The sequence below is a fragment of the Vallitalea pronyensis genome (assembly GCF_018141445.1).
In the GTDB taxonomy this organism is placed as follows: Bacteria; Bacillota; Clostridia; order Lachnospirales; family Vallitaleaceae; genus Vallitalea; species Vallitalea pronyensis.
This window is the reverse complement of the sequence record NZ_CP058649.1, coordinates 1,070,073-1,185,415: the sequence shown is the minus strand read 5'-3', so window position 1 is coordinate 1,185,415 and position 115,343 is coordinate 1,070,073. Positions and strand designations below refer to the sequence as shown.

The 115,343-nt window shown below is 35.7% G+C and carries 84 protein-coding genes and 1 riboswitch (2 of these 85 cut by a window edge); of the genes, 7 read left to right on the top strand and 77 right to left on the bottom strand.

From position 1 onward, the window contains the following. From HZI73_RS04890 to HZI73_RS04840, 11 genes are all read right to left on the bottom strand, one after another. Window positions 1–1,247, bottom strand: the 5' portion of a protein-coding gene (locus HZI73_RS04890) for a hypothetical protein (protein WP_212697140.1). The gene continues 379 nt to the left of window position 1, outside the view; the window shows 1,247 of its 1,626 coding nt (coding positions 1–1,247); it begins with the start codon at window positions 1,245–1,247; the stop codon falls past the left edge of the window. A gap of 74 nt (window positions 1,248–1,321) precedes the next feature. Next, window positions 1,322–2,944: a sensor histidine kinase gene (locus tag HZI73_RS04885; protein WP_212697139.1), complete on the bottom strand. Its 1,623-nt coding sequence runs from the start codon at window positions 2,942–2,944 to the stop codon at window positions 1,322–1,324. Further along, the gene (locus HZI73_RS04880; RefSeq protein ID WP_212698698.1) at window positions 2,941–3,609 is read right to left on the bottom strand and encodes a response regulator transcription factor; all 669 of its coding nucleotides are present in this window, start codon (window positions 3,607–3,609) and stop codon (window positions 2,941–2,943) included. The genes HZI73_RS04885 and HZI73_RS04880 overlap by 4 nt, the downstream gene beginning before the upstream one ends. A 4-nt stretch (window positions 3,610–3,613) precedes the next feature. Next, the gene (locus tag HZI73_RS04875; protein ID WP_212697138.1) at window positions 3,614–6,202 is read right to left on the bottom strand and encodes a transporter substrate-binding domain-containing protein; all 2,589 of its coding nucleotides are present in this window, start codon (window positions 6,200–6,202) and stop codon (window positions 3,614–3,616) included. A gap of 306 nt (window positions 6,203–6,508) precedes the next feature. After that, window positions 6,509–8,605, bottom strand: coding sequence for an S-layer homology domain-containing protein (locus HZI73_RS04870; RefSeq protein WP_212697137.1), 2,097 nt, complete (start codon window positions 8,603–8,605; stop codon window positions 6,509–6,511). A 915-nt stretch (window positions 8,606–9,520) separates the two neighbouring features. Continuing rightward, window positions 9,521–9,793, bottom strand: coding sequence for a hypothetical protein (locus HZI73_RS04865; RefSeq protein ID WP_212697136.1), 273 nt, complete (start codon window positions 9,791–9,793; stop codon window positions 9,521–9,523). A gap of 91 nt (window positions 9,794–9,884) precedes the next feature. Beyond that, complete coding sequence (locus HZI73_RS04860) at window positions 9,885–10,133, bottom strand: Imm59 family immunity protein (protein WP_212697135.1); 249 nt, start codon at window positions 10,131–10,133, stop codon at window positions 9,885–9,887. 86 nt (window positions 10,134–10,219) lie between these two features. Beyond that, complete coding sequence (locus HZI73_RS04855; RefSeq protein ID WP_212697134.1) at window positions 10,220–10,546, bottom strand: hypothetical protein; 327 nt, start codon at window positions 10,544–10,546, stop codon at window positions 10,220–10,222. 446 nt (window positions 10,547–10,992) lie between these two features. Further along, complete coding sequence (locus tag HZI73_RS04850) at window positions 10,993–11,172, bottom strand: hypothetical protein (protein ID WP_212697133.1); 180 nt, start codon at window positions 11,170–11,172, stop codon at window positions 10,993–10,995. An 11-nt stretch (window positions 11,173–11,183) separates the two neighbouring features. After that, on the bottom strand, window positions 11,184–13,325 hold the full coding sequence (locus HZI73_RS04845) for an ADP-ribosyltransferase (RefSeq protein WP_212697132.1): 2,142 nt from the start codon (window positions 13,323–13,325) through the stop codon (window positions 11,184–11,186). Window positions 13,326–13,483: 158 nt separating this feature from the next. Next, window positions 13,484–14,179, bottom strand: coding sequence for an HAD family hydrolase (locus HZI73_RS04840; RefSeq protein WP_212697131.1), 696 nt, complete (start codon window positions 14,177–14,179; stop codon window positions 13,484–13,486). A gap of 602 nt (window positions 14,180–14,781) precedes the next feature. Between HZI73_RS04840 and HZI73_RS04835 the strand changes: the two genes are divergently transcribed. Next, complete coding sequence (locus HZI73_RS04835; RefSeq protein ID WP_212697130.1) at window positions 14,782–15,222, top strand: hypothetical protein; 441 nt, start codon at window positions 14,782–14,784, stop codon at window positions 15,220–15,222. Between the two features lie 35 nt (window positions 15,223–15,257). Here HZI73_RS04835 and HZI73_RS04830 read toward each other — a convergent pair whose 3' ends face one another. The 13 genes from HZI73_RS04830 to HZI73_RS04770 all read right to left on the bottom strand — a co-directional run bounded on the left by HZI73_RS04830 (window position 15,258) and on the right by HZI73_RS04770 (window position 31,953). Continuing rightward, a complete protein-coding gene (locus HZI73_RS04830) occupies window positions 15,258–15,977 on the bottom strand; it encodes a hypothetical protein (protein WP_212697129.1) in 720 nt (239 codons plus the stop codon). Then, window positions 15,949–16,485, bottom strand: coding sequence for an RNA polymerase sigma factor (locus HZI73_RS04825; protein WP_212697128.1), 537 nt, complete (start codon window positions 16,483–16,485; stop codon window positions 15,949–15,951). The genes HZI73_RS04830 and HZI73_RS04825 overlap by 29 nt, the downstream gene beginning before the upstream one ends. A gap of 187 nt (window positions 16,486–16,672) precedes the next feature. Beyond that, window positions 16,673–19,000, bottom strand: coding sequence for an S-layer homology domain-containing protein (locus HZI73_RS04820; RefSeq protein WP_212697127.1), 2,328 nt, complete (start codon window positions 18,998–19,000; stop codon window positions 16,673–16,675). Window positions 19,001–19,201: 201 nt separating this feature from the next. After that, window positions 19,202–20,104, bottom strand: a complete 903-nt coding sequence (locus HZI73_RS04815; protein WP_212697126.1) for a DUF3298 and DUF4163 domain-containing protein — start codon at window positions 20,102–20,104, stop codon at window positions 19,202–19,204. Beyond that, complete coding sequence (locus tag HZI73_RS04810; protein WP_212697125.1) at window positions 20,097–20,588, bottom strand: sigma-70 family RNA polymerase sigma factor; 492 nt, start codon at window positions 20,586–20,588, stop codon at window positions 20,097–20,099. Before HZI73_RS04810 ends, HZI73_RS04815 begins: the two co-directional genes overlap by 8 nt. A 212-nt stretch (window positions 20,589–20,800) precedes the next feature. Beyond that, the gene (locus tag HZI73_RS04805; RefSeq protein ID WP_212697124.1) at window positions 20,801–22,090 is read right to left on the bottom strand and encodes an acyl-CoA reductase; all 1,290 of its coding nucleotides are present in this window, start codon (window positions 22,088–22,090) and stop codon (window positions 20,801–20,803) included. After that, complete coding sequence (locus HZI73_RS04800) at window positions 22,074–23,207, bottom strand: LuxE/PaaK family acyltransferase (protein ID WP_212697123.1); 1,134 nt, start codon at window positions 23,205–23,207, stop codon at window positions 22,074–22,076. The genes HZI73_RS04805 and HZI73_RS04800 overlap by 17 nt, the downstream gene beginning before the upstream one ends. Before the next feature lie 150 nt (window positions 23,208–23,357). Next, window positions 23,358–25,886, bottom strand: coding sequence for a hypothetical protein (locus tag HZI73_RS04795; RefSeq protein ID WP_212697122.1), 2,529 nt, complete (start codon window positions 25,884–25,886; stop codon window positions 23,358–23,360). A gap of 42 nt (window positions 25,887–25,928) precedes the next feature. Then, window positions 25,929–27,260, bottom strand: coding sequence for a hypothetical protein (locus HZI73_RS04790; protein WP_212697121.1), 1,332 nt, complete (start codon window positions 27,258–27,260; stop codon window positions 25,929–25,931). 103 nt (window positions 27,261–27,363) lie between these two features. Next, window positions 27,364–28,362: a glycoside hydrolase family 130 protein gene (locus HZI73_RS04785; RefSeq protein WP_212697120.1), complete on the bottom strand. Its 999-nt coding sequence runs from the start codon at window positions 28,360–28,362 to the stop codon at window positions 27,364–27,366. 62 nt (window positions 28,363–28,424) lie between these two features. Beyond that, a complete protein-coding gene (locus HZI73_RS04780; protein ID WP_212697119.1) occupies window positions 28,425–30,038 on the bottom strand; it encodes an extracellular solute-binding protein in 1,614 nt (537 codons plus the stop codon). An 82-nt stretch (window positions 30,039–30,120) separates the two neighbouring features. Further along, on the bottom strand, window positions 30,121–30,990 hold the full coding sequence (locus HZI73_RS04775; RefSeq protein ID WP_212697118.1) for a carbohydrate ABC transporter permease: 870 nt from the start codon (window positions 30,988–30,990) through the stop codon (window positions 30,121–30,123). A 12-nt stretch (window positions 30,991–31,002) separates the two neighbouring features. After that, entirely contained in the window at window positions 31,003–31,953 is a 951-nt protein-coding gene (locus tag HZI73_RS04770; protein WP_246552361.1) for an ABC transporter permease, read from the bottom strand. A gap of 167 nt (window positions 31,954–32,120) precedes the next feature. Here HZI73_RS04770 and HZI73_RS04765 point away from each other — a divergent pair, with 167 nt between their 5' ends. Beyond that, window positions 32,121–32,861, top strand: a complete 741-nt coding sequence (locus HZI73_RS04765) for a response regulator transcription factor (protein WP_212697117.1) — start codon at window positions 32,121–32,123, stop codon at window positions 32,859–32,861. A 5-nt stretch (window positions 32,862–32,866) separates the two neighbouring features. After that, window positions 32,867–34,669 (top strand): cache domain-containing sensor histidine kinase, encoded by a 1,803-nt coding sequence (locus HZI73_RS04760; RefSeq protein ID WP_212697116.1) that lies wholly within the window; start codon window positions 32,867–32,869, stop codon window positions 34,667–34,669. A 176-nt stretch (window positions 34,670–34,845) separates the two neighbouring features. Here the strand turns inward: HZI73_RS04760 and HZI73_RS04755 are convergent, their stop codons facing one another. From HZI73_RS04755 to HZI73_RS04720, 8 genes are all read right to left on the bottom strand, one after another. Beyond that, a complete protein-coding gene (locus HZI73_RS04755; protein WP_212697115.1) occupies window positions 34,846–36,570 on the bottom strand; it encodes an ATP-dependent metallopeptidase FtsH/Yme1/Tma family protein in 1,725 nt (574 codons plus the stop codon). A 224-nt stretch (window positions 36,571–36,794) separates the two neighbouring features. Further along, entirely contained in the window at window positions 36,795–37,265 is a 471-nt protein-coding gene (locus tag HZI73_RS04750; RefSeq protein ID WP_212697114.1) for an NUDIX domain-containing protein, read from the bottom strand. A gap of 148 nt (window positions 37,266–37,413) precedes the next feature. Then, a complete protein-coding gene (gene blaOXA, locus HZI73_RS04745) occupies window positions 37,414–38,271 on the bottom strand; it encodes a class D beta-lactamase (protein WP_212697113.1) in 858 nt (285 codons plus the stop codon). A 53-nt stretch (window positions 38,272–38,324) separates the two neighbouring features. After that, on the bottom strand, window positions 38,325–39,341 hold the full coding sequence (locus tag HZI73_RS04740) for a LacI family DNA-binding transcriptional regulator (RefSeq protein ID WP_212697112.1): 1,017 nt from the start codon (window positions 39,339–39,341) through the stop codon (window positions 38,325–38,327). 818 nt (window positions 39,342–40,159) lie between these two features. Then, the gene (locus HZI73_RS04735) at window positions 40,160–43,855 is read right to left on the bottom strand and encodes a glycoside hydrolase family 31 protein (RefSeq protein ID WP_212697111.1); all 3,696 of its coding nucleotides are present in this window, start codon (window positions 43,853–43,855) and stop codon (window positions 40,160–40,162) included. Between the two features lie 390 nt (window positions 43,856–44,245). After that, on the bottom strand, window positions 44,246–44,731 hold the full coding sequence (gene msrA, locus HZI73_RS04730; RefSeq protein WP_212697110.1) for a peptide-methionine (S)-S-oxide reductase MsrA: 486 nt from the start codon (window positions 44,729–44,731) through the stop codon (window positions 44,246–44,248). A gap of 495 nt (window positions 44,732–45,226) precedes the next feature. Then, a complete protein-coding gene (locus HZI73_RS04725) occupies window positions 45,227–46,417 on the bottom strand; it encodes a cation:proton antiporter domain-containing protein (RefSeq protein WP_212697109.1) in 1,191 nt (396 codons plus the stop codon). A 236-nt stretch (window positions 46,418–46,653) separates the two neighbouring features. Beyond that, window positions 46,654–46,716, bottom strand: a riboswitch (Fluoride riboswitch). Between the two features lie 87 nt (window positions 46,717–46,803). Then, a complete protein-coding gene (locus HZI73_RS04720; RefSeq protein ID WP_212697108.1) occupies window positions 46,804–48,597 on the bottom strand; it encodes an L-fucose isomerase in 1,794 nt (597 codons plus the stop codon). A gap of 444 nt (window positions 48,598–49,041) precedes the next feature. On the opposite strand from HZI73_RS04720, the gene hcp reads away from it, so the two are divergent. Continuing rightward, the gene (gene hcp / locus HZI73_RS04715; RefSeq protein WP_212697107.1) at window positions 49,042–50,691 is read left to right on the top strand and encodes a hydroxylamine reductase; all 1,650 of its coding nucleotides are present in this window, start codon (window positions 49,042–49,044) and stop codon (window positions 50,689–50,691) included. Between the two features lie 256 nt (window positions 50,692–50,947). Here hcp and HZI73_RS04710 read toward each other — a convergent pair whose 3' ends face one another. The 6 genes from HZI73_RS04710 to HZI73_RS04685 form a co-directional block, all read right to left on the bottom strand. Next, window positions 50,948–52,606, bottom strand: coding sequence for a vanadium-dependent haloperoxidase (locus HZI73_RS04710; RefSeq protein ID WP_246552360.1), 1,659 nt, complete (start codon window positions 52,604–52,606; stop codon window positions 50,948–50,950). 170 nt (window positions 52,607–52,776) lie between these two features. Continuing rightward, window positions 52,777–53,874, bottom strand: coding sequence for a hypothetical protein (locus HZI73_RS04705; protein WP_212697106.1), 1,098 nt, complete (start codon window positions 53,872–53,874; stop codon window positions 52,777–52,779). A gap of 218 nt (window positions 53,875–54,092) precedes the next feature. Next, window positions 54,093–56,366, bottom strand: a complete 2,274-nt coding sequence (locus tag HZI73_RS04700; RefSeq protein WP_212697105.1) for an ABC transporter ATP-binding protein/permease — start codon at window positions 56,364–56,366, stop codon at window positions 54,093–54,095. Between the two features lie 42 nt (window positions 56,367–56,408). Then, complete coding sequence (locus tag HZI73_RS04695; protein ID WP_212697104.1) at window positions 56,409–57,503, bottom strand: hypothetical protein; 1,095 nt, start codon at window positions 57,501–57,503, stop codon at window positions 56,409–56,411. A gap of 16 nt (window positions 57,504–57,519) precedes the next feature. Then, window positions 57,520–59,778: an ABC transporter ATP-binding protein/permease gene (locus HZI73_RS04690; protein ID WP_212697103.1), complete on the bottom strand. Its 2,259-nt coding sequence runs from the start codon at window positions 59,776–59,778 to the stop codon at window positions 57,520–57,522. Between the two features lie 241 nt (window positions 59,779–60,019). Then, the gene (locus tag HZI73_RS04685; protein ID WP_212697102.1) at window positions 60,020–60,253 is read right to left on the bottom strand and encodes a hypothetical protein; all 234 of its coding nucleotides are present in this window, start codon (window positions 60,251–60,253) and stop codon (window positions 60,020–60,022) included. A gap of 224 nt (window positions 60,254–60,477) precedes the next feature. Between HZI73_RS04685 and HZI73_RS04680 the strand changes: the two genes are divergently transcribed. Then, the gene (locus HZI73_RS04680; protein ID WP_212697101.1) at window positions 60,478–60,897 is read left to right on the top strand and encodes a hypothetical protein; all 420 of its coding nucleotides are present in this window, start codon (window positions 60,478–60,480) and stop codon (window positions 60,895–60,897) included. A 98-nt stretch (window positions 60,898–60,995) separates the two neighbouring features. On the opposite strand, the gene HZI73_RS04675 is transcribed toward HZI73_RS04680, so the two are convergent. The 10 genes from HZI73_RS04675 to HZI73_RS04630 form a co-directional block, all read right to left on the bottom strand. After that, window positions 60,996–61,670 (bottom strand): hypothetical protein, encoded by a 675-nt coding sequence (locus HZI73_RS04675; protein WP_212697100.1) that lies wholly within the window; start codon window positions 61,668–61,670, stop codon window positions 60,996–60,998. Window positions 61,671–61,760: 90 nt separating this feature from the next. Then, complete coding sequence (locus tag HZI73_RS04670; protein ID WP_212697099.1) at window positions 61,761–63,029, bottom strand: hypothetical protein; 1,269 nt, start codon at window positions 63,027–63,029, stop codon at window positions 61,761–61,763. Between the two features lie 299 nt (window positions 63,030–63,328). Beyond that, entirely contained in the window at window positions 63,329–63,442 is a 114-nt protein-coding gene (locus HZI73_RS04665) for an ATP-binding cassette domain-containing protein (RefSeq protein WP_408648283.1), read from the bottom strand. A gap of 24 nt (window positions 63,443–63,466) precedes the next feature. Beyond that, a complete protein-coding gene (locus HZI73_RS04660; RefSeq protein ID WP_212697097.1) occupies window positions 63,467–63,994 on the bottom strand; it encodes a hypothetical protein in 528 nt (175 codons plus the stop codon). Window positions 63,995–64,073: 79 nt separating this feature from the next. Next, entirely contained in the window at window positions 64,074–64,331 is a 258-nt protein-coding gene (locus HZI73_RS04655; RefSeq protein WP_212697096.1) for a hypothetical protein, read from the bottom strand. A 39-nt stretch (window positions 64,332–64,370) separates the two neighbouring features. Then, the gene (locus tag HZI73_RS04650) at window positions 64,371–64,577 is read right to left on the bottom strand and encodes a hypothetical protein (protein WP_212697095.1); all 207 of its coding nucleotides are present in this window, start codon (window positions 64,575–64,577) and stop codon (window positions 64,371–64,373) included. A gap of 183 nt (window positions 64,578–64,760) precedes the next feature. Then, complete coding sequence (locus tag HZI73_RS04645; protein ID WP_212697094.1) at window positions 64,761–66,578, bottom strand: sulfatase; 1,818 nt, start codon at window positions 66,576–66,578, stop codon at window positions 64,761–64,763. Window positions 66,579–66,593: 15 nt separating this feature from the next. Further along, a complete protein-coding gene (locus tag HZI73_RS04640; RefSeq protein ID WP_212697093.1) occupies window positions 66,594–68,870 on the bottom strand; it encodes a glycoside hydrolase family 3 C-terminal domain-containing protein in 2,277 nt (758 codons plus the stop codon). A gap of 28 nt (window positions 68,871–68,898) precedes the next feature. After that, the gene (locus HZI73_RS04635; protein ID WP_212697092.1) at window positions 68,899–69,777 is read right to left on the bottom strand and encodes a carbohydrate ABC transporter permease; all 879 of its coding nucleotides are present in this window, start codon (window positions 69,775–69,777) and stop codon (window positions 68,899–68,901) included. Between the two features lie 17 nt (window positions 69,778–69,794). Then, a complete protein-coding gene (locus tag HZI73_RS04630; protein ID WP_212697091.1) occupies window positions 69,795–70,658 on the bottom strand; it encodes an ABC transporter permease in 864 nt (287 codons plus the stop codon). A 453-nt stretch (window positions 70,659–71,111) separates the two neighbouring features. On the opposite strand from HZI73_RS04630, the gene HZI73_RS04625 reads away from it, so the two are divergent. Then, window positions 71,112–72,731 (top strand): extracellular solute-binding protein, encoded by a 1,620-nt coding sequence (locus tag HZI73_RS04625; RefSeq protein WP_212697090.1) that lies wholly within the window; start codon window positions 71,112–71,114, stop codon window positions 72,729–72,731. A 122-nt stretch (window positions 72,732–72,853) separates the two neighbouring features. On the opposite strand, the gene HZI73_RS04620 is transcribed toward HZI73_RS04625, so the two are convergent. The 28 genes from HZI73_RS04620 to HZI73_RS04485 form a co-directional block, all read right to left on the bottom strand. Further along, window positions 72,854–73,312 carry a hypothetical protein gene (locus tag HZI73_RS04620; protein ID WP_212697089.1) on the bottom strand — a complete coding sequence of 153 codons (459 nt, stop codon included), beginning with the start codon at window positions 73,310–73,312 and terminating at the stop codon, window positions 72,854–72,856. 157 nt (window positions 73,313–73,469) lie between these two features. Then, window positions 73,470–75,617 (bottom strand): helix-turn-helix domain-containing protein, encoded by a 2,148-nt coding sequence (locus HZI73_RS04615; RefSeq protein WP_212697088.1) that lies wholly within the window; start codon window positions 75,615–75,617, stop codon window positions 73,470–73,472. A gap of 233 nt (window positions 75,618–75,850) precedes the next feature. Next, a complete protein-coding gene (locus HZI73_RS04610) occupies window positions 75,851–76,252 on the bottom strand; it encodes an arsenate reductase ArsC (protein ID WP_212697087.1) in 402 nt (133 codons plus the stop codon). After that, a complete protein-coding gene (arsB, locus tag HZI73_RS04605; protein ID WP_212697086.1) occupies window positions 76,249–77,322 on the bottom strand; it encodes an ACR3 family arsenite efflux transporter in 1,074 nt (357 codons plus the stop codon). Before arsB ends, HZI73_RS04610 begins: the two co-directional genes overlap by 4 nt. Window positions 77,323–77,355: 33 nt before the next feature. Beyond that, on the bottom strand, window positions 77,356–77,781 hold the full coding sequence (locus HZI73_RS04600) for an ArsR/SmtB family transcription factor (protein ID WP_246552359.1): 426 nt from the start codon (window positions 77,779–77,781) through the stop codon (window positions 77,356–77,358). 680 nt (window positions 77,782–78,461) lie between these two features. Beyond that, window positions 78,462–79,442, bottom strand: coding sequence for an AmmeMemoRadiSam system protein B (amrB, locus tag HZI73_RS04595; protein WP_212697085.1), 981 nt, complete (start codon window positions 79,440–79,442; stop codon window positions 78,462–78,464). A 16-nt stretch (window positions 79,443–79,458) separates the two neighbouring features. Then, complete coding sequence (locus HZI73_RS04590; RefSeq protein ID WP_212697084.1) at window positions 79,459–84,318, bottom strand: Ig-like domain-containing alpha-2-macroglobulin family protein; 4,860 nt, start codon at window positions 84,316–84,318, stop codon at window positions 79,459–79,461. A gap of 367 nt (window positions 84,319–84,685) precedes the next feature. After that, window positions 84,686–86,500, bottom strand: a complete 1,815-nt coding sequence (locus tag HZI73_RS04585) for a heme NO-binding domain-containing protein (RefSeq protein ID WP_212697083.1) — start codon at window positions 86,498–86,500, stop codon at window positions 84,686–84,688. Window positions 86,501–86,735: 235 nt separating this feature from the next. Beyond that, complete coding sequence (locus HZI73_RS04580; RefSeq protein ID WP_212697082.1) at window positions 86,736–87,662, bottom strand: AEC family transporter; 927 nt, start codon at window positions 87,660–87,662, stop codon at window positions 86,736–86,738. A 21-nt stretch (window positions 87,663–87,683) separates the two neighbouring features. Then, window positions 87,684–88,370, bottom strand: coding sequence for a FadR/GntR family transcriptional regulator (locus HZI73_RS04575; protein WP_212697081.1), 687 nt, complete (start codon window positions 88,368–88,370; stop codon window positions 87,684–87,686). Between the two features lie 12 nt (window positions 88,371–88,382). After that, the gene (locus HZI73_RS04570) at window positions 88,383–89,618 is read right to left on the bottom strand and encodes a cellulase family glycosylhydrolase (protein ID WP_212697080.1); all 1,236 of its coding nucleotides are present in this window, start codon (window positions 89,616–89,618) and stop codon (window positions 88,383–88,385) included. Window positions 89,619–89,819: 201 nt separating this feature from the next. Beyond that, complete coding sequence (locus tag HZI73_RS04565) at window positions 89,820–90,236, bottom strand: NUDIX hydrolase (protein ID WP_212697079.1); 417 nt, start codon at window positions 90,234–90,236, stop codon at window positions 89,820–89,822. Window positions 90,237–90,363: 127 nt separating this feature from the next. Then, window positions 90,364–90,858 (bottom strand): hypothetical protein, encoded by a 495-nt coding sequence (locus HZI73_RS04560; RefSeq protein WP_212697078.1) that lies wholly within the window; start codon window positions 90,856–90,858, stop codon window positions 90,364–90,366. Between the two features lie 51 nt (window positions 90,859–90,909). Continuing rightward, window positions 90,910–91,095, bottom strand: a complete 186-nt coding sequence (locus HZI73_RS04555) for a hypothetical protein (RefSeq protein ID WP_212697077.1) — start codon at window positions 91,093–91,095, stop codon at window positions 90,910–90,912. Window positions 91,096–91,286: 191 nt separating this feature from the next. After that, a complete protein-coding gene (locus HZI73_RS04550; RefSeq protein WP_246552358.1) occupies window positions 91,287–92,249 on the bottom strand; it encodes a radical SAM protein in 963 nt (320 codons plus the stop codon). Between the two features lie 112 nt (window positions 92,250–92,361). After that, a complete protein-coding gene (locus HZI73_RS04545) occupies window positions 92,362–92,580 on the bottom strand; it encodes a YdbC family protein (RefSeq protein ID WP_212697076.1) in 219 nt (72 codons plus the stop codon). A gap of 286 nt (window positions 92,581–92,866) precedes the next feature. Beyond that, on the bottom strand, window positions 92,867–94,873 hold the full coding sequence (locus tag HZI73_RS04540; protein WP_212697075.1) for a sulfatase-like hydrolase/transferase: 2,007 nt from the start codon (window positions 94,871–94,873) through the stop codon (window positions 92,867–92,869). Window positions 94,874–94,922: 49 nt separating this feature from the next. After that, on the bottom strand, window positions 94,923–98,036 hold the full coding sequence (locus HZI73_RS04535; protein WP_212697074.1) for a galactose-binding domain-containing protein: 3,114 nt from the start codon (window positions 98,034–98,036) through the stop codon (window positions 94,923–94,925). 49 nt (window positions 98,037–98,085) lie between these two features. After that, a complete protein-coding gene (locus HZI73_RS04530; protein ID WP_212697073.1) occupies window positions 98,086–99,210 on the bottom strand; it encodes a uroporphyrinogen decarboxylase family protein in 1,125 nt (374 codons plus the stop codon). A gap of 9 nt (window positions 99,211–99,219) precedes the next feature. Further along, complete coding sequence (locus HZI73_RS04525; RefSeq protein WP_212697072.1) at window positions 99,220–101,619, bottom strand: glycoside hydrolase family 2 TIM barrel-domain containing protein; 2,400 nt, start codon at window positions 101,617–101,619, stop codon at window positions 99,220–99,222. A gap of 240 nt (window positions 101,620–101,859) precedes the next feature. Next, window positions 101,860–103,461 carry an ABC transporter substrate-binding protein gene (locus HZI73_RS04520; protein WP_212697071.1) on the bottom strand — a complete coding sequence of 534 codons (1,602 nt, stop codon included), beginning with the start codon at window positions 103,459–103,461 and terminating at the stop codon, window positions 101,860–101,862. Between the two features lie 66 nt (window positions 103,462–103,527). Then, a complete protein-coding gene (locus tag HZI73_RS04515; protein WP_212697070.1) occupies window positions 103,528–104,436 on the bottom strand; it encodes a carbohydrate ABC transporter permease in 909 nt (302 codons plus the stop codon). A gap of 14 nt (window positions 104,437–104,450) precedes the next feature. After that, window positions 104,451–105,413, bottom strand: coding sequence for an ABC transporter permease (locus HZI73_RS04510; RefSeq protein ID WP_212697069.1), 963 nt, complete (start codon window positions 105,411–105,413; stop codon window positions 104,451–104,453). Window positions 105,414–105,543: 130 nt separating this feature from the next. After that, on the bottom strand, window positions 105,544–106,863 hold the full coding sequence (locus tag HZI73_RS04505; RefSeq protein ID WP_212697068.1) for an ABC transporter substrate-binding protein: 1,320 nt from the start codon (window positions 106,861–106,863) through the stop codon (window positions 105,544–105,546). Continuing rightward, on the bottom strand, window positions 106,856–108,409 hold the full coding sequence (locus HZI73_RS04500; RefSeq protein WP_212697067.1) for a response regulator transcription factor: 1,554 nt from the start codon (window positions 108,407–108,409) through the stop codon (window positions 106,856–106,858). Before HZI73_RS04500 ends, HZI73_RS04505 begins: the two co-directional genes overlap by 8 nt. Then, complete coding sequence (locus HZI73_RS04495) at window positions 108,402–110,240, bottom strand: sensor histidine kinase (protein ID WP_212697066.1); 1,839 nt, start codon at window positions 110,238–110,240, stop codon at window positions 108,402–108,404. Before HZI73_RS04495 ends, HZI73_RS04500 begins: the two co-directional genes overlap by 8 nt. A gap of 152 nt (window positions 110,241–110,392) precedes the next feature. Further along, a complete protein-coding gene (locus HZI73_RS04490) occupies window positions 110,393–111,178 on the bottom strand; it encodes an acetate and sugar kinases/Hsc70/actin family protein (protein ID WP_212697065.1) in 786 nt (261 codons plus the stop codon). Window positions 111,179–111,524: 346 nt separating this feature from the next. Next, window positions 111,525–113,144, bottom strand: a complete 1,620-nt coding sequence (locus HZI73_RS04485; RefSeq protein WP_212697064.1) for a BCCT family transporter — start codon at window positions 113,142–113,144, stop codon at window positions 111,525–111,527. A 618-nt stretch (window positions 113,145–113,762) separates the two neighbouring features. Here HZI73_RS04485 and HZI73_RS04480 point away from each other — a divergent pair. After that, complete coding sequence (locus HZI73_RS04480) at window positions 113,763–115,106, top strand: ISNCY family transposase (RefSeq protein WP_212696171.1); 1,344 nt, start codon at window positions 113,763–113,765, stop codon at window positions 115,104–115,106. Window positions 115,107–115,276: 170 nt separating this feature from the next. Here HZI73_RS04480 and HZI73_RS04475 read toward each other — a convergent pair whose 3' ends face one another. Continuing rightward, window positions 115,277–115,343, bottom strand: the 3' end of a protein-coding gene (locus HZI73_RS04475) for a DUF4179 domain-containing protein (RefSeq protein ID WP_212697063.1). 1,250 nt of this gene lie beyond the right edge of the window; the window shows 67 of its 1,317 coding nt (coding positions 1,251–1,317); the start codon falls outside the window, past its right edge; it ends in the stop codon at window positions 115,277–115,279.

The following is a 115,343-nucleotide window of genomic DNA, read 5'->3' as shown; positions in this document are numbered from 1 at the left end:
GACGTGCTTCCTGAAGTTCCCCATGCACCATGTATTTCTATCTTATTAATCGTACAAGCAATTTCCAATTCTCCATTTTCTTTTAGTGATTCATGGGCTGATTGAGGTAATTCTTTAATCCACTTCTGATCAAAACAACTAAATCTAATATGCGTACTTATAGTCAACTCATCATCAATTCTAATGGGATAATCTAAAAATGCTTCATCTGAAGTGAAACAATACATTTGATACAAACCATCAAACCTAATTCTTCCCTTCTGGGTAATTTCCCCTTCTAGTATCAAAGAGAACTCGCCCATTTTTATATAGGACACCTCTACAACCTTAAACTCTTCTAATTTCTCTACACTCATCAACTGTTCAAGCTCATATCTCCCATCAGATACTAGAGCTTCGTTAGCTGCATCTTTTGTAACGAACTTAGATTCTAGTTGTTGCACTTCATATGCGTTCGTTTCATTATTATAATAATACCCATCGCATGTCTTTAATAGCAATTTACCATCAATATCCGTTTCCATATACGTATAATCAAAGGCAAACCATATATCTTCACCGTTATTAAATTTACCTGACCTGTCAATCAGCTCACTTGATATCTCTATTGGTTTACCATTTGGATAATCATCATGAGCTATGGTGTCATGTCCTTCTAAATCGAGAGCCACCCCTGTAAATGCAATTTCTCCATCAACATATCTGTAGATTTTCAAGAACTTCTTATAAACGCCTGTACCTCCACCTGCACCTCTAAAGATGATAAAATTACCTTCCTTGACAATACTTTGCTCATTTTTTGAATACTCTTCAAATTCATCAATAAGTTCATATCCATTTTCTGTAACCGTTACAAAAGCAATGTCATAAAAACCATCTTTGTTTGGCGAATAAACAACGACATCCTCTTTTCCATCTTCATTAAAATCTTCATATGTAAATGTCAGTTCATTCATTCCTCTCTCCTTAGAATAACTGTCGCTTACATCAAATTGTTGAAATATAAAGTCCATGACGGATTCTTTATCAGTAATAGTAATATCATCAACTTTCTTCTCCTCTTCTGTTTGCTCCTCTTGTTTTTTGTCTTCCAGCTCGGCTTTCATTTCTTCTTTCGCCTTCTGCTCCGCTTCCATTGCAGCTCTATTTTCTGCCCTTAAAACTTCTTCTGTTTTTTTACTATCATTGGAACTACACCCTGTCACCACCAATAATAAAGTCAAAATCCCATATATTAATTTTCTCATATACACCCTCCAGGTTCATTTTGACCTTAGTATAACACACCTAATAGAACCAAAATCAAATGCTTACCAATAAGTTAGATTTTGATTATGACCTTCGTTCCTTCACCTTCTACAGACTGTATATGGATGTCACCATCAAGCTGATTCACGATGGATTGAATAATGGATAATCCAAGTCCTAATCCTGAAGTCCCTCTTGATTGATCCACCTTATAAAATGGTTTCATGATCTTTAGCATCTGTTCATCCGTTATACCAATCCCATTATCCTCTACACTAAAATAAACCCTTTTCTTTTCCTTCCACAAGCTCACTGTAATCACACCATAATTTCCTGTGTATTTGTAAGCATTATCCACTAGATTATAGATTAATCGATTCAGCCAAACCTTTTCTATAGGAAGAAAAATCTCTTCTTCACAAATTTTCGTCTTTATATCAATCATCTTCTCATTGTTCGTAAAATAATTTAAACTGTGAGCTAAACAGTCTTGAAAGGATGTCCTTAAATCCCTATGTACATAATGATCCTTGGAAATATACGCTGTTAATCCAGTTGTCATATTACCTAGATCCTGCAGTGCACTATTCATCGTATGAATAACCCTATCCTTGTTTATTTCTGACGTAAAATCATCTTTAGCCAATATATCCATATTCAATCTTATTGTGGATAAAGGAACACGTAAATCATGACTGACCCCTCTTAACAAATCAATACGAATCATCTTCTCCTTAGAAAAATATACTCTTCCCTTCATGATTCCTATAATCAGTAACAGCGCGGATAAGAACAAGATAAACAGCTCCGTATAAAATAACCTAAACAAACTAAACTCCAGGTCCATATTCAACAGTCCGACTATTGCGCTTAATCCTAACAAGGATAACAAACATTTTATGTTGGATTTTTTATAATACTTAACTGTGCACATCAACATAAGAACAAAAGCATACCATACATAATAGTCAAGTGGCATTCCAAAACTCAGTAACAACGGTATGAATATGAATTTTCTATGCTTTCTTTTAATAAGTGTTTCTGAGTAAACGTATAGACTATGCAGCACTAAAATGAGTCCAATTTTAAAATCGAACAATACAGTAGCAGTGGAAGCAGCCAATAGAATGCCCATTAACTCTTTTTGATGGGTTAACAACATAACCACTACAGCTATTATCAGGCTGGCTACAGCAATAATATGAATGGATTCTTTGCATACAATAAAATTATTCAGCATTCTATGACTTCCTGCAAAGTATACCTCTTCATACCGCATGCTCTCTAAATTCCATGTATCATAGGAATTCCTATCTACTTCTGTATAAATACTTACTCGATTGTCGCTATAATCCATTTCATCAATGGAAAACAACATATACTTTCCACCTTGATATTTAGGATAATTTTTGGATTCATTTTGTATAATATGTTCTTTATTCTTGTATACGTTAAAAAGCCTATAAGGATTAAAAATAACAAAATCAACGCTTTTTTGATCTTCAGAATAAACCTCAACTTCCTTAGAAAACCAATGTAACATGGTTACTTTGCTCATATCCAAATCTTTTGTATTTATAAAATTTCCAGCTTCCATATGATGAACTAATCGTTCTGACATGTTATGCTGAAAGACATCTAATCCAAAGCTAAATATAATACTTATGATACTAATAGCTAATAAACGTTTTTTCATTTCATCACCACTAATCTATACCCTTTACCATATACATTTTCTATAAATACTTTGTCGCTTTCCAATTCTTCTATAGTCTTCCTTAACCGTGACATCAATGTGTGAATGCGAAAATTATCTGACTTCTGTACCACTTCCAAATTGTTAATCTCATTCTTGTGAAGAATGCTATTCTCCTTGTATTTATCGAATAGCATTTTTAAAACAATACCTTGGGAATGCTGAATCGCAATCATACTATGTGCTGTAGATAGGGTTAGATTACCTAGATCTAAGATAAGATCACCCATTTGAATAATCAAATGTTCACTTTTTCTTCTCTTGCTGATGGCTTTTAGTTTATACTCTAATTCAAATAACGTGATGGGTTTAATCATATAGTCGTCCGCCCCCATCTCATATGCCATTCTTCTTGTCGTTTGCTCTTCTAGTGCTGAAACGACAATGACCATGGTTTCAGGTTTTTTCTTTATGGTTGGAATCAGTCGATATCCTTTGCCATCTGGTAACATAATATCCAATAGAACCACATCAAAACTCTCACTTTTCATTATTTTTCTAGCATCCATTAGATTACTTGCTACCTGAACATAAAAACTATTTTCTACGATTCTCTTGTATGTCATTAATAGTTTTTTATCGTCTTCAATAATAAGAACATTCATCCTACTACTCCTCTACAATATAATAATCCGCCTCTGAGTAATACTGACTTGAAGAAATGATCTTTAACTTATTCTTCTGAGCAAATGAAGCAATAAAATCAAGTACTTCAGCATTATCTTCCATATCCTCCAATATAGGTCTGTCTATGATGATATACTGACTATCATAATATTTTACCTGAAGATCATGAACCATATCTTCACCAAATCGGTCAATGACATATCCGATCTGTTTATGCCTTACTAATGAATCCCAATGGATAGAAGCAACTGTTCTATCAATGATAAAATAGAGTACCGTCCCCTCTTTCATCATTCTATCCAGCCATGTATAGAAATTCTCAGAGATTAAGGTACGCTCACTTATATGTAAAAACAAAGGCTTCGATTGTTCATGTTTCAAAACTTCTTCAATAAACACCTTATCCAGCTTCGTTTCTATATTCAAATCTTTTACCTTCTTATAGATTAACTCTCTTCTTAATCCATTACACTTAGGATAAACATAGTTCCCCAAATATTGTCCGTCTTTGCCGATAATTTTTCTGTAAACCAGTTGAATGGCTTTACTTGCTATCTTTTTTTTCAGGTCTACATTTCTTGCTAAGTTATTCAGATAAATACTATGCTGTTGCTTCGTATAATAAACCATTTGGTTACTTTTTTTCGCTAGTAATAGACCATTATGCAATTTATCCATAGCTTCTGAGAGTTCTTCTTTATTCATATAATCAACATAGCAGAGGTGATAATTATAGGTTAACATTACCTTATCTATCATCAAACCTTGTATGGCTAATAACCGGTTTTGAAGACGCTCAACCTCTCTAATACTCTCTTTAACAATCAACAGTTGTTTTCTATTGATTAAAGCCATATATTGTCCAGCTATTTGTTCTTTCTTCATATAATCAATAAGATTCTTTAAATACTTATCATATACTTTTCGTCCATAATGAAACCATATTTGATCCTCATCTGAAATCTCAATGAGTACTAAATAAGCATCCTTATGTTTTAACTTCTTGGTAATATATCTCATATTGTATACATCAAACTTATTATCATAATAATAGTTTTTTCTATACCAGCGTGTGAGCATTCTTAATACAATAACGAATAAACATGTACTTACTATATATAACAATATAAGAAAAGAAACATTGGCTTTTGGCTTTTTAGCCACCCGATTATGAACGATGGTTTCTGTGTCTATGATGGTTAAACACTTGTCTATGATTTCAACACATAATGGGTCACGGCTGACAAAATTATTAATATTTGTTTCAATTTTCCCCCTCATACTTAATTGGTTAACGGATTTTTTAGTCTCGTAATATAGCCTTGGTATGATAAGATAATCCAATTTTTTCTTCTTCATATTCTTAACGGCAACATCAATGTTTTTATACTCCATGACACTTATATGTGGCATATTTTCTTTTAAATAGGATGTTGCATTTGGTACACCGTAAACACCAACATTATAATTTGCTAAGTCATAGACTTCATTCACATAACGATAATAGGATCTTGCAACAATAATAATCTCATCCTCAAAAATAGTCTTGGATGTAAAGCGGTCACCCACATCATAATCAACAAAAAAATCAATATCCTTTCTTAATCTTAAATTATCAAGGGTGTCAAACTCATAGACAAAATCCACATCGCAAATAAAAGCTATTTTTTCCAGTATTTCTGGCAGAGGACCTTGGGGATTGTGGGCTTCACCATAGCCATATAAAAAATACTCTGTTGGGAGACCCACCTTAAAAGAACTTTTTTCTTCTAAATAATGACGTTCAACTTGATTGAATTCAATAAAGGATTTCTCGAGTTCGAAAGTAATCACTTCCAATACCAGCACATCCCATTTTTCCTCTTTCAACCGAGTGACTTCTTTGTTTATAATTGAATATAATAGTGGATTTGATTGACTGACACCAACATGATTGCTGCCAGCTGTTATACTTTCAATTGGAAAAAAATACAATCCTCTCATATCCGAATCATAACTTTTTGACGCTAAGAAGCCATCAATTTCACCATGAACATAGGCATTCCTCGTTTCTTCAAATGTATCAAAGACAATAATGGAATCTTTAAAACCTGGAAATTTTGAAACAAATTTATCCAGTAAAGCAACTTCTTTCTCTACACCTATCTTTTTATTCTTTATATCTTCAAATGACTGTATGATATGATTTTGATCAGAATAAATGCCACATGGAATTGGCAAGAATGTATCTGTGAAATAGGCATATTCTTCTCTCTTGGGGATTTTACACATGTTCATGACAATGGGCAGTTTTCCATTCGCCAATAGATACAAGCTATTATTCCATGTGTTCTCATAAATTCTTAACTTTAGCGATGTATCCTCTTCGATCTTCTCACAGAGTTTCTCACAAAATTTTTTCTCTGCAGATGTTGGAAAGTATCCCACAAGAAAAATTGTATCCTTATTTTCACTAATAAATCGTTTCTCCTCATCTGTTAATCCTAATTTATCCACATTTTTATTTGCAAAAAATATAATCATACATGTTAAGCCAATTAAGCTGCATATTAGTCCTATTATTCTTTTCATACTCACACTCCTCGACTAATGATATTACTCGATGTTGTATTGTATTAGAAATCTTAATAAACAGTGATATGATTAACATATTATACCATTTTGAGTGTGATTTTTCTATTAGAATACATGCCATTACGTTCCTATTTGCTTCACAAGTATTTATGAAGTGCGAAGTTTGAGTGAGTATGATAAAAATTAATGGAAGCCTAGTATACAAAACCGTATACTAGGCTATATTATTAAACCTATACCCCAAAATAACTCAATATTACTACCAAGAACACCTCATGATTGATGCATCCTCCACCATGTACATTAATTACTAGGCGATGCTGTAATACTGTAGTATTTGCAATCTGCGTTCCACGATCTCAAACCAAATGCACCACCATATGGATAGGAACTATCGCTTGTATGAAGTACATGGAGATCATCAATAAAGACATTTATATTACGGCCTGTTTTAACAACTTTTAATGTGAATCTATCACCCTTTTTAATGCTATAATTACTTATATTAACTTCTTTTAAGCTTTGCCAATTATAATCGGCTTTTCCAAATATTAAAGTATCTTTGTAAAGGTCTATTCCTACATAATAACCTCTATAATTATCATTACCTTTACTAATGCTTTGAACATTAAAAACAATGCCTGAATTACCGTTATCCTCTTCATCTGAAAGAATTTCCATATCACACTCATACACAGCATCATCTTGGTACCTATAAAGATCTCGGGTATAGAATGTTGGACCGCCTTTATCTTTTAACGCTATTACATAGTCGTCTGAGCTTATCCACTCTTTACCCAAAGTATACGTATATGCATAATTGAATTTATTATCAGCAATAATTTTCCCGTCTGCAACTATTTTAAAATCACGGTTTAGATAGGCGTCTATGTTTGCGTTTATGGTAGTATCATCAAAAGCATATACTTTATTGGTGAAAAATTCACCATCATCAGTATATACATCATAAGTTGATTTATTTGTATCCACCACTACGTACTCAAGTATTTCGTTGGTTTCACTACTTTTATATTGGATAATTTTAAAATCCATTTTATCTTTTTGTCTTGCTCCAAGTTGTTTATATCTATCGTCCTCAAAATCATAATAAGATACGACATTTTCACTAATAAACTCGTAGGTATCAGCTAAAAAGAAGATTTTTGAATAATCATTGAGCGCTTTTGCTTTCCTACCGTTACTCATATGAGTTTTATTAGGTGCCATAATGACTTTTGTATTTCCTGTGTTATTAAAGGTCACTGAGATATTTCCTTGACCATCATCATTGATTGTGTAACCTTGTTTATAGTCATCAGGCTCATTCAGCTTATTATGAATCATTGTATTGGCATTATCAGTCGTGACCATTCCCTCAAGTGTGCATACTAATTCTAAGTCATGAGAATATACATTAACTGAATCTCCTAATGGATATACTAAAAGATAACCTTTGTATTGACTACTTTCAATAAGCACTGCATTCGATACCTTGTATCCCAAATATTCATCTAAGCATGTTGCTTCATTCGTAGCTACATTATAGCTATAATTTTTTACACCATTTTCATCAATTGCATCATCATGGTTTTCAGTATAATAGATTTTCTTATTGTCTTTATCATTTGAAATCACTTTCAAACTTGTGTACTCATTTGCTTTTATTGTATTGCTTTTACCATTTGCAGTATAGGTTACTGTAAAATATTTGCCATAGGAATCAGCTGCATAGGTATACCCTTTTGATAAATCAATTTTTCTGGTACCTTTTATCAGATCCAATTCGTCTTGATACACTCTTTTTACAACGACGATTGCTTGCTCAATACCAGCATTATCTAAAGGATTAAAATTACCATTACTTCCATTCATTATATTATTTTCATTAATATAATCCACTTCTTTTATAAACCAATTAGCCACTAAACTCTTATCATTAGTTGTTAAAATACCATCTGTTGCTTTGATCTCCTCACCAAAATAACCATACACTTTAACTAGGGTTCTATAATACATGGCTGCCATTTCTTGCCTAGTCACTAGATTACCTGGATTCGCCTTACCACTAGACCCTTTCATAATACCAAGGGTATTGGCTTTTAAAACATCTGTATCATTGGAATCTGTAAACGTGTTAGCTGGAGCTTCATTGACTGATTCACCTGTCATAGTCTCATACATCTTAACTACTAATGCAGCAAATTGAGCTCGTGTGATTTGATCGCTTAGATTAACATCCATTAACCTATCAGGCATAAGGTCATAGGCATAAGCTTCCTCAATCTCTGGTTGAGCCCATGTATGGGCCGTGGAAACATCCCAATCTCCAGCATAACTGGTTATCCCTAACACCATAACTAATGCTAAAGAAACGAACATTTTTAAGTATTTCTTTTTCATTTTTTGCCATCTCCTAATCATTATTTTATTTTAAAGTCCAAAAACGCCTTACATTTGTAATCGCTTTTTGTTATACCATACATCACACCCTCGTCAATAATTATTATCTTTTTTTACGGTAAACTGATAAACCCATTGTCGTCCATTACTCCGATCATTGGATTCTCAAATTATAGAACTAGTAGGATAGTTGCTCAACTTCATAGTTCTTAGTTCCTATATGCCATTATACCAATTCAAATAGAAATAATAGTAAAATCTAACCAAATGGTTAGATTTCACTATTATTTATTCTTTAACAACTGTTTTATATAAAGAACTAAACTTTAAAAGATATTTGAAATGCTCTAACTAAATATGGAAAATAATGATTGACACCATATAATACCTATGATAGGTGTAATGATTAAAATATTTTATATGAGAGGTAAACCTTATCGGGAATTAACCTTAGATAGGCAACAATTTTCTTAAGTAATGCCATACATAATTTTCGCCCAAAGGGCGATAAAAAAAAGGGGGGAAGACCTTAGAACCGTTTCGTAGGCTTTGACCCTATTGGGTTTTCACTGGATGGCTATTGATATGGAATTTAGAATAGAGCATTTCTGTTTTGGCTACTAGTTTAGAAAGATATCATATGTATATTGCATACAAGGGTAAGGCGTTCTATGGCAACAATAGAACTAAAGCAGTGAAATGACTATAATGTCAAATTCACTGCTTTTGATTATATAAAATATATTGTAGTGTGGCGATTGATTAGCTGGTCATCACCTTTCACCTATTTTCTTTCCAGTTTCTTTAGTTGCTTTTCAAGATAATCTTATGTAGTCTCACTTGTCCAACTTAGTTCATTCATATGAATTCTCCATAATATCCGTAGTAACTCTCTTTCACTATACGTAATATGGGTTAATAATAAGTTGCAAGTAACTCATCAATCTGAGCAACTAGGTTCAAAAAAGATTTATCATCTATTTGATTTATATATTCACCTAGCCATTTAGTAAGCCCCCTAGGCGTACCTGTTTTTGGAATATTATCATGCATAGCATCAACTTTTATTTTTTCTAATGTTGATCTGAATTCATTAAGAAATTCTATATGCTTTGTTTTAGATATTAATGTGCTCACTCTTATTATTGCTCTCTCTAATAGTTCAATTAATTGGTTCTTATGATTCATACTATCCCCCTAAAATAGAGCTATACATTTTTATATCGTCACTATTAAAATATCAACTGCCACAATAATTTGTATTACTAATATACTCTCATTAATTTCTCTTTTTTCTTCGCCTATTACTTGCCCTCAACCTTTTAATGAATTCTTGTAAGGCATCGTTTTCATTATCAAAAGCATTTTCTGATATTCTATGTTGTCTTTCATCAGTGGTAAACACGATCCAATGGTCATCTTTTAAATCAATGCAAACCTGATTACATTTGACTTTTTTGCTATTATACCAATTATAATAATTTAAACCTTCTTCTCTGATGATCATTAATATTTCATCATTATTCATAGTAGCCTCCTATTATTTATCTTGGTGAAGCTGGCTATGCTCTATAGTTTTTTACGATATTAGTGGCAAACGCCATCACTTATCGACTAATAGGACTGATTATACATTTCTATAAATTTATTGGGTAATCTTAATCTACAATAATGGTCTATAATATCAAGATTACTTTTAATGGATAGTTCATCAGAATTTAGTGAGAGCTTCTTACCAAAGAAATTAATTAAAATACTTTCATGATCGTCTAATACAATACCTCCACCAAATGTACCATATCTCTTATCAATTTGACACTTAAACACAAATGAATCATACAGTATACACTTAATTTGATTTAACTCTGTATCTAAAGAATAATGTCTTGCTTTCTTGCCAAAATGATTTTCTAATATTTGTAACAATTCGTTTAAATCCATATTACCTCTCCTTTATTTAAGTATAACTACCACTATTGCTTTATTAAAGATATGTTTCTAGCCCAAGAAAACCTAACTTACTGAACTAAAATGAATTTTAATTATATAAAAGAGAAGAGGCTATCAAAGGACAGCCCTTATTAAATCTTAGAAATAATTATGTACGATTAATTGCCTTTACACCACTAATTATCATACTTGCTTAACTCAAGAAAATTATGCAAATATTCCTTTCCTAACTCATCTGCTATTATTACATTGTCAATTAATTCTTTATTAATAAGGTAGAAATTATCAAGCTCAAGACTGTAATTTAATGCTACTTGAAATGCCCATAGCTTATCTAAATATGTATTTAATATAATGTATTTTTTATTACCAGCATTGAATATAACCGCTCATCAATTATCTCTATATAATTATATACTACGTTACAGACATTACTTCTACTCTTTTTCTTTATATTTTGGACAAGGCTCTAATCTTTTTAATACTTCTCTTGGTTTCCTCTTTGGATACATTTCGCATACCATAGGATTTTTGTTTTTATACTTACACGTTTCACATTGTAAAACATTAATCTCCCATGCTCCTTTGATATCACTAGTCCATCTTGGTTCGCTCATATGCATTCTCCTTAATTAATAATTTCTACATCTAGAATAAGTTTCCCATTAACTTTTTTAGCACTTTTAATAATCATATCTTGTCCCTTATTAAGTAAAACTTCTACTTCTGAAGGGATAGCACTTAAATTACCAATAAAAGCTCCTTGTGTTCCTGAAGGAACATCAATATTTAGAATAAGGTCTTTATAATTAAATGCTTTATCCTTAATCATACTAGTACTCATAAACGCTTTTTCCGTAATAACTTTACCAACTAATTCATCAACAGGTAAGTTCTTGTATTCACCTAGAGCATCTAGAGATGTGCCTCTAAACAGTGTAATGTCGTTTGGAATACTAGATTTACTCAGTGCTTCTGATAATTCACTAACTATCATTCTGTTTTCTCCTATAAACTCTGGTTCGATACCTCTGAGAACTGCATTTATATTCTCAAAGTGATCATTTCCAGTATATTTTAATATTGCATCTATTTCTGATGTACTTAGAGAATCTTTCCACGTAGAGAAAGCTTGTGAGCCAAATTTTTCTGCATCAACTGCATCAGTGAAATGATTAAAATCAATTGTCTCATTAGCCCCATCCACCATCCAATCAACAACATCCTCCCCATCTATCCTATCAGGTATAACATCCCTCTTAAGATGGGTATCCACTAGGCCATCAAATTTTTTCCTCTGGGTCATGTTCAAGTCATCGAATGGTACATGAACAATCTCGTCATCCAGCATGGTGAATTGATAACCTGTATCGAGTTTTATTGCTTTTTTGACGGTGCTTAGTAGTTCATCTGGTGTCATCTTTAGTATCTTTTTAAGTCCTGTTCCCATCTTCAACACTTGTTTAAATGTACGTCTGAATCCACCATTTTTGATAAATTTTACGATTCCTGCTACGCTTTTTACCGCTGCTCCTGCTTCAATGGCTATCATGATGGTTTCACCAATGAGTGAGCCAATCATATGACCTTTTTCTGCTGGGTCTGCCCCATTGTAAGCTAACTTCCATTCTTCAATGGCTTCTTCAATCATCTGAGCTAACAGCTGTTGTTTTTCAGACGAGAAAGGTACCGCTGCCATAAAAGATAGGAAGGGCAGTATTTGTTCATAATTGGTACATACGGAGTAGATACCTTCAATGGTATCCATAACAGCTTTTAAGGGTGATGTAAATAAGCCATAGAAGAACCCAAATACAAACTCTTCTTTCTCTTCTTTTTTACTTGACCCATAGGTGAACCTTGCCCATTGTAAATAGTGGACGTCTTTTATTTCTTCTGGGAAGTTGTTGTGGTTGATTTCATAGAGAGCGTCCATGGGATAGTAATATGTTTTAAAATAAGCTAAAGCATCTTCACTGGTGTATTTATTTTCGGCTGTGATATTTCCTAGCTTTTTGTCTCTGAATGGTACTGGAGGGATGCTTTCAAAATATGCTTCTGGTAGAAGATTTCCTCGGTCAATCCGTGCGCCCTCTTTCATAAGTTCAATCCAATGCATCAATACCATCATACGGTATTGTTCGGGTAAGGCATCATAAACGAATTCTAAATAGCCTGACCGGTAATAAGCATCATGATTTCTTAGAAACCAGATGATGGCTTCATCAAATTCATAGTCCATGGTGGCGTCTATTTTCCCTTGGCTGTTTTCAATGGGTATGTGCACTTCAGGATAGTCCTTGAATATAGCTTGCATGGTCTTTTTTAAGTCTATAATATCTTGGTCGGTGTACTGCTTATTGGCTCCCCCTCCATCTGCTAGGTGTTCTACGGATGCTCTGCTAAAAGACCGTCTTGGTAGAGGTGCTTCAATACTTGGTGTAGCTTTCCTTGGTGACCCTATTTCATGTTGTGTCCCTTCATCTAATTGATCAAACATGGTGAGCAGGCGTTGTTCCGCTTGGCTATAGGCATGGACTGAGTCTAACATGAATTGTGCTAACATTGCTGCTGCACCTTCCAGTTGATGAAGTTCCTGTAGACATTGTGTAAAGGATTTTTGTACATCTTGTCTATATGTTACATCATCATCCAGTGTATGTTTTATGTACATCAGTTTTTTATAAAAATGACCCATATCTGATGCCATAAGCCTAATGGAAGAAGCCTTGTTACTTAAGCTCTTCGTTTGTACTTTTAGATTACTCAACACATTCCTCCTTATCATAGATTACATATAATGTTCTATCTCCGAACATCTTCACCATATCATTTTTTGCTATGATTTTCAACTGAATCTGACGAACGGTACGTTTGAGAGGATAAACTGCATATTTTCCATTAAAAGCATCTTGTGTTTATGACTTTTTAACATATTTCCCTTAATTGGGATAAACAATGACATCTATAATCTTCCTCAAATGTTACGTCTTTGCTACATCTATCCACAAAAACAGTACGCATACCTGCTATTTTACCGCCTATGATATCTTTCTCCTCGTTGCCCACATAAATCATGTGTTTGGGTAAGGTATCTAAACCTTGAGCTAAACGTTCATATCCTATGGGGTTAGGTTTTCTATACCCTACTTCAACAGATGTCAATAAACAATCTATTAGCTCTTTAAATGGTGATATATCCTTATCTACAAAACCCTTGCCCATACCATAGGGAACATCGGTCAATATCCCAATTTTTATACCTTTACTTTTTAAATAACGCATTATATCAATTGTATCTTGGTATAAATAAGATTTGCGTTGAAAGAAAGTAAAAAATGCTTCTAAAGTTACATCTAGGTAATGTGAATACTCTAAGTCCCAAGCATTTAATATTTCAGTAAATATCTGATCTGCTTTTACCTCAGCGTCTCTTGGGTTAATTCTGGTATTATATGTACATAAAATTTCCTTGGCTATCTTTAAGTCATCACTATCTAATTGTATGTGACATGCATCTGCTACTTTTAACAAAGCTTCTGAATAAAGTCCTTGCCAATTTGATGGCACGTCCTTATAACCTATTAATGTATCGCCTAAATCAAATCCTACAGCCTTAATCAATGAAATCACTCCCTTGGTATTTTAGTTTTTTAAGCCATGTCTTTACTGCTTTTGGGGATTTTAAATAGATGACCTTATTGCCTACGTTTTACCACTTGCAACAATGCCAACAATGAGTATTTTCATTATGATATGCCTCTTTCTTAAAATAATCTGTACATACCTTATTATTGTATCATAAAAAAATGGAATGAATCATTAATTAACACCCAAACCACTTTTCAATCATACACTTGGCTAATAATTATATGATTGCAAATAATGATTAACTGTAATAATATGTATATGACAGCGAATAACAATAATAAAGAGGGTTATTTGTCTACAAGTACTAATCCGTTTTAAACGAATTATACGCCACCCCATAAAACCTCTATTACCTGATAAAAATTCATCTTTTTATGTTATTCAACGTTAAACCCAAAATATTCTTAATTTTACTTTGTCATTTGTCAATATTCCTTTGATTTTTTTAAGTTTTTTTGTCTCTTTTGTAACCTTTTTAAGAGAATCGCCCCTTATATAAATGAAGAGGTCATTCGACCTTATAAAGATATAAAATTATAATTTATAATGAAAGGGAATGATTAAAAATGAGGAAAATGAGAGTAGTAGTATTAACGGTATTAATGTTAAGTATTTTTAGTATTGGAGCTTATGCTCAGACAAATGAAGACACAGTTGTGGAAGAATACAGAACAGGTACTATCCTCTTCCGCTCAGTTAATAGTAGTGATGATTTATTACCATTAATTATTGATAACATAACTGAAAAGCCCACATATATTTCATTAACAACATCATCATATGCTAGTCAGACTGTTGATGAGTTAAAAACAGATATTTACGTACAAAAACTTGTAAACGGTAATTGGGTTGAGTTAAAAAAATATACATTTACAGAATATAACACCAGTTCAATGACGAAAATTGTAAGCCACTACGGCATTGATTCATCCGACACACATCGAGCTATATTTAATCATTATGCAACTCATGAGGGTGTTACACATATGAAACAACATATTACTTCTGCACATTAATAAAAAAAAATAGTTGGTATATACCAACTATTTTTTTATTCTCTCATATTTAATAATACCTCGATAACGTCATTATAATTTGATCCAGTGACTAAAGTTTCTATATCACCTACAGTAAAAATACCTGCTGTTAATTGATCATTATGAAAAATTTGATATTCTATACCTTTACTCTTTATTTTTTCACTCTCGAAAAAGTCATTGTTAAAAGTAACGATTGTTTCAATAGATGAATCACCATTTTCCATATACCTTTGTGTAATATCAATTGTTTGATTATTATCATCAACCAAGTTTATTGCTAAATTAATTTCATTACCCACAATATTTTCTAAGTCATATGATCCTATTTTGATTGGACAGACGTACTGAGTCCCTTGTTCTTCATTAATTCCGTTTACTTTGTTTAAAACTTCCTCATCAAAAGTCACTGTTGTATTATCAACATCTCTTGAATGAAACTGCAATGTCTCACCAGTAATCGTCGTCAACAACCGTTTAAACAAACTAGCATTACTGGATAAATCTAATGATACGATCAGCACCAGAACTACGCTGATGATAAATGCAAGCCTATAAGTTTTTCTAACCCTATATCTTCTTTTCATTGTCTGTTCATGGATGTCGTGATTGAGGTTATTCCAAATTCTATCTTTTACTGTCTCATCTATAGGTATGGCATTCATACTGTTATCTGCATAAGCTCTAAGTCTGCGATCTAATTCATCATACACTTTGTTCTTCTCGTGCTTCATTAATGACCGCTCCTTCCATTTTATCCCATAAGATTTTTCTGGTTCTATGTAACTTAACTTTGGCATAAGGTAAAGATATGCCTAATATCTTCGCTATCTCCCTCAACTTATACCCTTGGGAATGTAATAGTATTAATTCTTTGTCGATAATGGATAACTCTTCTAGTATCTGTGTAATATAGATATCCTCGAATGCTTCTCCAATGATATCTTTATCACTACTTATCTCATCATTAATAGGCGTAGGAAATAAATTATGCCTATTCTTATTTTCCTTTGCCTTCGTAATGGCCATGTTATAGGTAATCTTAAGTATGTAATTGCGAAAATGATCTGTATCTTTTATTCTGTTCATGTTTTTAAAACCGATGCGAAAAGCATCTTGAGCAATTTCTTCGCAATCTTCTTTATTCTTAAGAATCCTATATGATGTCGTATAGACGAGCCTATAATATTTATCATACAAGTATTGATACAAATCTTCATTACCGTTATCGACTTTTAGCATAGTGCCACTCTCCTGTAGTAAATATTACGTGTTAGTTATCATTGACTATACAAAGTTATTTTCTCATTAAACACCATGATTTGTCAAGCAATGTCCTCTATTCCATGGAAATTTTTTATTGAAAACGGTAAATCATACATGAACAACAAAAGACCTTTAATCCATGGGGATTAAAGGTCTTAGTCGTCTAGTTCTCTAATTCATAAATGAAATCATATAATGTTTGAAGAATTTTACCTCTTGTTAATGCTTTTGTAAGGTCTGACTTCTCATCTACGATTTTATAGTATCTTGCTAACCCTACATAACCATTATCTTTACTTGTAATGCCTTCAATCTCTTTGAAGATATCTGATTCTGCTAATTCTTTTTGACCCATGCCGTTGATAATCCATTTTAACAATTGAACCATGGTAACGCCTTTATCTTTGTTAAAGTAGTTAGCATCTTCTATAATACCCATGACAACAGCTTCTTGAATGTATTCATAATATGGATCATCTTCATTGATATCTTTGAATGTTAACTTTTCAATGCTTTTATAGTTACGACTTGCTGATGGTATATAACCGTATTGGCGCTTAAGGGTTAGTACAATCCATTTGATAGCATCTTTTTTCTTAAGTACGCCTGCAGGTGCAAAGTTATCACTGTCAGCTTTTACAAAGCCCATCTTGTTCATCAATTTAATCGCTTTTTCGTAAGTATGACCATCTATATCTTCAAATACCCTTACCTCATCAAATCGACCTTCGAAAACTTCCCCACTATAATGAAGTTTTTTACCTGTTGCTGCATCAATATAATTGAATGGATATGGATTAATACCATATGCTAATACTAATTCTTTTTCTGGAACAATAACGTTCTCTTTTTGTTCTTTTTCCTTATCTTTCAATTGAATCAGGTGCTTATCCACGCCCACTTCTTTGTAGAAGATATTGGTAGCTTCTTCAGCACTGATCATTGTTTTTGGTTGTTCTATTGATAAATTATAACCCCAATTGTAGTAAATGGATGTAAATGTATCTGTGTCAGCATCATATTCCATGTTAAAACCATTTTCATAATAAGGTATATTATTAATGCTACGTGTACCTGTTATGATGGTTCTGTCATCTTCCGTTGTTGCTTCAATGGTTAATTTTTCATTTTTCAATGATGGGAACATTTTAAGCATAAGTGCTTTTGCCTTGTCTTCTACAACCTTTATGTCACTGGTGTCTTTTCCAACAAGCGCTTCTTTTGGTGTTTCACCATCTTTCATAGGATAGATGATCATGTCATTCACACGATACCTTACTTGTAGAACATCCTTGGTTTCTGCATCCATAACAGCACTCGCAAAGAACTGAGGATCTTCTGATTCAATGTTAAAACTCCAGAATTTACCTTCTTCACCGTTATGGTAAGTGCGATAGTGGCTGTAGGCAACCCTACTATCCTTAGTGTCTGTAATTGCAGCAATATGCTCCATAATGATTTTTTCTGCTGCTTCTTTAGAAACAACACCTTCTTCTGGAATGGTTTCTTGACCCATACCACCTGCATCTTTATCAGCCATCTCTTCTTTAGCTGTTTCATTGGTGTATTTTATGTTTCCTCTGTTGTTATAGCCATAAATATCTTCTTCTGTATAGAATTTTTTATTGTGGGCATTCAATAACCCATCTTTCGTTTCATCAAAATAATATACGGGTTTTAATGTTTTTTTATCATCATCGTATACATTAATGTATTTGATTTTTACGGCTTTAAGGTCTTTAAAATATTTCATTGCCTCTTCTGCAGCCAGAATATTTGTTTTCTTATTATAACTGACATCATCCCATTTTTTCTGTAAAGATACGATTTTACCTGTGACGCCTGATACAGATATGGTAATGTAATTATTCAGGAACAGTTCGCCACCTATTTTTCTTGCAAAAATAAACTTATGGTCGTTACTGTTTCGATAAATAGTCGTTAATTTATCATGGTCTTTCTCGTCGATTTCAACGATATCATTTTTGATATCACCATAATGTGCATTGATATAATCCGTTACTGTTTTTTTAACATCTTCTCTTGTGTATGTGAAAACCCTTTTATTGTTACCTTGCCAGGTCTCAAAAGCTAATATTTCACCTGTTTCAGCATCTGCTTGCACATTAATGCTGTCTTCACCTACAGTAAAATATATATGCCATACCTTTTTAAGATACATGTCATCTGTGCTAAGGTTAGTGTCCTCAACCTTATAACCTGCTGGAAGCTTCATCTCTTTGGCAACTTTTTTTACCACATCATCCAATTGGATAATGTTACTCATATCACCTTTTGCCAAGATCGCCTTTTCTACTTCCTCTTTTGCGAGTATTGCCTTTTCTATGGATTCTTTTGCCAATACTGGCTTATCTGTTTTAGCTATTAAGTCCATATTACCTGTAGTAGGTAATCCATTAGCATATATACCTTGTGACAATACGATTACACCTAGTGCTGTTGCTACTGATTTTTTTATCAGTTTTTTCATGGTCTTCAACCTCCTATGTTTTTTGTTTCTTCAAAAGATTAGACGTGAAGCCATGGGAAAAAGTTCCACCTTTTCTTATAAATATTTATCTTTTTTATCTACACACATATTAAGAGGTTAAATACCCTTATTTTTAGCCTTTTACAGCACATAGTAGGAAATAATAGAGGCGATATAATCCGCTTATCCCTATTAATCCCTTCAATTAAATGATGCCTCATGGATATGACCTACAATGAAATCTTGTTGTCCTGCTGCCCCAGAAGCCACTTCATACTTAGGAAATACAACTACAATGTCGCCATTTCCCTCAATGTAAAAACCTCTATCTTCAGAGATTTCCATGGTTTTAAAATGGTCTATATCGTATAGAATGTTTTCTTTTTCCATGCGACTTAACATTTGTTTTTCAACGGATTGTTTGACAACTTGAGCAAAATCATCGCCTAATACATCTCTAAGGGTCAGTGTCTCACCTGTCTTAAGATGCATGTTGTAATACAGTATGTCGTTGTATGCTGGGGCTAATGTTTGATATTTATAGATTTGAAAGGATAGGATTTTATCAGAAGTATAATATTTTTTATAATCAATGGTCGTTTCAATTTTTTGATAGGTTGCCTCCGTGCCACCTGTCTCTAGATACGCTTCCTTATACGCTGCATCTAACTGTGCTTGTTCTTCAATTAGAGCATCAACACGAGCAGTAATCATGTCATTAATTTGTTTTTCAATGTCTTTGTTTTCTACATTCCCAATTTTCGGTACTTTTACTTCCCCTATGGAGGTATCATTATCTATGATATATTCCCTAAACGTCATGACTTTGGCGATGTCACCAAGTATAGGTATTTTATATATATTCTCAGCTGCTGTCGAACTTGCATTCACTGTAATGCCTAAGATAATGAGTAATGATGCAACTGTTGCACTTACTCTTTTTATCCACATAGGTAACCGATGCCTCCTATTTATATGATTATCCATATGTTTTACCTCTCTTATTCTTCCTTTACTGATTGCTTCATCAATAACGTGACCCAATTGGTCCGGTATATCGATGTTATCATAAAACTGACTTAACCGTTTTAATTGATCATCCACACTTATAACCTCCCATTAAAAGTTTCAGCTGTTTAATGCCTCTTCTAAGCCTGGTTTTAACTGTATTTTGATTTAATTGTAATATATCGGCTATCTGTTCTATTTGCATTTGTTTAAGATATTTTAATATAATGATGGATCGATATTTTTCAGGCAATTTATCAACTGCAAGGTGTAAATCCATGATTTCTTCATGGTTTACATCTTTTTCTCTAACTGTTTCGATGTATTGATTATCATATATGATTTTCTTCTTTTTTCTCAGTACTTTAATACTCTCATTAATTAGTATACGATAAAACCAGGTCTTCATATATTCTGCTTCTCTCAATGTATGGAGAGCTTGCAAGCCTTTATATGTGGCTTCACTAATGATATCTAAGGCATCATGCTCATTTTTTACATGACTATAGGCTAATTTATAGAATTCTTCTTTATTTTCTTTCATCATGAGTATATATTTTTCTTCCAGCTGGTCGATCACTTGCCCTAACTCCTTTCTCTTGACACCTATTAGATAGACTAGGCCGTGAAAAAGTTTCAAAAAAATTTTCTTTTTTTATTTTAGCATACATGTTTAACTCTTTTTTTAGTAATATTTAGGTTTAAAAAAGCTAAGTAAAAAACGCCTGAACGTTTTTACTTAGCCACAAACAAACACATATGGATTTTTTTATTGGTTTGTTACTATCATACTTATGACCTTCGCGTACTTACCCGCTTCACATATTGTCTAAGGGTATAGACGCCATCATGAGGTTCACCTGCATAGGTCTCTGACATGGTTCCACACGTAGTTATTCGGGTAACCCCTGCCCTGTAGAAGATACGGGATAATATGTCATGTTCTTTCTCTGAACAACTAAGGGAAGCGGTCTGTAGGTGCCCATGGTGCTCACGTAAGACCTTCATCAATGTCTTTCTATTGATGGGCATCAGCCATATGTTTCGATTGAGTGGTGATGGCTTAAGCATGGGTTGATTGTCCATCATGACGGATACTTGTTGTAAAGGGTCTATGAATAACTGCTTATCACCCAGTATGGTTTCCATCTTAATAAGCTGACGAGCCCATGTAATCTCCCCTTGTTCCCTTATGTCTAGCTCCCTTGGTGGATACAGCTCATTTGCTGCTATAAGGGCCTGTAATAAAGTTTGCCCAAATGACGCTAGTGCTTCCTTATCTTCCGTCTCATAAAACACGCATTGTGGTGAATTGCAATATTGTTGGTCACTGATACAGATTTCTTTAGCTAAGGCGGCAATATCCCTTTCCATCTCATCATGGGTTGTGAAATAGGCAAAGCTCATCCGATGCCCCCATTCAATAAGAGGCAAATGTGGCGGTGCTAATTGACGAATTCCACCTATAGCTTCATCTGACCCCCATACAATGACCCCATCAACCAGACCAGCAATGGCTTGTAATGTTGTTGTATCACTGGACGGTATGTCAAACACATAAATATAGGGTTTGAGTCTTGGTTCTATGTCCACCAATGCTTTTAACAGCCTCATGGAAATACCACCTTCATATGAAGGAAGTTTTAGTATGTTGATGTTCCCTGTTAACAAGCCTTCAATGATACTCATAACCGATAGAGCGATCACATTGCCTGCCCCTATATGCAGCATTACCCCGTATGGCTCATACCTTTCTTCTATACCATCCTCCACGTTCTTCCACTCATAGAGGGTGTCATCTAGTTCCCTATGGATTTTCTTCCATAAAGCATCTGTTGTAAATAATTCTCCCATGGCAGCTATTAAGATTTTTGCCTTCCATGGACTCACACCTTGTTCCACCAACTCTTTGGTTAAAGATTCCATATCCATTGTCATCCTTAATTGATGCACTGCGTCGATGACGATATTCTGAGCTAATGGTTCTAAAAGTAAATCTTGTTCCAGATGTTCTTGTAGCTTATGGATGTGATGACTTTGTATTGAACCGTCTAGGGTTTCTCCTCTAAATAGATGCTCCATGGCTGCCTCCTTTCATGAACTCAGCTGCTGTCATGGCACATGATTTCCCCCTGCTTGTTCCTGCACGCCCAAGGACTTCAAAATAAGGTGTTGTAATGCCGCAGCCGCATTGTCTACCGTCTCGTAATACAGCCATATCCCCCATGATAATGGAAGATATGGGCATGGATGATACCAATGGACTGATAAAGCTTAGAAATCCTGGCTGGTCGAAACCTACAGGTTCAAGAGTCTTCACGTCCCGAATTACCACACGGCTCCAAATGGGTACATGCATGTGATGGTGCTTGCACTCCGGATAGGCCACACTGTGCTCTACAGCGCTGTAAAAATCACGGCAGTTTTTGGCTGGAATCCCTAATACGGATTCCACTAACCCGTGAAGTTCTTCTTTATCAATAGCCTGATCATTGTATTGTTTCCAACCGCCACCTGTAAGAATCACAGACTTATTGCTGAGATTAAAGGTCATATGGTTATCTTGAAGCATTTTTAAGAGCATGTAGAGATAGGCTGGAAAACCTAGCATACGTACAGGCAACCGCATCTTGGCATATCGTTTAAGTGCTGCCATGATACCAAAGTAATCAATATGATAATCTGAACCTACTGACCGAAGGGCAAAAGCTTTACCAACAGCAGGTGCAAAACGCATCATACCTAAGAGCACTTTAACATTTCCCATGGCATTACCTTCTCGCGGCTCATAGCCTAAAAGCATATAGTTGGTGGGTAGTAGTGATATAAGCCCATGGTATTTCATCGCTTTTATAATCATCTTGGTGCCAAGCCGAACAGAATTCTTATCAAGAAACACCTGACTCTTTTGTCCCTGCGTTCCAGATGACGTTGCATGAATAGCCACCTGTGAGGGGTCTATACTCATAATCTCATGATATTTAAAGAAATGTGCCGGTATGGTAGGTATTTGAGCAAGGTCCTTTTCTGTCTTTAGCATGTCCACATGGTAATCAGCTTCTTCTAATAACTGTTTATAAAATGAACAATGGTTGACATGATAACCTATGGATTCCCTCATAGCTTTGATAAATAGAGGGCTGCTCCCTTGATGATCATAGATTCTATTATATTTAAATAATTGTTCAATGGCTTCCATGTAAACCCTCCTTTGTAAAATACACCTGTTATGTCTTAATGCTACCATACTTTTCTTTTGACAACAACTAATATACAGCCAATAAAATAACGGCTATCTCCATTAAGAAAGACAACCGCTATTTTACATGCACTATCTATTCATGTTCCGCTACTCTGTATCTAAAATCACTGTTAATGTGCTATCTCTAGGCAGTGTTACATGTATATCATACGTACCATCACCCATATTTTCTATACCCACTGTTCTATTTACAATGGTACCTCTATCTGGTTCTCCGGTTAAAGCGCTTCCATAATATGTCCCTTCAAAAGCTAAAGCATCTTTCACCACTAAATGGGCTGGTGCGTTTATAAGACGTACCGTGGTGCTATAGGTTTTATCGTTGCCATTGGCGATACCGAGTATAATCTTGTTCCCATCCTTAAAGCATCCGCTATAGAGCTGATGTGCTTGTTGATGGGGTGCTTCTATCACTTGAGCACCTACTGGAATATGTGGGAATAAGGTTAAAAGTGCCTGATAAACGGGTTTTGGATTTCCCCATAAATCTACCAATCCCCAAGACTTGCTCTTACGATGCACTTCTGTGGGCTCATCATTTAACTGCCAGACCAGAGTACTATTGGCACCGCTGTTCAGTAAAGCCAATGTATTTTCATAGACCCTTACTGCATATGGTATGACATTGGATACACTATGATAAGGAAAGACTTTTTCATCATCCCAGGAACCAAAGTTATCGGGCATTTTATAATAATGATTGTGATAGTCTGATTGCTTTGTTGCATATTCTGTAACGAAAACAGGCTTATGAGGGTTAACCTCTTGAACGGATTCTTCAAAAGGTAACCAACTTTTTTCAATGGACCTGCCACCTTCTAAGAAACCACTTTGATCGTCCATCCATATATGGGTTGACCAGATGCTTAGATCTTCAGCTTTTGTATCCTTAAACCATTCTATATACTGTTCAGGCCTGCCATGCTTAATACCTGTCAAACCTGGTCCAACAATGCCCACTTGCTCATATCCTTTTTCGTCCAGCTCTTTTCGTACATGTTGAACCAATTGAAAATATTCCTTAGGAGCAATACCCAAACTCCACTCACCGTTACTATCAGGTTCATTCATTAATTCAATGTACTCCACCTCAATACCTTGTTGATACAATTGTTCCACATGCTCTGCCCACCATTTGCCAAAGCCTTCAGGGTCTTTAAGCATACCATTATGGGCAACATGATTAGGTCCATACCATATCATATAAATCCATTCAATACCCTTGTCATTCGTTACTTCCCTTAACTTCTTCATATCCTCCCATGTGGCTGATTCAAGATAATTCTCTATTCTTATGTATTGAATGTTTAATGCTTCAAGGGCTTTTTCCCGAATACTAGGTAAATCAGGATACTTATCTGTGGCACCATATGCCCAGACTTGCGCACCAAAGCCATAAAAATCTTGTTGGGTCCGTTGCAGATCATATGTGAGCTGTTCTCCTTTTTTATCCCAATGGGTTATATGCTCTTTGATGAACTTGGTGAGCTGTTCTGCCATTTTTTTATGGATAGCCGCCTTAGGCTGTTCTGTTGATACCCAATCATTAAATAACATGTAGTGAATGGTATTTACTTGTTCTTGTTCACGAAGCATGTGTACGACTTCTTCTATGTATTGTGGGAAAGGTGATGATGAATCCATGGACTCCGTACCGCCTAAGGTTAATACAATATCCACGTTATGGTTGTATTTTTTGCTTATTTTATGGATAAAAGAAACATAAGCTTGTTTAATCTCTTCTGGCTGTCTATCTTGGAGCATACGGTAATCGTTTTGACCCAGATGAATGATGACCATATGGGGCATCCACGCTTTAAAATCCCATACCTTCATACCGTGAATGTCTGTTCGATAATAATAATCCACCATGGTTTCATCCAGCTCATCACTCTTCATGATACCTAAACCGCTTAAAGCCGTCACATGTTCTTCAGCTTCTAGATTCTGGGCAGTTATGGCAGCAAAGGTTTGTGTATAATTCTTATTTTTGGTTTCCTTGGATTCTCCTTTTGCATCATCCATGCCATAGCCGCTTACGGTACCATCACCAAAAAATTCTATACGAAGCTTGGCATAATCCGATGGTGTCTGTATACGTTTACCAGGGTCAATATCAAAGCCTAAAAATGTTGTACCACCGTCCCATCCTTCTGTTCTTCGCACAATCTTAAGGCTGTGAACCGTATCATCTAAGTCTTCAGCAACGGTATAGACCTGCTTTCCCTTTTCACATGCTAGCACGGTTTCCTGCCCATCAATGATAACACTGTAATAATTCTGCCCATGCTTCCCACCTTCATCGTCAAAATGAAGGTTAAGGGATGTTCCTTCAAAATGGGTTTGAATGACTGAACCTGACCAATACAGTATGGGCTGTCTTGCATTTTCAAAATCGATTCGTCCTTTATACTTGATGTTACGATTATCTGGATATATTCTTGTGCGTTCTTTCGTTACTATCTCATCCCTTGGGTCTTCATTGATTGACGCTTCTACAGCACTTTTCTCCTTGTTGTCATTGGCTTCTTCTTTTTGTTCATCTATGGGCTTATCCACCTTGGTGCAGCCTATGCATAACAGCAAGATCACTATCATAACTGCTTTTACTTTCATAACTTCCCTCCAACATATCTTTTCAACTGATGCTATATCTGTCTATGTCATGGTTGTCAACAGCACCATACCATTAGACGGCAGCTGTATGGTGACTTTGTCCTTAACGTCCTTTAATACTGCAACAGGAACTGGAAAACCTTGCTCATCTGTTGGTCTTGAGGACTCAAAATAATGGTAGTGTGAAAGGGTTGTCTTGTTTGTATGGGGTAGAGCTACATCTAGCACTTGTTCTTCTTTTTCATGTGTGACAAAAGCAAGGGTATAGTCCATACAATCACCCTTTTCTACGATACCACAAACGGCCCTTACACCTATCCCTCCCATTGTCATGTGATGGATTTGACAACCTGCTGGAAAATATCTTGAAAGTAGAGCCACAGGATAATACCAAGGTCTTAATGGGGTTTCTTCCTTGGAAAAACTGCTCCAAAATCCCCATACTTTGAACATATTATCTTCTGGACATGTGTTTGGTGCATTATGCATAATATCATCCAGCATCCACATAATAATACCTGTTTGGCCACCTCGCATGCTCTGAATAATATAATCGGCCATGTAGACACCGTAGTCAAAATTCTTCACCCGATGTTGTTGGTCATAGTACGCATCTTTACCCGTTACCAGCCCTGCTTCACCCATGTAAAAGGCTTTTGACGGGGTATCTTGATGATGGATAAGTTCCCTTTTTTTCTTAACAAATTTCTCGATTTCACCATTGATAATGCTATTATCCGAGGCATAATGATGGACATTGTAGATATCAATGGTCTCCGGTATGTCTTCTATGATTTTATCGATCCAATCGATATGATACCAGACATCTGGTCCTGTTAGCAATATCCGATCTCTTAGGTGCCTTTTTTTAAGAGCATTGGATAAACAGGTGATACCTTTTTTCCATATTTCATAAGGGTCCTCATTATCATCAATCCCCCATTCACCATCGGGTTCATTGATAAAATTATAGATTTTAATACATGTGTATTTGGGAAGCATGTGTTCTAAAAAATCCACAATCATACGAATCCATCGAGGGTCGCATGAGGATGTAATGCCTAGAGATTTGGGTTTGCTCCATTCACCAACAATCACAGACACATTTTTTTCTTCGCAGTAGGTCAGTATATTTTCAATATTTTTCATCTGCCTAGACTGCCAATCATATATAGGGTTGTTGTCCTGGTCAAATCCCTTGCAGTAATAGTCTGCATTATACATGCACCGTATAAAACGCACACGCATGAAATCTAATCGTTCATAGGTTATATCCCATTCTTCATGTGTCAGCTCATAGTTGTCACTGGGGTCCCACTCTACACCTATACCTAATTCGTTTTTTGTGATAGACGGCATGTTCATTATTGTCATATTTCCCCTCCTTGTATACGTTTAAGGGGCTGTCTATAAAGCAACATCGTCTTAAATGCTAGCTAATAAAATGCTTTATACGACAGCCCTTATGCTATATTTGCTATTGTAGTAAGAAATCTAAAAGCTCTGAGACGGAACAAGTAGCTACACAACAATATTTATCTGCTCCACCATAATAAACATATAAGGTATCTCCTACGATTACATTCCCTGTTGGAAAAACACAGCCCTCATAGAATCCTTCTGTTTCATAATCATGTTCTGGTTCCATAATATAATCGGAAGCTCTGGCAATAATGCGAGTCGGGTCATGGGTATCAAGAAGCATAGCCCCTACGCGATAAATGCCTTCATCATCCACACCGTGATAGAGGGTTAACCAGCCTTTATGGGTTTTAAGAGGCGGTGTGCTGCCACCGATTTTCTTTTCCCAAGGGCATTCACCTTTGGCAAGCAGTTGGCTGTCATGCCATTCCATTAGATCATCGGAAAAGCTTATCCAGATGGATGGATAGTCGCATCCATAGGCTTCTCCAACCCATTCTTTTGGGCGATGCAGTTTCACATATTTACCTCCAACCTTTTCTGGAAATAAAATGACATCCCGATCATCTAAGTTTGTTTTGGTGATTCTCCCACATTTTTGATAGGTTTTCAAATCTTTTGATAGGGCTAATCCGGTATTTGCAATATTCTTTTTCAGACATAGAGGCGCATCTTCCCCAACATCATAAGAACGGACTTCATCCGGTTCAAATAACCAATATTGTCCGGGAGGATAGGGTCTGTAGGCATATGTCACATAATACGTATCCCCAAATTTGACGATTCTAGGGTCTTCTACACAGCCCCCATCAAAACTGTTGGGTGTAGGCGATAAAACAGGTGTATTGCTCGATCTTTTGAAATGAAAGCCATCATCACTCTCTGCTAAGCCGATATAAATATAATGGTCCTCGTCATCACCTGCTGCACGATAGAGCAAATAGAACTTACCCGCTTCATACCATGCACCGGGGTTACATACAGCTAAATTTTCCCATTGGTTAGCTTTGTTAGGTTTTATAATGGGATTGTTTTCGTATTTCATTAATTTCATTTCTGTTCTATTCCTTTCTAAGCCACTGGCAATGCTAGACGTCCTATACTATAGATGAAGCTTTATTGATTAAGCTCTTCTAAGACAGCATCCACTTTGGGGCTCATCATGTCTAACCACTCTTGCCAGTCATCTTCCAAGCTTTCATAGGTGGATGTCACAATAATTTCTTTTATCTTATCCCCAAAATCAGCACCTAACGTACCATATTTCAAATAATTTGGTGTGGTGACATCAAGGAGTTCTAAATTAACCTCAGCCACATTGGTGGGGTTGTTGGTTCTTTCTAAAATCCACTCTTCAGCCATGTCAATGGAGTTTTGTGCAAACATGGGATTGATGTAATCCGTATCTTCAAACAGAAGGGACATGGCTCTTAGGTCTCGAGCTGGGTACGTTGGCTTCTGAGGTATACCATTTTCATCTTTTTCCCAGTGGGTAATGACTTCACCATCTTTTACTTCCCAGTCAACTCCTTCCACACCAAAGAATACGTGGCGTGTCCCTTCTTCAGAGGCTAACCAATCCATAATATACATGATTCTTTCCATTTTTTTATCATCCACGGAACTGCTATAGATATCATGGGACCAAGAGTTTTCCACTTCATAAGCCCAATACTTGCCATCTGGACCTTTTACTTTCATCAGTGCAGTGGCTTCAAATATTTGTTCATCTGTCCAATCTGGATTGGCGTTACGTAGTTTGGTTCTTAACTGCTCAATATTTTTGATAACAAAATTATCGGAATAAATCCCCACTAAGCCAGCTTCATATAGGGCATGGGCATCGTAGCCTTTACCTGTATAGAAATCCTGCCAGTATAATCCCTCGTCATAGATTTTTTTAAAGGCTTTTAAGCCTTCCATTGTTTCTGGCATGGCTGGTCCCCATACATATTGGCCATCTACTTTTTTATATTGGTCTGCATAAATGTTATATGCTCTAATCAGTGATGTAATTGCAAAGTCTTGGTCGGCAATAGGAATGGTCTTGCCTGAACCATTACCACCAGGGTCTTTCTGTGCAAATTGTCTTGCTACGTCTAAGAATTCTTCCCAGGTATAGACATCTTTTGTGATTCCTAGTTCATCAGCCCAGTCCTTCCTATAGACGTACATATGTAAGGATAAAGCATTGTGCCGATTAGCACCATTGAATTTTGGCCATGCCCATAGCTGACCATCCATTGTTGCTTTTGATATACCAACAGTCATTTTTTCTTTTAGAGCTAAAAGATGTGGAAAACGGTCATCAATCTCAGGAAGGGGTCTAATGGCACCACCTTCTGCCCAATCACTCAATTGTCCTTTCTCTAACTCATAAAATAGGATATCAGGCATATCGCCTGTATTCACCATCACATTAACTTGTTCTTTTCTATCGTTCCAGCTAAGTGGATTGGCCACAATGGTCACGTTGAATTGTTCTTGAATCTTCTGTAAAACAGGGTCATCTTGCTCCATTTCCCCAGTAAACCAACCAAAACTTATTTCCATATGTTCTTCAAAAGGATTGTCCGTTGATGTATCTGCTTGTGAACTGTCTTTTGTACCCTTCCCCTTGTTTGCTGAATCATTGGAATTTGCAGGTTTCTCTTTGTTTGAACAACCTGCTAATAATACCCCAATCATCATAAGTATTGTGAGTATAGAAACAATCTTTTTAAGTCTCATAAAGCCTTCCTCCTTCATTCCTTATCAATATTTATTACATAATTCGGTCATCTGCATGTGATGAACCGCAATCATATACCAGCTATCCTTTTATAGCACCAATCATAATACCTTTCATAAAATACTTTTGTAAGAGAGGGTATAAAAGCATAATGGGAAGTATGGTCACAAAGACCCCTGCCATTTTTACCCCGTCTTGAAATAACCCATCCTTAACGATATCTGGAATATTTCCAGATTCTGCTGACTGCACTTGTGAGATAAGCCTTCTTAACACCAATTGAAGGGTATGTTTACTGCCATCTCGTATAAATAACATGGCATTAAACCATTCATTCCATCGATCCACCGCATAAAATAAGCCGATAGTGGCTAGTGAAGGCTTGGAGACAGGCAAGATAATTTTGATTAATACTTGAATTTCATTAGCCCCGTCTATTTTTGCAGATTCCACTAAGCTCTTAGGTATGGTTGAAAAAAAGTTACGCATAATCAGCATAAAGAATGTATTAATACCCGTAGGGAGAATCATAACCGCAATCTTATTGGTTAAATCCAAACTGTTAATTAACATGTAGTAAGGAATGAGCCCACCACTAAAATACATGGTGAAAATAATAAAATTCAGTACAAGCCCTTTTCCTTTAAAATGATTTTTGGATAAGGCGTAAGCGGTGATTACCGTTAAAAACATGTTATAGAGAACGCCTACAACCGTTACAATGGACGTGACCCGATAGCCCGACCAGAATTTTTTTGATAAAAAGATGAATTGATACGATTTTAGATCAATCTCACTGGGCCATAGCATAAAAGGTGTCTTGGTATACGTATTCTGAGGTACTAAAGACACTAAAAAACTATTATAAAAAGGATAAAGAATCAATAACCCATAGAATGCCAATAAGAGTATGATTGCTATATCAAAACCCGTCATTTTTCTTTTTTTCAATGTATTCACCTCCTAGAATATCCCTCGCTGTCCTAATGCTTTTGCCACACGATCCGCTGTCACAAGTAAGCCGAAATTAATCACGGACTTAAACAAACCCACAGCAGTACTAAACCCAAAATCAGGCGGACGCTGGAAGGTGATGCGATAGACAAAGGTATCAATGATATCGCCAACTTCATAGACTGTTGGGTTATATAAGTTAAAGACTTGGTCAAAGCCGTATCCTGCATTCATCACTTGACCAATACTTAAGAGTAGCAGCAGTTCTGCCACCGATCGCATACCCGGCCATGTCACATAACGAATTTTTTGAAAACGATTGGCACCATCAATGGTAGCTGCCTCATAGAGTTCTGGATTAATACCTGATATAGCAGCCAGATAGATGATGCTGCTCCATCCTGCTTCTTTCCAAATATCTGTGATGTACAATAAGGGGCGAAATAACTGCTTATCCGCAAGAAAATGCTGACGTTCTAAACCAAGAACAGATAACAAGTTGTTCACAGCACCTAGATTCCCAAAAATGTTCAACACAATACTTGAAATAATGATCCATGATAGAAAATGTGGAAAGGTGAAAACCGTTTGAAGTGTTTTCTTGAATTTCTTAAACCGCAATTCGTTTAACAAGATGGCCAATAGGATAGGAATAGGAAATCCAAAAATAATTTTCCCAAAGCTGATGATAATGGTATTTTTAAAGGCTTGAATAAACTCAGGTTCTACAAACAGCATTCTGAACTTTTCCAGTCCAACCCAAGGGCTCCCTAGAATACCACCTTTGAAGGTATAATCTTTAAAAGCGAGTATAATACCATACATAGGACCATACGCAAAGAGCAGATAAAATAATATACCAGGCAAGAGCAGTAGATAGATATATTTATTCCTAAGTATATCTCTTACAAATTTTTTGTGAGGATGTTGCTTCAATCTTAATCCCATTTCTTGTCTCATCGCTGACTTCCTTTCATTGTGTATGCATTCATTCTACATGGAAAAGACAAGAAACAAAATGGATGCTTCTCTGGTTTTTTTGTGTAGATTTATGTTTTATTGGCTTTTGGTACTTTTTTTTGTTATAATGAATTAACTTTGATTATGGGCTAGGAGGTGGGTTGGTTATGTATCGGGTCATTTTGGTAGATGACGAGCCTTGGACATTAGCAGGACTTCACAAGATTTTTGATTGGCACCACATGGGTTTTGACGTCATTGATAAAACAACGGATTCTGAGTATGCTCTAGAAGTGATTCTAAAAGAAAAGCCAGATGTTGTCTTTACAGATATTCGTATGCCAGGTATTTCCGGTCTGGATCTCATTTCCATATCAAGAGAAAATGGTCTAAACACAGAGTTCATTATTATCAGCGGTCACGATGAATTTGCTTATGCGCAACAAGCCATTCGATTAGGTGCTTTTGAATATTGTTTAAAACCCTTAAAAAAAGATAGCAATCACACCCTTCTAAAACGACTTGCTGCTCACTTAAAAACAAAGAAAACCAGTTCGATACCCCTTGATACCGACGTGATGAGTTACAATGTTCATTTTAACAATCTTTTAAATTACATAAAGCCACACTTTAATCAAAAACTTCAATTAAATGACTTATGCGAACAATTTTATATCAGCCAATCCTATTGCAGTGAATTGTTTAAGAAAGAACTCGGTAAAACCTTCACAGAATACCTACTATCCATTCGAATGGAAAAGGCCAAAACCTTTCTTGAAACCACAACCCTTTCCATACAAGAAATTGGTCAGCAGGTAGGGATACATGATTATTATCATTTTATAAAAACCTATAAGAAATATTATGATGTAACGCCTTCAAAATACAGAAAATCCCTTAGGAGTTAAACCATATGTTAAAAAAATTATCTGTTAGGAATCAGTTAATTTTATTTCTTCTTGTGACGATTATTTTGGTGCTGGTTATGCAAATATACAGCTATTTTCGTGGTGAAAAAATCATTCAACATAATGTGGAGACTTATACACATAATGTGATGACCCAAATGTCCAATAATGTGAATACTGTCTTGGCCCGTATAAAAAAATCCAATGTGTCCATTCTCTCCAATACCTACATACAAGATTTCCTTCAAGAAAAAAATCCCAGTGAAAAAATAGAGCTTGATAACTACATTGCTAAATTTCTATACCCTATGTTAAACGCCAACAAAGATATTGCCTCCATATTGCTTGTGGATGAAGATGGCAAGTTTTATCGCTATGTGTATAATGAAGAATATGTACCTGAAATCGTCATCTATCAAAAGTTGGTGAAAAAATACCGCATCAATGATCAGCATCATGCAAAAAGATTTTTTTCAACGCCCATGACTTTTGGTGATGACATCTATTATTGTTATGTTGCACCTGTTTATATCTTTGATACCAACAAAACCCGAAAAAAAATAGGTGACTCCATCATTGTCATCAATGCCACACACTGGAAACATTATTTTAATGATATTCTTTTTGCACCAGATTATCAATTATTAATCGTGGATGAAAACAATCAATTAGTCTTCTCGAATGGTACAGATGATAACGAAGACATGGATATCCCTTATATCACCAGTCAACTGGCTGACGATGATCGTCTTGTCCGTACTGTTTATCATGATAAGAACATTATTCTAAACAGCCAGTCCATTGAAGAAACAGGTTGGAAAATCATTAGTCTCATTTATTCGGATACCCTTTTTCAGAGTTTAAGAAAAGACTCTATTTTACAGCTGACATTAGGTATTGGTTTATTCTTTCTTCTCCTGATTATCGGCATCACCATCATTCGTAATTTTACGAAACCCATTAACGAAGTACTGCGCACAATAAAAATGATTGGAAAAGGTAAAACGAAAAAGAAAATCGTGGTCAAGCCCAACAATGAAATAAAAATCATCGCCGATGCCATCAACCATATGATGGATAATATTCGCACCATGCAAACAAAAATCTTTAATACCCAACAAGAATTATACGAAATGGAGCTTAAAAAGAAGTTCTCAGAAATTCAATATAAACAAGCTGAGCTGTCAGCATTGCAAAGCCAAATTAATCCTCATTTTTTGTATAACACACTGGATTGCATTAAGAGCATCGGATTGGTGTATGATATTGAGGAAATTGTTCAAATCTCCAGTTCAATGTCCGATATCTTTCGTTACAGCATAAAAGGAAAAGAGCTAGTGACCATTGAAGAGGAAATCGCATGTATCAGCAATTACTTACAGATTATGTCCATTCGCTTTATGGAAAAGTTCACCTATACCATGAATATGGATGACCAGCTATATCCCTGTAAAATCATTAAGATGATTCTTCAACCCATTGTTGAAAATTCAATCTTCCACGGTTTAGAACCTAAAAAAGGGCATGGTCATTTACAGATAAAAGGCAAATTAGACAATGATATCGTCACATTCACCATATCCGATAATGGCATTGGTATGAAAGAAGAAGAATTAAAAAAATTAATCGACTATATGGACTCATACTATGCGTCCAATGATATGTATGTAGAGAATACAGGGGGCTTAGGTGTAGCTAATATTAATAAACGGATTAAAACCTTTTTTGGTGATGCTTACGGTGTATGGATTACCAGTACAAAGGATATAGGGACTACTGTTACTGTTTTATTGCCTAAACAGATGTAGACGGAACAAAAGAGGCTAAGCCTTGTTCCACAAAGTGGATTTGTTCCTTATGAAAGTTTCCTTAGCACAAATGAGAATGCTCCTATCTCATTTGTTAAATGAAAAGCCCTATAAGCATAATAAAAGAGATGCATGGTCGTGCATCTCCTTACTGGTCTATCACTATAACATTGCTATTAAGCACAAATCATATCAATATCCTCTTGCTTAATGGTTTCTTTTTCCATGAGATCGTCTACAATACCTGTTAAATAATGATAGTTATTCTGGAGCAATGTCCTTGTCTCATCATAGGCTTGTCGAATCTCTTGGCGGCATTGTTTGAGAATATCTGTATCGTTCATGTTCGCTGATTCTGCATTGAATATACCCAGTTCATCATCCATACCAAATTTCATAATATAGTCTTTCACCAATTGGGACGCTTTTTCGATGTCATTACTTGCACCTGTTGTAATTTCATCTTTTCCAAAAGCAATTTCTTCAGCAGCTCTGCCACTTAAAAGCACCCGAATATTGTTTTTTATTTCTCGTTTACTCTGGTACATTTTGTCCTTGGGTATGCTCATACTAAATCCACCTGCTCCTCTGGTGCTAGGAATAATGGTGACTTTTGATATGGTGTGCTCAGGTAATAAAAGCTTCGTAACCAGTGCATGTCCTGCTTCATGGAACGCCGTAATCTTACGGTCATGTTCTGTAATATGGCTACGGTCTTTTTTCTCTGCACCAGCAATGACCGTGTAAAATGCTTTATCGATATGCTCCTTGGATATAACGTCATCGTTATTGTTAGCTGTTATGATAGCCGCTTCATTCATCAGATTCTCAAGCATAGCACCACTAAAACATACCGTATCTTTTGCAAGATTGTCCAGCTGGACGCTGTCACATAAAGGTTTGTTCTTAGCATGCAAAGACAAAATGGCTTTTCTCGCCGTAAAATCTGGTAAACCTATTTCTATCTGACGGTCAAAACGTCCAGGTCTAAGTAATGCTGCATCTAAGGTATCCACTCGATTAGTGGCTGCGATGACCACGATACCATCATTGTCATTAAACCCTGACATTTCTGTGAGTAATGCATTCAACGTCTGATCTCTCTCATCATTACTTGCTGACGCTTTTCCTGCTCGTTTTTTACCTATTGCATCAATTTCATCAATGAAAATAACGGCTTTTTCACTTTTCTTAGCTTTCTTGAAGAGTTTTCGAATACGACTGGCACCTACCCCTACATACATCTGAATAAAATCCGAACCACTAACAGCATAAAAAGGTACGCCTGCTTCTCCTGCCACAGCTTTTGCCATAAGGGTTTTACCGGTTCCCGGTGGTCCATAGAGTAGAACACCTCTTGGCATTCTCGCACCGATAGCTGAATATTTATCTGGCGTTTGAATAAAGTCAATAATATCCTTCACCATTTCTTTTGCTTCGTCATTTCCTGCCACATTGCCAAACTTCACAATCCTAACATCGTCAACTTGTCGTTTATTAGCATCTACAATGACTTGCTTATTCTCACTAGAACCTCTTCTTACGTACCATAATACGCCTATAATCAATAGGCCAACACCTATGGTTTGAAGGGTTTTTACTGTGGCTGAACTACCACTAGCACCAACCTGTACATCATTGATTAACAAGAATTCTTTGAAGTTATCTGTTTGAGGATTGGGTACTGTGTATACAGTTGCTTCATCATCTTTTAGCTGTACATGCAAAGTATGGTTGTCCACAATACTCACCTGTTCAACCTGACTATTTTCTACATGATTTATAAATGCATTATATGTCATTTCTTTAGAATCGTTTTTAAAGAGAAAAAAGCTTCCAATGCCTGCTGAGACAACGATAATACTGATTACGATGATTAATAATTTCTTATTTTTCACCATATCACCCCTTAGTTTACATAATCTAATTAATATTATACCGTTTACAGGGGCAAAAATCTATTATAAGTATCTAGTAATAATGTATATTGTTGGATATAGAATACACCATCTTCTATAACGTAATATTATAAGGTGTAACCCCCTCCGTATAAAAGCTAGTCCCTTAATGTTTTATTTCATAATATATAACTATTGATTTAGATTCGGAAGGCATATTAATCCATTTAATGTATATCTTCTAGAAATTTTGTTGTAAAATCCTTTCTTCTTATGTCTTGAATAATAATATTGTTAATTTTAGGAACAAGATTAATAGTTTTCAATTCATCAATTGAAACCCACTTACATCCCGTACTAATAGAGCTATTTTTAGGGTCAGAATCAAGTACTCTATGTACCATCACTTCTTTAGATTCATCAATTTCGCATCTAAATACATGGCTTAATCCTCCTCGTGGTCCATATCTATATTCATCTCTTATTGGATTATATTCATATATGTACAGCATCTCCCTAACAAAAACACTTAGCCCACTTTCCTCAAGTACTTCCCTAGCTACAGCATCTCTCAAAGTTTCATCAACTTCAACACCACCCCCAGGAAGATTATAATACTCTCCATTATTGAATTCATTCAGTAATACATTATCATTCCTGATAACAATAGCTCTTGCACTCAATCTATAATTGCTCATATTCTTCCCTCCATTTAAGAATTGGCTTTGCATAAGTAAAATAATTTCTTTCATTAAAGTTTTTCACAATTATAACATGCTTAAATAACCAAAGATCTTAAATAACCCCTTCTATATCTTCACATTTTTTCTTGTATATCATAATAGGCTAGTTGTTATTAGTAAAAATGTTCATATATTCTAGTATACTTATTGTAATGTCCTTTGCTCTTTGACCATTTGTACCACTAATACCCTCTATATTAGTAACGAATGCATATTGATTTTGCTTATTTTTTACCATCCCTATAAACCACCCTAACTTATCTTCGCCTGTCCCAGTCTTGCCAGAAAGTGAGAAGTTTTCATTTTCTTCTAATATTAAGATATCTTTAACTTTATCCTGTGTATCTTTGCTAAATGGTAATTGATTATTATAGAGTTTTTTCAATAATTCTATTTGTTCATTAGGAGTAATTTCTAATGAAGATAATAACCAAAAATTCGATATTCCTCCAGATATGTTTCTGTTACCATAATCTATTTTATCAATATGCGCTTGCATGTTTGATTTACCAATATTAATAGCTAATTTTTGAAAAAACCAGACCACTGAGTGTTTTACAGCACTTGATAGTGTCTGATTGCCATTCCAACCGTTGATTTTATATTTGGTTCCATCCCATTCATATACAGTTTCTGTATCGATCACACCTGCATCTAAAGCAAATAAAGAGGCATATATCTTAAAAGTAGAACAAGGTGACATTCGCTTATTAGCATTATTTTCATTATACGTATAAGTTAAATCCGTATTAAAATCGTAAATAATAAAACACCCTGATTTATCGATAAAATATTTATCTATATTGTTTGGTAACTTTAATGGTACAATGTCTTCTAGATTTTGACTAAGCTCACCATGATTTACATTAATGCTATATGTTAATATACATATCAAAAAAAAGGATAGTACAAAAAAGGAATATTTAATAAGTCTTACTTTCCAACTACTCTTAAGCACCATAAAGCACTGCCTTCCTTTATTAAAACTATGAAATAGTTTCCAATATCCATTCCTTAATGGTCCATCAGTTTTACCGAATCTCGAATGATAATTTCAGCTGGAATAATGATTTTCTCATATTCCCTATCTTCTTGTGTGTTATTATCACGTTTTATCATGAGCTCACCAGCCTTTTGTCCAATTAACCCAGCATTCTGAGCAATAATGGTAAGACGGGGCTCAATAAGCTCGGGTATGTTAATATCCCCAAAGGTAACAAGTGACATGTCTTCTGGTATACGCAACCCCATTTCTTTTAATGCCATCATGGTTCCTTCTGCCATATCGTTATTGGCGGCAAAGAGTGCTGTTGGTAAGTCATGCATGTTCCGCTGTAACATACGCTTTACTTCCTCATAAGCTGTCATTCGGTCAAAAGCTCCCTCTACCCTATAGGATGGTTCAATGGGTATGTGATGTGCCGTAAGGGCTTGGCAGAATCCTTCATAGCGTTCTCTGGCCGTGCTTACCCCCATAAGACCATTTACCACACCTATACGCTGATGACCTTGTCCTATGACATAGGAAATGAGTTTATAGGTTGCGTTATGGTTATCTTCTACCACCAAGTCTGTTTGAAGCTCATCTAGCTTCGTATCAATCATAATGATGTTCATACCCTGGTCTATAAAGTGCTTTAATTTTCCGCTATCTTGCGTACTGGAAGCCAGTAACACAAAATCTACTCGTCGCTCATTCAAGGCGTTCAGCAGACGGAGTTCTTTTTCTGTATTCTCATCGGTACTACAAAATATGAGACTATAACCTAGAGGGCTAAGAACACTCTCAACACCTCTGGCAATATCCATGAAGTAATTGTTGGATATATCGGGTACAACCATACCTACCATATAGGTCTTGTTACACTTAAGGCTTCTTGCTATAACATTGGGACGGTAACCCAGTTCCTTAATGGTAGCCATGACATTCTCCCTTACTTGGTCACTGACAGGGTAATTTCCATTAATGACACGGGATACCGTTGCGGTGGATACTTTCGCTTTTTGAGCAACATCTTTTATTGTAATCATTTTATTCATCCTTTTTTGATAGGTTTATAAGCAGTTGGCGTTTTTAAATTATGATTGAGATACGGAGCTTGGTAATCGTTTACTATATTATATAAAATTTTTTATTGTGTATCAAGTAGCTAGTTTGGTGTTTTGTTATTGTTATATGAATGTGGTTGGGTTTAAGGCTAGTACAAGGTGTATATACTAGGTTTAGCTTGCCTTACCTTGGGGGGCGAGTCGGTCTGCGCTAAACCTAGTATATACACCTTTGCTCTCATACGTGTCGTTTTATTTAGTTTTTCTCTAAGGTAGTACCTATTAAATATCATTGGTAATCAATATTATTAATGTCTTCATGGTCCTTATTATTTGCAGATACTTTCACTTAACTAGCTGTTGAGAAAGGTAATATAGTAGATTTAGCGCAGACCGACTAGCCCCCCAAGGTAAGGCAAGCTAAATCTACTATATTACCTTCTCCCTAGCCATAATTTCCCCACTCAACCAACAATAACCTAACCCATTTGCACAACCCTTTAACCAAAATTCACATATAATATATACACCCTATTCAATAAATTTCTTATCCCATATTATAAAATTCCCCCTCCCCCCTTATATTTGCAGACACTCTTTCACTTGACTAGGCCATTAAGAAAGGTAATATAGTAGATTTAGCGCAGACCGACTAGCCCCCCAAGGTAAGGCAAGCTAAATCTACTATATTACCTTCCCCCTAGCCACAATTTCCCCACTCAACCAACAACAACCTAACCCACTTGCACACCCTCTAACCAAAACATAATTAACAACAAGTCAAATACATACACCCATACCTAACGAATAAAAGTAACCCTACAACGCGTATTTTGCTGACCCATCTTAATCATCAACATGTCTTCCTTCACAACATACCGCTGAACACCAAAATCAAGAAGTCCTTCCGCTCTTGCAATACCCGTATCATCTACCATAACTTCCTTTATATCATCAGGATTTCTAAACATAAAAGTAATAGACTGCTCCATATGTCCTTCAACATGAATATCACAATCACTACCTTCAACCTTAACAGATATATCCATATGATTACCTAAATCATCCACAAAGCTTGTGGAAGCCTCGTTGTTCACATAAATTAAAAAACTAAGTTCCTGATAACCATCTAATCGATTCCCTACATAATCACATAACGCATATTCCTCCGTTAGATTCAACGGTGTTATACTGTCTTCTCTAACAAATACGGGTATATCGGCAATATCAGCCTTTACAGTTAGATGACGGTTACCCGCATATTCTTTGTTGCTAAATAAATCCATCCACATACCTTCTGGCAGATAAACATCCTTAGTATACACATCCTCTTCTAATACAGGGGCAACTAATAGATTGCTGCCAAAGAAGTATTGTCCTTTTAGCCTGCTGCAACTTGCATCATGAGGGTATTCCACAAACATGGCGCGCATCATGGGAACACCTGTGTCACTACTATAGATGGCTTCTTGATAAATGTACGGCATAAGATTCATCCTAAGATCAACATAACGTTTGAAAATATCAATCACATATGGCTTTCCAGTTCTTTCGGCAATATTCCAAGGTGTTCTATCCCGATTAAGCTCTCCTTTTGTCTCGGCGTGATATTGCATGATGGGGCATAATGCTGCCATTTGGGTTGAACGGATGAAAAGTTCGGCTGTCGGTATGGCACCGTGAAATCCTCCAAGGTCCCATCCCCAGAACGGTATACCGGACATGCTGCAACTTAGTCCTGCATTCAGTGATGAGCGATAGGCTGTAAACGTTGATTTTTCATCACCAGCCCAGTGCAATGGGGTATTCTGTGCACCTGTGTAGCCTGCGCGACTAAAGGTTAATCCACCATCACTGGCATATTTATTGGCAAAGTCATGGAAGCTCTTAATATAATCGTTAGGAAATTGATTTCTCATTTCTTCCCCTGTACGACCGTCATGGAATAATAAATCCTTACCATATATACATTCGCCACCATCACTTTTGAACCCGTCAATACCGATTTCTTTCACTAAGTATAACCGCTTATTCAGCCACCATTCTCTTGCTTCTGGATTGGAGAAATCGGGGATTAAGCTTCTCTTAAACCATTCGTAAGAAGGTACCCGATAAGGGGTGCCATCTTTATATTGGATACAGTAACCTTTTTCCAGCATAACCCTTTCATCTTCATCCCTCTGAGCATGAGCAATACCATCCATAAATTTCTGAACGGGAGCTTGCCATAATAATAGCTTAATACCTTCTTCATGAATTTCCTCTACCATCTTTTTGGGATTCGGCCACCTACCCCATTCAGGGTATTCAAAGTCATCGTAGCATAGATAATCGTGACCGTCTTTTACCTCGTATTGGGCATCGTTAAAAATGTAAAATGTGGCTTCATCACTCCACTGCTCCAGAACAAGTGCTGTTGCTGGTATTGCATACTTTTTCGTTAATCCTATCTGCTTAAGCGTCTCTGCTTGACTATCCCAGTTATGGCTGGACATCCATAGGCCAAAAGCCCATTTAGGTGGTAGTTTGGGTCTTCCTGTTATGGCTGTAAAGCTCTGAATAACTTCTTTTGGGCTGCCCAAAAATACAAAGGTATCTAAGGACTGTTTGGTATCATGGATATCCACTTCCACCTCAAATAGATTAGATAGCTTGGTACCAAATCGAAAGACAGAGTACATGGTTGTATCCAGGTATAGACCATACCCCTTGGAGCTAATGGCTAAGGGTACGGGGATATACGTTCGCATGCCTTGATCCATGTATTCATTATAGACGTAATTATCCACGTTCTGACCTGAATATTCTATATGGCTGTAACGCTCACCCATGCCATAGTATTTCTCATCTTCTTTCGCTACGAATTTATACCTAACTTTATATACCTTACCGCTGTCATCGGATAAGAATTCTAAGAATTTTTCGCCATGTTCAGCATAGGCTTGTAAAATAACTTCCTTTATATCATCTGTTATGTGAATGAATAGCTTCTCTATATCCACATGAAGATGACCATGGTCAAGCTGTATCTGCCACCTAGCCTCATGATTTTCACCCATGATTGTCTGATGATCTTCTACAGAAAATGACCACTTGATGGTGTTGTTTGTATGTTTTTCTATCTTTAGGCAAGGCACTTGAGTGCTTTTTCCAATAGGTGTAAAATAAAGTTTCACACCATGTTCATAGGCTGAAACATCTGTTATTCTGCCTATTGGTTTCCATTCTCTTATAATGAAAGCATAGTCTTTCGAAACAACTTGAGCATTTTCTGTCTCAACAAGAAAACGATAACTTATATCATCATTAGATTCAACATGACCAATAGACCCTTCCCAATACGTCTCACCTTCATGACTGGTTTGCCTATTCATTGCTATGTTATCCATCACATTGCCATTAACAGAAGCTTGTATATAGGCTTTATGCTGCTTATTAAAAGGCTGGGTAACCATCTTAAGGATTACTTGATCATCTTTTACCGGATGGTTTGGAAATCTTTCGGTTATTTCCTTCAAGTATTTATTCCCTGTTCCCTCTTCACTATGAATGATTTTGACTTCTTCAGTGGTACCCTGTTCACCTTTTTCCTTCTTGGCAATATTACTGCTGGCAATGGCGTATAAAACATAACTTAAGATGCTCTCTGGTGTATTAGGCTCTTTTTCCTTATAATACTCATAAAACACTTCTTCTCTTGATGTGGTAGAATCAACGGCGTACAGCTTTCCATCCCTTTCCCATAGATTATCCACATATTGCAGCATGTTTTTGGCTTTTGCCATATCGCCTCTTTCTGAATAATACCAAGATAAGAGACACGTTAAATCACTTCGAACACACCCTCCATAATACATATCCTTGGTGGATAAACGAACACCTTTATCCATTAGCTCATTTTCTACCACATGAATGGATTCCACTAGAATCTGATTACCTGCGTCCATTAATGCAAAGGGTACTGCAATGATACCAATATCCCCAAGTACCTCCTTATCCCCTAATCGACTAACCACTTTGCCTATATCCAGGAATTTATCAAATAATAATGCCTGTATCTCCAGAAGAAGTTTCTGAGCTTGACCATCTCTAATGGTATTATTAATAGACTGTATGGCGCCATGGGTCATGGCCACATTACTCAGATAAATCCCATCTTCTAGCAAACCCAACCAGTGAGCCCGAGGTTGTTTCCACTCATTGATGATGTGCTTTATACTAAACTGAATGGTATCCATTAACCTATTAACAACAGCTTTATCATGGGTTGTATTGGTGTATTCACCAAGAACCCATAACCATAAGGTGATGTCATCATATGCGGACTCACCTTTCATTATCTCATTTGACACCCTATTGATAAAATATAGGGCATTTTTAGATGCATTATTATTGATAAAATAGTAGCATAAAAACGCTTCTTCTCTCACCGTTAGCTCAGCATTGTTTATTCTACTCTTTTCTTTTTCCCCAATTATGTACGGTATTCTACCCATAAGTTTACCCGATATCATCTACCATCTCTCCATTCTTTTATTAGTCATAAAAAGTATTTTAACAATTTTGTTAAACGTTTAACCACTCTCTATATCTATCATATAGGATTCTTGATGAATAGTCAATACTTTGGACTTATGATTTTTATATTCTATATATAGGGTCATCGTTATACCTTTATTTTTCGTGCACAAACACATTATAACCACTCAAAAAACTATTGTCATACAAACATACCCACAAAATAATAACCCTACACCATGATAACAAACGTCCTTATCCCTTAGTGCCTTAATCAGATAAAGCAACCAACGCAAGACGAGTATATAATCATGATATAGGGTTTATTAAATAACCATTATATCGTGTAACTTATATTACCTTATACATTACTTTCTGAACTTATCCAATGGAATATGGCAATACCCAGTAGGATTCTTATCCAGATAATCTTGATGATACGCTTCTGCATCATAAAAACATTGTAAAGGTTCAATCACCGTCACAATGGGTTGTGCATACTTCTTCTGTTCTTCATCACGTGATGCAATGATATCCCTCATATCCTCTTCATCCATATAAAAAATACCCGTACTATACTGAGAACCAACATCTGGCCCCTGCCTATCTTTAACTGTAGGCTCTACCACTAACCAATAAGCATCCAATATTTCTTTTAAAGAAATGATCCCCTCATCATAATCCACATGCACCGCTTCATAATGACCCGTCGTTGATGTCTTAACTTGTTCATAAGATGGACTATCCGTATGACCATTAGCATAACCAACTTTCGTATCTATTACCCCATCAATCCCTTTAAAATAAGCTTCAACACCCCAAAAACATCCTCCTGCTAGTACGATTGTTTTCATGATTAATCCTCCATTTCATATAGCTGTTTTACATGCTATTTGTTTATGCCTTTATACCATAAGCTATGCTGCCTAATCCTATTATAAGTTATGGGTTCATTATATAAAATTTGCATAAAAAACGCAATTATACTTCATTATATACTTTACCTTTTCATAAACGTAATCCCATTAAAACCTATATCTAATATAAATTCCTAAATCTCCATATAGCCCCCTTCAATTGCCCAGTAGGTAGATGGGTATCATCAATCCGTGATGTTTAAATAATGCCTAGAAATTCTTAGTGAACGGAAAGCTGAATGCCGTATAAAAACTTAAGTGTTTGAGCTTTAGTGAGTTTTAAGTTTTAGGTATTCAGCTTGGAGTAAGCTTAGAATATCAGGCATTATTTAACCTGAACGGATTGATGATACCCATCTACCTACGGTCGTCTTGCACACATCACATCATTCTAAGTTCTTTCCCATATAATACCATACCCCAATCTACCCATCATGATTCACACTCTTGAACCAATAATTTATCAGCCGACAAACTTATCAGCGTTGAACCAATAGGTGCCGTTATAAGAATAGACAAAACAGCAATAGCTAATATCACCTCACCCGAAGCCACATGAGCATCCAATGGCACCGACGCTATTGCCGCCTGAACAGTAGCTTTTGGAATATAAGCAAATACACAGAATAACCTTTCCTTCCGATTAAGATCAGAACCCATCAACGATACAAGAACGCCAATACTTCGTCCAATAAGACCAATAGCAATAATCAGCATACCTTTTAACCCCGCTTCAAAAGCAACCGACACATTCACCTCGGCACCTACTAAAACAAATAATAGTATTTCCGCAAAAACCCATATCTTATTAAATTTTGCTGATAAGCGTATAGCCAGTTTATTATGTTTTTCAAGAATCATAAAACCAATGACCATCACCGCTATTAACTCTGCAAATACTAAATGACCTTGTAATACATCTTTTACAGATGTCAATAAAAGTGCAATACCTAAAATAATAAGCACTTTTTTTGTATCCCGCATATGGTACTTTTGAAAAAGCCTCACTAAGATAAGCCCTAATATAAAACCAATTAGTATACCCAATATAATGGATAGTGGGATGTTCAAAATCTTAACACCGATATTAATGGTACTTCCCGTATATAAGCCCAGAAAAGATGTAAACAACGTAATGGCAAATACATCATCAATGGAAGCACCAGCTAAGATAATGGTGGGAATACCTTTTGCTACACCCAATCCTTTTTCTTTCATTTCCAGCATAAAAGGCACAATAACGGCTGGTGATACAGCTGCAATAATAAAACCTAACATACCACCTTCAATGAAGGTGAAACCTAATAATCGGATGGATACAAAAGCTATGGTAAAGCCTTCTATCAACCCTGGAATAAAGCTAAATTTGATGGCTGTCTTACCCACTTTTTTTAAGGCTTCTTTTTTAAGTCCTAAACCTGCTCGTAATAAGATGACGATTAAGGCAATAAGGCGTAGATCTTTTGATATATGGAGTATACTGGGGTCCAGATAATTAAGTCCATATGGTCCAATAGCTACACCCAGGAGTAACATGCCTAGTAAACCTGGTAATTTCATTTTCTGAAAGATTTTATTCATGATTAAACCCAGTAGTACAATCATTGCTAAACTTGTTGCCATATTATTTTTCCTTTCTGATGTTAGTATTATTGGCTGCTCATTATGTATTGATGCATGGTTATATGGGTCACATGCTCAATTCAAGGTCTATCCTATATGAGACAATTAACTACGTCACGTCTTGCGAAGCAAGTTATTCCGTTAGGAAAGTTTTCCTTAGCACAAATGAGAGCAACTCTATCTTATTTGTTCATTCGAGAACTTGCCTAAATTAAAAAACTCCTACCGATACTAAGGTATCAGTAGGAGTCATCAGCGTTTATTAGCATTTCAAGGCGAACTCCATCACCATTTATTAAGATGTTAGTGTTAGTATAATATAATTCTTCGTAAAATGCAATAAGTAATCATCAACTAACCATCATACTTTATAAAGCCTAGCTGAATCATGTATTTCCATATAGGGGGCCAAAGTTACGGCATGCCCGATAATCAGCACCTTGTAAATCCGTCAGACCAAATGCACCCCAAGCCTTAGGTCGGAAAATTCTATCCTCTGGTACATTGTGCATGGCTACAGGAATCCGCAGCATGGATGCTAATGTCAGCAGGTCTCCCCCAATGTGACCATAGCTGATTGCACCATGGTTAGCTCCCCAATGGTTCATGACAGAATAGACATCCTTAAACGCCCCTTCACCCGTTAGGTTAGGCGCAAACCAAGTGGTTGGCCATGTCGGGTTTGTTCTTGCATTCAGCACATCATGTATTTCTTGGTCAAGGTCAATGGTATAGCCTTCTGCAATCTGAAGAATGGGTCCAAGACCTCTTACCATGCATATTCTTGACATGGTTACAGGCATTTCACCTACTGTCCGAAAGGTTGATGAGAAACCGCCGCCGCGGAAATACCCAAGCTCAGCTGGTCCCCAAGTGGTCGCATCTAAGCACTTCTTCACTTCTTCTTCATCAATTTCCCAATAGGGTTTCATGGCAGGCTTACCATCTCTTGACTGCTGACCTGTCGCGTCCAAGGTTGTAGAGCCTGAGTTAATCAAGTGGATAATACCATTAACCCCTTTACCGGTGAGAGCTTTGCCTGTGACACGCTTAACAGATTCTGGGCTCCAATAGGTGCGTACATCAGAGAATATCTGAGCAGTACCTGTCAGTAAATGCCCAAATAACATGGGTACAGCATTCAAACAGTCATTTTCTGTTGCAAAGACATAGGCTTCTCTTAGACCATTCCAATCAAATGATGAATTCAAGATGGTTTCCATAAAATCCCCATTAGGCATGAAATCTGTCCATTGTCTCTGGCCTTGGAATCCAGCTGCAATGGCATTATGCCCTTCTGCTTCTTCTATGTAGCCAAACTCGGCCAGACGTGGATTACCAACCATCATATCACGAGCTATAAGGGTCATCTTTACAACAATTTCCCATTCTTTATCTTTTTGCACCCGACTATGGGCAGCATCCCTAGGATTAATGTCTTCACCTTCTGAACAGTTTGCTTTTACCCATGCCAATGCCTTCTCATACTCAACAGCATCATAGATTCCCTGGTGCAGTCTTCTTGAAAACTCACTCATATCCACGTATTCATTACGCATACCAAGGTATTCTTGAAAAAATGAGGCATCCACTGCTGACCCAGCAATACCCATGGATACATTACCAAGTGATAAATAAGATTTACCCTTCATGGTAGCAACGGCTAGAGCGGATTTTGTAAACTGTAACAACTTCCCTTGAACATCTTCTGGGATAGTTGGATCATCCGCATCTTGAACATCCTTACCATAGATGCCGAATGCAGGGATGCCTAATTGTTCATAACCTGCTAAAGCTGCTGCAAGGTATACAGCCCCTGGTCTCTCCGTTCCATTGAATCCCCATATAGCCTTAGGTATACTCCCATCCATATCCATTGTTTCCATGCCATAGCACCAGCAAGGGGTAACCGTAATGGACACGCCTACGCCTTCCGCTGCAAATTTATCTGCACATCTTGCAGCTTCTGATACCCTACCAATTGTTGTGTCCGCAATGACACACTTAACGGGTAAACCATTTGAATGTCTAAGGTTTGCCTCTAAAAAGTCTTTTACCCTTATGGCCATGCCCATTGTCTGGTCTTCCAAAGATTCACGTACACCATTTCTTCTTCCATCAATCGTTGGTCGAATACCTATTTTAGGCATCCTTCCCTCTAATCTGTTTTTGAACTCCATGGTTCATACCTCCTCTAATATTGGTTTTGATTTAGGATATAACAATATAGTAAACGTTTACTATAAATGCTATAATAAATTGGTATGACATTAACATCATAACCCATAAGCCTAATAATCCTTATAGTATATACATATAAAATCTATGTAAGCGGATACTAGAATAAAAGAGGCTATACCTCACTATGCAAAGCAGATTTGTCCGCTGGGAAAGTTTCCTCACAGCATATGAAAATGCTTCTAATGCATATGCTGTATTCAGTGAACTCACTCACAAGAGAATAATAATAGTAAACGTTTACTATTATTATATAAGCAATCCACCTTTTAATCAAGTTTTTATTTCACTTTTTATATGAAGAATGATGTCCATGAGGTATATTATTTTCCATAATTGTACAATCTATATAGAGTTATAGAAAGAATACGATAGGAGGCAATGCTATGGATAATGAAATGTTTTGCTATCAATGTGAACAAACTGCTGGTAGCAAAGGTTGTACACGGGTTGGAGTATGCAGTAAAGACCCAAATGTGGCTAAAATGCAAGATGTCCTTATCTTTTTAGTAAAAGGTTTAAGCTTCTATGCCACGAAGCTGATTAACAAGGGACAGGAAATGCCCCGTGAACTTGGTGAATTTCTTACAGAGTGCGTATTTGCTACATTAACCAATGTGAACTTTTCGCCTGAACGATTTGTTGGATACATTAGAAAGACCAACGCTTATAAGAAGGAACTCATGGAACAAGTTGGACCCATAGACGATTTACCAGAAGGTGCAGACTATATCGCACCGGAAACAAAAGGAGAAATTCTGAATATCCCACATATGAAGAATCTAGGTGTCATGGATGATGATGAGCTGGATATGGATGTCCGCTCCCTGAGAGAGTTCTTAATCTATGGTATAAAAGGTATGGGCGCGTATTTTCACCACGCCTATGTGCTTAATCAGTATGATCAAGAAGTGGCTAATTTTATGTTTAAAGCATTGGCTGCTACCCTTGACCCCAAGATGACCGTAGAAGACTATTTTGATTTGAATATGGAACTTGGCAAAACGAACTTTAAGTGCATGGAGCTACTAGATGCAGCGAACACAGGGGCTTTTGGCAATCCTGAACCAACAGAAATGCTGATCACCCATAAAAAAGGCCCCTTTATCGTGGTTTCTGGTCATGATCTGAATGACTTGGGTGCTTTATTGGAACAAACAGAAGGTAAAGGCATCAATATCTATACCCATGGTGAGATGCTGCCATGTAACGCTTATCCTGGTCTTAAGAAATATAAACATCTTATTGGTAATTTTGGAGGCGCTTGGCAGGACCAACAAAAAGAGTTTGACAACTTACCTGGTGCTATCTTAATGACCAGTAACTGTTTGATGAAGCCAAGAGGCAGTTATAAAGATCGTTTATTTACATCCAGTATTGTAGGCTGGCCTGACGTGACACATATACCAACGGTTAATGGCCATAAAGATTTTACACCCGTTATTGAAAAAGCGCTTGAATTAGAAGGTTTTGTAAAAGATGAGCCTGAACACAGAATACCCATGGGCTTTGCACACCATGCTGTACTTAATCATGCTGGAACCATTGTGGACGCTGTAAAAGGTGGTCAAATAAGACACTTCTTCCTCATTGGTGGTTGTGACGGTGCAAGACCCGGACGGAACTACTTCACGGAATTTGCAGAGCAGACTCCTGAGGATACAATTATTCTAACTTTAGCCTGTGGTAAATATCGTTTTAATAAAATGGACCTTGGTTCCATTGGACCCTTTCCTCGTATTCTGGATGTGGGTCAATGTAACGATGCCTATTCAGCCATAAAAATAGCCCTTGCTTTAGCAGAGGCCTTTGAATGCGATGTGAACGAACTTCCCTTATCTTATATTGTTTCATGGTATGAGCAAAAGGCAGTGGCGGTCTTACTGACCATGTTATATCTAGGGCTAAAAGATATTTATCTTGGTCCTACACTCCCAGCTTTTGTGACACCAAATGTGCTTCAAGTATTGGTGGATAAATTTAATCTTCAATCCATTTCAACACCTGAAGATGATTTGCAAACAATCCTTGGATAATGGATTTCACATCCTAGATGGTTTTCATGAAGTAGCGTCATAGAAGCCCCCAAAAATAGAGTGAATCACCTATATTATATCAACATGGGTGGTTCACTTATTCATTATGATTCAAATCATGAATCGCTTGTCCTCATGTATTGGAAGTGAAATACCCTATATCATAAAATAATCTAATCTATTTATCGATTCCGCCAATCCAATATAAATGCCAATATTAAGGGTATTATGCCATTACATAAGTTATTGATCCATGTTAGATAATAATTGTTGTACCATTAAATTTAGTAAGAGTAAACCCTTCAAAATCTTCATTATAGGTATTTTTATAGTCTTGAAGAATACGAATGGCTACCGTTTCACCTAGATTTAGACCATCAATGGAATCGGATCGCCAATGAACACCGGCCAGGTCTCTTCCAATGGATATGTTGGATGCAAATTTATTCAATTCGCCTCCTACGGTCAAGTCTTCTCCTTCATAAGGCAATAACCTAAGACCATTACTGCTGGCTACAACAGGATTAGGGATGATAAATGCTTCATTGAAAAATGCTTTCAACATGGTAACACCAGCCCCAACAGCAGTTGCATGACCAGCTGGATAAGCAGGATGCGTAGGTGAGCCTTCTGGATAAGCCATAGGTAATAAATAAGTTCCATATTTTTCGAATACAATCGGAAGTGATGTGGAGTCAAATAATTCCTCATTAATAGGGTAGTCTGTTGCACCAGTTAAATTGTTCTGAACACAGCCGCCAAATGCTTCAGGTCTAAGTACACGTTGCACTAAGAATTTCTGGAACCAAGCAGCTTCTAAAGCTACCCTTACAGCTTTTGCAACAAAGTCTAAAAATTGAGCGGCACCAAAGGTAATAAAACCGTTCTGGGTCTTAGAATTAAGATAAGGGTTTCCTGGGTCTAAAGCATTTTCTCCAAAGCCTAGTAAAATCAAACAAGCACTTAGGACACCTTGATACGTAAAGTCCACGTGTACCCATTGTCCCAGATCCCGACCATTTCGAATATACCGTCGAGGCTTGTCAAATATTATTGCTTCATTTGGTAGACCACCATTTTGTATATTTAACCACTCATCATAGGTCACCATAAAATCTTTACCTGCAACAGGGCTGTTATAGCGCTGTTTCACGATTCTATTTCCAAAAGGAATATCTTTGAAAAAGAACTGTGAAACGTAGGGACCTACTAAGTCACCAGGAGTATCTCCCCTAAATAATGTCTCGGTTGTCACAACGCCATCTTGTTTCGGTCCTCTAAAATCAGAAAAGTTGGAAAGGTCTTCAGCAGCAGCCATTGTAAGGCAGTTGGTATTGTAATCGTTAAAAGGTACATCCCTTGTTAAGGCTGCCCAATAATCTTCAGCCATTTCGCCAGCACGCCAAGCACTGCTAAATGCTGGGGGTATGGCGATAAAGGTATGATGTGAATCTGGTCCCATCATATCATACGCATAAGCCGCTTGAGGATTGGCAAGCTTGACAACGCCTCCTAAAGGTATGTTTTCAAACATGTCTGGATTTCCAGTTGTCAATGCTTGAATAAAGGCGTTATAAGCATGGATGTCCACTTCTCCCAGCTCATTATGGGGTAATGCCTTGGTAAAATTACCGATTTTATTAGGGAATCGATTTTCATCCCCATTACAAGGATGACTTGGTAAGGGAAGGTCCCTTTCAAATTGGGCTGCATTCTTACGTATTTGAAAAGCCTTATTCCGGCGTTGTATGGGTGTTAATGGTCCAATTTGGCAACATGGATCGGATGTGGTGTCGACATATTCTTTATCTTTTTTCTTATTTTTAGAAGCGATCTTCTTCTCTTGATTCATGTCGGTTATTTCTTCATCTAAGTCAAATAACTCGTCCATTATATTTGGATCCTTTTTACTCATCTATTCTCATTCCTTTCTTAAAAATATGATTTCACTATCTATATATGTAGCTCTACTAAAAAAGTGACACTTTTAGCGAAACTTTTTTAGACAAGCTGTGCAGAGGGCATAAAAATACCCTGTTAGATAACACATTTCTGGGCTATCTAACAGGGTACAATAATTCCCCTCTAGTCAAATGGTAATACTTCATAATTACTTGGTAATTCCTCTTCTTCAAACATAAGAAGATTAAGCGGTGATCGGTCGGTAATAAATTTAACCTGAAAATAGGCATTTTTTAATGAGGAAAACCCATGGCTATCATAATCAAAATCATAAAAGATAATGTTCAATTTTTCATATTTTATGCTTTGGTCTTCCAAAAAGTCATATGCTCGAAAGTAATCATCAGGAAAAAGTGCCCTTGCTTCTATAAAGTTCTCTATGCCATCCATCACTTTTGTAATCAGCTTGGCATACAGCGCCACTTGTTCATCATAAGATCGCATCAAATGATGCATATCAATATAGGCTTCATAGAACCCTTCTAAACGCTGTAATAATCCTATATTTAATTCATATAAAATATGGGAACCATCATTCAAATCTAAGAACCATGGTACTTTGGGATTAGTGTGAAGTCCCGTATAATCATCATGGCTACCTATATAACAAGCCGTATAGAGATAGGTATACAATATTCTTAATGTGTTTTTATCACCCAATTCTTTCATGGTATGATACAGTGTTGGCCTTAACTCATAATGTCTGAAATCACGGATATACCTATCTAATTTTTCCTCGTTATCATACATAACCAATAAATCTTCATGGATTGCATCCATGAGTATGTAGGTATCCTTATATAAGGTGGTTATGTTGGGTGCAATACTATTAACCGTCTTCTGCTTAAGGTATTGGGTTAAATGCCCACTGATGTTTAGAGTGCTCTCCTTGATTTTTTCCCCGTAATTCTTCACATAGGCATCGTTTATTTTTTGGCATGACTGATCCATAACTTCTGCATATGCATCTAATTTGTCCACTAATCCATGAATGCTTGACCGAAATGTCTCTGTGTCAAAATTATGGAACTGTATCCGATCATAAAAAAAGATGTTTTCCCGAAACATATCATGCAAATAAAGTTCTAGATCATAGGTAATATTATCATAGCGCATAACAAAGGTTTCTCTATTTCGATGTATGTTGTTTTCATCATTTCTGTTAACGATGATAAGTGCAAATAAGAGTATAACACCCATCCAAAATAACGCTCGTTTCATATTTTATCGCCCCTTCAGAACAACATGCTGCTGGATTACCATCTTCTTCATCCATCAGCACATTGACCATCATTCCCAGAGATCTAACCGTCTACTTGAGAACTGCTTCATCCAAATATACCTATCATATGATAGCATGATGCTATATAGCTTTCCTAAGTCAACGTATGCGTCTTATTCATTATACACCATTATGATGTCTTGTAGTCCATTAATATTTATTCATGTTTCAGTAATGTATTGGGTTGTAACTTACTGGCCTTCCTGCCTGGTAATAAGCCAATCATGGTTATAATGCCTACGGATAATATAAAGGCGGTTATGATACCCAGCATATTATAATCCATGGGATTCGAACCTAAACTGGCCTGCAAGTCATATTCTGATTCTAAGATATTTCTTACATATTGAATAAGTGGTAAAGCGACAACTAAGGAAATGATACCACTTGATAGGGCTAAAATACCTGACTCCATGGTGAATATATTGAGAATGTCTTTGTTTCTAGCACCTATTGATTTCAAAATACCGATTTCTTTTGTCCTAAGAATAATACTGACGTATAGGATGACACATACCAATAACGTTGGAATAAGAATGACGACGACTGCTATTAGCGTAGCACTAAGTAAACTGTAATTTATATATTCATTTGTTTTTTTTGCAGATTCTACGGAATAGGCGTCAAATCTTGACTTGGTTACATGACCATATTCTTTTAGCTTGGCCAGGCTGTCTTTATTAAATGCATCATTGAGAATAACCGTATGTTTTACCGAATAGTTGTTACCCCGCATATTAAGGTCAAATTCTCTAAACTGAAACAAGTTATACTTCTCTTGGAGGGAGGTTTTAATCCTAAGATGCCTAAGAGGATCTGCAACTAATTGTGGTCCAGTAATCAAAAATCCACCTTCTACTTCAACGCCCACAACAGATTTAAATGGATCAGGTACAGAATATGAAAAAAGCGTAAAATCATCCAAATCAAATCGCTCTCGTAGTGATTCAGCATAACCATAACTCACGTAGATATAACCTGCATGATAATTGCTCATGAGTTTTGTTTTTGTGGATATATCCATGATGTCTATGACTTTTGTGTGAATAACATTTTTTTCTTCCATGATTGACGGTAATTTAATGGCTGCACTTTTATAATTATAAATATTAAATGTTATATCTGTACCTACCAAATGTTTTACAGATGCATGATTATCTTGCAGGAGTACTTTGGCTGCTTCCGAAGACATGATGATACCTTCTTCGTGATCCTCTGGATAATGTTTTTTAGGGACGCCATATTGGTAAGATGCATATGCTTTTGGTGGTAATGCCATCAATAAAAATGGTTTTTCATCGATTATCACATCGAAATACGTATTACGCAGAACTTTATCCACACCTTCGATGTCCTCCATGTCGGATATGGCATCATCGGTATAAGGTTCTATAATTGTATTTTTAAAGGGCTCAATTCTAGGGTTATAGACATTTAAACGGTTAACCTCTTTGTAGATGGTTTTTTGGGTCGATTCCAGTTGTTCATCTTCAAAGGGTGTGACATATAATAAATTATCTTTTCCAAGTACATCGCCTAATAACGGTTTAAAATCCGCCTTATAGCCACTCATATTAAAAATCAAATTCATGATACCAAAGATAAGCACCATGCTGGGTATTAGGCTCACCATGGAAAATATAGTACTCTTTTTTCTTATTTTTAAATTATTCATGGCAATTTTAACGGCTGTAAAAAATTGAAGAGAGCTCTTGTCCGTGGATAACTGATCGTCCTTGTATTGCTTACTTGGTCTGACTTCTTCGTTGCTGATGATCTTTCCACTTTCTAACGCCACAATACGAGTAGAATAATCCCGTGCAAGGTACTTGTTATGGGTTACCATAATAACTAAATGCCCATTTTCAGCTAATGCTTGTAAAATCTCCATAATCTGAACAGATGTATCTGGGTCTAATGCACCCGTTGGTTCATCAGCCAAGATAATGTCTGGTTTATTGGATAATGCCCTGGCAATAGCTACTCTTTGCTTTTGTCCCCCACTTAACTGCTTGGGTAACTGATCACGTTGTTCAGTAATGCCCATTAATGCTAATAATTCCTCAGCCCGGTCACTCTTTTCCTTAGGGGTTAAACCACTTAAGGATAAGGCAATTTCTATATTTTCTTTAGCTGTCAAATGGGCTATTAAATGAAAGTCTTGAAAAACAAATCCAATGTTATTTTTTCGATAGTTATTCCAATCCTGCTGTTTAAAGGACGAGGTGTCCACGCCATTCACAATTATGCGTCCCTCAGATGGCTGGTCCAAACCACCTAACTGACTCACTAAAGTCGTTTTGCCTGACCCACTTAATCCTAGGATAGACACAAATTCTCCTTTGTGAAACGTCATGTTCACATTGTTCACTGCATAAACTGTTTTTTTCTTTAGTTCATACCGCTTTGTAATGTTTTCTAACTTTAGCATATGTATATCCCTTCTCTCGTTATCTATCTTAGTCTATCGTGATTACTCCCCGTGGACAGTCATACCCATTCGCCCATCACCTTTACGAAACATCATGTTCTGTAATACGTGATTATCGATAATCTCTTTTATGCCGTCAAAACCCAACCGCAAACTTTCAAAATCATATGCTTCACTGCTTTCATCAAATCCATATAAATAGTAGTTGTTATTCCAAGTTCTGCGAGTATGTTTGACAACCATATAGGCTCTGTATTTATCAGCAGTAAAGAAGTTCTGGGGCATTTTTTGTCTTACATCATAATAACTATCTGTACGCTCTTTGAAGAGTGTTAAGGCTTCATAATATGCCTGTATGTCATCACTGGCATTCTCCATATTAATAGTCTTAACATCCATAAACACATCTCCAAAATCAACGACTTTTTCCATAATGGGTACAGCCAATTCATACACCTGATAACTGTCATGACCGGATATTAAGATTTCTGGGCGTTTCGGGTCATTGCGTATGCCAGTGTATTCCTCATAAGAAGCCATAATTGCCGAAAGATAACCAAAAGCATAATACACTCGAAAGCCATTCTTAATTTTCAATTCTTTTAAGACTTGATGGTTTTCATTTTCTGGGTCTCGGTCCTTATCCACATAGTTATCCAGTTTATCCATATATGTCTTTAATTGGATTAAGGGGTCCTTTAAATCACCCATGAATTTAAATGTAGCGTTATACAAGGTAATTTGATTGGGTAGTAAAGTGGTCATTGTTTTAAGCTCAATGTAATCGGCTACTAAGGCTCTTATGTCTTCAAGAGCGTATTCTATTTTGGACTGATATTGTTGAATCGTCGTATCTTCTATATCTGGGCCTATGACACTCAATTGATACAAGGCTTCGTCTATTTGCTCAATAAGCCCTTCCATACTGGCCTTATAGGGTCTTATGGAGAACTCACCAATAAACTGGTGATAGTTAAAAAAGGCTTGGTTATCATAAAAGATATGATCATTAACATACACTTGCAAATCGTATACAATGTCATCATATTGAACAACATAAGCTTCATTGGATATTTTTCTGCTACAGCCTGAGAGCAGCAATATACCAATCATGATAAATACCCATAATCTTTTCATCTATATTCCTCCCTCACTAATCATGTTTTAGTAATGCATTGGGTTGTAATTGACTTGCTTTTTTACCTGGAAGCAAACCTATCAATGTAATTAATCCCACTGAAATCAGAAAAGCTGCCACAATACCCATGACATTAACATTCATTGGGTTAGACCCTAAAAAGTACTCTAAACGGTATTTTTCTTCTAATACATGTCGAATATACTGAATAACAGGTATGGCCAGTAAAAAAGATACAAGCCCACTTGAACAAGCAAGTAATCCGGATTCCATGGTAAAAATATGAAGAATGTCTCGGTTTCTTGCTCCTATGGATTTTAATATACCTATTTCTTTTATTCTAAGTAAAATACTGATATATAATATGACACAAACCAGTAATGCAGGAATAAGGATAACTATCACTGCTGCTATCGTGGCACCAAATAAGGAATACTTGATATAATTATTGGTTTTTCTGGAAGATGCCACAGAGTACTGGTCGAAATGATAATGGCTCACCACACCATATGCTTCAAGCTCTTTTAAGCTATTCTTATCCCATTGGTCATTGGTAATAATGGTATGTTTCACCGAATAGTTGTTACCCTTCATATGAAGACCATACTCTTTAAAGTCAAACAAATCATATTTTTCTTGTAGGGATGTTTTCGCTCGAAGAGGTTTCAAGGGGTCTGCAATGGACCTGTGTCCCCTAACAAGATACTGACCATCAATTAATAGTTCATCGTCCGTCTCATCTACTGATAGGGGTACCTCACACTCAAACAATGAAAAGTCATCTAATGTAAAGCGCTCCTTTAGTTTTTCTGCGTAACCCTGACTTGTAAAAATATAACCTGCGTAATAATTCCTCATAAGGACTGTCTTTGAATCCCTTTCAAAAACATCCGTTATCTTGGTATCTACCTTATACCTATCTGTGTTTAAAATGGACATACCAAGGGGTACACTTTTATAATGATCGATGTTCATAGCGATGTCTTGACCCGCTAAACTGCTTGTGTTAGTCGCATATTTTCCCAACAATACTTTGGCTGCATCTGATGAAAAAATAACCCCCTCATCGTTATCATCAGGATAATCCTTCCTATGCAAATACGGCTGGTAGGCGCTATATGCTTTTGGTGGTAGAGCAACTAAAATAAAATCATTGTCATCAATGGTGACATGAAAGGTCATGTTCTTCAAAACCTTTTCGACACCTTTTATGTTTTCTATGTGATGAATATCCTCATGGGAATAAGGTTGTACCGTTTCCTTAATAAAGGGTTCTATCTTCTCACTATGAATTTTCTTGCGGGTGATATCACGATACACCGCACTTTGTTTGCCTTCCAACTTCTCATTATCATAAGGTGATAAGTATAACATGTTGTCCTTACTTAACACATGATCAAGGAGTGGCTCTACATCTTTTTTATAGCCATCAATATTAAATATCAAATTCATAATGGCAATGATCAATATCATACTTGGAATTAAACTGACGAATAAAAAAATGGTACTTTTCTTCCTTATTTTTAGGTTATTAAAAGCTATTTTTAATGCTGTCATGAATTGTAATGAACTCTTATCTGTTGATAAGGCTTCATTTTTGTATTTTTTGCATGGTTTTATTTCTTCATTACTGATAACTTCCCCCGCTTTTAATTCCACTATACGGGTAGAATAATCTCTGGCTAAATATTTATTATGGGTTACCATAATGACAAGATGCCCTTGTTCTGCAAGGGATTGAAGGATTTCCATTATTTGCACAGACGTGTCTGGATCTAATGCCCCTGTAGGCTCATCAGCTAAGATAATATCGGGTTTATTGGATAAGGCTCTGGCTATAGCCACTCTCTGCTTTTGACCACCGCTGAGCTGTTTGGGTAATTGATCTTCTTGATCAGCTATCCCCATTAATGCTAAGAGTTCATCTGCTCGGTCACTTTTCTCCTTTGGGGATAAACCACTTAGGGACAGCGCTATCTCAATATTTTCTTTAGCTGTTAGATGTGATATCAGATTAAAGTCTTGAAATACAAAACCAATATTGTTCTTTCTATAATTATTCCAATCTTGCTGCTTAAAGTTTGTTGTATCGACACCATCTACAATTAACCGTCCTTCCGTTGCCTTATCCAGTCCACCGATTTGACTGACCAAAGTCGTCTTACCCGATCCACTTAATCCAAGAATAGAAACGAACTCACCTTTATGAAATTCCAGGTTAACATCGTTCACGGCATGAACTGTTTTATTTTTTAGATGATATTTTTTAGTCATATTCTCTAATTTAAGCATGTCAACAATCCTTTCCCTCACTATCTATCGCTTTATCTTATTAATAGTCTACATGTGTAGTCCCTATATGTCAAGGGAAAAATGGTCTTAACGAAAGAGAAGGATTATTTGTCATCATATGTCATAATTATCTAATAATTTGGCATTAAAAAAGGAACTATCTTATCAAACAGTGTCTGACCTATACAGATAGTTCCTTCTCATCATTTTATGCTAATCTTCCTTAATAAGGAGCATCCCATTGGCTTACTTCTGGGTCCCAGCCGCCAGCTTCCATACCATATAAGCGACCTCTTCTCCTATAAGGATAAGGTCTGCCATAATAGTAATAAGGATTATAATAGTAACGTCTTGGGTAATAATAAGGCCTATAATAAGGATAAGGATAAAAACGTCGACCATAATAAGGCCGTCTTCTTGGGCGATAATATCGCATAGCTTCTACTTCTTCATACATATATTAAAAATCCTTCTCTTTTTGTAATATTATATGCTTACGGTGATAAGAAAGTGAAGGTCCTATGTGTTCATTTTGATGAATTCGATCACCATATTTTATACATATAAATAACCTCGTTGCAGCATAAGCTTGTCATATTTTAGTTGCCATAATCTGCTTGTAGTATACAAAATGTAAATTATATATAATGGGTATATAACTTGGAAGGGAGACATATATACATGAAAAAATGGAAAAAGGCATGCATTATTGCCCTCGTTACGTTTACGTTTGTTAATATTGTAGCTTATGCGGCTGATATTGATTTATATAGTGGGATTATTAATCGTATTATTGCTGTTAAAGAGCGTGTTCTGAAACAAGATTCAGGTTTATCAAAAAATACAAGTGAAGCCATTAAGAATCTGGAAAACTACTTAAAAGAATACGAATCAACCATGCAGGCTGAATTAGAGAGCTATAAAGAGACAAAAGCTGATGAAGCGAAACAAGTGGTCAATGATCAAATAGATAAAACCATCAAGCAATTAGAAAAGGATAAGAATAAATTAATCAAGGATTATAAGAAAGAAATTGATCAGCAGATTGATAACGAATTGGAACAAGAGCTTCAGAAATTACAGGATCGTTATAATCCATAAGGGTAGCACAACATATTAAGCTCTCCTATAGATGGATATAGTTATCGGTATCCATAGCTAGGGAGAGCTTTCCTCATTATATAGTTTATTCATACGGTTTATTCATATGGAATAATAATATAAACTTTATCTAGTGGATAATACCCTTGATTATCTTCTTTTTTATAACTTTCTTTCATTGATAACAAAGTAAAAAGTAAAGTATTTTTTTGACTAGAATATCTCTTATCATTAATTAAACTTGTTGTGTTATCATTATAAACAAACACTTTTGTATTTACATATTTATTTACATTATATATATATCCACCACTATTAATCGAATCCTCAGGATATAAAGCAAAGGTATAGTGATCTCCTTCATCTAAATAATCTAATAAATAATTATAATCAAGTTCATCAAAAATTCTCAGTAATTCCCCTAAATCTAATTGAGTTAAGGACTTTTCATACAGTGTACTAGGAAAATATAATTTATTATTTTCTACATACAACTTAAAAGATTCTTCTTCTTTATGAATTATACATTTAAAATCTAATAAATAAAAATCGTTATCAAAAGTAAATTTTAAATTCTTGCTTTGTAAGCTCACATTATTATCTATATCAGCTATATCATATATTTTTTCTCCAATATCGCTAAATACTCCTTTGATTTGACTTTTATCTAAATGAACGTAATATTTTTTCTCATTATAATTCTTAATGCAATAAATAGTTATGGTCATTATTAATATTATGAATAAACTAACTATCGTTTTTTTATTTCTCATAATTCAACTACCTCTATATATAAATTTATATTTGCTATTATTCATAAAAAGATAGCGATTAAATTAATAGTCACTATCTTTCTAACCTTATTATTCTAGAGTTATATGATACGATGAACCACAGTCTGATGTATCCCAAGCATAGTTACCTCGGAAATAACCTCTATATTCTCTTGAGAATTCACAAATAGTACTACTTTCACCTTGTAAAATAACACTAAAATCTTGTCTATTTTCAGTTTGAGCGTACTCAGATAAAACATCATATGAAAAACTAGCTTTATAGATTTCATCTGATTGTGAAGTTCCTGAAAAACTTGTTGTTAAATCTTTTCTAATAATACTCCAAGAAGCACCTATTGTAGCTTCACCGTTTGTTCCTGCACCAATTGAAAATGTATACGTATCCGATGTTGGCGCAATTTGAGGTGAGTATTTAAATATTTCATTGCCTGATTGATAAGAATCACAATCTACCTCTACATCTAGTTTTACACAAGCACTTGTACTTGAAGTACTAGGTGACATATACATACTGTCTGCTATAGCATAATAATTATCTGCCCCATCATCGTAGCTATAAAATGCTCTCCATTCATTTACATCACCATATGTAGAATAGTGTTCAAAAGTTTCCCAGCCACTTGAATATGTAGTCCATTTTGAATTTATTGTATAGTCATTACTACCAGCATATGCTTCAGATGCAAATAAAGAGGCTAATTTTTTATTAAGAGTACTTTGTACTTTATCTTGCTTCATGGCTCCAGAATATCTAATATCATTTTTTCTGTTCCATGCTGAAGCTAATAATGATTCTTGTTTTTCACTTTCTAGTAAGTCGTGAAAGTGTCCATATCCGATAAAATAATTACCTTTACTACCTTGTGTAATAAATTGAAAATCAGGTAAGATATCTAATGATTCTTCTTTAATTCTATTACTACAAAAAGTGTGTCGTAGTATATTCATGTCTTGTAGATTGATAAAATATATAGATATACCTTCTGATAATATATCCTTCATTTTTATTGTGTCATTTAGGAGGTCCTTGGTATTCTCTTCTGATACCCAAATTGAATCTACATCACTTATAGAAGCTACTCTAGCAATACCATTTAGCTGTTTTTTATTAATAAACTCCTCAATTTCACTAGTATTAACATCCCCTATTACTTCTACATTAAGCTTTTGATTATTGCTTTTTAATTGATTTATAACTTTCTGTCTTGGAATATTAGCTTCTAGAATTTTTTCATCATTTGCACTGCTAATTAAAGAGGAAATATTAACAGCAATTAAAAGTATAATAATAACGCTACATCTTAAAAAATTTTTTAACTTAAAACTTTTTTTCATATTTGCTAACTCTCCTAAAATTTATTTACAACCCAAAAAAGAATATATTATTAACCATGGCTTTTTTATAAGGTTATATTCTCAAAATACAAAACAATTTGTCAAGCATTTACAACTATTTAATATATATATATATAATAAACTGCTATTATGTATTAAATTAATGTAATTTTAGTATAATATATTATTTCTCTTTAGTCAATATATTTTTATTCAACAATTATAAAATTAGTAAATATTAAGTTATATAATACTATATTTTTTATTAATATATATTTTCAAAAAATATATATTGATTTTTATATATGACTAACAGAAATACCATCAATGGATAAACAACCTGTTGTTGCCTCATCTAACAAACCTAGTATCTGTAATAGTGTTGTTTTTCCTGACCCTGAAGGTCCCATAATGGTATAGAAAATCTTAGGTTCAATTTAATACTTGTTGATCAGTTGTAAACATACATACTTGAAAAGTTGATTGCAGGTCACTATCTTCGCTTTGTAATAGGCTTTATAACCACCACTTAGTTGTAAACCGCTTGCCATCTTAAGCGTTTGATTAATCTCCAACTCATCCATACCCATCTTATGCAAAGCTAACGTTGCATAAGATCTCTTTTTCAAGAAGAAATCATCATCATGAGAAACACTGTTCATGTCCAACAATATTTTCTTGAAATGATCTATCTCATTATTACAAGATGAAATTGTTAATAAACCACCTATAATTATAGCATTTAGTATTGCATTATGGCTACTAGATATTTTCATATATCTATTTTTGTTAATATTTTTAACTAACTGTATGTAGTTTGAGGGCAAGTCTTCTTCATAAAATTTAAACTTTAATAATTCTAAGGTCTTTACTGCATAAATCCACTGTCTCCAGTTATCTGCTGATAAATCCTGACCTAAAAAAGGCTTCACCATTAATACCAAGGCATCTTCTTCCTCTTCCATTATGTTATATTGCATTAATATTTTAAGACTTGCTACTAAAGAGTAGATATCACCATTATCCCATTTTGCATCTGTCCCATTAACAATAGCATGTAACGTATTGACCTAGCGACTCCTGTAATTCATCATCAACATGAAGAGCTCCCCTACTAGATTTGATTAACAATACCATCAATGTTTCCTTAGGTGTTCCAATATATGGCGTATTACTTATACCTCCATTTAGTAACTCACTTGATTTAATCTTATCAGCTGTATGTAAAATAGCATGCTTACATAACTCACCGCCAAGAAGCTTATATGCTCTTAATAATTGATAAATGGATTGCTTATCCATCAGGACTAATTGTAGGTTATCTATACATCTTTCTTTTAACTAGTCCACCGTTTGCTGTGATAAATCAATGAGATTCAAGTGATATAGATCTGCTATAGCCTCAAGGTCAGAAAGATGTGCCATGTCCCATTGGTCGCTGATTATAATATTCTCAAGAGTTGCCTGATAGTCTGCATGGTCTAGTTTCCATTTGCTAATATCAGGATCTGATTGTATAAGAAATAGGGATTTTTTTTCTCGTATCATTATTATCACATATATTTAAACCATTCAGAATTTTAGCGTTACAGACTTGTTGCCATAGAAGTTTTGAAGGTAAGAAAAGAAAAAGGTTACTTGATTCATCCCTTAACTTAAGGACATTATCTCTTAAAGTAACACTTTTTCTTCTCATAAACTTTCATTTTTGCTGTCAAGATGTGGCCTATACTACTTATGTCTTCCTGCAATACCTAAAAAATACCCTGTCATTGCTTTTTCTTCAGATGAAATGGGCAGCTTATTTGCAAAAACCATAATATCCTCTTGGGTTATGTTTTTATTACTTATCCTATCCAAACTCCTTTTGAAATCTTCCAGTATTTTTTCTCTCCTATTTTCAGGCGATGTATTCAATAAAGTGTATAATTGATTATAAGCGCCCAGTTCAAACGTATAGTGCTCCATGCCTGGTATGGCTTCTGATTCTTGTATTTCTTTTTTAAGCTGTCTATGATAATCCAGCGTATAATCCCTGTCTTCTGGTATACCCATCCTTACATATTGTTCTGGCGGTGCATCATTGGCTTGCATTATTTTTTTCATGGCTTGAACGCATGTAACCTCTAAGGCATCATTATCCAACTCTATTGTTTGATTAGGGTCTTTGCTCAGATCAAATAGTTTAGAACCATACTGGGCAGGATTGACAAAGCCACCTTTTTTTACTTCTATTTTCATTGTTCGGCAGCCTTTGGTGAAGTCAAAAGGCTCTTCCAATTCAATATTTTGTAGTTCATTAACATGAAACATGCTACGCATATGGGTGGGCATAAGGGTATAGTCGTAAAGAGGTGCATTGCTTCTATCAGCAGGACCACGCATATAGAGATACTTGCCATCGGTGATGTTAATATGGCTGCCGTGAAATCCGAACAAACCATATTGACGTACTGGCGAATCATCAGCAATAACTCCTTTTAAGGGTTTACCCATCATGGAATCGGGTATTTTTACATCAAAGAAATCTAATAATGTAGGAGCGATATCAATTGTCTGTACAAGAGATGAACGGTGCTCGTTCTTCACCTGTAATCTTGGGTCCCATACAAAGAAAGGGGTATGGGCAATCTCGTTATAGATAGGCATAACACCTTTACCCCACCAATCGTGTTCACCTAACAGAAAGCCATGGTCCGTATTCACGATAAGCATGGTATCCTTCCACATATCGTATTTATCCATCATATCTAACACAAGTCCCAAGTAATCATCACACATGGACAACAGGGCTTTGTATTGATTTCTTACATGGTTAATTTCATGAGGTCCTTGATCCACAGGTGCATAAGGTGGCCAATCCGTTAAAGGCCCATCATAATCCACATCTGGATACAGGTCTTTAAAACGTTCAGGAGCAAAAAAAGGCTCATGGGGATCAAACGTTTCTATTTGTAAAAACCAGTTATCATCATCACGATTGGTTTCCATAAACGCAAGGCCATTCTTAAAAGTAACTGCTTGAGGCATCTTATCTTCCGTATCCAAATACTGACGGTTAATATCATCATGCCTATGAATATTGGTTACACCCATTTTTTTCATTAAGGATGTCATGAACTTGGTTTTTTCTGAAAATAGTGTATCAGGTACCTCTGGTTCACGTACTTGACCTTTCCATTGGTCACCTTCTTGACCTCTTGCTATTTCCCATGAACTATATCGTGTGTGATAGGTACAACCCCCATCTTCCCAATAATGTTGGTGATCGGATACCATATGGGTGTATATCCCATTTTTCTTTAGGATCTCTGGCATGGAGTCATCGTAGGGTTCTACAGGTCCCCAACTTCGATGAAGAAAGTTGTATCTGCCTGTATGCAGTTCTCGACGTGCAGGCATACAGGGTAAAGAGCCTGCATAACAGTTGTCAAAAGTGACCGTCTTTTTTGCTAAGCGCTCAAAGTTGGGTACTTTAACATCACTCCCACCATAACAAGGCAAGTAATGGCGGTTGAGTGAATCGTACATTAACATAATGGCTTTCATGTTTTCAACTCCAATCTATTCTTCTGGGTTATTTATCTTCTTAAGTAGCATGGCCAACTGTTCAGGTGAAACCTGTCCATTTCCAAAACTAACAATGGCCCGAAGAGGCATATACTGCATCATGGCTTTACTCATCTCTAAAGTGATGGCTTCGTTACCCGCTTTATCTGCATCCTCATCCTGTGCCATCAGTTTTTTCATCATGTCCAACATGAGGGGTTCAATAATAGCTTTTGCATCAGGGTCTGATAGTAAATCCAGCAAGATACTGTTCATGTCATAGTCAACAGGTAATTTCACTGTTGATTGTACGTCAATGGTTTGACGACAATGAATGTCCTGAGATGATTGACCAATCAAAATATCAAATGTACCTGTTTCTACATGCCAATCATGAATGTGTGTATTCCAATAGGCAAAAGCACGTTTATCTAAAAAGAATGTCACTGTCTTAGTTTCGCCTGGCATTAACGCTACTTTTTCAAATTCCTTAAGTTCTTTTATGGGTCGAATAACCGTACTCTCATGGTCTGCAATATAGAGCTGTACCACCTCTTTACCGGCTACATGGCCTGTATTCGTTACATCCACCGAAACAGTAACTGTCTCCGTATCCTTAATGGTTTCTTTATCTACGACTAAATGACTATATGCAAAAGTGGTATAAGATAAGCCAAAACCAAATGGGAAGCATACATCCATGTTCTTTTTATCATAATAGCGATAACCCACAAACACACCTTCACGATACTCGGCTATGTTTTTTTCGCCGCCATAGAAGATATAAGAAGGGTTGTCTTCTAGTTTTTTGGGGAAGGTTTCTGGTAGCTTACCACAAGGATTTGCTTCTCCAAAGAGTATGCGGGTTGTTGCCAAACCTACAGCCTGACCACCAAGGTAAGCTTCAAGGATACCTTTCACATCATCTACCCATGGCATCTCTACGGGGGAACCGTTATGAAGCACAACAACTGTATTGGGATTTGCCTCTGCAACACGCCTAATCACTTCATTTTGACAGTCAGGTAAACCCATATGCGTTCGGTCATAGCCCTCCGATTCATAGATATCAGGTAATCCAGCAAAGACCACAGCAACCTTAGCCTGCTTTGCTGCTGCCACAGCTTCCTTAATAAGTGTATCATTGGTTGTATCTGTTAATAAATCATAACCTTTAGCGTAAGTTACTTGTGCCATATCTTTCACGGCTTCAAGTGCACTGGTGATTTTGAAACAGTTAATATGAGAACTGCCGCCCCCTTGAAAACGAGGTTTTTGAGCAAATTCACCTATAAAGGCAATGTCATCTGTTTTGCTAAGTGGTAAAACATGGTCCTCATTTTTTAGTAGAACCATACACTCTGCTGCTAAATGAGCAGATAAAGCATGTTGAGCTTCCTTATCCCATTTTGTATCAGGCTTTGCATTTTCCAGATACCGATAATTAATGGTTAGAATACGCTCCACTGTTTGATCAAGTAGGTCTTCGTCTAATTCACCGTTTTTGACAGCCTCAACAATACGTCTGTCATTGATGCCTGCACTAGAAGGCATCTCGAGATCCATCCCAGCAATAATGCCTTGCACGCGATCAGCTGTTGCGCCCCAATCACTGACTACATAGCCATCAAAGCCCCATTCATCGCGAAGGATTTCTGTCAAATATTTTCGACTCTCAGAAGCGTAGGTGCCATTAATTTTATTGTATGAACACATGACGGTCCATGGTTTGGCATCCATTACAGGCTTTTCAAAAGCGGCTAAATAAATTTCTCTCATGGTGCGTTCGTCCACTTCAGAGCTAGAGGACATCCTCCGATGCTCTTGATTATTAGCTGCATAATGCTTTAGGCTTGTCCCCACATTTTTGGATTGGACACCATGAATAAAAGATGTGGCCATTTCACTCGTAAGGTAGGGGTCTTCCGAGAAATATTCAAAGTTTCGTCCACAGAGGGGTGAACGCTTAATGTTCACGGCAGGTCCTAGAACAACACTGAGCTTTTCTGCCTGACAAGATTCTCCAATAGCTTCACCCATGGTCATTAGCAGCTGACGGTCAAAGGATGCAGCCGTGGCACAACCAGCTGGAAAACATACGGCTTTAATGCTTTCATTGACAGCCAGATGATCCGCCTTGTCATCTTGTTTACGAAGTCCATGAGGACCATCGCTTACCATAACAGCAGGTATATTCAGACGTTCTATGGGTTGGGTGTGCCAAAAGTCTGAACCGGAACATAAGGAGGCTTTTTCCTCCAGTGTCATTTGTTGTACTAACTGTTTAATCATTATCTAATACCTCTTTTCTTATTTATTTTTATCCTTTTACGCCACCCAATGTGAGCCCTTTCTCAAAATACTTGGATAAGAGCATGTATAAAATAACGATGGGTATGGCCACCACTACTGTTGCAGCAGATGTGAGAGACTGTGAAGATACGGTTAGGGTATCAATGATATCTTCTGATGTGGTATTTCCCCCAACAATCATGTTTCTTAATACCAGCATGACAGGAAATTTATCCCGATCAAAGAGATAGATACTGGCCGTAAACCAATTGTTCCACATAAATAATGAAGTGAAGAGTGTAACCGTAGCTATTGTCGCCTGACAAAGGGGCAAATATATTTTATAAAAAATTTTGAAAGGTGATAAGCCATCGATCATGGCAGCTTCTTTCATTTCAGTAGGTATGGACATCATATTTGAATAGATGACCAAAAAGAAAAATGGATTAATGGCCACTGGCAGTATTAGGGACCACATTTTGTTAATCAGGTTAAGTTGCTTTAAGAGCAAAAAGTTTGGGATAATGCCGCCAGAGAAAAACATGGTAATGATCACCATTAAAAGAAATACATTTCTCCCTTTCACTTCTTTATTGGTTAAGGCAAAGGCAAGCATGGATGATACCGTTACCGATATAAAAGCACCTGCTACCGTATAAAACACGGAGTTAAACAATCCTCTTATGAAACCAGGCTCTTCAAAGGCCCTTACATAAGCAGCCAAGTTAAATCCTTTTGGTAACAGTGCAATGGAGCCAGTTTCAACAAATTCACGGCTACTAAAAGACAATGCAAGTGTGTACAAAAACGGGTATAAACATAAGGCGCAAAAAATAATCAAAACAACTGCATTAACAATGCCAAAGATTTTATATCCTTTGGATTTTCTATATAATTCTGTTCCCATATGCGACCTCCATTTTATTATAGTATTGCGTCATCATCAATTTTCCTTGATATGGCCCTTGTAGACAGCACCAAGATAAGACCAACGGCGGCATTAAAAAGTCCTATAGCAGCTGCGTAGCTATAGTTGTTGCCGACGATACCTATGTTATACACATAGGTGCTGATGATTTCGCTGACGCCAGAGTTGTTGGGTGTCATTAATAGAAGGGTTTTTTCAGTACCTAATGTTAATACCCGACCTAAACTTAGTATTAATGTAACAGAAATAACATTTTTCATAGCTGGTAAGGTAATATGCCATGTTTGCTTCCAGCGGTTAGCACCGTCAACCATGGCTGCATCATATAAGGTTAAATCCACATTCGATAGGGCAGCGATGTAGATAATGGCATTTGCACCTGTGGATTTCCATGTGGCTGTCAAAATGTATATGATTCTATAATATTTTGGATCATTTACAAAGTATATGGGTTCTTTTATGAGACCTACTGACTGTAATAGATGGTTGATGATGCCTGTTGAAGGTGACATGACTTCAATAGCAATTCCAATAATAACCACCGTTGACAGTAACGAAGGAAAGAATGTTGAACTTTGAACAACCCGCTTAATGAATTTATGGCTCAACTCATTAAACAACAATGCAAAGATAATAGCTATCGGCATATTCACTAAAAGACTACCAAAACTTAACACCAATGTGTTGGTAAAGGCATTCCAAAAAATCTTATCCCCAATAAACATCTTAAAGTATTTCAACCCTACCCAATCAACGCCCCAAGCTGACCCGCTTGGCTTGTACCTCCTAAAAGCGATGATATTGCCTAGCATTGGTCCATACTTAAATATTAAAAGAAATAGTAAAGGTATGATAATCATAAAGTAATATTGCTTGTTATAATTCCAATGCCGTCTTAATGTGTTCGTTTTACCATGAACTTTTTTTTGACTTTTTTTTCTCTCTATAGTTTTAATAGCTGCTACCTCCCTTTCCTAATTATTTAGTTGTGGCCCAACTTGTAACTGTAATATCTAGCACATCAAAATCATTTTGCTGCTCTAATAAAATTGTAGCATCAGCAATTTTAAATGGTCAACATTCAATAATGGTGTATCCGTTATAATTTTGACCGTGATTAACATATGCAAGTAATAAATCATGTAATCATCCATGAAAGACAGTGGGTTTTGTTACTTAATTACATATATTGCAACTATAAATGCGTTACTTGATTGTTTATAATTGTTATATCACATAAAATGATTTCATTTACTAGATGTGCAAATCATTTATTGTTCAAATCATTTATTAAAGAAAGGGAGAAGGTAAACATGATAAAAAAAAGAATACTGGCTTTGGCTCTTGTGGTTATAATGGGGATTGCTCTTACAGCATGTGGCAAATCAACAAATGATACACCTCAATCGACCACTAATGAAAAAACAGATAACACGGATAAACCAGCAGATAATACACCCCATGTAAAGGACGGGGAATTAACAACTTATTATGCTGAAGAACCTTTTAATATTTCTTTTGCCCTTGCAGAAATTCCTGGAGAGTTCAATAGATTCTCAGAGGATTGGGCCATTCTTGGAGAAATTAAAAAAAGAACCAATGTGACACTTGATATTGTACCGATCATCCGTGATGACTACACGCAAAAAGTAACGACCATGTTAAGTACTGGATATGAAATACCGGACTTAATTACTGTGTTAGCTTTAGATAAGTCTAAAATGAATACGTTCTTTACAAATGGCATGTTTTTTGATTACAGTGGGTATTACAATGATGGTAAAATGCCCCATATGAAAGCTTTTTTTGAAAGCAGGGATTTTGTAGGTTTTCCACTGAATGAAGACGGTTCCATGTACTCGTTTTCTGGGGGATATGATAAGATAGTTCTTTCAGAACAAGGAGCGCTTATGTATAGAAAAGACCTCCTTGACAAACTCAATCTAGAAGTACCGACTACCATTGATGAATTCTACCATGTATTGTCTTCATTAAAACAAGAATATCCAGATTCGTATCCTTTAAATACCACCTTCAAAGCTTATACAGCCGTTCCTATCGCTCAAGCTTTTGGAGTTAGTCTCATGACAAACACAGGTGTCCATTATGATGCTGAACAAGAAAAATACATTAACATCTATGATACAGACAATGCAAAAGCATTCTTTAAATTCATTAACAAACTCTTTGCCGAAGGCTTAATTGATCCTGAGTTCTTGACGGCTACTCCAGAACAATTCCGTCAGAAAATGGCAAATGATATCACCTTAGTAAGTTACGGCTGGACAGGACAACTTCAAAGCTACAATAAAAACTTCAAACAATTAAATCCTGACTTTGATATGGTGCGTGGACCATGGCTCCTTGCAGATGACATCATCGATACATTGTATGTTGCTGAACAGCAAAAGCTATCCTTTGCTTTATCCGAGGCTGTTGGAAAGTATAAAAACATTGAAGAAATCATTAAATTTATCGATTGGTACATGTACAGTGAAGAAAATCGTACGTTGTTAGGATGGGGTATTGAAGGTCAGCATTATACCGTTGAAGATGGCAAAAAAATAGCAACGGAAGCATTTATTGCATCTTCCTTTAAGTTAGATGGTTGTAACAGTCACATGGGCTTTGAGAAAAATGTAGAGTTAAGTGATTTTAAAACAGCACTTCTAGGAGAAGAAGCCCTACAAGAGCGATTAGAAGCTACATCCACATCCTATGCGTTTGAGAGTCCAACCATTCCAGATGAACTTGTTGAGGAAGCCCAGCTTATTTTTGTATCGGCCAACAAAGTAATTAATCAATACATTGCAAAGTTTACTTTTGGTGAGAAAAATGTTGATGCAGATTACGACGAATTTTTAAGCTTACTTGACGATAGCAATTACGATCGATTAATTGAAATCTATAACATAGCACTTCATAGCAAGTAATAACGTATTAAAAAAAGAGATGACTATCATGGACAATCGTCATTACGTATTTAAAAAGAGGGCTGTTGCATTATGCAACAGCCCTCTGCTTGTCCAAACTCAAAATTAATCATAACACGCTATTAAGGGTAAACTTCTCCAGTTACTTTGATATTGCTACCACTTAACCCTACCCCAATAATCTCAATATAAAATGGTCCATTTACATTAGGATAATATGTACTCGTTACGGTTTTACTTCCACTTGTTTGAAAAAGATCAACCCATACAGGATAAGCAATACCGTTAACTTGACCAATGTTAACCCGGACATACCGGGTACCAGCATTTGGTAAATTGCTCCAATCTACTTTAATTTTTATATTCATCTTACTATGAGGGTAGTTAAATTGGTATTGAGGCTTGTCCACAGAGTTGAAGAAATAATACGTGTCATTATTAAAAGCGTACTGTTCAAAGGTCACTTTACCAGAAGAATCTTGATTGAAGCTATCCAAAGTCTGTTCAGTATAAGCAAATACAGGTATTGACGTTAAGATTAATGTTAATACTAAGCACATGGATACTAATAGCTTTTTCATATGACTCATCTCCTTTAATATTTGATTACATGATAATATTAGCACATTTTAGGTTAGGTTCTTGTCGTTTTATATATCATATGTTATAAATTTTATCGCAATAAACTACTTTTTTCGCAATAATACTCCATACACAAACATGGCCCACTTGTTCTTACTACATTCTTTTTATGTGGATGTCTCTATAGGCCGTAGGCGTTATGCCTTCACGCTGTTTAAACATCCTGATAAAAGTCTGTCTAGAACGAAATCCTACAAGTTGAGACACTTCATCCAGATTCATTTTATAGTTTGCTAAGAGTATCTCTTTAGACTTTTCAATGCGATAAGATGACAAGTACTGATAAAATGTTACACCAAACTTTTCTTTAAAGAAGTTTGAAAATTTCCGAGTACTGATCTTAAAATGATTAGCCAGTAAGTCGGCGTAGAGATCTTTGGCATAATTTTCATCAATGTATTTAAAAATATTCTGCTGACTGATCAAGTGACTATTGGAGTCGAAATAATCACATATGTTGTTGGTAAGGGTGACGATGCTATTCTTAAGCTCTTGAGTACTTAAATCATGATGGTATTGAACATCCATATCTGGGAGCTCTGACTTAATTTCATTAGCTTCAGCAAAATTAACATATAAGAACAAGGTTTGAAAATAAAAGTTTCTAACCTCATTTTCACTGCTAATACCCTGATTAAGCTGTTCAACTATAGAAATGGCTTCTTCTCGATTGGATGTCTTCAAATAATTATTTAATTTGTTTTTATCTTCTGGTGTATAATAGATCTTACTATTCTTAGATGTATTAGAAGGATTACTCACTCGATTAATAATATCGGTATAGGCATCTTTGTAAGATGCGGATATTTGATCTGCATGATGATAAAAATTACCTTTTCCAACCAGTACGGATGCATATTTCATATCCACGGCAAACAGCCCTGGAAAATCTTTAACGGATTGTTCCACATCCTTTACATGAGCTTTGTCCGTATTGACAATGATATGGTACTGGTCGTTTAATTCTTTAATCACGTATGATTGCATACCCTCTTGATTAAATTTATCATAGATGAGGGTATTAAGCGCATTAAAAATATTTATTTGCTGCATTCTGGAAAAGTCCGTATAGAACAAGGTCATAAATGAAAATTTAATGGAAACGACGCAAAACAGTTTATAGGGAAATTCAATGTCATAATCTTTAAGATGGATGTATTTTAAAATACTTTCATCATGTAACAGCTGATACAAAAAATTATCTCTGGCTACCATGGCAGCATTAGCAACTTGGTCTGCCATCTTTTTGTTTTCATCCACAAGCATATTGACAACGTTTTCAATTTTTTCATAAGTTATGTTAGTATTAGAACGAGAATCTCTATTAATTGTATGGGCTATAGACTTAAAAGGCCTGTACAATTTCAATGTATTTTTTACAGAAAAAATAATGGCAACGATGAAAATAATCCCTACAATTGAATTAAACAAGATAATATACGAATTAAAAGGTGCAAAAAAAGCCTTTCTATCAAAACTATATGCAAGGTCATAGAATTCATTGTTAATGGTTACGGTATATGGAATGGTGATGTTATTATTTTTATGGTTATTGGTGACGTATATGTCTTTTCCTCCATATGATAAGCGCATATCCATATGGATATCATTTGTATACTTTTTTATAAGGGTGTTGAAGTTACTTGATTGGGTGTTAAAGATTAATAAATTATCGTCTGATAGATAGTTGTCAGAGTTGACGACCATGGGTATAACGGCTGTGCTACCTAGCTTCGTTTCTTTTAAAAGGTCAAAATTGATACTCTTAATGTCATAATTATACCAGAAGTTTTTCGGATAATCGTCATAAACATGGTACTTTGAGAAAAATTCATCGGCATTATAAATGGATTCATTTGAGATGACAACATTCAGTTTTTTCATATAAAACAATATGCTGTGTATATCCGTTGACGTGTTTTTTATATCCGTTAATTCTGAAACAAGTTGTATAAATGCATATCTTTCATAAATGCTAACATCACGATTAAAATAACAGATATCCATCATCATCTGCCTGTCCAGCATATTGGAAGTATAGGCAATACGATTAAAATAATTTTCAATATTAGCGCTGATATTCTTTTGGTACTCGTTATAATTTTTAAGGTAGACATTTTTAGATACGCTAGAGAAAAGATTTATCTGGATAATGGTTGCGACCATAATGGCTAATATAGGTAAAAAGATATAAAGAAATATTTTTCGTATTAAGGATTTTCTTCTTACTTGTTTTAAAAACATACGGGATGTCCTTCCTATTAGCTTATTAATTGAACAAATAAGGTTACGCTCTCAGTAAAACGGATTTGTTGTTACACATCCTGCTACTTACATGTTATGATACCATATTTACTTTGCCTCAACAACAATTACAAGCTGGTTTTTCTTCCCTTTTTGACATTTTCAGCTGACTAATAAAAAAGGCTGCTCTGCTGAAAGTGTCTTAACATCTTTCAACAGAGCAGCCTTGGGAGCTATATGTCATTCCTTTGAATCCGAGCGATTAGCGCTTCCACATTTTCTTTTATCTTATCTCTCGTTTCTCGAAATCCTTCTATGGGACCTCCTGATGGATCGTCTAATCCCCAGTCTTCACGATGGTCACATGGCATGTAAGGACAATCTACATTACAACCCATGGTAATCACCATGTCAACTTTTTCAGGGATATCGGATAGAAGCTTTGGGTAATGAGAGCTCATATCTACACCTGCTTCTTCCATGACTTCAACGGCTAATGGTTTGACTTGTGGATAATTTTCTGTACCTGCTGAGTAGGCTTCAAGTACATCTTTTCCTAATTGTTTTGCCCATCCTTCTGCCATCTGAGAACGGCATGAATTATGGACACATATAAAAGCTACGCTTTTTTTCATGTGGGTGTTCCTCCTTCGTGATTGAACCTATGTTTTGTTTTATTCGCAATACGTACAAGTGTTAGCATAACTGGTACTTCTACAAGAACCCCAACTACCGTTGCTAACGTTGCACCTGACTGTAATCCAAAAAGAGATATGGCTACTGCTACAGCAAGTTCAAAGAAATTACTTGCCCCAATCATACCTGCTGGTGCTGCGATTTCATGAGGTAATTTCCAAGCTTTTGCCCATCCATAAGCAATAAAAAAGATGAGAAAGGTCTGAATAATGAGGGGTATGGCAATTAACCCTATATGCAGAGGATTCTGTAGGATGGTTTCGCCTTGGAATGAAAAGATAATAATCAGTGTTAAGAGCAAGCCTACAATGGTTATATTGGAAAACTTTTTAATAAAGACATATTCCAAATAATCGCGGGATTTCTTCTTAATAATATACTGTCTGGATACAAAACCCGCAACCAGTGGTATAATAATGAATAATACAATGGATAAAAATAAGGTATCATAAGGCACTGTTATGTCCGATATACCTAGTAATAATGCCACAATGGGCGTAAAAGCAAAAAGTAAAATCAGATCATTAATGGCTACTTGAACCAAGGTATACGCAGGATTACCTTTCGTTAAATGACTCCATACAAAAACCATGGCGGTACAAGGTGCTGCACCTAATAAAACCGCTCCTGCTAAATAATCTGTGCCAAGGTCATCACCTATGTAATTCTTAAAAACAACCTTAAAGAAGAACCAAGCGATCACATACATGGTAAACGGTTTAATGAGCCAATTGGTCACACACGTAACTGTTAAACCTTTTGGTCTTTTGGTGACGTGGACAATACTGGTAAAATCGATTTTTAACATCATGGGGTAAATCATAAGCCATATTAAGATGGCAATGGGAATGGATACATGGGCATACTCAAATTTACTTAAGGTATTCGGAACAATAGGTGCTAATTGCCCAATAGCAACGCCTAAAACAATACATACAGCAATCCAAAGGGTTAAATACTTCTCAAAAAAACTAATGCCTGGTTGACTTTCTGTGTTAGATTTTTTCATGTCTCCTCCTTTATTTGCACTATTTACGATTATCTATTTTCTAATAATCTCCCATACTGCTTCTTTATCTTGACGAATGGATTCGCATGTAAGGTGACTATCTTTGTAAGCATTCAGCCTTCGTACATCTTCCATACATTGTGGTATCTTTTCCGTTTCCTCTTGTAAAAGTTGATAGAGATTTGCTTTGTCTTTTTTCAGATAATCGCTGGCAAAATAATGAACCCATTGGGCTTTTTTATGAAAATCAATCATCTTATCGCTTTTCAGTTTATTAAGATGTCTGGATACATTACTTTGACTGAGTTCTAATATCACTTCAATTTCACATACACACAACTCATCTCTAATTAACAAATTCATAATACGCAATCTATTTTCGTCACTTAGTGATTTGAACATGTTCACAATAATCATTGGTAAACCGCCTCCCGTATTACTATATTTGATTATACTCATATACTAACTCATTCCATGTTCTTTGTCAATATTATGATGTGCATTTTACTTATTTTTTACAATAGTGGTGTGAAAAAAATATTTATATTGACAATCATTCATAAAAACTATAGGATGAATTTATAAAATTTCAGGGGGTGATTTTATTAAAAAGAAGATAATCTTTGTCGTTTTGATTATCCTTGTGGTGTTCATGTATATTATATTTTTCAAACCCTTTTTTACCTTTCAAACGAACAAAATAATCATCGTTAATGAATTGACCGCCGAAAAGCTAGCATTAAGTCAAAAGGATGTACATAAACTGAATTGGGCAATTGGCAAACCAGCATTAATAAAGCCATCACTTTCAAAAATTAAATCTATCTTTTTTATAAGGATAGAATTTTATCATGATAACAAGCTATTACAAGTAATATACGCAACACAAGATTCTAGAAATATGATTAAGTTAAATAATGAACACGGAATGTATTGTAAGATAAACACATCATTTTATAGGACTTTATTTAGGATTTTTGATGATAATGATTTTGCACTACAATGATGAATATTTGTAAGTCCAAAAAATCCATTACAATATTGCCTTAATAAAAACCAACCCGTTAGATTTAAATCTGCTGGGTTGGTTTTATTGATTCTTTGTTAATACTACTCTATCAATACTTAATCATCGGACTTTATTTCCTTGTATAAGAAACTTGAAAATAGCTGGTGGTTTCTTTCATCTCCAGATTGCCTGATATGGTGGCTGTGTTACCATGATTAATAATGGTACAAGTATAGTCTTCTTCCAGTTTTTGAAGCAATGTGATGAGCAATCCATAAGAGGATGGTGAATCAATGTAATCATTGCTTAGACTGCTCATGGCTTGTGTATCTGATGAAAGAATCAACTGCCTTGTATAGGCATCTTTCTCATTGGCTTCTTCTAGCGTTAAGTAATGCGAAAAATCAATGGATGCAATAAGGAGTACCTTTTTATTCTGTATGGATGCTATCAGTTGTTCTGCCACTTCCTCAATACCTTCATGGGTTCTTGTTTCACCAATTATACAAGCAATGACTTTTGCTTCTTTAAAATAATGATGGATATAGTTCATGTGTATGCCAATACCATGTTCTTTTTCAAAGACGGATGTGATGCCTTCATGAATCAGTGGATGCTCAACCAATGTATTAATGCTATCCCCATCACTGTAAATCATACCTGAATGGGTGATAAAATCAAAGGCTCCTATCTGAAACCTTGGTCCATCACCTTCATGGTTAGGACTAATTAATAGGATAAGTTCAGGTTCTTCCGTTTTTGTCTTAGAAGCCGTTTGATAAAAGGACGTTAAGTAGTCACAAGCTACGTCATGATGTGGAAGAATAGTTGCAATAATCTCTCCTTCTGGTTCATAGGCTAAGTCTTTCTTGAAGGAATCCAACCATATTTGTTCATTAATAAACCGCTTGCTGTCTAACTTTGGCAGAAGACTTTCTATTGGCGGATTAGTGACCACTTTTTTCACACGAAAGGTCTTTTGGGGCTGATTGATATGCAGACGTTCTTGATTAGTATCTGCTGTATGGAAGTCATTCCCTTTTTGTTGACATCCTACTGGTAGCATGATAAGGACACCTATTAACAGCCACTTCAAACTAGCTTTTATCATATGGAAATCCCCCTCATTAGTATACCTTAACCCTATTGGGCTCACTATAAGATGCCTCATTATAATCATTATCTCGAATTACCACGGGTTCTGCTGTATATTCTCCTGCCAGAATCGCTTTCGCCTTATATGTGATTTCAAAACTGCTTAATCCCGTATCTTCTGTGTCGCCACTATGGGAATAGACATGTATATGAGTACGATGCACTTCATCCTCTATCCAAACATATCCATAGGGCTTAATGGTGGAATGTCCTAAATAAGTAAACCCTGCTGGTAACATATCTTCTATGTTAAAATATTTTAGATACGGATCATGGACTTCCACTTTTATATGCACTGTCATGATTTCTCCTTGTTGTATCTCTTCGCCTGATGTTTCCTTGGTGTACCAACGTGTTATGCTATAACGGTCTGTTTTATCAATATCTTTCACCTGACCTGTAAAGGATTTTTCTACTTTGATTTTCCCTTGAATATCGAAGAACTTGATAAGGGATGCATCCTCTGGGGTTAGGTTTAATTCATAATAATCATGATAGTCCATGGTAATGGTCTCTTCTTCACCTGCAATAACATAAGTGAACGCCACTGTTGTGGATTTTGGGATGGTATGCTGTAAGTAGTATAGTCTTTCAGCAAGGGTTGGGTAAAATACATCTTGTGTGCCTTTTAAGTAAAGATACATGGCTTCTGCATCCTCCATATGATCAAGTTTTAATGCCCCTATCATCATCATAGCTGTAAACTTTACTTTATATTTCTCACCATCCATGTACAATACATCACCCTGTTTTTTTAATTGTTTCTTCGCTTTATCATAGATATTTCTGCCCTTCTCCATTTCTCCAATATCCAGTAATGCATGCATAAGGTATAAGGACTCTAGGGTAATGGGTTTATCTTGATATAGCTCATACATTTCGATTACATCAAATAGAATGGGTTCACCTAATAGGGTAAGCCCCCATAAAGCAGCTGCATTTTCTTCTGTTGTTGCTTTCTCATTCATAGCAGCTTTCATTAACCCCTTAATCTGACGTTCTTTATTCTCTACGTATCCTATGGATACTAATTCAGCAGTGGTCACTGCACTTGCTTCACCATAATCGAACCCACCGTATAGACCAGAATGCCTCATGATATCATCAGGTTCCTTAGCTAATGTCAGGTCACACGAATACAATTTATTCAAGGTTTCACCAGCAGCATGGGCAATTACTTTCATATCATTTCTATGGTTACTGCCTCTATTGTAAATAGACATAAGCCCACTATAATGCTTATACACGTCTTCATTAAAAAACCTAAGTTGTACATCTTGCCCATTACTAACAATCTGCATATCCTTTGTTAAATCCTCTTCCAAAGTCATATCAAAATAATGGAAGCTCTCCACAACATCAACCTCATAGGATTCACCGTCTTTGTAAGCGCCAGATTCACCGATGATGGTGATGGTATATTGACCCACTGGCAGCTCACCTATGGGTAGATTTACGTATTGATAACCTTTTCCTGTGGTGACTACCTTATTGGATTCTCCCTTTTCATTCTTAACAATGGCTGTAAATGTCACTTCGTTCTCTTGGGTTACATGAGCACCTGCTGTTTTTACTGTAGCTTCTATAACGTCACCTTTTAGATAGTGATTATTGATAATAGACGATACAAAAAATGGTAGTGTGGTCGTAATATTATATTTCTCTTTACCGGCTCTCAACTGCTTATCCATAGCCGTACACGTAATACGCCAGCTGGTTAAATTATCTGGTATGGTAAACGATGCTTCACCTATCCCCTTGGCATTGGTGGTTATGGTTATAAAGTCTGCTGTATTTTTGAAGTCACTTCGAATAAAATCAGCTTCCCCTTCTCCACCTCGTTCAGGCCCCCCATCACCATAAGTGTTATTATATGCACCTAGGTATTCACCTAATAAGCCTGATCGATAGACAGAACTATATAAGTTATAGAGGACATCGCTTGTATCTTCATACAGCGCAAGGAAAGCCTCGTCAACAATGTTGACGTTTACATCCCCTTGAACAGGTTTCTGATCTTTATCTGTTACCTTGACTGTCACATTTGCTTGATCCCCTGGTTTATAGTTCTGTTTGTCTGTCTCGATCTGTATAGCTAATGCTTCATCTTCGTAATCATACTGTATGATTGTATGACCTGCTTGATGAAGGGAGTTTCCATCAAAATAGATGGCATGTAATTCAGCATTGGGCACATATTTGCTATGGTAAGGGATTGTGGTGGTTGTTTTATCGGTTATACCATAATCCATGATACCGTCTTGACAGATAAAATAGAGTACTTGATCATGTTCTCTTTCTTCTGTTATAGGAACAAATCCTTGTCGAATATCCATCTGCATGGGCTGATTCTTTTTGTAACGTATTTGATCCAAATGGCATGTGTAACCTCTCATGTGATAATCTTGATAATGGTTAGAAGCTTTGGAATAATACATCTTTTCCTGTATGTTACGCCCCTTACTATCTTGTGTGTTGAGAAGTATCTTATATCCTCTTTCAGGTAATACCTTATCATAACTGACTGTTAAATGCCCATCATCATCTGTTGTACCCGTGATTGTTTTAACTGTATTTTCGTGCCATTTGTAATCGTACACATCATAGGAAACTTTACTTATATAATCGTAGCCTTTACCTTGATAAATCTTCTCATAATATGTCTCAACAATATCAATGGAAACAGGTTGCCCTGATATTTTATCCCCTCGATAATCTTCATATTGATAAGTTTTTCCTTGAAAACCATCAAGATTAATCTGATGAATGGCCACATGAATCGCCATGGATTCATCGGATTTTTTCTTAACCTCACCTTCTACCATGATATCTCTTGGAAAGACAATCAGCCCTGTATAATCTTCAACATAGACCTGTTCAAGGCCTGCATATTGAGTACTAATTCTAGCATAAGATGGTCGCCAATCGCTGGTAGTGAGACTAGGCGTCAATATTAATTCCTTATGGCCCTTGGCATCACATGTTTCATGGGATTCATTTGTTTTAAAAAAGCCTCTGCCTCTTAGTTGAATGTCTGCATGGGCAGCCGGTGTTCCTTCATAGAATGTTGCGTCAGCTGTATACTTAACGGTATCACCCATCATGATATAATCTTTATCCAAATGGGTACTAAGGCGGATTACTGGCTTTTTAAAGTCTGCTATGCGTAAATATTGTCTTTTTATTTCTTGATTATCCATTAATACGATCACGTACACATAGCTTTTCAAATAGTTATCCAAGTGAAATTCCGTTTGATACGTACCTATATCCGATAAAGTTACTTCTTTTTCCTCTATTAGTCTACCGTCATTATTTTCAATTTGAATTTTCACTTGCTCTATAGCCTTACCATCTCTTCTCTGAGCAAATCCAAAAATTTGAATGTCATCTGTAGGCAGGTATAGCCCCCGGTCAAAATACAGATAAGACCAGTATAAAGAACGATAATTTGGCTCATGCTTGCTCACGTCTGTTGGCAAGTATAATGGTGGTTCATTATTGGCTTGCAATGTAATCCAAGATGTGGCTTCTTGATTAAGACTCTTATGGATGATGGCAAGACCATCCTTATTGGTTTTCCCCAGATGTTCCCCATTAACGATAACTTTTGCATCCATCACCGGACTACTATGGGTACTGTCAACCATCCAAACAAGGAATTTATCTTTATCCACCGCTGTATACCCATTGAAAGGTGATACTTGAATGAACATACGGTCCATGGAATTTTCATATTTTACGGTTAAAAAGTAATAGCCTTTTTCCATCTGCTGTAATTCTAAGTAATGGTTGTGATCATGATGCTTCACTTCTATTTGATAGCTGTGTTTTTCCGTTTTCATGGTGTTGACGTACTCTTGCATGGACATGGTATCATGTTGCTCATAGCCTTTAATAAATGCTTGTTCATCACCAAACTTATAGACTGTTATATCCACCACTTCACCTTTAGCATCACCAAAGTAACACGCTAATACTTGTGGCGTATCAGGATGAAAAAACGTCATGTTACCAACAGACCCTCGAAGATTAATGGTTGGACTTTTTGACGCATAACGGTTGGTGTGAAAAGAAAAGACGTAATCTTGTTCAAGGGTTTCTACGCCGTTACTATACCCTTTTTTAATGGTGATGGTATAGTCTATATCCTTTTCCAGGTGTATATCTGGTACAAAGATAACCTTATTTTCATGGTATTGAAAGTTCCCTGTTACTGCTGGCTGTATAATAAAATAGTCATCTATTTTCTTTCCATCAAGGTCCTTTGTAAAAAAACATTCTATACCGCTATCGATTGGGACATACTCACCTTGATCTGCTGGATGTGTTGAGGCAACCATAAAAGCTTTTTCTGTTTGGAAGGCCCATCCTTTGGTCTCTTCCCCATTTTCATAGGTTAATTTAACAATTTCATTATGGTTGTAAGCTTCCTTAACAGATACAATGTAAGCTTTATCATTAACCTTTTCTAAGCTGTAATCCTTGCTTGGACTTAATCGAAGCTGTTTTTTAATTGCGCTTTCCTTCATGGGCACATTGGACGTAATCTTGAATGTAGGTTTTGTTACCATACCATACTCCGTATTGACCATGGATTCTACTTCCATGACCATATCCTTATAGACATGATGGTCATCCTTTATGGTGTCTTCTGGTCTATTTTCCCCATCATGGGTTATGCCTATTTCTGCATCAACGGGCTGGTTTTGATTACCTGACCCTACCATGATACTTATCACAATAATAGTCACCAAGAGAATACTGCCTATGGCACCCCCTATTATTTTTTGTTGCTTTGTCATCTTCGTCAATCGTTCTAATAATTTCATATTAAACCCCTTCCTAAAATAAATACCCTCATTTACACTATTTTTATTCTAGCAGTAATATATTACAGATTATTCCAGAATAGTGTTAAATATTGTTAAAAAAAAGTTACAGTTAAACGATAATGTAATTTCTTTTCTTCCTATTATAATCACCTATAAAACAACTTACGATGGTTTACCTAATGATAACTTAGATCATAAATATTATTATTTTTTATTGGGTAAGATGTTACATTGTGGACATAAAAAACCTTAGTAAACTGGTGATTTACCAGCCTACTAAGGTAATTAAAAGTGCTTATAACATATGACATCTATGAGCAATTAATGTCTTTTACTCAAAATGTTATGACTAACGGTTATGTCACTAAATCTTATATTTAGAGATTTCTTCTTTAAATTCTGTCGTTATATTCTTAAAAGATGAGATACTATCGGTAATGTTCTTAATCTGAACAGTATAATCTGTTACATTGGCACTAACCTGCTGTGCAGATGCTGAATTTTCTTCTGCAATGGCTGCTAGTGATTCAATGTTCTGGAAGACATTGGTCATGGCTTCTGATTCATTTTCCAGCTTTCTTGACGTTTCAATCATCTTATCGGCTACGGTACTGATATTGCTGTTAGCTGAACTTGATGCTGACACGGCTTTTCCTAAACTGTTGTTTTCAGTTACCAAAATCTTGTACTGGCTATCCACATCTTCTACAAGACGCTGAATTTCAAGTACGAATTCACTCAGATTGTGTTTTATCTTATCTACTGCATCATTGGTTTCTTCTGATAGATTTCTCACTTCATCGGCTACCACCGCAAAACCTTTACCGGCTTCACCTGCTCGAGCTGCTTCAATGGATGCATTCAAGGCTAATAGATTGGTTTGTCCTGAAATAGAGGATACCATGGCAACGATCTCTGTGATTTGTTCTGCTTTTGTTTTCAGGTTCACACCATTTTCCTGTACTTGTTTGAAGCTCTCTAATAACTTATTAATCTCTGTTGCGGTGACTTTTACCTCTTGGTAACTGTTCTCTATTTTGCTGACAGATGATTCTAATTCACCTTTATTGGTTTGTTCTTCACTGGCTAAGTTATTAATCTGATTCACATTATCATTTAATGTATAGATAGAACTCTCTGTCTCTTCCGCTTGACTGGCTGCTGCAGTTGCCAACTGTTCCACCACATCGGATATCTCATCGGATGTATTGCTCATGTTAAAGGCTATGTTGGATAAACTCTTACTGAAGGTGTTCATTTCATCCACCATGCCTTTGAATCCAACAAAATCTTTCCTTATATTGGTTTTATAGGTATTAATGGCGTCAAAAATTTCTTCAAACTGGTCACGGGTTTCAATTTTCGCTAAGACACTGTAATCCCGCTGACTAAAGTTATTAATTTCTTTGATGACTTCTTTGTAAGGACGGTAGAGAATCTTAGAGGCAAAGTAAACACAGATTAAGCTGCCGCCAAATAAAGCTGCTGCTGTTAGAGCACGTGAATTATCAACATCTGTGAATGCAAACAACACATCCATATAGATGGCTACAAGAACGGCTGTTAAGATGGATATTTTCACATGTACATTTTTAATAAAACCAAATGAAAATAATTTGTTCATGAAGAAGGATTTTTTATATTGAATATCCTTTTGGAAAGTTAATTTTAACTTAAGTTCACCGTCTTTTTGCTCCAGAACTTGAATATTTATTTCTTCTTTAAAATAGCTTGCTGCTCCTTCTAACAGGCCTCTAAAGTATTCAAACATGCCTCGATCAGACCGATAGGTAAATACTGCTTCGCGAGATGATATGGGTACTAGGTCTAATGTTGGTGGCTTAGCGCCTTTAAATCTTTTCATGACAATACTATGTACATCATTCATGGATTTTAGAAAATGATACAAGGTTTCATGATTAAAAAACCCTGGATAATCTTGTTGAAACGTCACAATATTATCCTTTCCAATATAGCGCCAAAGCTTCGCTTCATCCACATTCACTTTAGATGCAATGGTTGAAAATAGTTTATACACTCTATTGTCTTCAACATCTTCTAAAGGCGAAAATGTCGTATTAGCATTAAATCCAGCAACCTCTAGGGCTTCGTTAACGACACTATCTGAATACTGCTTTCTACAAGTTTTAATCCACGTGGATACGACTGTTCCCTTCATGCTATCACCTCTCCTATACGATTACTATTTTTTGCCATATTTAAAACTTTATGTTAATTTTAATACATTATTAGACAAATTACAATAATAACATGATAGAAATGTTGATAATAAGATTTAATTAAGATTTCTTGTTTTCTATGACCTTAGAACAGTAACATATATGAGGTATTTTAAAATCACAAAATAATCATCCTGTCAATAAGCATCCATGTGCATAACCCCATAACATGCATTAGGTTTTAAATAGTAATTGTGCAGCATATATCACCAACGATACCGTGACAGCGCTAAAAACAGTTGAAGAAAAAACAGTTTGAGAAGCATAATCTGGCTCATTGTCAAATTCGATGGCTAATAACACTGTATTCACTGCGGTAGGCGCAGCAGCACATATCATAATGACTTGGGCAGCTACTCCCTCAATACCTAATAACACAAGGATAAAATAAGCAATAACCGGGCTTATTAATAAACGCATGATATTGGATAGATAGACCTTAGGTATTTTAAAACGCATTTTTGTATTAGCCAATTGAGCACCTAATGTAATCAATGCCGTGGGTACAAGACCTTGCCCTAGGATACTTAGTGCGCTCCATGCAGGTGAATAGACTTCCAAGCTTAGTCCCCGAAACAATACAGCTAAACCAACTGCATAGATCATGGGAATCTTCAATGTATCAAGTAATGCTTGTTTCACACTTTTATTACCAACACTTGAGTTAAAAATTCCAAAGGTGTTGGTCAATACATTTTGGGTTAGCATCACGATAATCTGGATAGAAAAAGCATAGGGTGTATTGTACAATAACTGAACTAATGGAATACAATAGTTACCGCTGTTATAAAAACAAATGGAGTTAATGAAAGCCGATTTTGTTTTTTTGTTATACCGATTAACCCTTGACAGCACCAGTGACAGCACATAAATCACGCCAAACAGCAATACATTCACACCTACAATACGTAAAAACAAAGTAGAATCCAGTGCTGTTTCATATATTTTGGTAAACAGTAAAGCAGGTATAAAAACATAAAATTGGATTTTGGCTAAAGTACCTGTATGTATGTTGAACTTCTTATTCAAGGCATAGCCTATACCTATTTGCAGAAAAATAGGTAAGAGTATGTTGATAAAAACAAATAGTATATGTGTCATATTCCCTCCCAAATCAGCTTATTATATGTTATTTTTCCACACATGGAGACTATCCTTAATAACGTCTTTTATACGTGTTGTATCTTTTGTTTTTAGAATATCAATCATATTGTCATGGTGGTTATTGTGTATAAAATCCAACACGTGTTGTGACTCAATTGTTTTCTTAATGGAGAAGTGAAACAGCTCCATAATACTTTTTGCCATGCGCGAGATAATCGGATTTTTTGTTAAATCGGCTAATGCACAGTGAAACTTTAGATCTAGATTAGCCGCCAACGTATGATTATGGTCGCTTAATGCTTTTGACAAATCCTGTTGCATGGTTGATAGCATTTCAATTTCTTCTTGACTGACTTTATTAACAATCAATTGAAGAATTAATTCTTCGATGGACTGTCTCGCCTCTAATACTTGTTCCTTTGAACTTTTTTCCAGAATGATACTGTAAAAGAGAATATCCACTTTTGAAATATCCACTTTGTCCTTAATGTAGGTGCCATCACCTCTTCTAATCTCAAGAACACCAATGGCCGATAACATCTTGACCGCTTCTCTTACTGAGTTTCTACCCACACCTAGGGTTGTCATCAGCTCATTTTCTGTAGGTATTTTATCACCTGGCTTTAACTGGCCAGATATGATGGCATCTGACATTTGTTTGACGATGGTATCCACCACGGATTCTTTTTTAATTTCCTTAAACATGCTGTCAGCTCCCTAACCTAGTATTTTTTCCTCACCATTTGCTAAATAAACTTTTGCAGACCATTGATCGGTGTGCTTAACCTGAACAGCTCCTTGCATCCAATTCCATTTGTAATGCATGGAGAAGGGTTCCACATAACATGTATCCACATAATCGCCATTATTGTAAAACTCTACATAATCAATGGTTTCTGGATAGAGACTTGCTACCCTTAACCATCGCTGGTCGTGCCAGATGCTATCCTGCTCTAATCCTTGCAAATAGAACTTATTATGCTCTTCTTTATGTACTAACCCTAGCTCAGCCGCTAAACGTTCAGCGAAAAACTCATCTTCTCCTCTGGTGATGGACCAATCTGCTGGAGGCTCTTGTTTGGTCATGTTATTATAGTATCCCCAAGAAACCCCTTCTTTCATGGCTACAATCATATTACCAATGGCTTGGGAATCTTCATTGCATACAATGGGTTTGTTAGGTGCATATCCTTTTGTCTGTTTGATCAGTCTATAAAACCCTTGTCTGGATAAGCCGTTTCCATGAATAAGAACCACATCACTGGCTTCACATACTTCTTGATTCACCACACCACCAGTACCGCTTGACCCCACAAGCATACCGCCTGATGCTTCTTTTGCTATATGAATTAACGTGGACATACCTTCTGCTTCACCAATAATAGCATGTTCTTTTACTAAGTTAAATTCATTACATACTTCAATCATAACGTTGGTATATGCTTTTTCTTTTAGGACATAGCACACCGTTTTTAATGCATTCACGATACTTGCCGCATTCTTCATTGCTCTTACCTGCCCAGGATAGAAAACACTGACGATAACAACCATACCTATTGCATCAGCAGCAAGAATTAATTGATGAAGCCGTTTTAGATAGGCTTCATCAATGGTCAAGCCATCTTCTGAAAAAGGATTATTTTTGATTGTGGCATTGTCCGTTGTAAAACATGGTCCTCCACCTTGTAAGCCTACTGTAAAAGCTCGTAAACCTTTTTCATACCAGCTTGGTAAAGCTTCTATGAGATTGGTTGTATTTTGGCTAGGGTCGAACATCCTACCAAAACGGTTAAAACGGCTAACGTCTTCCTTATCATCAAATATACCTTGAATAAATCGAGCATTCATTAAAAGCCCACGGTATTTCTCTGGCGTCCTCTGGTCCTCTGAATAGATCAATGAACCATTAATTAAAAATTGGGTCCCCTGAACAGTTACTTTTGTTTGATACATATTTCTTCCCTCCACATACTTTGATTTATGTTTCATTATACATAGGTTATCATACATCCTACGTATTTTCAAGATATTTTACAATTTATTCCTTCAATGTAAAAAAGTTATCTGTGAGCAGTTATTCTATATAATATGTACTCATTATGATGAAACCAACTTATTAAAATATTTATTTATTATCCTATTATTCTTTCTCGTCTAAGAAATCTCCTGCAATAACCGCTCATGAAGATGAGGTAAAATAGCTGGATATGTAAGCTGCTCTGGTAGTTGATGACTTAAAGTTACCTCACCAATTTCCATTTCAGGTAAGTCACCTAATACGTTGACCTCTGCCATATATAATCGACCATAGCTTGTTTCATGACCAGATGTCACACTATAGTCACATACAGATTTAATGGTGAACTTTTCTGCCCCTGTCTCTTCATATAACTCGCGTTTAGCTGTATAATCAAGCTGTTCGCCTATTTCACGATGTCCACCTGGAAACTCCCAAGTATCCCTTTCTCTGTGTTTAACAAAAAGCCATTGCCCATCCATTCTAGCCCCTATAACAGCAAACTTGATAGCTGAATCTTCTACTTGTCCTATTTCTAAAACTTTTACTTCCATTTTTCATTTCCCTCTTTTCATGACATAACTATAGTCATTATAGCGTTTATAAACGTTGGAAGCAATGGATTATAGGGACATATATTATTTTTAGATATTGATACTAACATTGGCAATGGATTTTACACTAGTATTTATCATGATAGATTATCACCCAGTGGACACCCTCATCCTCTTCTGGGCTGTAATTTTGAAATTGGATATAAAGTTGTCCTTTTTTTACCCATGCTTTATAGGCTAATACCTTATCTCCCTTTAAGGGTGTCAATATGATCTTATTAATAAGGTCAGGTGTAAAACTAAGGGTATGGCTGACAACTGGGAAAATGTATTGTCCGTTGATACATTTATTACTGCTTAAGTATTCTTTTCCAATAACTTGCTTGGTATTTGCTAAGTCTTCCAGCATATGGGACAGAAGTTTACTGCGCTCTTTATCCATCCATTTATGAAGAAAGCGTTTTAGAGCTGTATATGTGACAAAACCGGCTAAGGCAATTAAGAGCCCTACAACTGTAAAAAAAGAACTGTAGATAAATTTCATGGCATCATACATGACCCCCACTTCACCATGCATGATTTTTACTTGCTCTGTTGTACCCAATAATACATATAACCACATAAAAAATCCCCCTTGTCCTTATAATATATACAGTAACAAAAGGGATTAGAACTAATCATGATGAAATGCTTTGCTTCTTATTTCATGAATACAAGTGTTGGTTAATCGTATAAAATCTTCATTATCCTTTAGATGAAGGTCTTTTTTCAAGTCTCTATTGGATGCTTGGTCAAAGGCACTGTTGGTGCCATGACACCGAACAGCTTCCCGTGTTTTTTTATCATATATAAGAAACATGGTACCTTCCTTTCTTAGGGGTTGTTTCTTATATTTTTGCCATTCTTGTATTTTTTAAACAAATAGTAAATCCTTAATATGCAACAAGGAGTAGGCTATTCATACGCCTGCTCCTGAATTGTTATAATAACTTGCTTTTTACATACCTGATATGTTCACTCCATGAACAGGTGTTTTTTTTATGCTTATTGTCAACTTATTTGATATTCTGCATCTGTTAATAATACCTTTATCTGATTGATGCTATAACCCCTTCCTTCTTCGGTATGGGTGTGAATATCACGTGGGTTAGCACCATACTCCCCATACAATTGGTTGACACCAGCTATAAGGGACATGGGTGTTACTTCATGAGCATTCATGGCTCTTGTGGGTTCTGATACAAGCCTTGCTACAGCAGCTATTTTTGTCAGTTCCAAGGAAGTTATTTGACCTTTGTCGTAAAGAGGTGTTCCTGCTATAGGAACACGACGCATAACAGCCATCACGCTAACGCCATAATCCCTCGCTCTGATCATCTCGTCGGCAATTTCATCATAAGTATGCTCTGGACCTATGGGTTCTACACAATAGTAGAGTTCCAATCCCACTTCCTTAATCGCATCTAACGTTGCTATTCTAACCTCTGGTAAAATATCTGTATCAATGCCCTCTCTTAATCGATGAATATGGTAAACACCTGTTACCCCTATTTTTTTAAGCCTTCTACCAATATCCCTATCAAAGTCACCCATATTGACAACTAATCGTATGTGCTCTGGTATCAGTTGACGGGCTTGACTGACGATGTCTAAGAATGCCTCCAAATCATAATCAGCTGTAATCATCAAAAATATATCATGTACACCGCTCTCAACAAACTGTTGTATTTCTTGTTGAATGGCTTCTTCACTCTTTTTCCATTCACAATCAACGGCATAATGGGTACTCCCAAGGGAACAGAATTTGCAGTTTTTAGAACATGGTTCCGCATTCAAGCCTATTTGAGCAAAGACGTATCCTTGATTATGGTATGTTTTTCTGGTTAATTCATTGGCAGTGGCAATCAATTCATAAAATAAAGGAGATGCTTGGTCAACTTCCAACAATGTGAGCGCATCTCTTTTACTTAGGGTAATACCTTTTCTTGCTTTTTCTAGAATCTTACTAATCATTATGCTACACTCCTCTATCCTATCATAATTTGTATGATATTAGCATAGCATAACGACGACTATGTTTCTTGTAGGATTTCTTTATTTTTTGTACTAAATTGCCCTGTGTTCTTTACAAGATTTTATTTAACAGTTCTCTAAGGGCAATAAGTTCTTGATGGGATAATGTAATGCCTTTACCCATCTTCTCATGGTCAGGAGCCCAATCGCGTAAGTCATATTTGGCTTCTCGTCCATTCCAGCTAATTCGATTCAATTCTTTTTTCCATCCTCTATTGGATTCTGATACGACACCTAATTCTTCTACAATATCATATTTTATATCTGCCATGGCATAATCCTCCATTTTCTATTAAGCAAGCCACCCTCATTCCCTAAGTTAACCGTTATAGGATACGTGCTTGCATGCTTAATCCCTAATCATGGGTAGAATTATTATAACATAATGTAAAAAGATATTTAAGGTCAATATTTTAGATAAATAAGTTACTTGACAATAAACCACGTTGCAAGTTCATTAGCGATTAGCTCATGACCTTTTCTATTTGGATGATTTCATTTAATATATCATCTAAGTATAATAATCTATTGCTATTCACTTTATCTCCTTACATGTTCTATCCTATTTCTAAGTCTATTGCATTGGCGTTTTCCTTTAACTCATGAAATATTGCGTATCTCCTAATTTCTTCACAGTCTATATCTAAAGAACCAAAACCATTATTCCATTTTCCATACATAAATTTTGCAAGTGATTGAACAGAACCAATATAACGACTTAGATCTATTCCACTATTCCCTTTGAATAGACTCATAATTTCTTCTATTTTAGGTAGCAGATGTTTCAGTTGATGACCTATTCTATCAATGCACAATAATGCCTCTAACTGCATTAACAAATCTTCATCATCCCCTAGAAATCCATTTATTGTATTCTCTGCTATACAAATTATATCCTGTCGAGTAGATACACCTATCAACAATTCAGCAACCGAAATTCGTACCATTGGACTTATGTCGTGCAACTTAAGAATTAGATGGTCGATTATCTCTTCATCAAGCAATGGCAACTTATATAAAACTTGGATTGTCCAATAACGAATTGAGGGATTCTCATTTTCTAAACCCGCAATTAGTTCTTTTTTATTAACATCTTCATCAAACATCATGTCACATATGTTTAATATATTAACAAGAGGGTATATATTAGGATCTTGAATCATATCATAAGCTGTTTTTCCATTTGGTAAACATTGATACTCACGTTCCATAAGCAACCCACCATCTTTGATGTCAATCATCCATTTCTTCAATAGCTGCCTCATGACAACTAATTGATCTTTGAATGCCTTGGAATCAACCAGATTATTCATCTGAAATGGATCAGTCTTAAGATCATATAATTCCTCACATGGTTTTTCTGGCAAATAGAAGGCATTTCTTCTATCATATGCACCATCCTTTATATAATGATTTTTAACGTCTGTCTCATTACTAGCCATAAAATAAGGCGCACATAGAACCATATATGGCGATTCACTCCAGCCTCTACTGGGATAAAAATTTCTCACATACAGATATCTATCGTCTTTTATAGTACGAGAAATATCACAACTATTATCCGTTCGATTTCTGTATGAAAATGAACTATTCCTTGCTTTTGACTCATCCATATTGAGAATGTCACGTCCTTGAAGATATGCTGGACATTTGGCATTACCCAACCGGAGTATAGTTGAAGCAAAATCCACAAAATCAACTGGATATTTGATTACTTTTCCAGAAACATAATTCTTGGCATGTGACTTGAATTTTTCTGGTATATGAATAATCAAAGGTACATTTGTTCCCTCATTCCATATATTCGACTTTCCACCTGGTATTCCCATTCCATTATCACCAAAGAAAAATATGATGGTATTATTAAAAATCCCATCTTCCTTCATTTCATAAATCGTTTCACCAATCATACGATCCATAGCTGTTATACATTCATGATACTGCCCCCAGATTTCTTTGGTGTTTGGATTATCGACATGATATCTAGGTATGTGCAAATTATTCCTATCTCTATAATGTTCTGGTTTTGTTCTTGGAATAATCTGACGACGATGTTCTTTTGGCGTTCCTGGATATCCATATTTTGACTGATGCGTTACTGCGTAGGTATGCATGAAAAAAAATGGTTTACCTTCAGTACGTCTATTCCATGCATGTTTCAGTTCTTTAACAACTTTTTCACTGTCACTTCCAAAGTCGGATTCAATGATTGTATCCCAACCTGTAATCTTACCATCCGTGTACGTTTCACAAAAATTGTAATCTGTTTTGTTTATACCTGTATAGTATCCTGCTTCTTGCATAAACTCAGCAAATATTCTTATATGATCTGGAATCTTTACATGGCTGCGATGATTTGAAACGCCTGCTACAGTAGGATACATTCCTAGAGCAATTGCAGTTCTAGCCGCTGAACATACCGGGCCTACACTTGAAGCATGTTCATATCTCATCCCCTTTTCAGCCAATTCATCTAAGTTTGGTGTAATAGCATCTATGTCTCCATAACATCCTAAATTTGGACAAATATCCTCTGCAATCATAAATAATATATTGGGTTTCATCTAACTCCTCCTATATCAAAGAATTTGCTTTGTCATTGGGTAATTCAATTCACCCATAAACTTCAAAGCTATAATGAGCAGCACACACATCTTCTGGTAAACCATTATAAACTATTTTTATGTACCTAGCTTCAATATTTAAGATATCTGTTCTAACTTGTTCCATTGAGGTCTGACCCGTTTGATTGGATGCCGTTTCCCAATGGATTCCATCATTGGATACTTGAATGACATAAAGATAATTGGCTTTTTTCTCAAATTTCACCTTAGTACCTTTTACGTAAACAACTTCGCCTAAATCAACTTGCCACCAATGACCAACTTCATAATCTGCTGCTTTCCATAACGTATGGGCAATTGGCTCATTTCCCTTTTGTGCGGAAAAAGATTCCTCTAATTCACTGTCTGCAACTGCTTTTTTACCAATGGCTAAATTTATACCACCTAAATCTTTTTTTGCATCACTCTCTCCAGCTAAATGAAACTGTTCAAAGGAATCTATCGTAACCGAACACGCGCATGAGTTATTATCATGCTCCATATAACTCAAAATAGAATTCCATAAACCTATTTGCTCTGGTTTTAACTGACCTCTAAAATCAAGTCCACAAAAAAGAACTTTTGACTTACCAACCATCACCTCAAATAAAGAGGACCTTCTGTTATTATCATTAAAATTTGGAATTTGCCTAGTTATAGGTATTAACTCATGTGATAAATATCCATACTCTACAGTGAACGCATGATCAATCATATAGCCCCACAACGCATTACTATATTCTTGTGTCGGAAAATCCCTAAAAATCTCATGTTCCTTATTTATCCAAGTTCCACAACTATCGTCACTACTAAAATGTACAGGACTCCAAAAGACAGGGATATATTTTGAACTTTTCCCATGATTGAAGTCATCCATTGAAGGGAGATATAGTATTTTTTCACCCATCATAATACTCTTCTTCATTTCCACATTGTAAGCATTATATATCTTAAATGTTTTTTCTTGAAGAGGATTTGAATCCTTCATAACCCATAATGTCCATTCATTCTTTATTTCTGTGCCTAAAATTTCAACTACTAAAGTTAATTCAATATTATCCGTAAAAATATCTAATTCAATATCATTTAAGCTTTCAAGCTTTTTCAGTTCTCCTTGTGGTATGAAGTCCTTCTTAATTGTTCTTGTTTTATGTGTTTTCCCGGTTTTATCAATTAGAGATACTCGCAAAGTCGCGTCAACAAGGTCTGAATTTCCATAATTGGCAATGAGAACATGGAAAGTTAATACGTCACTGGTATCCCATATGTATTTATCAAGTTCTACTAATGGCACGACATCGCTAAAAAATTGTTTAAATTGATGAGGTTGAATCAATCCTTTAGTATCCCAAAAGGCATCAATAATACCAACAGTAGCCGTACCCTGACCTGGAAAGTCATGTAAATCAAGAAGTTGTACGCCACCTAAACCAGTGGTTCTCAAGGCAGCCTCTATTTCTGCTTTATATAAATCAACAGCTAATCTACCTGATATAGACGTAAACATATCAGCTTCATCCAAAAGTCCTTTTGATTTTAAATCCTCATATATACATAGAAAGTTAGTAGGAATTAAGCATCCATCATATTTTCTTATCTCTGACATTTGTGGGTATACACAATATTGCCCCACTTCATGTACCACTATAGGCATATTTCTCTTAGTAACAGCTTCACTATAGTTAAGTTTAGTGCCTTCAACTAGCTCTTTCAAGAAGTACTGACCTCGTAGTCCGATACCATCAACTGTTTGCGCTACAAAATATTCATCTAGTTCATCCACTGCTCTGTCCCAGTTTGAAGTCAAAGTAGAGAGAAAACGTTTATCTTCACTGAAACAATGAACAATATCATGAAGCAATGAAAAATCTCCATTAAGTTCATTACCATTGCTAAATAAACAGAAAGACGGGTGACTTGCGTAATGTTTTACTATACGTTTAGCCTCATCCATCAAATATGTATAATGACTTTCTTCACAACCAACTGTCATCTCACACCATGTATCCATCCATATAGGTCCTTCTACTTGAAGGTATATGCCATACGCATCCGCACATTCAAAAGCGATCTCAGGTGGGCACCATGAATGAAATCTCAAATGATTTAGACCATATGATTTCATCGTTTTAAAAATCTTTATCCAATAGGGGCTTGTTGTTGGTGGATAACCTGTTTTTGGAAAAATGCAGCATTCTAAGGTTCCTCTTAAAAAAACTACGCGATCGTTGATTGAGAATTGCGTTTGATGCACCTTTATATCACGAAAACCTATATGTTTTGATAAGCTATCACAAATTTTCCCTCCATGATCTAAAACATTTAGAGTTAACTCATATGTATGTGGTGTAAATTCATCCCATCCTTTAAGTTGGGCATCTACATTTACAGTGAATTCACTAACCATATCACCAGATTTTAACTTAATTGGTTCCGACCACATTTCAAGTTGTTTTCCATCATCTTTTAATATGATTTGAACCTTAGTACCATCCGTTTTTATAGCTATATCTGTAATGGTATGCATTTTTATTCTAATATTTTTTTTGCTTAGAGATGTGAAGCAATCCATGTGTTGGATTGAAATTGGATTCATCATCTGCCAGCTCATTCGCCCTATAATACCATTCCAAATAGTCTGAGTTTCATCTGTGTAGGCACTAGAGAACTCGCCAATTTTTTGAACATCTCGATTATCTATACAAATAGTAATGGTGGTATATTTTTTACCTCTTTGCTTTTGTACTTTATAAGTATGTGGTGTTGATAAGCTGTCTTGTACACCAAGTTCCATACCATCAATCCATACTTGTGATGAAAACATGACGCGTTCAAAATAAAGCAAACTATTTAGATGATTAGTATCTTCAGGAAGAGTTATCGTTTTCTGATACCAAGCTCTTCCCTTATATCTATACTTTTGTCTAAGCCTTTTTAGTTGTTCTTTGACAGTTAGTTGGCTAACATCCAGCTTCTCTCCTAGACCAAACTCATTTGTTGTTCCTGGCAACATAACTGTCTTACCATCTATTATTTGGTTAAACCATTTTTCTTTAATACCCATATCTTGTGGATCAAGCTTACATATCCATGATCCGGATAAGTCATATTCTTTTCTCATCATTCTTTCTCCACTTTCTAATACTTTTCACATTCATTTATTAACCTGACGATTATTTCTTCATTCCAAATAACTCTTCTTTTAGGTCTAGATAATAGAGGTAATCTTCTTCTTTAACATTTGGAGGACACCGATGGTCACAGAAAGGAATATAGCCACCTTGTTCAACATATGGAATCAACGATAACATATATGACTTGATAGCTTCTTTCCCTTTACCTAGTTGCATTTTATCAAACCCTCCCATTATTCTGAGTTTGCCAGAATATTGATCTAATAGTTCACCTGGATGAGCACATCCATTAACTTCAAACGGGAAAAGACAATTGATGCCTCCTTCAAGGAAATATGGTAAAATCGGACGAACATCTCCATCACAATCTGTATACCATATATCAATACCATAATTCATTAACTTACGCTTTATTCTTTTGTACCTTGGCATCACAACATCACGAAAAAAATCCACTGATACGATAGGTCCGTTCTTATAACAAATATCTTCCCACCCTGAAGCAAAATCAAAATTAAAATGTGGAAGAATCTGATCAAGATAATCCTCAACAAGGAGACAACACGTTTCCACCATGTCTTCTACCATTTCTGGATAGTCATAGCAAGCGTATGCCAAGCCCTCAAATGTAAGCATATCTCTGATTTTACCTATCATAGAACCACAATAGACCCCTAATGGAAAATCTCGATTTTCAGGAATACTTTTTTTAAGTGTATGTATATCCACAATTCTATCAGGATCGTCACGGCGAAATCGTTCAGCTTTACATCTGGCCCAATCATCTGGTGTGACTATTGAAGATTTGATAAAATGAGGAATCGTATCATGTTGATCTATTGGAACTTCTGCCAATAAACCATCATGATTCATTATTATTTTGGTATCTTCTATTATTTCAATGACTTTTTCCTCATAAGGAGGATTCATCCAAACATTTCCACTTAGGGATAAAATCGGATCAAATCCCAAAAATTCATGGGCTTCATCATTATTATTAATGTTGTTGAGTCTGAACATGTCCCACAGTGTAAAATTCTCATCCCAATAACCGAATTCCATGTTGAAGCACCTATCGACTGGCTGGTAATGAATTTGCCGGTTAAATCGTTCTCGAGGAGACATTGAACCATTCCATGGTTCTTTCATTCTTTTATCTGACATCTTACACTCCTATTCACTGTCAACTTTTATATTTACTAAAACAACATTCTTTATGTCTAAGTCTTCACATGATGCTATAACCTTCAGCGTTCCAACTTCAACAGTACTTCGAACATAAGCAATTAATTTTCCATTATATGTCATTCTTTGTCTTGAGCTATAGGGTTCAAGATCAATTGGAGATCCATTTTCAATACCTATGATTTCACCAGGACCTTCCGTGGATAAGGTAATCCTTTTGTCGTGAACCCAAACGGGGAATCCATTGTCATCAACTAGTTCAACTTCAATATGTGCGATATCAAGTCCATTAGCCTTAAGAATATCCGTGTCTGAACATGTCTTTAGTTTGGCCGGATCACCTGCTGTCACAAGGCTTGCTTCACACACCTGACGGTCATTTCTATAACCTACAGCTCTAAGAACCCCTTTCTCATAGGGTACTTCCCATGTCATATCATACATATCGTCTGATTCTTCACATTGATCAAGATATCTTTCTCCTAATGTCTTTCCATTTAAATAAAGGACAACCTTGTCACAGTTTGTATAACACCTGATTTCAGTCATTTTCCCTGCACTAAAGTTCCAGTGAGGTGCATCATCAATGTCCCAAAGATTTGATTTTTGTCCCGAAAGATCACGAGCTGTTATATAGACCATTGGTTCATCCATCCACAGACTTTGTCTAAAGTAGTAGGACGTTTTGGGTCTACCAGTTAAATCCAATATGCCTGCCTGAGATATTCTGACTGGCCAGCCCTTCGCTTCACCTAGAAAATCGATTCCTGTCCATAGAAATTGTCCACAAATGTTATCATTATCTCTAACCACTCTCCATGCATGCAGGTGTTTGCCGTTTTCGCTTCCATAAATCACCCGATTTGTATAGAGTGCACGATCCTTATCATAAAGATGTTCTTTATAATTATATCCAACAATATCCAGTGCCTCTGCATACCCTGTGCTATTGGATAATTCCGGAAATGCTAGAGCTGCTGTAACGGGTCTTGATTCATCACATTCCTTAACGAAAGTTACTAATCGTTTTGCAATCACCGCCAATCTTTCAGCATTGGGTTTATTAGGATCATACAGCCTCTCTGCTGCAGGTTTATTTTTATCATTGTTACCAGTCATCTCTTTAAAACTTGGATGACAATAAGGATCGTTAGGGTAATCCACTTCATTACCTATACTCCAACTGAATATGGAAGGGTGATTTCGATCTCTAAGTACCATCTCCTTGATATCCCTTTCGTGCCATTCGGGAAAATCCTCATAATATCCATAATGTTTAGGAGGATATACATTGTGCCCTTGCCACCATTTATTCTTAACCCCTTCCCATTCATCAAAAGCTTCATCTATCACTAGAAATCCCATTTCATCACAGAGATCCAATAAATTAGATGCTGGAGGGTTATGACTCATACGTATGGCATTACAACCCACTTTCTTAAACGTCATAAGTCTTCTTCGCCACACATGTTGAGGCACAGCTGCTCCTAGACACCCAGCATCATGATGAATACACAATCCTTTCAATTTCATAGCTTTTCCATTTAGGAAAAAACCTTTTTGGGGATCGATAACGATGGATCGCACACCCGTTCTTGTCAATACCTGATCTGCCACTTTACCATTTATGATTAACTCGGTTTTCATTGTGTAAAGATAAGGCGTTTCCACAGACCACAAAGCAGGTTGCTTTACTCTTAATTTTTGTTTGATGTTTATCTCTTTACCTTTTGAAAGGCTCACTTCAGATTCACACCATTCTACAGGTTTCAGATGACAATCCAATAACGTATTTCGTAGAATCATCGTCCTATTTGACAATGAGTCATTGGTTATATCTGTTTGGACAGATACAATCCCTTCATCGTTATGAAGCTCTGTTGTTATATAAATTCCATGTCGATTTATATGACATTTTTCCTTAATCGTAAGATTGACATTACGGTAAATTCCTGAACCTGTGTACCATCTGGAATCAGCTATGTCCTTATGATCTACTTTTACAGAGATAACATTTTCGCCTTCTCCCCATTCTAAAAATGGTGTAAGGTCATATGAAAAAGCACTATAACCATAGGGTCTTTTCCCAAGGTAATAAGAATTGATCCATACTTGTGCGTTATTATAGACGCCATCAAACTCTATTAAAACAGTTTTCTCCTTGTCGCTTGCATCAAGTTTAAACGTTTTCCTATACCAGCCGACACCTCCTGGAAGATACCCTGTTCCAGAAGCATTCTTTTTATCAAATACCTCTTCAACTGACCAATCATGAGGTAATGTAACTGGTTTCCACTCTGAATCATCTATACCTTTATAGCCTGGGAAAGGAAGATCTCCATAATGGAAACGCCAATCCAAATTCATGTTCTCATTTTTTCTACTCATTTCATAATATCCCTTTCTAAACAAATGCCATTCTGCTCTTCAGTGACCTCTTAGTCCTTTAATCGGACTGATTTCTCTATTTCTAATCCTGCAGCATCGTTAATTTGATGAACTTCATTGTCCTTAGTTACTCGTTGCCTAGTCATTCATGTATATTAGTCAATTAAAACGCTTAATATTTACATGTTTTTTTAAGCAAAAGGAGAAACAACTAGTATAGCTGCCTCTCCTTTAGTACAACTAGAAGTTACTATGATCATTCATTTGCTTTTGAACTTCTTCTAGCACTTTATCAATACCTGCTTTTTTCAAGGCTTCTCTATATTCTTCAACTGCAGCTACAGGATCACCAGTTTTTCCATAAGTAATCGCAGGACCAAATACACTTGTTACATCAGAGATAGCTGCAAGTTCAGCTTCAACTGAAGTTCTGTCAAATATAAATCTTGAGTAAGGATCAGGTATTGCATAGCTATTGAAATCTTCCCAAAGATCGTAGATACCAGCAAATTCTGTATCTGTGGGTAATTCAAATTTATCTTCACGGCCTGCCCAGAAATCAGTGTAAAATTCATGTTCAGCATCCACATAACCTTCAGGTCGTTTCTTTACACCATCTTCAATGATATATTGAACACCTTCACGCCCAAAATTAAATAAACGGTAGAATTCTTCGTTTTGACGCATTATTTCATATGCCATAACGGCTCTTTCTGGATTCTGGCTATTTGCACCTACAGCCATTGCCCCATGAATAACAGGTGTTTGAACTAGATTCTTTTTCGTTGATGCAAATGGAAAGAATTGAATGTCTGAACCTGGTACTAAGTTATCCATTTCATATCTTAACGTTCTATATGTTTGCGTATGATGTTGATCCGCTCCTGATTGTCCAGCTTTAAACAATTCTCGTGTATCGCCTTTGAAGTTTAAAACATCTTCTCTCCAATAACCTGCATCACCCCATTCTTTCATCATTACAGCAAAGTCAACAAACTCATCAGAGAAGATTGGGCTATATACATTAAATAAATCATCTTTAGATTTAGCCCAAACAACTTTATGAAATCCTGTCGGAATCATCAATAAATTCATTGCTCCAAGTTCTGAGGTAACCCATCCATCAAACAACTCATATTGTGTTCCATTAACATCAAAGGGAATCACACCTTCTTTATTATCTTTAACAGCTTGTAAGTAGTCTCCTAAGCTCTTATAATCAGTTACTTCAATACCAAATTCTTTTGCCCAGTCACCTCTATAATACATCCCATGGTTAACATATTGTGTGTAATTATTCTCAGGGAAGAAGTATGTTGTACCATCTAGTTTACAATTTTCCCATTCATGATCTTGAATATCTGCACTTGTTAATGGTGCATATTGAATTAAATTATCTAATGGCATAAATGCTCCTTTTTCAGCATTCGCCCACATATCTAACCAGTCACCAGAAGTGATTAAGTCAATCGGTTCGCCTGATACCATTAATAGATTATATTTAGTTAACCAATCCGCCCATTCAACCCATTCAATTTTTAAGTGAGCGTTTATTTCCTCTTTAAGTATTTTGTTCCACTCTTCCATAGCTAGCTCAAGTTGTCCATTAGTTGGTACATTACCTAGTGCTAAATACGTTAGTTCTACAAACTCAAGTTCTTCTTTTGTATCTTGTGTACCTTCACTCTCTCCATTATCATTGCTCTCAGTATTAGAACTACTTGATGGGTTCTTTGATTCTTCCCCGCCATTAGTAGCTTTTTCACTACCACAACCAACCCCACTAACAACTAGTAACACAATCATTAATAATGCTAAAATTTTACTTTTCAATTTCATCATTTCTCCTCCTTAATATCTAATGTTACTTAGTAATTTATTATAAACGTTTTCCGTTTACAAACAAGTTTATCCTTTTACTGCGCCTATCGTTATACCTTTTATAAAATATTTTTGAACAAAAGGATAGAAAATAATTACTGGACCTGTTGCAATAACGCCAACAGCCATTTTTATAGTTTCATTAGGCATACTCTGCGGTGGAATGTTGGAATTTGCTGCTGAATTTTTTATGGATTCAGCTTGAGTTACAACATTATATAAATATAATTGTAATGGTCTATGTTCAATATTTGGTGATAAAAATAGCATCGCGTTATACCACTCATTCCAATACTGAAGAGCTAAAAACAAACCTATTGTAGCCAACGCCGGTTTTACAAGTGGTAATATTAAACGGGTATATATCTGGAAATCATTCGCTCCATCAATTTTCGCTGATTCTGTAATTGAATGGGGAATTGATTTCATAAAATTCCTCATAAGGATAATTAACCACGGACTCATTAGCCCAGGTAATAGTATTGACAAATAACTATCCTTTAACCCGAGATACTTTGTCATCAAAAGGTAATATGGCACTAAACCTCCAGAAAACAAAGTCGTAAAATATATGAAAAATGTAATCTTATTTCTCCATATAAAATCTTGTCTTTGAAGTGCATATCCAGCCATCGAAATTAGGAATAATCCAATGGATGTGCCTATAGCCGTTAGTAGTATGGTTACAACATACCCACCTATAATCTTATTTGGGTTCTCAAATATTACTTTATATGCTATGGTACTAAACTCTCGAGGCCACAGATTAAATCCTTGTGTTACAACCGATTTTTCAGAAGTGAACGATGAAGAAATCATTAAAATGAAGGGTAATAAACAAGTAACCGTAAAAATCGTTACAAATATATAACTAATGATAGCCATCAACTTCGTTCTTGGGTCTTTTTTTATTTGGTTTGATATATTCGCTTCCATTTATTCCTCCTTTTCTAGAACAATGCATAATCTGGTTCAATTTTCTTAACAATCCAGTTGGATATCATAATCAGAGCAAAGCCAAAGACTGATTGATAAAGACTTACAGCACTACCTAGTGAAAAATTGAAATTATTGATAAGTGCTCTAAACACGAACGTCTCAATAATGTCTGTTGTTTCGAATAACATTGAGTTACTTGCTCCTACCATATTATAGAAAAGTTGGAAGTTTCCTCTTAAGATTGAACCTATTGAAAATAGAAGGAGTATTACAAATGTAGGTTTTATACTAGGAAGTATAATGTATCTAATCTTTTGGAATACATTGGCCCCGTCAATCTTGGACGCTTCAATGATTTGTGGATCAATACCCATAATCGTTGCAAAATAGATAATGGACCCGTAACCCGTTGTCTTCCATATATGCGTTAAAACAATAATGAACGGCCAAGATTCAGGAGATGAATAAGCTTTAACTGGATCAAGTCCAACTGCTCTTAAAAAATTATTTAGTAAGCCAAACTCATAACTCAAAATATTATAGGCAAATAGGCCAACAAGTACAAAAGAAATGAAATGGGGTAAAAACATAATCGTTTGAGAAAACTTTTTAAATAGTTTATTAGATATTTCATTTAATAAGACTGCAACAGCTATCTGCAAAATACTTCCTATTAATATGAATGCCACATTGTACAGAATAGTATTCTTAGTTAGGTCCCATAATTTACCAGATATCATAAGAAACCTAAAATTCTCAAGTCCTACAAACTCACTGGCAAATATTCCTTTAGCATAATTGAATCGAATAAAAGCTATGTACAATCCTGGCATTGGAAGATATGCAAATACTAAGAAAAATAGAATTGCAGGTAAACACATAAGCAATAAAATTTTGTTCTTCTTAATCGTTTTTAAAAAGCTTTTCTTATTTATCGTCTGCACATCATGATGTGCTGATTTCATCCGTTTCATAACATTCTCCTTTTCTTTAATGTACATGTAGTATATCATCATTCTTTAACAGTTTTATTTAGAAATCATTAGATTCTTTTTCAAATATTTATATAATCAATAGTTGTTCATTTTCTACAAAAAAAGACTACTATTTATTGTAGTCTTCGTCATTACTTATTATCTTTTGAAATTCTTGATCTAAATAGAATACTGTTTCTGAAACATTACGTTCAGGATTATATATAAATCGAACAATTGTATCTTTAAAAATTTTCTCAAGTTCATCTGATTCAAATTCAGATTTATACGAACTAAAATCTACTTTTTTACCCTCTTCAATATATTTGAAATAACCATCAAATGCTGCCACGTCATTCTTTTCGATGGATCTGTTAACAGACAACGATTTATTAATCAATTGCGTTTGAATAGCAACATCATTACTTGAAAAATAGTTCAAAATGTCAACTAAACTTTCACTGTTCTTTGAATATGCATTTGCTATTAGTATTTTATCTGTCTTTATTGGTAAGTTATTTTTGGCAATATCATTACTCCAGGGGAACGGAAACATACCTAGTTCAACATCTTGATTATGGTTCATTATTTCCATTACCGCTTCAAAGCCACCAATAACCATTGCAGCTTGACCATAAGCTATATGTTCAGTAGCCTCTACCCAGTTCATATCAAACACATGATTATCATAATACTGCAATCTCTGGTCAAATCTTTCAAGGGCTTCTCTAAATCTAAAAAAATTGTCTTCCCATAAATAAAGATTCTTCTCAATACTAATTCGCCAATCCGTATTATTGATATAACCACTTTGACTTATATCTGCCTTTAAATCATTTAATACATATTTTGACTCTTTAAATCCACCAGTTATAGGCGTGAACCCCTTCTTCTTCAAGGTTTCACACACGATTATAAACTCATCTAACGTCTCAGGTATTTGAACACCGGATTTAAGAAATATATCCTTATTATAGAAAACAGCAAACCCTTGCCACTGTATAGGAACTGCCCAAACCTTATCCTTATAAGACACACTATTTAGTGCCGACCATTCAACATTGGTTCTCAAAAACGCTTCTTGAGTAATGTCAATGGCAAATCCCGTATCCACAAAATAGGTTACATCTTTAAGGTTATTAACAAAATATAAATCAGGTATATTGCCTGAAGCATAATATTTTTGTAGTATTGCCTTATAATTCTCTTCTGAAACAGATTCTACTCTAAACTTTATGTTTTTATGCAACGCTTCATATTGACTTAAGACTTTTTCTAACCATGATAAACTTGCTGGATCCTCATAAGGATATAAAATACGAATATATTCTATTTTTTCTATTTCATATGACTCTATTAAATCCGTATGTAATCCTGAACCCTGCCTTGAGCAACCACATACAATCAAAAAGATTACAAATATACCTATTATCCATCTTTTGCTAATCATTATAGCCTCTTTTCTTAAATGCTTTTGGACTATGTCCAGTCACCTCTTTGAAAACAGTGCAGAAGTAAGATGCATTTTTAAAACCCGTTTTTTGAGCAATCTCATAGGATTTATATCTACTTTCTAAAATTAGTCTTTTAGCCTCTCTAATCCTGACTTCCTTGATGTAATCTACTAAATTTTTTCCCGTTTGATGTTTATAAAGATGAGATAGATAACTAGCATTATAGCCGAAGCGCTCAGAAATACTCATAAGTGTCAAATCTTCATTGTAGTGTTTATTGATATAATTAATAATATCTTCTACATTTCTATTGTTAATCGTTTGATATTCATCTGATGTTCCATAAAGTTCTTCTAGTATACGCAATATTTTCGCTTCCACATCACTGAAATAATAGAACTGATAAAAGGTTCTAAACAAGTTATCCCGATCACCTATTACATTAACCAGCTTTACATTCAAACGCTTTGCTAGGTGATAAATGATAACCGCTAATTCAAAAATAACCTTTGCCAGACTATTCTCATCAATGGGATTATGCTTGATTCTATCAAATAGATGTTTAACTTCCATATTAAACAATTGCTTATTATCCATGATTTCATGATTATACATCTTACTGTCAATGAGCAAGGACGGATCCTCTACAGTCTCAGTTTCTTGTGTTTCATTACTAAAATAGTAAAAAGATTTCTTTCTATTAAATTGACATGCATTTTTTAGTTTTTCAATTTGTTTATATAGATCTGGTAGATTTCTTGTATCTCGCGTTACGCCACTTACGAGAAGACTAGCTTCTATATGCATTTTATCAAGGGTACAAACAATATTGTTAATTACTTCAATGAGGTATCTATAGTTATGATGTTCACTATAATTTCCAAGGATGTTGATAAGAAGTAATACCTTATTCTTATCAACACATGAGATGACCAATTGGATATCCTCATTATTATTAAGCTTCAGATGATCCCTCATTATTCTTATTTCACTATTCCTTATATAGGGTTGAATATAAATTAAGTACATACTCCCTAGCTTTTTAAAACCAGCAAAATCCTTTAAACCTATAGTCATTTCATCATGGTTTACCTGTCCAAGAAGAACCTTTCCGATAAAACTATCCATTTCTGAAGTAGATCCTTGCAAATATGATTGATGTATTTTTCTCTTAGAGTCATTAACTTCCTGAAGTACTTCCAATATTTTTACTCCCGTTAATTCATGTTTAAGTAAGTAATCATATGCTCCGTATTTCAAGGCATCCTTAACAAACTGAAAATCATCATAATTGCTCAATGCAATTATTCTAATACCTGGCTTTTCTTCAGTTACAATCTTTACAAGCTCAATTCCCGTCATTTCAGGCATACTCATATCCGTTATAATAATATCAACATGTATATCTTTTAGAATCTCTAATGCATGTATTCCATTACTCGCCTCAGCTATGATTATATAGCCATGACGTTCCCAATCAAGCATTTTTCTAAATGCCATTCGAAACATACGATTATCATCTACAATTAATATACTAGTCATTATGTCCCTCCTCAAGCGATCTTTTCAACGGGAGTATAAAGGTTGCTGTTGTACCAACACCAATTTCACTCTCATAATATAGGCCATATGTTTCTCCGAAATAGAACTTTAATCGTTCATTAACATTTTTAACACCAATGCTATTTAACCCAGAGTATCTTTGAGTAATGTCCGATGATAGAATTTCCTTCATTTTATTTTCAGTCATGCCTTTTCCATTATCATTAACTTTTATAATAAGATTCCTATCCTCTTTATATGCTTTTATAGTGATTTCATTGCCACCTTTTCTTAACTCCAATCCATGGAAAATGGCGTTTTCAATAATTGGCTGCAACATAAAGTTTAGGACATATACATCTTCTATATCCGGTTCGATCATATATTTTACCAATATATCTCCATCTAGAGAAGCTAACTGTATCGACATATAATTTCTAATATAATCAAGTTCTTTTTTTAACGTAATATAAATGCCTGTTTGCTTTATCGAAACTTTAAGTAGTTCAATTAATGCGGTGACAAGATTACTGATTTCTTCTTGGCCCTTACTTTCTGCCATCCACTTAATAGAACCCAAAGTATTATATAAAAAATGAGGATTAATCTGAGCTTTCAAAATATCTTGTTCAATTTTTCTTTTCTCTGATTCGGTTGTGTATAACTGATCTACAAGATTCTGAATTTGCCCCGCCATATAGTTGAATCGAAGGCTAACTTTACCAATTTCATCATAGGATACTGGTTTAATTCTTACAGAGAAATCTCCCATCTCAATTCTTTGCATGTTAGAATCAAGCAACGCAATATTCTTAGTTATACTTACTGAAATTGGAATAGCAATAAGTATGGTCAATACCATCGCTCCAATGCCTAATAAATATATAACCAATTGTATAAAAGTTATCCCTTTATCAAATCCAGTTTGAGGAATCATAATAAACACTTTCCAGTCTTTTTCCTGAAGTTCATTTTCTACAATCAAGTATCTGATTCCATTTAGTTTAATAAATAACTGATTGACTGCTTTAGGCAAATAATCACCTGAATCAACAAGTTTATAGTATAGACGGCGGGATATTAATTCTGTGCCAAAGAAAAGAAAATCATCTTTTCCTATAATAGCAATATTATCCGTGTTCACTAATAAATCCTTATTTGTTGCAACCTCTGTTAATGCTGCATTACTGAATGTAATGAGTATATTCCCTAACTTCATATTTATATTTTCCTCATCTATGATTGTTCTTGCCAAGTATATTTCATCACCATAGAGAGGAGATTCGTTCCAAGAGGAACTATTATCCTTAGGAATTTTATCTTTAATAAATAATTCATAGTGCAATTGAACATCCTCTTCATATTCACTGCCATAAGTTGAATCATCATGCCACCAATAATAATCATCATCCATAGAAACGATCATAATACTATCAACATATTTAGTGTCCATCATATAACCGTTAAGTATTGCATTAACTTTTTGCTCAACAAGCTTTTTCTCATAAAGTTCAATTCCATTAAGACTTTCGTAGAGAATTTCCTTGATTCCTGAAGACTGTGTTATCGTATACGCCAGCTCTTCTATTTCATTAACTCTATTATCGACATTCAATATTATTTGATTTGCAAGTTCTGACGTAAGATCAACAGAATAGTCTGTAAAAACTTTTTCTGATAACTTTGTAACAACAAAAATAATCAAACTTACAGAAGCTAACATAATAATAAAGAACACAAGTAAGAACTTTGTACGTATTTTCATATGTACAAAAGCAATTTTAATCCTGCTTATAGTGTTTGCATATACTTTTTTCATATTTTTTAGCATCAGCCTGCTCCTGAACTTTGTATAAGTATATTAGAATTATACACTAAAATAATGCAAATTTCTTTTTGAAAAGACCTCTTTCATTTAAAAATCTTTAGGTTTTTACGTTTTCTTTGTGTTAACATGAATACATATGATGATAGAGAGCTTACTTACCACAATTTTTTATTTTCCAATATGGCCAGTGCTCCATAGCATGTACCATAGCTTGGTTCACTGAAAAATTGGCAGTCTAGGTGAAAGAGATCCGCATATCGTGTAAGCATCTGTTTCATGAGTTGGTTTTCCATAACACCACCACTTAGGATAATCGGATGGACATCATTACCTGCTACAATACCAGCTAGAATAGATATTATCACATCTGTTACAAGGCTGTGAATGCCAAGAGCTACGTCTTGGGATTTGCCTGTTTCTTTTCCGAAATTGGATACGGTGATATCTTTTTGCAACCATCCTAGCCCATCTTGGTAAATGTCTTCTATGAGAATATTGACACGTTTTAAATCCCCTTGAAGGGCAAGTGCTTCTATATCTGCCGGTTCAGATATACCTAATAAACGCTTACCTAAGCCTGTAAAGGTACCACCGCCGATGCCTGTACCTGTGATGTGTTGATAAGCGCCATTTTTGTATTGAATAAAAGAAGTGCCTGTACCTACATTAACGACAATGGCTTCTTGTAGGTTCATATGTTGAACCATATAGGCTGTACATTCTAATTCATTTAAGTAGATGTAGTCTTTGGATTCTCTTATCCGCCTAGCTCCTGACCCTGTTATGGCAATACAATCAAAAGGGTGTTTGCTGCAAAGTTTTTTAATGATTGTATTGGGATTATGATTGCTATAGGTTTCTTTATGGACTTCACCATCTATTTTATACACTGTTTTTAATCGGGTTGTTCCTATGTCAAAAGTTATGATGTTTCTATTCATAGCTACCTCTCTTTTTCTTTTGTTTGCTCGTATCATTAACATGTTTATTGAAAACCTTTTATTATGTGTAATGCATCTTTACCTATCTATAGGCATGTCTTCATATGTCTAATTATTACCTGCATTACATTATATCATAAGTTCAGAGGGCTTTATAGCCCAATCATACTTACAGCAAAAGAGCTTAAGACTCGCTGTACAAAGGGGATTTGTTCGTTAGGAAAGTATCCTTTGCATATGAAAACACTTCTATGTTTATATACTAAATACAGAAAACTCTCTTATACGAATAAAAAGGCACTTGGTAAGCTAGTTAGCTTAACATGTGCCTTTACTTGCAATATGCTTATTTATATTCAGCATCATCATCTAATCTATTCATACGTTTCCTTAATCGTATCATGGAATTATACTCATGCTTTTTGTAACTTATTTTTAGTTCTTTTGACAAAGAAAATATGATAATGATTAACAAGACAGCAAATGGTAATCCTGTAATGAGAACCGCCGTCTGCAATGTTTTAAGTGCTGTGGCACCTCCGAGAAGAAGCACGGATAAGGCAATGAGCCCTTCCATAACTGCCCAAAATACCCTTTGGACCTTTGGTGAGTCTTTTTTACCACCGCTTGTTAAGTTATCAACCACTAAGGAACCGGAATCACTACTTGTCACAAAAAACAGCACAATAGCTACAATGGCTACACATGATAACAACGTTTTTAAAGCAGGTGAACTGACAAGATATTGAATCATTTCAAAAATAGATGTAGCGATATTCGTATCAATAGCCTTCGTAATAACCCCGTCATACATGCCATTGGCATAGACGCCTGCTGCTCCTAAGATGGTCATAACAAATGTAATGATGATCGTTGGTATAATGACTGTTCCAATAGCAATCTCACGGATGGTTCTGCCTTTTGAAATCCGAGCAATAAATGTGCCAACAAAAGGTGTCCATGAAATCCACCATGCCCAATAAAAGACCGTCCATGACCCTTGCCAACTAATGGTTTCTGCATCAATACCTACAAATAGCCCAATGTTAAAGAAATCTTTGAGGTAAAGCCCAAAACTTGAGAAAAAAGTAGATATAATATATACTGTAGGTCCAAGTAACAGTACTGCTAACAGAAATACACCGCTAATTATGGTATTTGCTTGACTCAAGAACTTGATACCTCTTGAAATACCACTCACAACAGATAAAGTAGCAATGAACGTAATGATACAAATTAAGATGACTTGTACCGTCGAGTTAACAGAAACACCAAATACATAATTAAGTCCCGAATTAATCTGTTGTGCACCAAGACCTAAGGAAGTAGCTAATCCAAATAATACAGATAATACACCTACGGTATCGATGATATCGCCCCAAATTGTAAATATCTTATCTTTAATCAATGGGTAAAAGAGGCTTCTAAGAGAAAATGGAAGACCCTTGTTATAAGAAAAGTATCCCAGCCCTATTGCTACCAATCCATATACTGCCCACGCATGTGCTCCCCAATGCATATACATGATTTTAAAATTATCAAAAGATGACCCTGTATTAAGACCTTCTGGTATATTAAGATGATAGATGGGTTCCGCTACCCCATAAAAGAAAATACCAATACCGATACCTGCACTAAACAGCATGGCATACCAAGAGAAATTACTGTACTCTGCTTTTGCCTTAAACCCTCCTAGGCGTATCTTTCCAAATTTAGATAACCCAACAATGAGTAAAAAGATAAACGATGCATTAATGGTCAATACGAATAACCAGTTAAAATTAGCATTAATCCAAGTATTAATACTACGAAATACTTCTGCTGATTGCTCAGGCATGAGAATGGTAAATCCTATGAAGGCTAATACCAACGTTGCCGATACAAGGGATACAAATACATTCATATCAAATCCATAATGCTTAAAATTTCTCTCATGTAGTTTCTTCTTTAATTGTTCAGTTTCCATGTGTTCCTCCTATTGATTGCTTTTCATTAGTTGCATGGAATACCTCCCAGTTAATTCTTTACCTACAATATGCACCCCCATTTACTGAATAGGTATATTGTAACAAAGAATCAACTGACGCATGCATGGTATTCAGATTACATTAGGACTCACTTTTAAGCACATAAGAAAGGCGTATTTCTTATGAGATATCAGCAAGATAATACGGCACCATATTAACTTATGAATTTCATAGACATAAAAAAACACCCTAGCTCTTATAAAGTATAAGAGTTAGAGTGCTTATGTTTCGCATAATCGTATACTCACATTACACCACTTATTCATAAGTAGTATAGTTTATTGCCTACCCATAAAAGGTAGACCCTAAACAAGCCCCAGTTCCTAATTACATAATTTTCAAAAATGCTTTCTCTTCTATGATAAATTCGAATACATCCTGCACTTTAGCATAACGCATCTTGTCTATCGGATACTCATATTTTCTACTTCTACTTTGGTAGTATAACACAAAAACTTATATTTGTAAAAAAACGGACTTCTTATGTGTTGTTAACTTGTGATAATGTCACCTTAAGATTAATTTTAGAAAATGTCACCTTTGAACACACTCTAATTATGAAAACAGGAATGATTACATTGTCACAAAAACAATTGAAAACCTATAAAGTCATAAATAGCTTTATTGACAAATCCATTACAAGACAGCAAGCTGCTGAGCTTTTGAATCTTTCTACACGCCAGATCTCACGCTTAAAGAAAGGAATAATTGATACTGGTGCTGAATCTCTGATTCATAAAAATACAGGTAGAAAGCCTCCTCATGCTTTTTCAGATGAAAAGAAGGAAATGATTGTTGGAATCCACTCTTCACAAGAATTCCAATCAGTCAATTTCCTTCACTTTAAAGATATACTAGCAGAAAAGTACAAGCTCCACATCTCATACTCTTCTCTTTCTAGTATACTCAAAAATGCAGGCATTCAAAGCCCTAAACGAAAAAAAGTTTCTCCACGTACCCATAGACGCAAACGTAAAGCTCATCCCGGAGAACTTATTCAGATCGATGCTACACCTTATGAATGGTTTGGGGACAATAAAAAATATGCTTTACATGGAGCAATCGATGATGCTACCGGACAAATCGTTGGGTTATATATGACGCAAAATGAATGCCTCTATGGCTACCTTGAAATGATGCGCCAGTGTTGTTTGGCTTTTGGTGTTCCTCAAACCATCTATTCCGATAACCATACCATCTTTCGTTCACCAAAGACTGGAAAGCTTACTGTAGAAGAGCTAATAGCTGGTAAATCCGTTAATCTAACACAGTTCGGACGCTCTATGCACGAGCTTGGTATCGATATGATTTATGCCAAAACACCTCAAGCTAAGGGACGTGTGGAACGCTTGTGGGTAACTCTACAAAGCCGTTTACCCGTTGAGCTTGCAATGCGAAACATTACTACTGTTGAAGCTGCTAATGAATTTTTAAACCATGAGTATAAGGCTATCTTTAATTCTAAGTTCAAAGTAACATCTGAAGCTCATTCGCTCTTTATACCTCTTAAAGATTCTATTGATATCGATACTGTACTATGTGTTAAACATACACGTAAAACAGATAATGCAGGGGTATTTTCCTTTAAAGGCAGATGTTTTCAAATCTTGAATGAAGGATACCCTATTGTTTCAGCTAAAAAAAATATCAAAGTCCTTATCAATCCTCGATATGGCATTAAAGTACAGTGTAAAAACAAGATATTTGATACTATACGCTACTTAAAACCAGCAAGAAAAGATGCCTCAAAAGCGATTAGCAAAAAAGCGATTAAAAATGTTAAACCCCACCTTATTCATAGTTCAGAGGCATGGAAAAAAATATGGTGGGCTGAAGATTTCAATCAATCACTCAAGTTTCTTTATGAAGTCTTCTTCCAAAAACAACAATCTGCAATATAAATACCTTAGGGGTGTACACAGGGTGCAGAGTCCACAAGAGTCAATAGAATCATGGAATAAATGTGCTCCATAAAAAAGGGACATTTTGTCACGATAATAACTACTTTAAAAAGGGACATTTTCAAAAGTTATTGACAAAAACGGACTTCTTATGATACCCATCTGCATCTTTATTCTAATATTTTTACTTCAAATGGGTGTTCTGTTATGGTTGGGTAACTTATGATGGTTAGTGTG

What these genes read in the sequence shown, in the direction of transcription:
- HZI73_RS04885 (WP_212697139.1), bottom strand. Translation starts at nt 2,944, where the DNA reads ATGAAAAAACGTTTATTAGCTATTAGTATCATAAGTATTATATTTAGC.
- HZI73_RS04880 (WP_212698698.1), bottom strand. Translation starts at nt 3,609, where the DNA reads ATGAATGTTCTTATTATTGAAGACGATAAAAAACTATTAATGACATAC.
- HZI73_RS04875 (WP_212697138.1), bottom strand. Translation starts at nt 6,202, where the DNA reads ATGAAAAGAATAATAGGACTAATATGCAGCTTAATTGGCTTAACATGT.
- HZI73_RS04870 (WP_212697137.1), bottom strand. Translation starts at nt 8,605, where the DNA reads ATGAAAAAGAAATACTTAAAAATGTTCGTTTCTTTAGCATTAGTTATG.
- HZI73_RS04865 (WP_212697136.1), bottom strand. Translation starts at nt 9,793, where the DNA reads ATGAATCATAAGAACCAATTAATTGAACTATTAGAGAGAGCAATAATA.
- HZI73_RS04860 (WP_212697135.1), bottom strand. Translation starts at nt 10,133, where the DNA reads ATGAATAATGATGAAATATTAATGATCATCAGAGAAGAAGGTTTAAAT.
- HZI73_RS04855 (WP_212697134.1), bottom strand. Translation starts at nt 10,546, where the DNA reads ATGGATTTAAACGAATTGTTACAAATATTAGAAAATCATTTTGGCAAG.
- HZI73_RS04850 (WP_212697133.1), bottom strand. Translation starts at nt 11,172, where the DNA reads ATGAGCGAACCAAGATGGACTAGTGATATCAAAGGAGCATGGGAGATT.
- HZI73_RS04835 (WP_212697130.1), top strand. Translation starts at nt 14,782, where the DNA reads ATGAGAGTAGTAGTATTAACGGTATTAATGTTAAGTATTTTTAGTATT.
- HZI73_RS04830 (WP_212697129.1), bottom strand. Translation starts at nt 15,977, where the DNA reads ATGAAGCACGAGAAGAACAAAGTGTATGATGAATTAGATCGCAGACTT.
- HZI73_RS04825 (WP_212697128.1), bottom strand. Translation starts at nt 16,485, where the DNA reads ATGCTAAAAGTCGATAACGGTAATGAAGATTTGTATCAATACTTGTAT.
- HZI73_RS04820 (WP_212697127.1), bottom strand. Translation starts at nt 19,000, where the DNA reads ATGAAAAAACTGATAAAAAAATCAGTAGCAACAGCACTAGGTGTAATC.
- HZI73_RS04805 (WP_212697124.1), bottom strand. Translation starts at nt 22,090, where the DNA reads ATGGAGCATCTATTTAGAGGAGAAACCCTAGACGGTTCAATACAAAGT.
- HZI73_RS04800 (WP_212697123.1), bottom strand. Translation starts at nt 23,207, where the DNA reads ATGGAAGCCATTGAACAATTATTTAAATATAATAGAATCTATGATCAT.
- HZI73_RS04795 (WP_212697122.1), bottom strand. Translation starts at nt 25,886, where the DNA reads ATGAAAGTAAAAGCAGTTATGATAGTGATCTTGCTGTTATGCATAGGC.
- HZI73_RS04790 (WP_212697121.1), bottom strand. Translation starts at nt 27,260, where the DNA reads ATGACAATAATGAACATGCCGTCTATCACAAAAAACGAATTAGGTATA.
- HZI73_RS04785 (WP_212697120.1), bottom strand. Translation starts at nt 28,362, where the DNA reads ATGAAATTAATGAAATACGAAAACAATCCCATTATAAAACCTAACAAA.
- HZI73_RS04780 (WP_212697119.1), bottom strand. Translation starts at nt 30,038, where the DNA reads ATGAGACTTAAAAAGATTGTTTCTATACTCACAATACTTATGATGATT.
- HZI73_RS04770 (WP_246552361.1), bottom strand. Translation starts at nt 31,953, where the DNA reads ATGAGACAAGAAATGGGATTAAGATTGAAGCAACATCCTCACAAAAAA.
- HZI73_RS04765 (WP_212697117.1), top strand. Translation starts at nt 32,121, where the DNA reads ATGTATCGGGTCATTTTGGTAGATGACGAGCCTTGGACATTAGCAGGA.
- HZI73_RS04760 (WP_212697116.1), top strand. Translation starts at nt 32,867, where the DNA reads ATGTTAAAAAAATTATCTGTTAGGAATCAGTTAATTTTATTTCTTCTT.
- HZI73_RS04755 (WP_212697115.1), bottom strand. Translation starts at nt 36,570, where the DNA reads ATGGTGAAAAATAAGAAATTATTAATCATCGTAATCAGTATTATCGTT.
- HZI73_RS04750 (WP_212697114.1), bottom strand. Translation starts at nt 37,265, where the DNA reads ATGAGCAATTATAGATTGAGTGCAAGAGCTATTGTTATCAGGAATGAT.
- blaOXA (WP_212697113.1), bottom strand. Translation starts at nt 38,271, where the DNA reads ATGGTGCTTAAGAGTAGTTGGAAAGTAAGACTTATTAAATATTCCTTT.
- HZI73_RS04740 (WP_212697112.1), bottom strand. Translation starts at nt 39,341, where the DNA reads ATGATTACAATAAAAGATGTTGCTCAAAAAGCGAAAGTATCCACCGCA.
- HZI73_RS04735 (WP_212697111.1), bottom strand. Translation starts at nt 43,855, where the DNA reads ATGGGTAGAATACCGTACATAATTGGGGAAAAAGAAAAGAGTAGAATA.
- msrA (WP_212697110.1), bottom strand. Translation starts at nt 44,731, where the DNA reads ATGAAAACAATCGTACTAGCAGGAGGATGTTTTTGGGGTGTTGAAGCT.
- HZI73_RS04725 (WP_212697109.1), bottom strand. Translation starts at nt 46,417, where the DNA reads ATGGCAACAAGTTTAGCAATGATTGTACTACTGGGTTTAATCATGAAT.
- HZI73_RS04720 (WP_212697108.1), bottom strand. Translation starts at nt 48,597, where the DNA reads ATGGAGTTCAAAAACAGATTAGAGGGAAGGATGCCTAAAATAGGTATT.
- hcp (WP_212697107.1), top strand. Translation starts at nt 49,042, where the DNA reads ATGGATAATGAAATGTTTTGCTATCAATGTGAACAAACTGCTGGTAGC.
- HZI73_RS04710 (WP_246552360.1), bottom strand. Translation starts at nt 52,606, where the DNA reads ATGAGTAAAAAGGATCCAAATATAATGGACGAGTTATTTGACTTAGAT.
- HZI73_RS04705 (WP_212697106.1), bottom strand. Translation starts at nt 53,874, where the DNA reads ATGAAACGAGCGTTATTTTGGATGGGTGTTATACTCTTATTTGCACTT.
- HZI73_RS04700 (WP_212697105.1), bottom strand. Translation starts at nt 56,366, where the DNA reads ATGCTAAAGTTAGAAAACATTACAAAGCGGTATGAACTAAAGAAAAAA.
- HZI73_RS04695 (WP_212697104.1), bottom strand. Translation starts at nt 57,503, where the DNA reads ATGAAAAGATTATGGGTATTTATCATGATTGGTATATTGCTGCTCTCA.
- HZI73_RS04690 (WP_212697103.1), bottom strand. Translation starts at nt 59,778, where the DNA reads ATGACTAAAAAATATCATCTAAAAAATAAAACAGTTCATGCCGTGAAC.
- HZI73_RS04685 (WP_212697102.1), bottom strand. Translation starts at nt 60,253, where the DNA reads ATGTATGAAGAAGTAGAAGCTATGCGATATTATCGCCCAAGAAGACGG.
- HZI73_RS04680 (WP_212697101.1), top strand. Translation starts at nt 60,478, where the DNA reads ATGAAAAAATGGAAAAAGGCATGCATTATTGCCCTCGTTACGTTTACG.
- HZI73_RS04675 (WP_212697100.1), bottom strand. Translation starts at nt 61,670, where the DNA reads ATGAGAAATAAAAAAACGATAGTTAGTTTATTCATAATATTAATAATG.
- HZI73_RS04670 (WP_212697099.1), bottom strand. Translation starts at nt 63,029, where the DNA reads ATGAAAAAAAGTTTTAAGTTAAAAAATTTTTTAAGATGTAGCGTTATT.
- HZI73_RS04660 (WP_212697097.1), bottom strand. Translation starts at nt 63,994, where the DNA reads ATGGAAGAGGAAGAAGATGCCTTGGTATTAATGGTGAAGCCTTTTTTA.
- HZI73_RS04655 (WP_212697096.1), bottom strand. Translation starts at nt 64,331, where the DNA reads ATGGATAAGCAATCCATTTATCAATTATTAAGAGCATATAAGCTTCTT.
- HZI73_RS04650 (WP_212697095.1), bottom strand. Translation starts at nt 64,577, where the DNA reads ATGATACGAGAAAAAAAATCCCTATTTCTTATACAATCAGATCCTGAT.
- HZI73_RS04645 (WP_212697094.1), bottom strand. Translation starts at nt 66,578, where the DNA reads ATGAAAGCCATTATGTTAATGTACGATTCACTCAACCGCCATTACTTG.
- HZI73_RS04640 (WP_212697093.1), bottom strand. Translation starts at nt 68,870, where the DNA reads ATGATTAAACAGTTAGTACAACAAATGACACTGGAGGAAAAAGCCTCC.
- HZI73_RS04635 (WP_212697092.1), bottom strand. Translation starts at nt 69,777, where the DNA reads ATGGGAACAGAATTATATAGAAAATCCAAAGGATATAAAATCTTTGGC.
- HZI73_RS04630 (WP_212697091.1), bottom strand. Translation starts at nt 70,658, where the DNA reads ATGATTATCATACCTTTACTATTTCTTTTAATATTTAAGTATGGACCA.
- HZI73_RS04625 (WP_212697090.1), top strand. Translation starts at nt 71,112, where the DNA reads ATGATAAAAAAAAGAATACTGGCTTTGGCTCTTGTGGTTATAATGGGG.
- HZI73_RS04620 (WP_212697089.1), bottom strand. Translation starts at nt 73,312, where the DNA reads ATGAAAAAGCTATTAGTATCCATGTGCTTAGTATTAACATTAATCTTA.
- HZI73_RS04615 (WP_212697088.1), bottom strand. Translation starts at nt 75,617, where the DNA reads ATGTTTTTAAAACAAGTAAGAAGAAAATCCTTAATACGAAAAATATTT.
- HZI73_RS04610 (WP_212697087.1), bottom strand. Translation starts at nt 76,252, where the DNA reads ATGAAAAAAAGCGTAGCTTTTATATGTGTCCATAATTCATGCCGTTCT.
- arsB (WP_212697086.1), bottom strand. Translation starts at nt 77,322, where the DNA reads ATGAAAAAATCTAACACAGAAAGTCAACCAGGCATTAGTTTTTTTGAG.
- HZI73_RS04600 (WP_246552359.1), bottom strand. Translation starts at nt 77,781, where the DNA reads ATGAGTATAATCAAATATAGTAATACGGGAGGCGGTTTACCAATGATT.
- amrB (WP_212697085.1), bottom strand. Translation starts at nt 79,442, where the DNA reads ATGATAAAAGCTAGTTTGAAGTGGCTGTTAATAGGTGTCCTTATCATG.
- HZI73_RS04590 (WP_212697084.1), bottom strand. Translation starts at nt 84,318, where the DNA reads ATGAAATTATTAGAACGATTGACGAAGATGACAAAGCAACAAAAAATA.
- HZI73_RS04585 (WP_212697083.1), bottom strand. Translation starts at nt 86,500, where the DNA reads ATGAAGGGAACAGTCGTATCCACGTGGATTAAAACTTGTAGAAAGCAG.
- HZI73_RS04580 (WP_212697082.1), bottom strand. Translation starts at nt 87,662, where the DNA reads ATGACACATATACTATTTGTTTTTATCAACATACTCTTACCTATTTTT.
- HZI73_RS04575 (WP_212697081.1), bottom strand. Translation starts at nt 88,370, where the DNA reads ATGTTTAAGGAAATTAAAAAAGAATCCGTGGTGGATACCATCGTCAAA.
- HZI73_RS04570 (WP_212697080.1), bottom strand. Translation starts at nt 89,618, where the DNA reads ATGTATCAAACAAAAGTAACTGTTCAGGGGACCCAATTTTTAATTAAT.
- HZI73_RS04565 (WP_212697079.1), bottom strand. Translation starts at nt 90,236, where the DNA reads ATGGAAGTAAAAGTTTTAGAAATAGGACAAGTAGAAGATTCAGCTATC.
- HZI73_RS04560 (WP_212697078.1), bottom strand. Translation starts at nt 90,858, where the DNA reads ATGTGGTTATATGTATTATTGGGTACAACAGAGCAAGTAAAAATCATG.
- HZI73_RS04555 (WP_212697077.1), bottom strand. Translation starts at nt 91,095, where the DNA reads ATGTTTCTTATATATGATAAAAAAACACGGGAAGCTGTTCGGTGTCAT.
- HZI73_RS04550 (WP_246552358.1), bottom strand. Translation starts at nt 92,249, where the DNA reads ATGATTAGTAAGATTCTAGAAAAAGCAAGAAAAGGTATTACCCTAAGT.
- HZI73_RS04545 (WP_212697076.1), bottom strand. Translation starts at nt 92,580, where the DNA reads ATGGCAGATATAAAATATGATATTGTAGAAGAATTAGGTGTCGTATCA.
- HZI73_RS04540 (WP_212697075.1), bottom strand. Translation starts at nt 94,873, where the DNA reads ATGAAACCCAATATATTATTTATGATTGCAGAGGATATTTGTCCAAAT.
- HZI73_RS04535 (WP_212697074.1), bottom strand. Translation starts at nt 98,036, where the DNA reads ATGATGAGAAAAGAATATGACTTATCCGGATCATGGATATGTAAGCTT.
- HZI73_RS04530 (WP_212697073.1), bottom strand. Translation starts at nt 99,210, where the DNA reads ATGTCAGATAAAAGAATGAAAGAACCATGGAATGGTTCAATGTCTCCT.
- HZI73_RS04525 (WP_212697072.1), bottom strand. Translation starts at nt 101,619, where the DNA reads ATGAGTAGAAAAAATGAGAACATGAATTTGGATTGGCGTTTCCATTAT.
- HZI73_RS04520 (WP_212697071.1), bottom strand. Translation starts at nt 103,461, where the DNA reads ATGATGAAATTGAAAAGTAAAATTTTAGCATTATTAATGATTGTGTTA.
- HZI73_RS04515 (WP_212697070.1), bottom strand. Translation starts at nt 104,436, where the DNA reads ATGGAAGCGAATATATCAAACCAAATAAAAAAAGACCCAAGAACGAAG.
- HZI73_RS04510 (WP_212697069.1), bottom strand. Translation starts at nt 105,413, where the DNA reads ATGAAACGGATGAAATCAGCACATCATGATGTGCAGACGATAAATAAG.
- HZI73_RS04505 (WP_212697068.1), bottom strand. Translation starts at nt 106,863, where the DNA reads ATGATTAGCAAAAGATGGATAATAGGTATATTTGTAATCTTTTTGATT.
- HZI73_RS04500 (WP_212697067.1), bottom strand. Translation starts at nt 108,409, where the DNA reads ATGACTAGTATATTAATTGTAGATGATAATCGTATGTTTCGAATGGCA.
- HZI73_RS04495 (WP_212697066.1), bottom strand. Translation starts at nt 110,240, where the DNA reads ATGCTAAAAAATATGAAAAAAGTATATGCAAACACTATAAGCAGGATT.
- HZI73_RS04490 (WP_212697065.1), bottom strand. Translation starts at nt 111,178, where the DNA reads ATGAATAGAAACATCATAACTTTTGACATAGGAACAACCCGATTAAAA.
- HZI73_RS04485 (WP_212697064.1), bottom strand. Translation starts at nt 113,144, where the DNA reads ATGGAAACTGAACAATTAAAGAAGAAACTACATGAGAGAAATTTTAAG.
- HZI73_RS04480 (WP_212696171.1), top strand. Translation starts at nt 113,763, where the DNA reads ATGAAAACAGGAATGATTACATTGTCACAAAAACAATTGAAAACCTAT.